Genomic DNA, 114,745 nt, shown 5'->3' with positions numbered 1-114,745 from the left:
TCCCTGTGGGGGTACCCGGCCGACGACGACGGGGCCGCCGCGGTGCTCGCCGGGGTGGGCGTACCGCTGGTCGAGGACGCGGCGCAGGCGCACGGCTCGACGCTGCGCGGCCGGTACGTCGGCACCCGGTACCGGGTCGGCTGCTTCTCCACCCACGACCGCGCGCCGCTCGCCACCGGCGAGGGCGGCTTCCTGCTCACCGACGACGCGGAGCTGGCCGAGCGGGTGCACCACTTCGTCCGGCTGGGCGGGCTGCGCGGCCGGTACGGCGTCAACTACAAGCTCGGCGCCCTGCCCGCCGCCGTCGGCCTGCGCCGGCTCGCCGGGCTGGCCGACCAGGTCGCGGCCCGGCACGCCAACGCGGCGCAACTGCTCGCGGCGCTGCCCGACCGCGGGCGGCTGGCGGAGCTGGCGCACCCGGCGGCGGTACCGAACCACCACCGGCTCGTGCTCACCACCGCCGCCGCTCCGGCGCCGATCGCCCGCGCGCTGGCGGCGGCCGGGCTGCCGCCCGACTCGACCCGGCCGCACCACGGGCCGCTGCACCGGCAGCCGCTGTTCGCGGCGCACCGGACGGCGCGGTACCCGCACGCGGAGGCGCTGTACGCGGCGACCTTCCAGATGCCGGTGCACCCGTCGCTGCCCCCGGCCACGCTCGCCTGGATCACCACCCACCTGCGCGCCCTGTGACCGGGGGTGGCGGCGCGCCGGGCCTCGCGGGCGGCTGCGGTCGCGGGGCGGGCAGGACGCCGATGCGGAGCAGGACGTCCACGCCGGGGCCGCCGGGCTGGCGGCGGTGATGCGGAGGCCCGCGCCGTGGTGCACCCGCATCGTCCGGCGCAGGTGCGGGTAGCCGGGCGGCAGCGGTGGCAAACCGCAGAGCGAACGCAGCCATGACCGAGTCGGTCCGAGGCCGGCGAATCTGCAGGTTGCGCCCCGCTCGGGGAGGTCGGCTCGGTACTGGCGAACGTGGCAAGACGATGTATGTCGTCCCACCCACGCATCATGCGGGAGTCACCGTTCGGGCCCTTCGCGACGGCGCGGCGGCATACATGCTGCCGACTGCCGATCACCAAGTGAGCATGACATCGGCCAGCGCCGTCGCACCACGCCGCCCAGGCCGCCGTGCGCACCCCCTCGATAGGACGGCTGAGGAGCCCGTCAGGTCACGTCTCGCCGCCTCAGCAAGACGATCCCGCCGACGGTACAAAAAAGCGCCCATGCCACCAAGACCAGCGCGCCGACCAGGCTTGAAACGGAGCCGGCCCCTTCGGCACTCACCATCGATAGGGTCGCCAGAGTGGGAAACGCAATAGCCGCGTCCTCGACCCACGCGCCGAACACTCCGGCCAGCGAGGTCACCATGAGCGCAGCAATCGTCCCAAAAAAGGTAATTGATATCGACGTCACGCAAGCCAGCGCTTGGCTGCGCATTAGCACACCGAAGCCCACTCCAATCGCTGCCCATAAGCTGTGAGCGAGCACCATTCCAATAATGGGCAAAATAATTCGACTGTCACTGACATGAAGTCCGCCGAGCTGTTCCCGCAGGGGAAGCACGCCAACAAAAAAGTTGAGCAGAACAATCAGCAACGCCCATGCAGTGCTGACAAGCGCCATCGCGCTCACCTTAGCGAGTACGATCGGCGCCCGACGCGGGGCCAGCAAGAAGGCGGCGGCGGCCGTTCGGTGCTGATACTCGGATGTCATGACGACAACGCCGAGCAGCATGGTCAATATCAATGACGGAATGGTTCCCGCCGTATAGAGACTTGCCGTGGCGTCAACATGCGTCAGTGCCGGTATGCCCAGGTCTTCATCTGCGTCACCGATCATTGCCACCTGGCGGCGCGCTACCAGAACACTCAGTATCCAACTCACTCCTGTACAGCCAGCCAATATCCAGGCAATACTCGTCGTTCGAATTTTGATTAATTCACTGCGAGCCAGTCTCATCACTTTATCGTCACCCTGGCCATCAGTTTCATAAAGGCTGTTTCGAGGTCAACTGATTCAGCCCTCAATTCATGGAGTTCGATCCCGGCTGAAAACGCGACCCGTCCGACCATTGCCGCGTCTTTACCAAGCACAGTCAAGCCATCTCGACCGTAGGCCTCGACCGCCTCAGCTCCGGCTGCCGTAAGGGCAGCTTGCAGGTCAGCAGCACGCGGGGTGCGCACGAAAACACTGACTTGCGGGGATACATCGGCAATGACCTTGCGGATCGAGCCTTGAGTTATGAGCCTGCCGTTGGCGATAATAACTACGTCGTCAGCCATCAATTCCATCTCCGAGAGAAGGTGGCTGGATACTAGAATCGTCCGACCGTCAGCAGCTAACCTTTTCAGCAGGTGGCGCAGCCAACGAATTCCTTCCGGATCAAGACCATTAGCCGGCTCATCGAGAATGAGAACATTCGGCTCGGCAACGAGCGCGGCCGCAATTCCCAGACGCTGCCGCATACCAAGCGAGTATGTCTTGAATTTTTGATTTCCGGCGACATCGAGATCGACCAATGAGAGCACTTCATCGGCTCGGGCTTGAGAAATTCCTATTGCAGCGCAAATCGCACGCAGGTGATTTAGTCCGGTCCGACCGGGGTGCGCCATGCTCGCATCCAGTAGCGCTCCGACTTTTTGTAATGGCTCATTAAGCTTAACGTATGGTATACGGTCAATAGTTGCTACTCCTGCAGTCGGGCGAACCAATCCTAAAATCATTCGCAACGTTGTAGTCTTGCCCGCACCATTAGGGCCAAGAAAGCCCGTAACTCGGCCGGGTTCGACATCGAACGTAACACCCTCGACTGCCGTAACTTTCTTATACCGTTTTGTTAGATCCTTTACAATGATCCGGGCACCCGTCGAGCTCGGGTCATCATAGCCAGCCACGGATCACCTGAACAGCGACCAGCAGCGCCATAACCACCGCAGACAGAACCAAGATCCACCGCAAAGGCGAAAATGAACGCCAACCGCCACGCATTACCAGAACTACCACTCGACCGATGACCAAAGTCGCCGTAATCGTGATCAAGATATCGGCCCAGATTGGAAGGGAAGTCTCGGCAAGCCAGGACACCACCAACAAGCTGATACCGACAGCTAGCCAATCCAGGTCACTTGAAGATCGACTTTCGACAAGCGTCGACCGTGTTCGCACTGTCACTCCTACTAAGGGTTTCGACAATCGCAGTGGATGCGGCCAACCGCGCCATCCGCATCCACTGCGATTCCTTGTCAGGTCAAAAGGTCGTACAAAATTTCCCAGATCTGGTAAAGAGTGCCAAACGGAGAAATCGCCGAGATTGCGATCTTAGCCCACGTCGGCAAGCCGTCGTACCACGCCTTGAAGGTGTTCCAGCCCGCCTTCACCTTCGCCGGAAGCTCAGGTAGCTTCTTGATCAAGTCCTTGAGCCACTTCGGGATCCTCGCGTTGCGCTCAGTGTCACCAGAGTGTGTGCCCCTGTTGCTTGACGTCGGGCCACGATCAACGGCCGACCCCCGCGAATCGGCCGATGCGGAAATGGTGACGATGTTGCTGGACGGCGGCGCCGCTGCGGCTGCCGTTCCACCGGCTCCGGCTGAAAGAACCGCGGCAAGTGTAAGCGCGCCAATTTTTGCGATTCTATGCGAGTTGTTCATTTTATGACCTCCCCGTATTATGCTATTACTAGCGCCTAGTCCGCGATCTCCGACAGCACCTTTGCGATCACGTGTGCAACTGATTCCGGACACCCGTGGTCAACCAGGAACTTCTTGATGGCGGCGTAAGACCAGTCGTGCGCTTCGAGATAATCCGCTAGTGCCGCAGCGTTTTTCTTGACCCAGTCAGCGGCTTCCGGGCTCATCTCCCGCAGAAGCTGCGCAAGCAGCGGTCCGCCGGCACGCAGTGCCTTGACGACGAGGTCCTTCAGGCTGGGGTCGTCCTGATGGATCGCCACAGCCGTCGCCGGCCGTCGATCATCGGACGTTGCCGCCAACGCAGCTTGGCCACTCACGCCGGCGAGCCCTGCGCCAAGCGCAATCACCGCCGCGAACTTCACAACTGGAGCTTTCATTCCACGTTCTCCTTCCGGTTGGTGAGGAAAGAATCGCGGTAAGCAGCGCGTTCCACAACGGATGTGTCAGTTGTGCGACAGTGCAGTGCCGGGCCGTTCGCGAGCCTGACAACAGTGATTGGCACCGCAAGCACGATGTCCCGGCATGGTGGGTGGGGCACCTCCGATCAGCCCGTACAGGCGACCACCGCTGTCCACCGCAAGGCGGTTCCTGTGCAGCGGGCGGATGGTACCCGTCCTGCGATCGTGTCGGACCGGCTGTGCCTTCCCCCTGACGGGACGGAGTTGCGACTTTGCTTGATCACTGTTTGGCGCTACGAGCCAGCCTTGCCCGGGGAGTCAGAGCCGGACGGCGTGGGGGTCGGGGTGTGCGGGGCGGCGGCCTTGTCGCACTGCCAGTGCCGGAAGTCGCGGTGCTCGGCCCAGGCGCGGCGGGCCGTCCGGATGTTCCACTCCGGTTCCAGCGCCAGCTTCGGCGAGCCCTCGTACCGGCGCATGAGCTGGTCGGAGAGCTGGAACACGCCCCAGTTGCGGGTGCCGTTGGCGTTGGGCAGGACGTACAGCGGGTCGAGGAACGAGTGGCACCGGGCGATCCGCACCGCCCGCTCGGGCTCCTCGGGGAACTCCCGCCGGATCCGCGCCTCCACCTCGGCCGCCGGCCAGGTGCGCAGGGAGGCGGCGCCGGCGTACAGGGCGCGCTTGGTCTCGGCGTTCACCACGCCCTTGGGCGTGAGGCCGGCGAGGACCTGGAAGGCGGTCACCCGGCGCAGCGTCTCCGGGCCGAAGTCGGCGTCGACGGACAGGGTGGCGCCGGCCTTGGCGAGCAGGCGCTGTACCTCCTCCACGCACTCGTCGTGCTGGCCCATGCTGATCACGTCGCCGCAGCCCGCGGACATGAGCAGGTGGTCGGTGCTGGCGGCGGCGTCCGAGCCGGACAGGTCGACCCGGTGCCAGCCGACGCGCAGGCCCACCGCGACGAGGACGGCGCAGGCGGCGGTCAGCGCGAACGCGATGACCCGGGTACGACTCCACCAGCCGCCCGGGGCGGCGTCGGCGGGCTCGGCGTCGCCGGCGGCGAGGATCGGGGTGGCCGGGTCGGAGGGCTCGATCGGGATCGCGCCGGGCGCGCCGGTTCGCGAGGCGGCGGCCGCGGACCGGTCAGCCGCGCTGGTGGCGGGGGTCGCTGCGGTGGTGGCGGCGGTGCGGCCCGCGGCGGTAGCCGCGGCACGGTTCCCGGGAGTGGCGGCGGGGGCCCCGGGGGTAGCGGCGGCCGGGGTTCCGGGGGTGACGGTGGCCCCGGGCGCGGCGGTGGTCGGTGGGACGGCGGCCGGCGCTGTCGACGCGGCCGACGCCGCTGCGGGCGACGCAACGACGGACAGCGCGGTGGCGGACGGTGCGGTGGCGGACGGTGCGGTGGCGGACGGTGCGGTGGCGGACGGTGCGGTGGCGGGTGGTGCGGTGGCGGACGGCGCGGGGCCGAGCGGGGCGGCATCGGCCGAAGCGGCCGCCGGTGCGGTGGCCGGCGAAGCCGCCGGGTCCGGTGCGACGGCAGGCGGCGCGCCACCCGCCGATGCGTCGGCCAGCATCGTGGCGGCGAGCGGCGCGGCGGCCGGCGGGCCCGATCCGGGCACGGTGCCGGCCGGCGGCGGGGCGGTGGGCAGTGCCGCGGGTGAGGTCGGATCGGTGGCGGGGGCCGGCGCCGCGGGCGGATCGGAGGGCGCGGGCGCCGCCGCGGTGTCCTGCGCCGGGGTGGTGGCGGCGGTCCAGCGGGCGTACAGCTCGTCCAGTTCGCTGCGGTCCGCGCCGCACGCCCGGGCGATTCGCTCGATTATCCCGAAATCCTGCGGAATGGAGTCGCCGGAACAGTACCGGTGAATGGTCGACTTGCTCGCGTTGACCTTGCGGCCCAGCAATTCATAGCTGTATCCGCGGCGATCCTTGAGTCGCATGAGGAGGTCGCCGAGGTCGTCTCTTGGCAACATTCCTCCCGGCAAATGTGACGTTCCGATGTGTACCCGCTCGCCGTCATGCTACCGCGCCCCGCAACCGCGTTCCGGGACGCCGCGTTCGCGCAGGTCAAGGGCTGGATTTCGTTCCAGCGTCCCGAATCGACGGCGGGGGCGTTGCCGCGGGGGCCGCCGGCGGGTGAGGGTATGCGCAGCCCCCGAAAGCAGGGGGCGCGAGTCCTCGCTCGGGAAAGGAATGCGGATGGTCCGGACAGCGTCCCGGTACGCCGGCCGCCGCGTCGCCGCGTGGGCGGTGCGCGCGCCCACGGCATGATCGACTCCGCAACAGCGGGCCCTGCCGGGCTCGCGAACGGGTGGCGACGGTGCGCCCCGCGGCTGCCGCCGCGGGTGGCGTCGCCACCGGACGGGCCGGACCCGCCCCGCGCTGCCGAGCGGCGGCCGGGTCCGGCCCACCCACCACCGCCGCGCCACGGCAGGCGTGGCATGAGCACCGCGGCACGCGTGCGCATCGGGGGCATGCGATCGCCGCGCCACACCGGGCCGGGCCGGCGCCGGACCAACCCGCAACGGCGCCGGCCCGCCCCTCCGGACCACGGCTGCCGTCACCGCCGACGAAACGGCGGGGTGGCAGCGCCTCACGATCGAGACGCCGCCACCCCGCTGTGCCACTGGCTGAACCCGTCGCCGCCGAACCGCTCGCGGCCGGGTCGGCGGATCCGCTAGAGCTTCGCCCAGGCGCTGTCGAGGGCGGCGATGCTCGCCTCCCGGGACGGGCGGCCGTTCAGGTTCACCATCACCGTGTACGCGCTGCGCGCGGCGCTCGTCCGCCAGCACAGCAGCAGGGTCGGGCGGACCTTGGCCGGGCGGGCGGTACTGAACCGGAAGTTCTGCGTGCACCGTGCGGTGCCCACCGGCGCGCCGCCGTCGGCCACCCAGGCCAGTTCGCGCTGGCCGGTCAGGTCGGCCCGGGCGGAGACGACGCGCAGCGTCTGCCGGTCCTTGCGCAGGTTGCCGGACTCGGCCACCTGGACCCCGCTGATCGTGGCGGCCTTGCGGATCGGCGCCGCCAGCGGCGCGCGCGGTGCGGCCTTGGCCGCGGCGACGCGCTGGCGCAGGGTGGGCGTGCGGGTGGTGGTCGCGGTGCTGCCGGCCGGCGCCTTCGAGGCCGGGCGGCGGGTGGTGGCGGCCGGGGTCGGCGTGGCGCCGCCGGCCGCGGTCGGGGTGCTCGTCTCGATGCCGATCTCGGGGACCGGGCCGGCGGTGGGCTCGGGGCCGGTGTTCGCCGTCAGGAACGCCGCGGCCAGGCCGGCGGCGCCGGCGGCCGTGGCGCCGGCGGCGGCCCAGCGGCGCCAGGGGCGGCCGGTGGGGGTCTCGGGGGACGGGTCGACGTGGGTGTCGCGCATGCTCTCCTCGCCTCGTCTCGCGGCGCGCGGTCGGCGCGCCGGTGGTCGGCCGGGTTCGGACGTGGCGGGCGGCCCGCGGTACGTACCGCGGGCCGCCCCACTTCGTTACCGGAGCGGTCCGGCGGCCGGGATCAGTAGTCCGCGACCGTGAACGTGGCCCCGCTGGAGATGATCGACTGCGTGTAGGCGGTGTCCTCGTTGGCGCCACCGGCCTGCACGTCGACCGCACCGTTGCTGACGACGGTCAGCGTGTAGGCGCCGATCGGCACCGCGACCGGGTTGGCCACGGTCAGCGTCACCGTGCCGCCCGCGGTCGCCGCCTGGGACAGGGTGACGGCGGTCGCGCTGGTGTACGCGGCGATGGTGGTGCCGGCCGGGATGCCCGTACCGGTGATCAGGCGGCCGACGTCGGCCGCGGTGAACTGGCTGCCCGCCGAGGTGATGGCGGTGTTGCCGTTCACGGTGGTGACCGACGGCGCCTGGCGCGGGCCGATGGTCGTGCTGACGCCGGTGGCGGTGGCGGTGGCCGCCGCGGACAGCGTGACCGAGGTCGCGCTGTTCACCGCGGTGATGGTGGTGCCCGCGGGCACCTGGGTGTTGCTGGCCACGGCGAGCGACATGCCGACGTCGGCGCTGGTGAAGTTCGCCGTCGCCGAGGTCAGCGTGGTGCTGGCGTTGGTGGTGGCACCGTCGGCGACCGTGCGGGCGGCGATGCTGGCGTACGCGCCGGCGGCGGTGAGGCTGACCTGCGGGTTCATCGTGCAGATGACCTCGTTGTCGCTGACGATCAGCACGTTCGTGCACTCGGTCAGCGGGCCGAGGGTCTTGTTACCGCTGTTGTCGGTCGGGTCGTACGCCCCGTCCACCAGGTAGACGTGCCCCTTGTTGCTGCTCGGGGTCGACCCGGACGTGGCGGTGAAGTCCAGGTTGGCGAAGCCGACGCCCTGGATGTCGACGTCCGTGGACGCCGTGTTCGGCCCGGTGTTCGGGACGGCCACGATGCCGTTGGTGTAGGTGAACGCCGACGGCCGGATGACCGTGCCGCCCGCGGTGGTGATGGACAGCGCGTACGGGCCGCCCGCCGTCTTCGCCGGCAGCATCGCGGTGAAGCTGTTGCCGTTGGCGGCGACGGAGATGCCGGTCAGCGGGGTGCCGCCGATGTTGGCGGTGAGGGCGCCGGCCGCGGTCGGGAAGTTGGTACCCGAGATCGTGACGGTCTTGCCGCCCAGCGCCGGGCCGGTGCTCGGGCTGATCGACACGATGGTCGGCTTGGCGGCGATGGTGTAGGCCGCGTTGGCGACGATCGGGCTGCCGCTGACGCCGGTGGTGGTGCCGGCGTAGGCGCACACGTTGTACTTGGCCGTCACCTGGCCGCCGGCGAGGGCGACGCTGGAGGGCACCGTGATGGCGATCTTGGTACCGGACAGCACGCGCACGTTCGCCGCCGGGACCGCGAGGACACCGGCGGTCTGGACCGGCGGGCTGCCGCCGACCACGACGGCGGCCGGGGCGAGGTACGTCGCCGAGCAGGCCGCGGCGGTGCCGGTGCCGACGTACTGGAACTCCACCGCGGTGGACGAGTTGAATACCGACGTGGCGGTGGTACCGGTGAGGGTGTTGCCACCCTGGCTCGGCCCGGATACCGCGCTGAGCGTCATGGGCACGGTCGCGGCGAGGGCCGGCGTCCCGACGCTCACGGCGAGCGCCGTGGCCGCGGCGGCCACGAGCCAGGCATGTGGCCGCCGAAGCGACCGGGAATGGACCATATGCATTGCGGTATTTCCTCTCGAGAGTCAGGAATACTGCGTGCGCGGATAGCGCATCCGTCTGTCCACACGGTCAGCCATCCAGCGCGGATCGTAACCCGGTCCAAAGGGGGGGTTCCGACACTTGGAGAACTGTCCGAGCACCCCGCACTATCGGCCTCCGACGTGGCTGAAACGGCCCCATTCCTACCCGTGGGCAGGCGGAATACACCGGATGCCGGGATAACTTTTCGCCGCCGTTATCTCGTTCGGCGATCGAGAAATCGGCACGTCCATCGGGTGTCGTCGGTTAGGGTGCTGCGCTAGCCTGGGCCCATCGACGCGACGCTGGAATCGATCATCGGATCACCGTGGATCTACGCGGTGATCGCGTCGTCGATCGCGGGCTCCGCCATTTTCCCGCCGCTGCCGAGCGAGAGCGGCCTGGCCCTGGGCATGGGCCTGGCGGTCAGCGGCGAGCTGCACCTGCCGTGGATGTGCGTCGCCGCGCTGCTCGGCGCCGTGGCCGGCGACCTGGCCGCGTACGGCGTCGGGCGCAGCATCAGCGGCCGCGCGCGCGGCCGGGCGGACCGCTCGCCGCGGGCCCGGGCGGCGCTGCGCTGGATCGAGCGGCGCCGCGGCGCCGGGGTGGGGCTGGTGGTGGCCGGGCGGTTCCTGCCCGGCGGGACGATGGCGGTCGGGATCAGCGCCGGCCTGCTGCGCTTCCCGATGCGGCAGTTCCTGCCGGCCGCGGTGGCCGGCGGGCTGATCTGGACGGCGTACGGCGTCGCCCTCGGCTTCGTCGGCCGCACCGTGGCGCCGGGCAGCCCGTGGGGCGCGGCGGCGGTGGGCATCTGCATCACGGTGACGGTGGGCGTGGTCGCGCGCTGGCGGCAGGTCCGCAGCCGGGCGGCGACGCCGCCGGACGAGCCGGCCTGACGCCCCCGGTCAGGCGGCCGCGGGTACCGCGAACAGCTCCAGCAGGCCGGTGATCGCCAGCACCTGCCGCACCGAGGGCCGGGGGCGGCGGACGGCCAGCCCGGCGCCGGCCCGGGCGGCGGCGGCCCGGCAGGCGAGCAGCGCGTTGATCCCGCACGAGTCGAGGAACGGGACGTCGGCGAGGTCGACGACGATCCGGCCGCTGACGCCGCCGGCCAGCACGTCCCCGACGGCCGCGACGAGCTGCGGGCCGCTGACGATGTCGAGGTCGCCGAACAGCGCCAGCACGGCCGCGGCCGGCGGTTCGTCGAGGCGGGTTATGGACAGCAGGGTTCGCTGGCTCGCTTGGGTCACGGTGCCAACTCCGATCAGCCGTTCGATGTCGTGCCGATCCCGGTGGCGTACTTGCCGGTGTACGTGGCGGCTCGCCGAGAGGGTCCTGACCCCGGACGCTACCCCCCATCCGCGCCGAACGCAGCCCCTCCCTCGGGTGGCATGCCGGTGTTCACCCTCACCCGGACGGGCGCGGCGCCCGTCCGGGGGCGTGTCGGGGCGCATCGACACCGGTGCCGGGCGCGAGGGTGGGGCGTCGATCCCGAACCCATACCGAGTAGGGCAAATAATGCGAATCGGACCCACCGCGTCCGCACTCCCGGCCGGCGTCGCCGCCGCCCTGACCGCGGCCGCACTGGCCCTCCCGCCGACGGCCCCGGCCGCCGCGGCAGCCACCGCCGCGACCGCCGCCACGCCCGGTGCCGGCGCCGCCGCCGCGGCCGGCGTCGTGAGCCCGCCGGACGCCTACTCGGCCGCGCTGCGGACCGCGATCGCCGACCTGCCGGTCGCCGGGGAGCAGCGGGCGGGGTACCAGCGCGCCCTCTTCCCGCACTGGGTCGACGCCGACCGCGACGGCTGCCACACCCGCAACGAGGTGCTGATCGCCGAGTCGATCACCCCGCCGGCCGTGGCGCCGCCGTGCGCGGTGAGCGGGGCGACCTGGTACTCGTACTACGACGACGCGACCTGGACCGTCGGCGGCGACGTCGACATCGACCACGTCGTGCCGCTGGCCGAGGCGTGGGACTCCGGCGCGCACGCGTGGACCACCGCGCTGCGCCGGGAGTACGCCAACGACCTGGCCGACCCGCGCTCGCTCGTCGCCGTCACCGACAACGTGAACCAGGCCAAGGCCGACCAGGACCCGGCGACGTGGCTGCCGCCGTACCCGCCGGCGCGGTGCCGGTACCTCGGCGAGTTCGTCGCCACCAAGGTGCGCTGGCGGCTGAGCGTGGACCCGGCGGAGCGGGACGCGCTGGTCGCCAACGGCGACGACTGCCCGAACGAGGTGATCAGTACGGCGTACGCGTACTGATCACGCCACCCGGACCGGGCCGGCCGGCACGACCTCGACCGCCGGCCCGTCCCGGCCCGCGGGGACGGCGTCCAGCGCCGGCACCAGGTCGAACAGCGTGTCGGCCGGGATGTCGCGCCGGTTGGCGATCGCCAGCCGGTACGCGGCCTCGTAGCCGGCGGCCATCCGGTCGACGCCGAACAGCCGCTCCACCCGCTCCCGGCAGGCCGCCGGGTCGAGCGCGCCGACCGCGGCGATCGCCGCCGGCAGCTCGTCGGGGTGGTCGACGACGTACCCGGTGACGCCGTGCTCGACCACCTCGGCCACGGCGCCGCCGCGCAGCGCCACCACCGGGGTGCCGCAGGCCATCGCCTCGACCATCACCATGCCGAACGGCTCCTCCCACTGCACCGGCATCAGCAGGCAGCGGGCGTTGGCGAGCAGCTCGCGCTTGGCGGCCGCGTCGGCCACGCCGTGCATCCGGTCCGTGTCGGCCAGCCGGGGCGCGACCAGCTCCTCGTAGTACGCGCGCTCGGGCGGCTCGCTGCACTTGCCGGCGAGCACCAGCGGCACCCCGGCGGCGTGCGCGGCGTCGAGCGCCAGGTGCGGCGCCTTCTCCGGGTTGAACCGGCCGAGGAACAGGGCGTAGCCGTCGTCGCCGGCCCGGTACGGGAAGGTCTGCGCGCGCAGCGCGTTGTGCACCGTACCCAGCCAGGGCAGCCCGGCGCCGAGCCGGCGCTGCCGGTCGCTGATCGCCACCAGCGCCAGGTCGGCGGCGAGCGCGCGCAGGAAGGTGACGCTGTCCGGCTGGACCGGGCCGTGCATGGTCACCACCGTGGGGATGCCGCGGGTGGCGTAGTGGCCGGCGTTGAGCGGGCCGGCGCCGGTGTGGTCGTGCACGACGTCGACGGGGGTGTCGGCGTGCAGCCGGTCGATGGCGCCGCGGGACAGCGCCGCGTGCACCAGCTCCGGCATGGTCTCGCCGAGCCGGTCGGCGATCGGCTCGGGCCACAGCGAGATCATCCGTGCCCGGGTCCGGCCGGGGCCCGCGCCGATCATCGTGACCCGGTTGCCGCGCTCGACCAGGGCGTCGGTGAGGTCGGCCACGACGTTCTCGATCCCGCCGTACCCGCGCGGCGGCACCTCGAAGTAGGGCGGCACGACCATGACGACGTGCAGCGAGCGCTGGTCCGGTACGGCGGACATCGGGGCCTCCTCGGCGCGCAGGGGCGAACGGCACCAGCCTGCCCAGCCGCGCGGATCCCTAACCGGATCCGGCCGGTGATCCGCGCTACCGCCGGGGCCCGCGGGGCGCCCGGGGCGGGGCGGACCGGGACCGGGCCGGGGTGGGCGGGATGGCGGCCCGCGGCCCGGTTGGCCGGCGGCGGCCCGAATGGCCGGATCCGCGCGGGCGGCCGAGTGGCGCGGGCCGGTTCGGGGAGCCCGTACGCATCGGTCGGCGACTATCTTGAGCGGAGAGCGAAGCCGCTCGGGCGGCGGCCCCCGCCGCCCAACCACAACGGATCGTCCGGCACGTTCCTGCCGGTGGAAAGGTACCGCTTTCATGGCTACTGTCACGTACCACGACGCCACCCGCCGCTACCCCGGCGGCGGGGCGCCCGCGGTCGACAAGCTGAACCTGGACATCGCCGACGGCGAATTCCTGGTTCTCGTCGGCCCGTCCGGCTGCGGCAAGTCGACCTCGCTGCGGATGCTCGCCGGATTGGAGGAGGTCGACGACGGCGCGATCCTCATCGACAACCGGGATGTGTCGCACCTGCCGCCCAAGGCCCGGGACATCGCGATGGTGTTCCAGAACTATGCGCTGTACCCGCACATGTCCGTCGCCGAGAACATGGGCTTCGCGCTGAAATTGCAGAAGGCGCCCAAGGACGAGATCGCCCGGCGGGTCCGCGACGCGGCGAAGCTGCTCGACCTGGAGCCGCTGCTGGAGCGCAAGCCGAAGGCGCTCTCCGGCGGGCAGCGGCAGCGGGTGGCGATGGGGCGGGCGATCGTCCGGGAGCCGCGGGTGTTCCTGATGGACGAGCCGCTGTCCAACCTGGACGCCAAGCTGCGGGTGCAGACCCGGTCGCAGATCGCCGCGCTCCAGGCGCGGCTGGGCACCACCACGGTGTACGTGACGCACGACCAGGTCGAGGCGATGACGATGGGCCACCGGGTCGCCGTGCTGCGCGACGGGGTGCTGATGCAGTGCGCGCCGCCGCGGGAGCTGTACGACCGGCCGCGCAACACGTTCGTCGCCGGCTTCATCGGCTCGCCGGGGATGAACCTCAAGACCGTGCCGCTGGTCGAGGGCGGCGCCCGGCTGGGCCCGCTGCGGGTACCGCTGGACCGCGACCGGCTGGCCGCCGCGGCCGCCGGCGGGGCGACCACGGTGGTGCTCGGCCTCCGGCCGGAGGCGGTCGCGCTGACCGGCGCCGGCACCGGCGTGCCGCTGGTGGTGGACCTGGTGGAGGAGCTGGGCTCGGACGCGTACGTGCACGGCCACGCGACCCTCGACGACCCGGACGGCCGGCTGGTCGTGCGCACCGACGGGCGCAGCCCGCTGCGGATGGGCGAGGTCGTCGACCTGCACATCGACCCGGACCGGGTGCACGTCTTCCACGCCGGTACGGGCGAGCGGATCGACTGATCGCGCGGCGGCGGGCCCGGGCGTGGAGCGCCGCCCGGGGCCGCCGCCGGCCCCCGCCCGGTGGCCGCACCGGGCGGGCTGGCCGCCGGTGCCCGCACGGCACCGCCGACCGGGTCAGAGCCAGGAACCGCGCGCCATCACCCGGCGCACGCGCAGGTCGTCGTCCAGCAGCACGAGGTCGGCGGCCAGGCCGGGGGCGATCCGGCCGCACCGGTCCGCCACGCCGAGCACCGCCGCGGGCGTCGCGGAGGCCGCCGCGGACGCCGCCGCCACGGACAGGCCGACGTCGGTGACCGCGCGGCGCACGGCCTCGTCCATCGTCAGCGTCGAGCCGGCCAGCGCGCCGCCGTCGGCCAGCCGCACCCGGCCGTCGCGCACGACCACGTCCCGGCCGCCGAGCCGGTACGCGCCGTCTCCCGCCCCGGCCGCGTCGATCGCGTCGGTGACCAGCACCAGCGGGCCGCCGGTGAGCAGCCGGGCCGCCGCCGGGTGGACGTGCACGCCGTCGTTGATCAGCTCGCAGGGCACGCCCGCGTCCAGCGCGGCCGGGATCGGGCCGGGCTCGCGGTGGTGCGGCGTGCGCATGGTGTTGAACGCGTGGGTGACCAGCGCGGCGCCCCTGGCGAACGCGGCGAGCGCCTGCTCGTACGTGGCGTCGGTATGGCCGATCGCGGCCACCACGCCCTCGGCGACGAGCGCGTCGACCAGGTCCAGAGCGCCCGGCAGCTCCGGCGCGACCGTCATCACCCGCACGTGCCCGCGGCCGGCCTTGAGCAGCGCGGCCAGCACCTCGGGGTCCGGGTCGAGCAGGTGGTCGGGGTCGTGCGCGCCGCACCGGCGCGGGGCGAGGAACGGCCCCTCCAGGTGCGCGCCCAGCACCAGCCCCGACTCGGCCAGGTCGGCCACCCGGCCGAGCTGCTCGCACAGCAGTTCCGGGGGCGCCGACACCAGCGAGACCAGGCTGCCGGTGGTGCCGTGGGCGCGGTGGAAGGCCACCCCGCCCTCGATCGCCGCCCGGCCGGCCGCGAAGTCGTACCCGCCGCCGCCGTGCACGTGCAGGTCGAGGAAGCCGGGCAGCAGCCAGCCGGCCACCGCCTCGCCGTCCCGCCGGCCGGCGCCGACCGCGGCGATCCGGTCGCCGGCCAGCTCCACCCAGCCCGGTTCGAGCACCCCCTCCGGGGTGACCACGCGCGCGCCACTCAGGACGGTCATCGGGCCCTCCCCGCGAGCAGCGCCGCGCCGCGCCAGCCGGCGTCGCCGCCGAGCGCGGACAGCCGGACCGGCGGCGGGGGCCGCCAGGCCAGCAGCGCGCCCAGCCGCCCGGCCACCGGGTCGAGCAGGGCCGCCCCGGCGCCGGCCAGGCCGCCGCCGAGCACGATCTCCGCCGGGTCCAGCACGAGCGTGCCGATGAGCAGGGCGGCGGCCAGCGCGTCCACCGCGTCGGCCCAGACCGCCGCCGCGCGCGGGTCGTCGCCCAGGTGGGCCACGACCGCCTCGGCGCCGCCGGTGCCGCCGGCCGCGGCGTACCGGCGGCCGATCGCGGCGGCGGACGCGTACCGCTCCAGGCAGCCGCGCTGCCCGCAGGCGCACCGCTCCCCCGGCTGCCGGACCGGTACGTGGCCCAGCTCCCCCGCCGCGCCGATCGCCCCGGCCCGGGCCCGGCCGCCCCGGATGATCCCGGCGGAGATGCCGGTGCCCAGCCCGACGAACAGGCAGTCGCCGGGGGTGTCGGCCGCCTCGGCCAGCGCGGCGGCGCGCATGTCGTGCTCGATCGCCACCGGTACGCCCAGCTCGCCGGCCACCGCGGCGCGCAGCGGGACGTCCCGCCAGCCGAGGTTGGCCGCGTACCGGACCACGCCGGCGGCGGCGTCGACCCAGCCGGGGGCGACCACGCCCGCGGCGATGACCCCCGGTACGGCCAGCTCGCGGGCCAGCGCGCAGACCGCGCCCAGCACCGCGGCCGGCCCGGTCGGGGTGGGCCGGTCGACCCGGCGGGCGAGCGCGCCCGAGCCGGCGACCAGGGCGCCCTTGAGCGTGGTCCCGCCCACGTCGATCGCCACCACGCTCATCGGGGCGCCCCGGCGGCGGCGATGGCGGCGCGCAGCGTGCGGTGCGCGGCGGCGTGCCGGGCGGCGTCGGCCGGGGCCAGCCCGGTGAGCAGGTGCAGGACGGCGGCCCGGGCGTTCCAGTCGCACCGGGCCAGCGCCTCGGCGGCACGCTCCGGCGGGCAGCCGGCGATCTCCGCGACCAGGCCGGCGCTGCGGTCGCGCAGCTTGGCGTTCGCCGGTACGACGTCGACCATCAGCGTGCCGTGCACCCGGCCGAGCCGGGCCATCGCGGCGGTGGTCACGGCGTCCAGGGCGATCTTCTGCGCGGTGCCGGCGCCGAGCCGGGTGGAGCCGCGCAGCAGCTCCGGGCCCACCGGTACGGCGACCTCGACGTCGGCGAGCGACCCGAGCGGCGAGCCGGCGACGGTGGTCACCGCGACGACGGCGACGCCGAGCCGCTGCGCGTGCCGCGCGGCGGTGAGCGTGTACGGCGTGCTGCCGCTCGCCGCCACCGCGACCAGCACGCCGCGCGCGTCCAGCCCGGTGCCGCCGAGGTCGCGGACGGCGGCGCCGGTGTCGTCCTCGTCCATGTCGGTGCCCATCAGCCACGGCCCGGCGCCGGCGCACACCCCGGCGACGTCGCCGGTGGCCAGGCCGAACGTGCCGGGCAGCTCGGCGGCCTGGACGACGGCCAGCCGGCCGGAGGTGCCCGCGCCGAGCAGCACCAGCTTGCCGCCGGCGCCCATCCGCAGCGCGATCAGCTCGGCCGCGGCGGCGATCGCCGCGCGGGCGCCGCGGACCGCGGGGAGCACCCGCTCCTCGGCCGCGAGCAGCCGGCCCACCAGCTCGCCGGCGGGCAGCAGGTCCAGGTCGTCGTCGCTCATCGGGTCCTCGTCACCTTGGCCAGCCCGCGCGGGCGGTCGGGGTCGCCCCCGCGGTCCAGGGCCAGCTTCCACGCCAGCCGCTGCAGCGGCAGGATCTCCAGGACCGGCCGCAGCTCGTCGGCGACGCCGTCGGCGGCGCGCAGCGTCAGCACGTCCGTGCCGCCGGCGCGCAGCCGGGCGACCAGCTCGCCGACGGACGCGGCGGCGGGCCCGCCGGGCACGACGGCGATCACCGGTACGGCCGCGTCGGCCATCGCCACCGGCCCGTGCGCCAGGTCGGCGGCGGAGAACGCCTGCGCGGCGAGGTAGCTCGTCTCCATCAGCTTCAGCGCCCCCTCCCTGGCCGTCGGGTACGAGTAGCCGCGCCCCACGATGATGAGCCGGTCGGCGTACCGGTACCGGTCGGCGCCGGCCGCCGGGCTCTCGTCGAGCGCCCGGCGGGCGGCGTCGGGCAGGGCGGCGGCGCGGCGGGGAGCGTCCGGGCCGCCGAGCAGCAGGTACAGCGCCAGCAGCTCGGCGGTGTACGTCTTGGTCGCCGCGACGGCCCGCTCCTCGCCGGCGTGCAGCGGCACGACCAGCTCGGCGACGCCGGCCAGCGGCGAGCCGGGGTCGTTGGTGACGGCCACGGTCAGCGCCCCGGACCGGCGGGCGGCGTCGGTGGAGTCGACCAGGTCGGGCGAGCCGCCGGACTGGCTGACCGCGACGAACAGCACGTCGGCCAGGTCCTGCCGGGCGCCGTACAGCGTGGTCACCGACGGCGACGCCAGCCCGGCCGGCAGGGCCAGCCGGATCTCGGCGAGGTACTTCGCGTACAGCGCGGCGTGGTCGCTGCTGCCGCGCGCGGCGAGCAGCACGAACCGCGGCCGGCGCCGGCTGACCGCCGCGGCCACCTCGCGCACCTCGCCCGCCGCGGCCAGCAGCCGGGCCAGCGCGGCGGGCTGCTCGGCGATCTCGGCGGCCATCAGCGCGCCGGGCGCGGCCGTCACTTGACCGCCCCCGCTGTGAGGCCGCCGACCATCCGCCGCTGCACCACCACGAAGAAGATCAGCACCGGTACGGTGAACAGCACGGATGCCGCCATGGTCGCCCCCCAGTCGTTGCCGAACGCGGTCCGGAAGCTCGCCAGCCACACGGGCAGCGTGTAGTGCTGGTCGTCGCGCATGAAGACGAAGGCGTACAGGTACTCGTTCCACGCGGTGATGAAACCGAAGATCGACGTGGCCACCAGGCCGGGCCCGAGCAGCGGCAGGACGACCCGGCGGAACGCCTGGAACCGGGTGCAGCCGTCGACCAGCGCCGCCTCCTCCAGCTCGGCCGGGACCGCGGCGACGAACCCGCGCAGCGTCCAGATGGTGAACGGCAGCACCGAGACGAAGTAGACGCAGACCAGCGCCGGCAGCCTGTTCAGCAGGTCGAACTGCCGGAAGGCGAGGAAGTACGGGATGAACAGCGCCTCGAACGGCGCCATCTGCACCGCCAGGATCAGCAGCAGGTACGCCCTGCGCCCGCGGAACCGCATCCGGGCCGCGGCCACCGAGGCGAGCAGCGCGACCACCAGGGCCAGGCCGACCGCGGCGAGGGTGACGAGCAGGCTGTTGCGCACGTACGTCCAGAAGAACGGCCGGTCCAGCGCGGTGGCGAAGTTCTCCCAGGTCGGGCGCGCGGGGAACCACTGCGGCGGGTTGGTCTGGGCGTCCACGTTGGGCTTGATCGCCGTGCTGAGCATCCAGTACACGGGGAACGCGTACAGGACGGCGACGACGAGCCCGCCGAGCGTGGCGAGGGCGCGGGACCGGATCCGGCGGGTCAATCGAACTCCGTCCGTAGCATGCGGCGCAGGTAGAACACGAGGCAGACGGCGAGGATCAGCACCATCAGGACGGCGCCGGCGGCGGCCGGGCCGAAGGAGCTGGACGCGATGCCGAGGTCGTACAGGTACACGGGCAGGGTGACCGTCTGCCCGTCCGGGCCGCCCTGGCGCACCGCCCAGACCTGGGTGAACACCTTGAAGTCCCAGATCGCGGACAGGAACGTCAGTACGGTCAGGATCGGCCGGATCATCGGCACGGTGATCGACCGGAACGTGCGCCACGGGCCGGCGCCGTCCATCCGCGCCGCCTCGTACAGCTCGCCCGGCACGGCCAGCAGCCCGGCCTGGACGGTCAGCGCGACGAACGGGGTGGCCTGCCAGACGATGATCGCGGTGATCACGCCGAACGTGGACAGCCCGGTGGCGAACCAGTCGTGCCCGGTGAAGTCCCACGGGGTGACCGCGGTCAGCACGTGGTTGAGCACCCCGTACGTCGAGTCGAACAGCCACTGCCAGAGCACCGTCGCGGTGACGATCGGGACGGCCCAGGCCAGCACCAGGCTGGTCGAGACGACCAGCCGCATCGCCCGGCCGAGCCGGACCAGCAGCAGGCCGATCGCGGTACCGCAGATCATCGTCAGCGCGACGTTGGCCAGGGTGAACGCGAGCGTCCGGCCGACGACGGTCCAGAAGCCGGGCTCGGCGAGGATCTCCGCGTAGTTGGCCAGGCCCACCCAGACCGTGCGCCGGGTGATCAGCTCGGCCAGCCCGAGCTGCTGGACGGAGATCCGCAGCAGCAGCCAGACCGGGTACCCGAACAGCGCCCCGATCGCCACCAGGCTCGGCAGCACCAGCAGGTACGGCCAGGGCTGCCCGCCCCGGCTGCGTGGCCGGCGGCGCCGGGCGGCGCTACGATCCGGCAGCAGTGGGGCGGCAGCGGAGGGAGTCCTGGTCGCACCCATCGTCCGGTCCCCCCTCCGCTGCCGGTCCATCCGGCTCAGCGACCGGCCAGCTTCGCGGTGATCGCGTCGCTGGCCTGCTTGCTGGCCTTGGTCACTTCGGTGCCGCGCAGCACCTTCGTCAGTGCGTCCTTGATCGGGTTGGTGCCGGCCTCGACCGCGGCCCACGCCGGCACGGGCGGGGTGACCCGGCCGCCGGTGGCGGCCGCCTCGGCCATCACGGTCGCCGCCTGGTTGTCGCCGAACACCGAGTCGCCGAGGTTGGTCAGCGCCGGCACGACGCCGCCCGCGGCGAGCTTGGTCTGGTACTTCTCGGACAGGATCAGCGCCAGCCAGTCCTTGGCCTCCTTGGCGGCGTCGCTGCCCGCGGCGACCGCCAGGTTGGAGCCGCCGAGGAACACCGGGGCGGGCTTGCCGTCCGGGCCGGGGATCGGGAACGCGCCGATCTTGTCCGCCAGCTTCGGGTCGCCGCCCTTGGCCGCCGTGGCGGTGGCGATCTCCCAGGGCAGGCCGACGAACATGCCCACCCTGCCCTTGGCGAAGACCGTCGCCTGCTGGGGGTTGGCCTCGTCCTGGTCGACCGGGCCCTTGGAGAGCTTCTCGTACAGTCGGGCGTAGTCCCGGAAGCCCTCCTGCGCCTCGGGCGAGTCCAGCGTGCCCTTCCAGGTGCCGCCGGACTCCCGCGCGACGTCGCCGCCGCGGGCCCAGACGAGGCTGAGCAGGGTGTACCAGGACTGGCCGGGCAGGTACAGCGCCTGGAAGTCCTTGCCGCCGTTCTCCGCCTGGAGCTTCTCGCCCGCGGTGAGCAGCTCGTCGAGGGACCTCGGCGTCTCCTTGATGCCGGCCTTCCTGAACAGGTCCTTGCGGTACACGACGATCCGGTTCGCGGCGTAGAACGGCGTCGCGTACGTCTTGCCGCCCTTCTCGCCGGTGGCCGCGAGCCCCTGGAGCCAGTGGGCGCCGCCGAGGGCCTCCCTGTCGGCGGTCAGGTCGGCCAGCGCGCCCGCGGTGACGAACTTGGGCGCCTGGGTGTTGCCCAGCTCCACGATGTCCGGCGGGTCGTTGCTGGCCAGGGCGGTGGTGAGCTTGTCCTGGATGCCGTCCCACTGCTGCACCTGGAAGTCCACCGCGACGCCGGGGTGCTTGTCGGTGAACTCCTTGTTCAGCTCGGTGATCAGCGCCGCGGGCGCGGACCCGGTCATCAGCCAGACGGTCAGCTTGCCGGGGCCCTTGTTCTGCTCACCCGCGTCACCGCCGCAGCCGGACAGCGTGCCCGCCGCCACCGTGGCTGTCGCCACCGCCGCGGTCAGTGCTCCACGAACACCCACGTGCTCCTCCGTTCCCGCTGGCCAACCCTGGTGGTCCATACCGGTCCAGTCCTGGCGGGGACTCTGACACAGGCCGGCATCGACGTCAAGTGATGCGCCCCGCGAGCACCTCGGCGGCCGCCCGGAGATTGGGGCGCGCCGCACCCCCCACCAGGACGTACGGGTCCGCCAGCGCGTCGGGTCGGGGCAGGCCGACGTCCACGAGGATCGCGTCCGGCCGGGCCGCGCGCAGCGCCGCCCAGTCGGCCGGGCGGGTGCGCGGCACGTCCCGGCCGAGCACCACCAGGGGCCGGTCGTCCGGCGGGACCACGCCCGCGTACGCGAGCCGGCGCACCGGGGCCAGGCCCAGCTCGGCCAGCGGCCCGGCCAGGTCCCAGGGCACGTCGCCGACCGCGAGGTTGCCGCCCGCGCGCAGCTCGACCAGCACCGGCGCGGCCCGCAGCGGGGCCACCCCGCGGGCCAGCACGGCCCGCCGGGCGGCGGCCCGCAGATCCGCCGGCGAGGCCGCCGGCACCGGGTCGCCGGGCGGGTGCCCGCGCAGTCCCGCCACCCGCTCGGCCGCCTCGGCGAGCCGGGCGCGCGGTAGCGCGCCGTCGGCAGCGGCGTCGGCGATGGCCGCCCGGACCGTCCGGTACATCCGATAGGCGTCTTCGTGCCCCAGGCAGATCGCGTCCGCCCCGGCGGCCAGCGCGGCCACCGCCGCGGCCGGCGCGCCGACCCCGTCGCGGATCGCGCCCATGTCCAGCGCGTCGGTGATCACCACCCCGGCGAAGCCCAGCTCGCCGCGCAGCACGTCGGTGAGCAGCCGCCGGCTCAGCGTCGCCGGCACGCCCGGCTCGACCGCCGGGAGCACCAGGTGGGCGGTCATCACCGCCCGCACCCCCGCGGCGATGGCCGCGGCGAACGGCGGCAGGTGCGCCGCCCGCCAGCGCGCGGCGTCGCCGCCGACCACCGGCAGCCCGTGGTGCGAGTCCACCCTGGTGTCGCCGTGGCCGGGGAAGTGCTTGGCGCAGGCCGCCACCCCGCGCGACTGGAGCCCGCGCACCCAGGCGGCCCCGTGCCGGGCCACCAGGTCCGGGTCGGCGCCGAACGAGCGGACGCCGATCACCGGGTTCAGCGGGTCCACGTTGACGTCCACGTCCGGCGCCAGGTCGAAGCCGACACCCGCGGCGGCCAGCTCCGCGCCGATCGCCGCGGCCACCGCCGCGGTCAGCCCGGGGTCGTCCAGCCGGCCCAGCACGTGGTTGCCGGGGGTGGTCGCGCCGCCGCGGTAGTGCAGCCGGGTGACGTCGCCGCCCTCCTCGTCCACCGCCACCAGCACGTCGGCGTCGGCCCGCAGCTCCGCGGCCAGCCGGGCCACGTCGCCGTCGCGGCGCAGGTTCCGGCCGTACAGCACGACGCCGCCCAGCCCCGGCGCGGCGCGCCGGACCCAGGGCGGCGGGGTGCGCCCGGCGAAGCCGGGGAACAGGCACCGGTCGGCCAGCGCGAGCAGGGCCGACCGGGACCCGGTCACGTCCGCTCGGGCGCCATGTCCAGCGACGCCCGCAGTTGGTACCGGTCGGCCCGGTACGTGGACACCGCGTACTCGACCGCCACCGAGCCGGCCCAGCAGCGGCGCTGGAGCTGGAGCACCGCGCTGCCCTCGGCCAGCCCGAGGAGCTGGGCGTCCCCGGCGTCGGCCACGCCGGCGCCGATCACCTGCTCGCCCCGGTCCAGGACGAGCCCGTACGCGCTGCCGAGGAGCTGGTACAGCGACTGGTTCTCCAGCGGCCGGTGCAGCAGGTCCGGGGCCAGCGCGGCCGGCAGGTGCGAGCGCTCGATCGCCATCGGCACCCCGTCGGCGGTCCGCAGCCGCTCGACGACGTGCACCTCCGCGCCGGGGCCCAGCCCCAGCTCGCGGGCGACCGCGGCGGGCGCGGGCGAGGTGCGGCGACCCAGGTCCAGCGAGCCCGGCCGCATCCCGCGGGCGTTCATGTCCTCGGTGAACGAGGTCAGCCGGAGCGGGATGTCGATCTTCGGCCGGGCGACGAAGGTCCCCCGCCCCTGGACCCGGTACAACCGGCCCTCGGAGACGAGGTGCTCGATGGCCTGCCGGGCGGTCATCCGGGACAGCCCGTACCGGGTGGCCAGCTCGCGCTCGCTCGGCACGGGGGCGTCCACCGCCAGCTCCCGCTCGATGAGGTCGAGCAGGATTTCCCGGAGCTGGTAGTACTTCGGCACCGGGCTGCGGGCGTCGATGTCGGTGTTGGCGGTGGTCAGGGTCGCCTCCTCGGCCGGTGACGGTGGCTCGGTCCGGACTAGACCATGTTCCCGCACCCGAGGTCAAGAGGGGTGCCGCTGCCGCGGGGACGGGTGGGCCCGGCCGGACGGGGACGGCCCGTCAGGTGTCTGTTACGAGTAATAAGCAGCGATTCGCCGGCAAGTGGTGCCCCGGCGCTCGCGCGCTCCGGGAGGCCGGCCGGTCGCCGTTGTCCGACATACTGGCAGCCGGCCGGATCGTCCAGCGACACGGGAGAGAACGTGACCGATCTGACGGACTTCGCAGTGGCCGACGAAACGCCCGTCGCCGCGGACATCGACCGGGTGTGGGCGCTGGTCAGCGACATCGCCCTGCCCACCCGGTTCAGCCCCGAGCTGCGCCGGGTCGAATGGCTCGACGGCGCGGCCGGGCCGGTGCCGGGGGCGCGGTTCGCGGGGTACAACAGCCACCCGCGGCTGGGCGACTGGCGGACGGTCTGCGAGATCGTCGCGTGCGCCCCGCCGCGGGAGTTCGGGTGGGCGGTGCTGGCGTACGACGGCAGGTACGCCGGCCCGGGCAGCGACGTGCCGCAGCGGCGGGTGCTCTGGCACTTCACGCTGGCCCCGGCCGCGGCCGACGGCGCACCGGGCGGCGGGACGGCGCTCGGGCTGGGGATGCGGCTGACCGGCGCGCAGTCCGGGCTGCACGCGGCCGTCGACCGCGCGCCCGAGCGCACCGCGGAGATCGTCGCCTGGCGCCGGGCGTCCCTGCGCGACAGCATCGCCGCCACGCTGGCGGGCATCCGGGACCTCGCCGAGCGGGGCTGAGGCGGCCCGCGGTGTCGGGGGTGCGTGGTGGGGTGGGGGCATGTCGAGGAACAAGCAGGTCGTCGAGCGGTACCTGGACGGGTTCCGCAGGGGCGACCACGCGCAGATCCTGTCCTGCCTCACCGACGACGTCGAGTGGACGGTGTTCGGACACTTCCACCTGGCCGGCAAGGCCGCGTACGACGGGGCGATCGAGAGCCCCGGCTTCGCCGGGCCGCCGGAGCTGACCGTGGTCCGGCTGGTCGAGGAGGGCGACGTCGTGATGGCCGAGCTGACCGGCACGGCCACCCGGGACACCGGCGAGGTGCTCCGGATGTCCATGGCCGAGGTGTTCGTCCTGCGCGACGGGCTGATCGCCGAGCGCCGCGCGTGGGTCATCAACCTGGCGGAGAACGCGTACCGCTGACCAGCGGTTCCACTTCTCCTACATGATCAGTAGGATAGCTGTTCCCGTGTGCCCGAGGAGGCGGCAGTGACCAGGTGGACCCCCGACCCGACCTTCTACGCCTCGCCCCGGGACGCGGCCGCCGCCCCGCCGGAGACCCTGGCGTACGTGGCGGCCTTCGACCGCTCCGGCGACCGGCCCGACGCCATCGCCGTCGTGGACGTCGACCCCGACTCCGCCGCGTACGGCGAGGTCGTCGGCTGGACCGACCTGGCCACCCGGGGCGACGAGATCCACCACTTCGGCTGGAACGCGTGCAGCAGCGCGCTGTGCCCGACCGCCCCGCACCCGCACGTCGAGCGGCGGTACCTGATCGTCCCCGGCCTGCGCTCGTCCCGGATCCACGTCCTCGACGTCAAGGGCGACCCGCGCAGGCCCGAGGTGGTCAAGGTGCTGCCGGCCGAGGAGCTGGCCGCCGCCGGGTACTCCCGCCCGCACACCGTGCACTGCGGACCCGACGGCATCTACGTCTCCGCGCTCGGCGGCGCCGGCGGCGCCGAGGGCCCGGGCGGCATCGCGGTGCTCGACCACACCACGTTCGCGGTGCGCGGGGCGTGGGAGGCCGACCGCGGGCCGCAGTACCTGGCGTACGACTTCTGGTGGCACCTCACCCGCGACGTCCTGGTCACGTCCGAGTGGGGCACGCCGTCGATGATCGAGGACGGCGTCGTCGGCGAGCTGCTGCTCGGCCGGCAGTACGGCCACCGGCTGCACTTCTGGGACCTGCGCACCCGCAGGCACGTCCAGGAGGTCGACCTCGGCGACCGGTACCAGATGGCCCTCGAACTGCGCCCCGCCCACGACCCGACGAAGGAGTACGGCTTCCTCGGCGTCGTGGTCGACGTCGAGACGCTGGCCGCCTCGGTCTGGGTGTGGCACCGCGACGGCGACCGGTACGCGGCCACCAAGGTGATCGAGATCCCGGCCGAGCCCGCCGACGCCGACCGGCTGCCCGAGCTGCTGCGCCCGTTCGGCGCGGTCCCGCCGCTGGTCACCGATATCGACCTGTCCGTCGACGACCGGACCCTGTACGTCTCCTGCTGGGGCACCGGGGAGCTGCGCCGGTACGACGTCACCGACCCGTTCGCGCCCGTGCTCACCGGCTCGGTCCGGCTGGGCGGCATCGACCGGCGCGCCCCGCACCCGGCCCGCCCCGAGCTGCCGCTGGCCGGCGGCCCGCAGATGGTCGAGGTCAGCCGCGACGGCCGCCGGGTGTACGTGACGAACTCGCTGTACGGCGCCTGGGACGACCAGTTCTACCCCGACGGCGTCGGCGCCTGGCAGGCCAAGCTGGACTCCACCGACGCCGGCTTCACCCTCGACCGGCGCTTCTTCCCGCACGGCGACGCCTTCCGCGGCCGCCGGGTGCACCAGACCCGGCTGCTCGGCGGCGACGCCTCCTCCGACTCGTACTGCTACCCGTGACCGCGGCGCGGAGGCCACCCGTTGCCGCGGCGCGGAGGCCACCCGCGGCCGCCGTGCGGACGTCAGGGGCCGGCGCCGGGGGCCTGCCGTGACCGCCGGACAGCTCGCCACGCTGGCGGCGCTCGGCGCGTTCCACGGGCTCAACCCGGCGATGGGCTGGCTGTTCGCGGTCGCCCGGGCGCTCCAGGAGGGCCGCCGGTCGGCCCTGCTGACCACCCTGCCGGCCATCGCCCTCGGCCACGCCGCGGCCGTCGCGGCGGTCGCCACGCTCGTCGGCGCCGGGCGGTCGGCCGGGGCGGGGACGGCCCTGGCCGTCGTCGGCGGGGTGGCGCTGGTCGGGTACGGGCTGTGGCGGCTGCTGTCCGAACGGCACTTCCGCTGGGCCGGCATGCGGCTGCCCTGGACGCACGTGGTCGGCTGGTCGTTCCTCGTCTCGTCGGTGCACGGCGCCGGGCTGATGCTGCTGCCGGTCCTGGTCCGGACGCCGGTGCCGGCCGGGCACGCGCACGGGGTGGCGGCGGTGCCGGGCGGGGCGCTGGCGGGGCTGGCGGCGGCCGGGGTGCACACGGCGGCGATGCTGGTCGTGGCGGCGGCGCTGGCGTGGATGGTGTACGAGGTGGTCGGGGTGGGGGTGCTGCGGCGGGCCTGGTTCAACCTGGACCGAATGTGGGCGGGCGTCCTCGTCGCCGCCGGCGTCCTCACCCTGGCCACCGCGCTGTAGGCCGACCGGCTCGACCGGGGCCGGTGTCGGATGTCGGACAGCCGCCGACCGCTGACTCCGGCGCCGCCGGTGTGCGATTATCGCACCATGGTGCAGGACTGGGACTGGCCCGACATCGGCGAACAGGTACGGCGCCTGCGCCGGACCGCCGGGCTGTCCCAGGAGGCGCTGGGCGAGCGGGTCGACCTGGACCGCACCATGATCGCGAAGATCGAGCGGGGCAGCCGCCGGATCGACGCGCTGGAGCTGACGAAGTTCGCCCGCGCGCTCGGCGTGCCCCTGCACCGACTCCTCACGCCGCCCCCGCCGGTGCTGTCCCGGCGCGGCGCGGCGCTCGTGGACGAGGCGTCCGCCAGCGGGCGGGCCACGGACCGGCTCGACGGCGCGCTGCAGGACTGGCTCGCGGACGTGCGCCAGGCGCATGCCTGGGGCGGCTGGCGGCTGGCCCCCCTCCACCGGTACCCGCACCCCGTCGCCGCCGAGGACGACGCCCGCGCCGCCGCGCGCTGGCTCCGGGGGCGGCTGGACCTCGGCACCGGGCCCATCGACTCGCTGATGGCGGTCTGCGAGCGCGCCGGCCAGCAGGTCCTCGTGGTCGACCTGCCGGGCGACGGCGCGTCCCTGGTGGACGGCGACCTCGCCGTGGGCGTGGTGAGCGCCGCGGGCGACCCCGGCCGGCGGCGAGCCACCGGCGCGCACGAACTCGGGCACCTCGTCATCGGCGACGAGTACTCCAGCGACCCCGGCGTGAACGCCTCCCGGGACCGCCGCGAGGCCATCATCGACGCCTTCGCGGCCGAGCTGCTCCTGCCGGTCGAGGCGCTGGGCGCCGACGCCACGCGGACGCGCGGCGGACTGATCGCGGTCGCCGCGACGTACCGCGTCTCGTGGTCGCTGGCGCTGAACCAGGCGCGGCGCACGGGCCTCGCCGACGCGACCCAGCGGCGCTGGGCCCAGCCGGCGCCCAGCCGGGCGGAGTTCCTGGACGCCGTCGGTTGGGCGCCGCAGCCCGACCTCGCCGCGATCCGGGTACCGCCCGGTTACGCCGCCACCGTGCTGCGGGCGCTGCACGACGCCCGGATCAGCCGGGTCCGGGCCGCGGAGATGCTGCACGGGGAGGTCGGGCTGGACGACCTCCCGGACGACGGCACGCTCGACCCGGCACCGTGACCCCGCCCGCTCGGCGCCGCTCCGCCGGTCGGAGCGCGGCCGCCGGGGCACGGGTGCTCGTCCTCGACGCCACCTGCCTGATCCACTTCGCGCGGGCGGACCGACCCGACGTGCTCGGCGACTGGCTCGCCGATGACCAGTGCTGGACCACGGACGTCGTCCGGGCCGAGATCAGGGCCGGACTCCCCGGGCACCCCGCCATGCAGCGGTCCTCGACGCCACCTGGCTCGGCGTGGCGCCGCTCGACGAACTCGGGCAGATCCGCGCGTTCGTCGAGTGGACCCGCCGGGTCGGCGCCGGCGACCGCAACCTCGGCGAGGCCAGCGTGCTGGCGTACGCCGGGACCAGGCCGGCGATCGCGATCATCGACGACCGCGCGGCCGTCGCGGTCGGCCGCCGGCACGGCGTCGAGGTGCACGGCTCGCTCTGGCTTGTCGCCGGGCGCTGGCGGCCGACCGGCTCACCGAGGCCGGCGCCACGAACCTCGTCGACGCGCTCGTCCACACCGGAATGCGGCTGCCCTGCACCGGCGCGACCTTCGGCGCGTGGGCCCGCCGGCACGGGCTGCTCAGCCGCCGGTGAGGGCGCGGGCGTCCGGGGCGTGCCGGACCGTCGGGGGCGCGGTCCGCTCCTGCCCGCCGAGCTGCCCCAGCACGTACTCCGCCGACATCATCGCCCCCTCCTGCCACCCCGGCAGCGGCGACACCTGGTCGCCGATGACGAAGAACCGGCCGTCCGGGGCGAGCAGCCGGCCGTACGCCAGCCGGTGCTCCGGGGTGTCCCGCCAGTCGGCCCAGCCGCCCGCCTGGTACGGCACCCTGTGCCAGGCGATCGTCACGCCGCGGTCGGTCGGCACGACGGACTCGTCGGTGAACTCCGGGTGCAGCCGGGCCGCCGCGGCCCGGGCCGCGCGCAGCCGCTCGGCCACGCTCAGCTCGCCGAAGGCGGTCGCCTTCTCGTACCGGTTGTACGCGCCGGTCAGCGTCCCCGAGCCGGTGAAGTAGTCGTTCGACGGGTACCAGACCTGGTCGATCGGGTCGTCGATCCACGAGATGCCGCCGTAGATCTGGTAGTCGTCGGACTCCCAGAACCGGCGGTTCGCCTGCCAGCCGACCTTGCAGGTCGGCGCGAACCGGCAGGCCGCGACGGCCGCGGCGAAGCCCGGCGAGAAGTTCGCCGGGATGGTGGCGAGCACCGGCAGCGGGATGTTCGACAGGCAGTGGTCGGCGCGGTGGGTGCTGGTGCTGCCGTTCTGCCGGACGGTCACCTCGACGCCGTCCGGCAGCAGGGTGATCCGGGTGGCCTCGGCGCCGTACTGGATCCGGCCGGGGAGCCGGCGGGTGAAGCCGTCCACGATCCGGTCCATGCCGCCGACCGGCTGGAACATCGTCGCCTGCCACAGGTGGTCGTCGCCGTGGAAGAACTGGTGCCGCCAGAAGCCGCCGCCCAGCAGGTCGGCCAGCAGCGCCGGTTCGTTCGGCTCCATCGTGCTGCGGACGGTCAGCGGGCGGCGCAGCCCGGCCCGGGTCGAGCCGCGGTACCGGCCGTCGGGCGCCAGGTCGCCGAAGGCGCCGAGCAGCTCGACGAGTTGGGCCTTCTCCCGCGGGTCGAGCTCGTCGTCCAGGGCACCCCGGCGCAGGGCCTTGACCAGCAGTTGCGCCACGTGGCCGCGGGTGTCGAAGTCGACCTGCCGGTGCGGCCGGGCGCGCCCGGCGAACCCGCGCGGCGACTGCCACAGGTTCGCCCGGGTCTGCATGACGTACGGCTCGAGCGGGACGTCCAGCTCCGCGCAGTAGCGCAGCGCGCGCCGGTGGTGGTGCGGCAGCCGGCCGGGGCCGAGGTTGAGGTACAGGCCCTCGTCGATCGCGCACGTCTGCCGGACGGTCCCGCCGGGCCCGGTCTCGGTGACGACCGTGCCGCGGCGGGCGGTGAGGTTGCGGCCGCCGGGGCGCTGCTGGGCCTCGAAGACGCGCACGCCGTACCCCAGCTCGGCCAGCTCGTACGCCGCGGTGAGGCCGGCGATGCCCGCGCCCAGCACGATGACGTCCCGGCCGGTGCCCGCCCGGGCGCGCGGCGGCGCGGCGGCGGCCGCGCCGGGCGGGACCAGGCCGGTCATCGCCGGCAGCAGGCCGGCCGACGCGCCGCCGACGACCGCGGCGGCGCGGAGCAGCTCCCGCCGGGAGGCGGCGGCGCCGGGGGCGGGCGGCGCGGCGGCGGGCGGCGGCGGGACGGATTCGGGCATGGCGGGCTCCCCCGGTGGACGGACGCGACGGCCCCTGCTACCCGCGCTGCGCCCGTCGAAAGGCCGCCGCGGCCGACCTGCCCGGCCGGGCGGGCGATGCTGCCCGTTCCGCCCGCGCACCGGGAATGATCCGACGTCAGACCGCGAGCGTCCCCTTCGGATCAGCACGAAACTCTACTTGACAGCTAGGAATTACTGGCGAATGATCGGTGCATGCCTCCCCTCCCCGGAACGACCGATCACCCCGTGGTCGACGATGTCGGGGCCGGCGCTCTGCACCGCGTACTGCGGCGGCACGTGGACCTGCTCCGCGTCGCCAGCTCGCTGTGTCCCCGCCGGTCCTGAGCCACTCCACCCGTCCGTACGGACGCATCCCGGGCGCCACTCGCGACCATTCCGCTTCGTGATTCCGCGCGCTTCCGCGCACCATTCCGCCATTCCCCGCCGAGCCGGCACAGCCGGTGGATCGGCGGGTGCGCAGTGTCCTCGTCCCCTCTCCCCGAGGAGCATCGCCATGACCGCGACCGTTCAACCCACCGCCACCGCCCCGACGACCGCCGCACCCGCCACCCCCGCGGACACCGCCCCGACCACACCAGCCGCCACCCGGGCCGACACCGCCGCGGCCACCGCAGCCGCCGCGGCCCCGGCCGAGGCCGCCCCCCGCGGGATCGCCGACGCCGCGGGCGGCGCCGGGCTGCGGGTCGAGCGGGTCGCCGGCCACATCGGCGCGGAGATCTCCGGCGTCGACCTGAACCGCCCGCTGTCCGACGAGGACGTGGCCGGCATCCGGGCCGCGCTGCTCGCGCACAAGGTGGTCTTCTTCCGCGGGCAGCACCTCGACCACGCGCGGCAGATCGCGTTCGCCCGGCGGTTCGGCGCGCTCACCCACGCCCACCCGCACGAGGACGCGGCGCCGCGGGAGCACCCGGAGATCCTGACGATCGACCCGCGCAGGTACGAGGAGCAGTACGGCATCGACCGCCGCGACCAGCACCGCCGGCAGTACAGCTACTACTCCGGCTGGCACACCGACGTCACCGCCGCGGTGAACCCGCCGGCCGCGTCGATCCTGCGGGCCGAGACGGTGCCGGAGTTCGGCGGCGACACCACCTGGACGAACCTGGTCGCGGCGTACCGCGGGCTGTCCGAGCCGCTGCGGGCGTTCGTGGACGGGCTGCGCGCCGAGCACCGGTTCCTGGCCGGGATCGACGCCTCGGACAACGCCAGGTACCGCGACCGGATCAACAAGAACCTGCTCGTCGCGGTCCACCCCGTCGTCCGGGTGCACCCGGAGACCGGGGAGCGGGCCCTGTTCGTCAACCCGGGCTTCACCAGCCGGATCGTGGGCCTGTCCGCGGTGGAGAGCCGGCAGGTGCTGGACCTGCTGTTCGGGCAGATCAGCCGGCCGGCGTACACGGTGCGGTTCCGCTGGCGGGCCGGGGACGTCGCGTTCTGGGACAACCGGGCGACCGCGCACCTGGCGCCGGAGGACCTGAGCGAGCTGGACGTGCCGCGCACCCTGCACCGGGTCACGCTGATCGGGGACCGCCCGGTCGGCCCGGACGGCCGCCGCTCCGACCTGATCGCCGGTACGGAGTTCACCGCCGACCGCGACCCCGCGGCCGACCCCGCCACCGCGGCCGCCACGGACCCGGCCGACCCGGCCGCGGCCGACCCGGCCACCGCGCCCCCGGCACCGGCGGACACCTCCCCGCCCGCCACGCCGACCCACCCGGCCCCGGGCCCCTCCTGACCGGAGCCGGAGCGGGGCCCGCGCCGCGCGCGGGCAGGTGCGGAACCCGAGCCGGGGTACCCCGTCCGAGCCGACGGGGTACCCCGGCTCAGGTCGACCGTCGCACCCCGGCCAGCACCGCCTCGACCTGCCGCGGCCCGGGGAGCAGGGCCAGGCCCTCGTCGATCTCCCGCTCCGCCCACGCCCGCTGCCCGGCCGGGCCCGCCGGGTCCAGCCACGCCCGCGCCTGGACGAGGAGGAAGTTCAGCCGGGTCGCCACCAGCATCGAGAAGTCCGCCGCCCCGCGGATCCGCCCCGGGCCGCCGGCCGCCGCATAGGCCGCGTACGCCGACCGCATGGCCGCGAGGTCCGGCCCGCCCGCGGGGCAGAACCAGTCGAACAGCACCCCGGCCAGTTCCCGGGCGGGCGCCGCCGGGCCGAGGTTGTCCCAGTCGACCACCACCGGCGTCCCCGACGGGTCCAGGAGCACGTTCTCCGGGTGCAGGTCCCGGTGGCACAGCAGCAGCCCCGCCGCCGGCACCGGGGTCGCCAGCGCCGCCACCTCCGCCACCGCCGGCAGCACCGCGGCCAGCCGCGCGCCCCACTCCGCCCGGGACCCCGCCACCGCGGCCCAGTCGGCCGGGTCCGGCGGGCGGTGGTACCAGGCGGCCGGCGCCGACCCGCCCGGCTCGGCCGCGGCCGGCGGCGCGCACCGGTGCAGCCGGGCGAGCAGCTCGCCGACCAGGGGCGGGGTCGCCGGGTCGGCCGGGTCGAGCGGCCGCAGGTCCACCCAGTCGTACAGGCGCAGCCAGCCGCCGCCGGGGGCCGTGAGCAGGTACCGCCCGGACCGGTCGGGGTGGCTCGCCGGCAGCCGGACGCCCGCGGCCGCGGCCCGCCGGGCGAGCGCCAGCTCGGCGGCCAGCCGGGCGGGCGTCGGCGGTTCGGCGAGGATCTCCTTGAGCGCGTACCGGGTGCCGCCGGCCGCGACCCGGTGGATGCGGCCGAGGGCGCCGCGCGGCCCCGGCGTGATCGCGGTGTCGGCGGGCCAGCCGTACGCCGCCCGCGCGTACGCGGCCAGCTCCGGCCGCAGGGCCGGCCCCTCCGGGTCCATCCGCCCAGTATGCGCCGCCGGCTTTCACAGCCGAGTCGCTGAACGCACGGGAACTTTCACACTTTGCGGATCATCTTCGGCTCAACAGAGCTGGTGAACGCCGGGGAGCTGGCGAAGTGAACGAGCCTGCGGCGCATAACTGTCAGCTCTTTCACACTCTGTGGTCCCGGTCACCCCCGGCCCCTGGCGGCGGGATCGATCGATGGTCTTCACTCCGGTACTCGGCTCGTCCGCGGCGGGGCACCCGCTCGCGGACGTACCGCGGCAGTTCCCCCCGGGTGCCGCGCGGTCGGCCACGGCCCGCCCGGCGCTCGCTGCCCCCGCCGGCGTGGAGCACCCGAACGCCCCGCATCGCCGGCGGGTCCGACCCCTCGAAGGAGCAGCCCGTGAAACGCAAGGTCGTGTGGGCCGCCGGGGCGGCCGTCGCCGTCACCGGGGCCGTCGCCCTCACCGCCCCCGCCGGGCACGCCGGCACCGACCCCGCGGCGACCCCGCGGGCGGCAGCGGCGCTGCGCGCCGCCGCCACGGCGGACCGCCTCCTCGCCGACGACCCGGCCCTGTTCCACCGCGCCGCCGCCGACGAGTTCGCCCAGCAGTCCAACGTCGCCGGCGGCGACCTGCAGTACGTCGCGTACGAGCGCACGCACCGCGGCCTGCCCGTCCTCGGCGGCGACGCCGTCGTCGTCACCGACGCCGCGGGCGCGCCGCTGAGCACGTGGGTGGCCCAGGACGCCGCGCTGGACCCGGGCTCGCTGACCCCGACCGTCCCGGCGGCGCGGGCGACCCGCATCGCCCGCGCCCAGCTCGGGAAGGTGGAGAGCGCCGAGGCGCCGCGGCTGGTGGTCGTCGCCGAGGGCGCCGGCCGGCTCGCGTACGAGGTGGTCGTCGCCGGCCGCGACAAGGCCGGCGCGCCGGCCAAGCTGCACGTCGTGCTGGACGCGCGGACCGGGCGGGTCATCGAGGACCGGGTCCGCAACGAGGTCGTGCACGCCACCGGCAACGGCGCGTACTACGGCAAGCAGGACCTCGGCGCCCTGTCCGCCGGCAAGCTGGTCGACCCGGCGCGGCCGGGCCTGCAGTGCGGCGGCCAGAACGGCTCGCCGTTCACCAGCTCCAGCGACAGCTACGGCAACGGCGGCGCGATGGACCTGCCCTCGGGCTGCGCCGACGTCATGTACGGCGCGCAGAAGCAGGACGCCATGCTCAAGGAGTGGCTGGGCCGCAAGGGGATCGACGGCAACGGCCGGTGGTTCCCGTCCCGGGTCGGGCTGCAGGAGGTCAACGCGTACTGGAACGGCCAGTACGCCACCTTCGGCAAGTCCCAGGACAACAAGCGCCAGCTCACGCCCATCGACGTCGTCGCGCACGAGTACGGCCACGGCCTGTTCGGCAACACCCCCGGCGGCGGCGGGTACCAGGGCGAGGTCGGCGGCATGAACGAGTCGGCCGGCGACATCTTCGGCGCGCTGACCGAGCACTACGCCAACCACGCGAACGACAAGCCGGACTACGAGGTCGGCGAGGCCGTCAACCTCGTGGGCAAGGGCCCGATCCGGTACATGTACGAGCCGTCCAAAGTGGGCGACCCGAACTGCATGTGGACCGGCAGCGCACCCGAGGTCCACAAGGGCGCCGGCCCGCAGAACCACTGGTTCTACCTGCTCGCCGAGGGCTCCAACCCGACCAACGGGCAGCCGAAGTCCCCGACCTGCAACAACAGCACCCTGACCGGCATCGGCATCCAGAAGGCCGGCCAGATCTTCATGGCCACGCTGAACCGCAAGACGTCGACCTGGTCGCACAGCCGGGCCCGGACCGCGTCGGTCGCGGCGGCCAAGGAGCTGTTCCCGACCGGCGGCGAGTGCGCGGCCGTGCAGAAGGCGTGGGACGCCGTCTCGGTCAAGAGCAGCGGCAACGAGTCCTGCCCCGCCGGCTGAGCCGGTACCGATCCAGCGGCCCGCCACCCCCGACCGGGGTGGCGGGCCGTTCGGGTCAGCGGACGGCGTCCGGGACCGGGCGGGCGCGGGTCGGCATGGTCGGGGCCGGCGGGCGGGTCGTGCGCAGGTGCTCGCCCGTCGGCGGCAGGCCCGCCAGCGGCCGCCCGTGGTCGCCGATCACGTCCGCGAGCCGGAACGGCAGCCCGGCCGCGACCTGCGGGTGGGCGTGGTCCATGAGTTGCAGGTGCAGGTGCGGCTCGCTGCTGTTGCCCGAGTTGCCGCACCCGCCGAGGACCGCGCCGGCCGCCACCCGCGCGCCCGGCCGGACGGTCAGCGAGCGCCGGCGCAGGTGGGCCAGGACGACGTACTCGCCGCCGCCGACGTCCAGCACGATGTGGTTGCCGAGCAGGAAGCGCGGCCCGAGCAGCTCGCGGACGACCCCCTCCACCAGCAGGTACACCAGGCCCGGCCAGCTCGCCCGGCAGCGGTGGTCGCGCTGCCCGTCCCGGACGGCGACGACGGTCCCCTCGGCCGGCGCGTACACCGGCTGCCCGAAGCCCGGCCGGGCGGACGGCGGTACGAAGCCGCCGGTCCAGCCGAACCGCGGCGGCGTCCGGTCGGCCGGGTCGAACACCAGGTCGACGGCGTGCGTCTGGCCGAGGCCGTGGGTGCCGTGGCTGGGGCGGCGGTTCGCCGGGCTGTTGACGGTCCGCCAGCGGCCGCGCACCGGGGCCGCGAGCGTCCGCGGCCGGACGGCGGGCGCGCCGGGCAGCAGCGTCGCGGCCATGACGACGGCGAGCGCGCCGATGCCGGCGTAGAACACCGCGCGCCCCACCTCCCCCACCGGCCCGTCCCGCCCCGCGACCACCGCGACGGCGCCGCCGAGCAGGGCGAACACGCTGACGTAGGTGAGCGCGCCGCGCAGCCGCGCGGCGATCCGGAACCAGGCCGGCGGGCGGTCGGGCGGGTCGGAACGGGGCATGGCGCACTCCTCTCCCGGGCGGCACACGGGGCCCGGCGGGCCGGCCACCGCCTCTTCCGGTACCCGCTCCGGGCGCCATGATGCGCACCCGCGCCGAACGCGGCCGGCGCCGGAACCGAGGGCGCAGCCGGTGCCGGCGGGCGGGTGCGGCCGGCGGGGCGGGTGGGTCAGGTCGGGCCGTCGCGGAGGGCGTCGGCGACCGCGCGGTGGAACGTGGGGTACGCGTGGATCATGCGCCGCAGCTCCGGCAGCGGCACCCGGGCGTGCACCGCGAGGGTCAGCAGCCCGAGCACCTCGCCGCCGGCCGGGCCGACCGAGGTGGCGCCGACCAGCACGTCGGCGTCCGCGTCGGCGACCAGCACGATCGTGCCGCTGTTGCCCGCGTGGTGCAGCCAGCCGCGGGCCGACTCGGGGACGCTGGCCCGGTACACCTGCACCGCCACCCCCTGCTGCGCCGCCGCGGCCGCGGTCAGGCCGACCGCCCCGACCTCGGGGTCGGTGAACGTCACCCGCGGCACCGCCCGGTACTCCGCCGGCGGGACCGGCTCGCCGAGCAGGTCCGCGGCGGCGATCCCGGCCTGGTACGTGGCCACGTGGGTGAACGCGCCCTTCCCGGTCACGTCGCCGATCGCCCACAGCCGCTCGCCCGCCCGCAGGCGGCCGTCCACCTCGACCGGCCCGTCGGTCTTCAGGCCGACGGTCTCCAGGCCGAGGCCGGCGGTGGCGTACGTGCGGCCGGCCGCGACGAGCAGCCGCTCGGCGGTGACGTCGCGGCCGTCGGCGGCCAGCGTGAACCGGCCGTCGGCGTGGGTGACCCGGTCGACGGACACCCCGCAGCGCACCCGCACCCCGTCGCGGGCGAGCGCCTCGGCGACCAGCAGCGCCGCCGCCGGCTCCTCGCCGGCCAGGACGGTCGACGCCGATTCGAGCACGGTCACCTCGGTGCCGAACCGGGCGTACGCCTGGGCCAGCTCGACCCCGACCGCGCCGCCGCCGAGCACGGCCAGCGAGGCCGGCGGGTGGTCGGCGTGGGTGGCCTCGTGGTTGGTCCAGTGCGGCGTGTCGGCGAGGCCGTCGATCGGCGGGATCGCGGCCCGGGTGCCGGTGGCCAGGACGACCCCGCGCGCGGCCCGGTACTCGCGGCCGTCGACCTCGACCACGCCGGGCCCGGCCAGCCGCGCCCGGCCGCGGACGAACACCCCGCCCTTGGCCTCGAACGCGCGGACCGCGGCGGCGTCGTCGCCGCCGGGCAGCACCTCGGTCCGGATGCGGTCGGCGACCCGGGCCCAGTCCGGCGTCACCTCGGCCCGGCCGGCGAGCGCGGGCAGCCGCTCGGCCTCGGCCAGCGCGTTGCCGGCGCGGACCATCATCTTGCTGGGCACGCACCCCCAGTTGGCGCACTCGCCGCCGATCCGGCCGGCCTCGACGCCGACCACCCGCAGGCCGGCGCGCAGCAGGTGCGCCGCCAGCTCCTCGCCCGCGGGCCCGAGCCCGACCACCACCACGTCCGCATCCATGCCGGAGTCCTTACCCCGCCGGGGCCTGCGGGTATGCGCCGCCGGGCGGGGCGGGCGTGAGTGCGCGCGGGGCGGGCGTGGGTGGGGCACGGGGCGGGCGCGGGAGCCGCGCGCCCCACCCGCGGCCGCCGGTCAGGAGCGGGTGCCGACCGGCTCCGGCTGCCGGGCCGGGGCGGGCCGTTCCAGCGCCGCGCCCTCGACGTCCAGCTCCGGGAGCCAGCGCAGCCAGCGCGGCAGCCGCCAGGCCGCGGCGCCGAGCAGGGCCAGCGCCGCCGGTACGGCGACCATCCGGATGATCACGGCGTCGAACAGGATGCCGAGCGCCAGGGCGAAGCCGATCGGCTTGATCGCGGCGTCGCCCTCGGGCACGAAGCCCGCGAACACGGCGAACATGATCGTCGCCGCGGCGACCACCACGGGGGCGGCCTGGCGGAAGCCGGTGACGATGGCCGCGCGGGGCGCGGCGCCGTGCGCGTACGCCTCGTGCATCCGGCTGACCAGGAATACCTGGTAGTCCATCGCCAGCCCGAACAGGATGCCCACGATGATGATCGGGATCAGGCTCATCAGCGGCCCGGTCGTGTGCACGTTGACCAGGGCGCCGAGCCAGCCCCACTGGAACACCGCGGTGGTGGCGCCGAGCGTCGCGCCGATCGTCAGCAGGAAGCCGAGCACCCCGACGACCGGGACGAGCAGCGACCGGAACACCAGCACCAGCAGGACGAACGCCAGCCCGACGACGAGCACCAGGTACCGCGGCAGCGCGTCGTTCAGCTTGTTCGACACGTCGATGCTGATCGCCGTCTGCCCGGTGACCCGCACCCGCGCGCCCGGCGCGTCGTCGGTGCCCGCGCGCAGCGCGCGGACCAGGTCGGCGGTGGCGGCGTCGTCCGGCCCGGTGGTCGGGACGACGCTCACCAGCGCGGCGGTCCGGTCCGGCGCGGGTTGGACGGGCCCGGTCAGCGCGATCCCGCCGAGGCCGGCCACCCGCGCCCGGACGGTCGCGGCGTGCGCCACGGCGTCCGGCCCGTCGACGAGGACGAGCAGCGGGGCGGCCGCGCCGGCGCCGAACCGCTCGGCGACGATCCGGTCCGCGGCCGCGGCGCTGCTGCCGGCCTCGGGGCGCAGGGCCAGCGACGTCCGCATGGACAGCACGGGGATGGCGACCACGGCCAGCGCGGCGACGGTGGCGAGCAGGCTCACCCACCGGTACCGGGTGACCGCCCGGGCCCAGCCGGCGATGAAGCCGCGCTCGGGCGCCGCGTCGTCCACCGCCGGGGCGCCGCCGGCCGCGCGGCGCTCGCGGCGGGGCAGGGCGCGGGTGCCGACGTACCCGAGCATGGCCGGGACCAGCGTGACCGCCACCAGCACGGCGATCACCACCGTGGCCGCGGCGGCCAGGCCCATCTCGGTCAGGAACGGGATGCCGGCGACGGCCAGCCCGGCCAGCGCGATCACGACGGTGAGCCCGGCCGTGACGACGGCGGAGCCGGCGGTGCCGACGGCCAGCGCGGCGGCGTCCGGGGCCGCCCGGCCGGCGCGCAGCTCGTGCCGGAACCGGGTGACGATGAACAGCGCGTAGTCGATCCCCACCGCGAGGCCGAGCATGACGGCGAGCACCGGGGTGGTGGACTGGAGGTCGGCGAACCCGGTCAGCGTGGTGATCCCGAGCGCCCCGATGCCGACGCCGACGACCGCGGTGAGCAGGTTCATCCCGGCCAGCACGAGCGAGCCGAGGGTCAGCGCGAGCACGACCAGCGCGACGATCACGCCGACCGCCTCGGCCGGGCCGCCGACCGCGCCCGCGGCCTGCGTCGCCTCGCCGCCGACCTCGACGGTCAGGCCGGTGCCGCGGGCCGCGGCGACGGCGTCGACCAGCGCCTCGCGCTGCGCGTCCGTCACGGCCGGGGCGGGCACCGCGTAGGTGACCGTGCTGTACGCGGCCCGCTGGTCGGGCGAGACGACGGGGCCGCGCGCGTCCAGCGGGTCGGTGGCCGAGGCGACGCCGGGCAGCCGGCGCAGGTCGGCGACGACGCCGGCCACCGCGGCGGCGTTCGCCGGCTCGGTGATCCGGCCGGTGCCGGGCGCCTGGAGGACCACCCTGGCCGTACCGGCGGTGGCGCTGTCGCCGAACTTCGCGCCCATCACGTCCAGCGCGGTCGTCGACTCCTCGCCGGGGATCTCGAACGTCGAGATGGTGTCCCCGGCCAGCGTCGCGGCCCCGACGGCGCCGCCGACCAGCAGGGCCAGCCAGGCGAGCGTGACGGCGAGGCGGTGCCGGACGGACGCGAGCCCGAGCCGGTGCAGCAGTCGTGCCATGTGCGGTACCCCCGTGCTGTTCAGTATGCGTCCGCGGCCGGGTGGCCGAGGGCGCGGTGGGCGACATCGATCAGGTCCGCGGCCGACGCGGCGGTCAGGTGCGGGCGCAGCGCGGTCCGGGCGACGGCCAGCGCGCCGACGGCCCCGGCCACCCGGATGGCCCGCCCGAGATCGGGCACGGTGTCCGGTTCGGTCGGCGGCGCCAGCGCGAACGCCTCGGCGATCACCTCGCCGACCGGCTCCAGCAGCGCGCTCTCCGGGTCGGCCGGGTCGCGCAGCAGGGCGGCGAGCAGCAGGGCGATGAAGCCCGGCCGGCGCAGCGCGAGGTGGGCCAGGCCGGTGAGCGCGGCCCGGTCCCGGCCCGGGCCGGGCGGCTCGCCGGCGGCGCCGCGGGCGACGTCGGCCAGCTCGGCCAGGCAGCGCGCGGCCACGGCCTCCTGGAGCGCCTCCTTGGACGGGTAGTGGCGCAGCAGGCCGCTCTTGGAGTACCCGACGGCGTCGGCGATCCGCTGGATCGAGGTCTCGCGCAGCCCGTGGCGGGCGAACAGCGTGGCGGCGCAGTCGATGATCTCGTCGTCGACCTGCTGCCGGGTCTGGCGTGGCATGGGACCAGGCTAGCCACTTTGCGACCGTATTGGTCGCTGAGCGACCGTGACGGTTCGCACAGCCCGGAACTCTCGGATCGGCCGGCGGCCGTTCACCCCACCCGCGGGAGTGACGGATGCGCATGGCTCACTGTCGACCCCGACCGGGCCCTCCATGATCATTTCCGACCGCGCCCGACGCGCGGTCCGACAGTGGTCATGAGGAGACACACACATATGAGCTTCATCCGATATGGACGCGTGCTGCTGGGCGTCGTGCTGCCCGTGGCGCTCGCGATCCCGCTGACGGCCACCGGCGCGGCGGCCGCGGCCGTGCCGAACCGGGACATCATCAACAAGACCAGCGGCGGACGCCTCGCCACGCTCAACGACAGCACCGCCGACGGCGCGCAGGCGATCACCCTGCGCGACCCGGCCTGGCGGTACCGCACCGAGGTCTGGGACGTCGAGGACCTCGGCGAGGTCGGGCTGAGCGGCAACTGGCTGTACGTCCTGCGCAACCAGGCGGCCAACAAGTGCCTCCAGCCGGCCGCCGCCAACCCGGCCCGCGGCGCGAACGTCGTGATCAAGACCTGCGACGGCTCCGAGCTGCAGAAGTGGCTGCTCAAGCCCGAGCGGATCAGCTCCACCACCACCGGCTGGTGGAGCTACCGCCCGCGGACGGCCGACGGGCTGGCGCTGACGCTGCGCCGGTACAACGACGGCTCGTGGGACACGCTGTACCTGGACACCGCGTACCCCAGCTCGGACCGCCTCTGGCGGACCGTGCCGAACGACACCGCGGTCGACTGACCCCGGTGGGACGGGGGCCGGCGGGCCGGCCCCCGTCCGCTCAGCGGCCCGCGGCGATGTCGGCCACCGCGGCGGCGGCCGCCTCGATCTGCTCCGGCCCGACGAAGTAGTGCGGCGACGCGCGCACCACCGCCGGCAGCCCGCGCGCGTCCATGTCGACCAGCGTCCCGGACCGGGTGCTCACGGTCACCGTGATGTCGCGCTCCCGCAGCGCCGCCCGGACCGCCGCCGGGTCCCGCCCGTCCACGGTGAACGCGACGATGCCGCTGCGCCGGTGCCCGAGGTCGCGGACGGTCACCCCGGCGATCCCGCCGAGCAGCCCGCGCAGCGTGTCCGCGCCGGCCCGCACGGCCGCCTCGACGGCGTCGACCCCGAGGTCCAGCAGGTAGTCCGCCGCCGCGCCCAGGCCCAGCCGGTCGGCGACGCCGGACTCCCACAGCTCGAACCGGCGGGCGCCCGGCCACAGCCGGTAGTCGTCCCGGCCGGTCCACTCGGCGCTGTGCAGGTCGATGGTCACCGGTTCCAGGGCGTCGGCGACCGCGCCGCGCACGTACAGCGCGCCGGTGCCGCGCGGGCCGCGCAGCCACTTGCGGCCGGTCAGCGACAGCGCGTCGACCCCCAGCTCCCCCACGTCGACCCGGAGCTGGCCGACCGACTGGCACGCGTCCAGCAGGACCAGGGCGCCGTACCGGTGGGCCAGGTCGCTGACCTCGCGGACCGGGTTCACCAGGCCGCCGTTCGTCGGTACGTGCACCACCGACACCAGCCGCACCCGGTCGTCCAGCATGGCCGCCAGCGCCGCCGGGTCGAGCGCCCCGGCCGCGTCACTCGGCACGAACTCGACCGTCGCGCCGCTCGCCCTGGCCCGCTGGATGGCGGCGACGGCGTTGCTCGCGTACTCCACCCCGGACAGCAGGATCCGGTCGCCGGGGCGCAGCGGTACCGAGTAGAAGAACTGCGTCCACGCCCGGGTCGCGGAGTCGAGCAGGGCGATGCTGTCCGCGGGCGCGCCGAGCAGCGCGCCGACCGAGGCGCGGACCCGGTCCAGGTCGGCGGCCCGCTCCTCCGCGGCGCGGTACCCGCCCACCTCGGCCTCGCGCCGCAGGTGGCCGACGACGGCGTCGACCACCGGGGCGGGCGGCAGGGACGAGCCGGCGCTGTCGAGGAAGACCCCGCGGGCGGCGGCGGGGGTGTCGGCGGCGATCCGGGTCCGGTCCAGCACAGCACTCCGCCTTCCGTCGGGGGCCGCCGCGGCGCGGCCCGGCCGGAGAATACCGCCCACCCGGGTGCCCCCGCCGGCCCGCGAGCCGCCGCGGACGCCCACCGCGCGGCGGGCCGCGGGCGCTTCCGGCGAGGTTCGGCCGCGGGCGGTCGCGGCTTCGGGCGCGGGCGGGTGGGCGGCCGCCGTAGGCTGCCCGGGCAGGGGCGACACGGCCGGGCCGGGCCGGCCGCGGGACCGGTCACGAGCCGCGAGGCAGGTCACGAGCCGCGGGCCGGTCACGGGGTCGCGATCACGGAGGGGGCCGCATGTCCGAGCTGCCGCCGCCCGCGCCGCCGCCGGGCCCGCCACCGTCCTCCGTACCGCCACCGCCCGCCGTGCCGCCGGCGCCGTGGCCCGTGCCGCCGCCGGCCGGGGGCCGGCACCGCCGTACGGTGATCATCGTCGTGGTCGCCGCCGTACTCAGCCTGTGCTGCCTCGACACCGCGGGCGGCGTCGGCCTCGCCTACTTCACCGTGCGGCGGCAGTACGCCGCCCTCGTCGAGCCGCCCCTGTCGAACCCCGGCCCGGTCCACCCCCACTGCGCCGTCAGCCCGGCGACGTACCCGGGGCAGGACCACGCCGACGACTACTGCGCCGACCGGTCCGGCCGGGTCATCCTGCGCAGCGTCCACCTCACCGCGGCGGCCGCGAGCGCCCCGGCCGGCACGCTGTGCGCGGTGGTCGCGTACCGCAGCATGCACGACCGGCCGCTGCCGGTCGCCCTCGACGACTGGGAACTGCGCTCCCCCGCCGGTACCGTCCTGCCGCGCCGCGGCGGCACGCTGCGGGCCGGGCCGCTGGCCCCCGGCGCCACGCTGACCGGGACGGTCTGCTTCGCCGGCGCGGCGGGGACCGGCCGGTACGTGCTCTCCTGCGACCCGACCGGCTGGGACCGGTTCCGCGGCGTCTGGTTCCTGCGCCGCTGACCCGTGCCCCCGCCCGCCGTACCGACTACAGTGGCGGACATCGATGTACGGGGGGTGCGGCGATGTTCCCATCGGGCCGGAGCGCCACCACCGCGGCGCTGCTCCTCCTCGGCGCCGCGACCGCGGTGGCCCCGCCGGCATCCGCGGCAACCCGACCGACGCACGCGACAACCCCGCCGGCATCCGCGGCAATCCCACCCACGCACGCGACAGCCCCGCCCGTCCGGGCGATCGGGTACGGCGCGTACTACGGCCGGCAGGACCTCGGCGAGCTGTCGCCCGGCCGGCTGGTCGACCCGGCCCGCCCCGGCCTGTCCTGCGCCGGCCCGACCGGGGCGCCGTTCACCAGCGCCGACGACACGCACGGCACCGGCGAGCCGCTGGACCTGCCGTCCGGCTGCGTCGACGTCGTGTACGGCGCCCAGCGCATGTGGGACATGCTCCGCCACTGGTTCGGCCGCGACGGCGTGGACGGGTCCGGCCGCACCCTGCCGGCCCGGGTCGGCGTCACCGCGCCCGGTGGCGGCGGCTCCGTCGACTTCGGCTACACCGCCGACCGGCGCCGCCAGACCACCACACTGGACACCATCGGCCACGAGTACGGCCACGCGATCTTCCGATACACCCCCGGCGGCGCCGGCGGCGGCATCGAGGCCGGCGGGCTCGCCGAGTCGGCCGGCGACATCCTCGGCGCGCTGACCGAGCACTACGCCGATCACCCCGCCGACCCGCCGGACTACGAGGTCGGCGAGCTGCTCGACGTGCTCGGCCGGGGCCCGATCCGGTACATGTACGAGCCGTCCAAAGTGGGCGACCCGAACTGCATGTGGACCGGCAGCGCACCCGAGGTCCACAAGGGCGCCGGCCCGCAGAACCACTGGTTCTACCTGCTCGCCGAGGGCTCCAACCCGACCAACGGGCAACCGAAGTCCCCGACCTGCAACAACAGCACCCTGACCGGCATCGGCATCCAGAAGGCCGGCCAGATCTTCATGGGCGCCCTGTCCCGCAAGACCCCGGGCTGGACCCACGCCAAGGCCCGCGCGGCCACGGTGGCCGCGGCCGCGGAGCTGTTCCCGGGCGGCCCCGAGTGCGCCGCGACCCGGCGGGCCTGGGACGCCGTCGCCGTACCGGGCCCCGACACCTGCCCCTGACCACCCGCGGCCGACCCGCAGGGCCGGCACGCCGCCGGGCGGCGGTCACGCCGGCGCGGGGAATCAGCCCGGCTGGCCGACCCGGCCGCGGCGGGCGTCGTCCACCGGCGAGGCGGCGAGCGCGTGCAGGATGTCGGCCACCCGGTCCTTCGCGTCGCCGAACAGCATGGCGCTGTTCTCCCGGAAGAACAGCGGATTCTGTACCCCGGCGTACCCCGAGGCCATCGACCGCTTGAACACCACGACCTCGTCGGCCTCCCACACCCGCAGCACCGGCATGCCGGCGATGGGGCTGGCCGGGTCCTCGGCGGCGGCCGGGTTGACGGTGTCGTTGGCCCCGATGACCAGGACGACCGAGGTGTTGCCGAAGTCCTCGTTGATCTCGTCCAGCTCCAGCACGATGTCGTACGGCACCCGCGCCTCGGCGAGCAGCACGTTCATGTGCCCCGGCAGCCGCCCGGCGACCGGGTGGATGCCGAACCGCACGGTCACCCCCTGCTTGCGCAGCTCGCTGGCCAGTTCGGCGACGCCGTGCTGGGCCCGGGCGACCGCCATGCCGTACCCCGGCGTGATGATCACGGAGTCGGCCGCGGCCAGCAGCGTGGCCACGCTCTCGGCGCTGGTCTCCCGGTGGTCGCCGTGGTCGGTGTCGTCGACGTACCCGGCGTCCACGCCGAACCCGCCGGCGATGACCGAGAGGAAGGAGCGGTTCATCGCCCGGCACATGAGGTACGACAGGTAGGCACCCGACGACCCGACGAGCGCGCCGGTGACGATGAGCAGGTCGTTCTCCAGCAGGAAGCCGGCCGCGGCGGCGGCCCAGCCGGAGTAGCTGTTCAGCATCGACACGACGACGGGCATGTCCCCGCCGCCGATGGACGCGACCAGGTGCCAGCCCAGCAGCAGCGCCAGCGCGGTGACCACGATCAGCAGCCACGGCGACGGCGCGACGACGAACCAGGCGGTCAGCGCGGCGAACGCCGCGAGCGCCCCGAGGTTGAGCAGGTTCCGGCCGGGCAGGGTGAGCGGGCGCGACCGCATCCGCGCGGAGAGCTTGAGGAACGCCACGATCGACCCGGTGAACGTCACGGCGCCGATGAACACGCCGATGACCACCTCGGCGCTGTGGATGCCGAGCAGCTCCCGGCCGCGCAGCAGCGCAGTCTCGGCGCCGTTCGGGTCGGCCTCGACGTGCAGGTACCCGTTCCAGCCGACGAGTACGGCGGCCAGGCCGACGAAGCTGTGCAGCAGCGCGATCAGCTCCGGCATGCCGGTCATCTCGACCCGCAGCGCCCGGTACAGGCCGATCGCCGCGCCGATGACGGTGGCCACGAGGAGCAGGACCAGGCCGGTACCGCTGATCCGGTGCACCGCGGCCAGCGCGACGGTCGCCGCCAGCGCCAGCGTCATCCCGGCGATGCCGAGCGCGTTGCCGCCCTTGGCGGTCTCGTGCTTGGACAGTCCGGCCAGCGCCAGGATGAACAGGAGGGCGGCGACGAGGTACGCCGCCTGGGCCAGCGCTTCGATGGTCATCGGCTCAGCTCCTGGTGAACATGGCGAGCATGCGGCGGGTCACCGCGAAGCCGCCGAAGACGTTGATGGTCGCCAGCAGGATCGCGACGAAGGACAGCCCGGTGACCAGCGAGTCGCCGTGCCCGATCTGGAGCACTGCCCCGACGACGATGATCCCGGAGATCGCGTTGGTGACGGACATCAGCGGCGTGTGCAGCGCGTGGTGCACGTGCCCGATCACGTAGTACCCGATCACGATCGCCAGCGCGAACACCGTGAGGTGCCCGCGCAGCGCCGCCGGCGACAGCGCCGTGACCAGCAGCAGCACGACCGCCGCGACCGCGCCGACCAGCACCGGCCGGCGCCGCGCGGCGGCCGTCGGCGGCGGCTGCTCCGCGGCCGGCGCGGGTGCCGCCGGGGCGGGCGCGGGCGCCGCGGACACCGCGACCGGCGGGGGCGGCCAGGTCAGCTCCCCGTCCCGGACGACGGTGACGGACCGCTGTACCGCGTCGTCGAAGTCCAGCGCGAGCTGCCCGTCCCTGCCGGGCGTCAGCAGCTTCAGCAGGTTGACCAGGTTGGTGCCGTAGAGCTGGGACGCCTGCGCCGGCAGCCGCCCGGCCAGGTCGGTGTAGCCGATGATCGTCACGCCGTTGTCGGTGACGACGACCTCGCCGGCGACGGTGCCCTCGACGTTCCCGCCGTTGGCCGCGGCCATGTCCACGATCACGCTGCCCGGCCGCATGCTCGCCACCATGTCGGCGGTGATCAGCCGCGGCGCGGGCCGGCCGGGGATCAGGGCGGTGGTGATGATGATGTCGACGTCGGCGGCCTGCTCCGCGTACAGCCGGGCGGCGCGGGCGTTGTAGTCGTCCGACATCTCCTTGGCGTACCCGGTCGCGGAGACCTCGGCGCCGGCCTCGGCGACCGCGAGGTACTCCCCGCCCAGCGACGCGACCTGGTCGGCGACCTCCGGCCGCGGGTCGGTGGCCCGCACGATCGCCCCGAGGCTGCCGGCGGCGCCGATCGCGGCGAGCCCGGCGACCCCGGCCCCCGCGACGAGCACCTTGGCCGGCGGCACCTTTCCCGCCGCCGTCACCTGCCCGGTGAAGAAGCGGCCGAAGACGTGCGCGGCCTCGATCACCGCCCGGTACCCGGCGATGTTGGCCATCGAGGACAGCACGTCCAGCGACTGCGCCCGGGAGATCCGCGGCACCGCGTCCATCGACAGCGCGGTGATCGGCCGCCGGGCCAGGTCGTCGACCAGCTCCGGGTCCAGGCGCGGGTTCAGCAGGCCGATCAGGGTGGCGCCGGGCCGCAGCCGATCCAGCTCCGCGGCCGGCGGCGGGTTGATCGCCAGGACGACGTCGGCCGCCAGCGGGTCGCCGATCGTCGCCCCGGCCGCGGTGTACGCCGCGTCGGGGAACCCGGACCGCCGCCCCGCGCCCGCCCCCACGACGACGGCGTAGCCGATCCGGATCAGCTCGGCCGCGGTGGCGGGCGTGGCCGCCACCCGGGTCTCGCCGGGCCGCGATTCCGGGATTACACCGATGATCATCAGTCGACTCCGCAGTAGAGGTGGGGGAGGGAGCGCTTCGCCACGGCGCGTTGGTGCATCCTCCTACGATGGGACCGGAGCGGAACGTGGTTGATATCACATCGCCGCGCAACCAGCAACGTACCGTGATCGCTTCTGCACACGGTGGCTGCCGCGCTGCCCCGCTGGGCGGGGGATCACGCGTCCGCATCGACGCCCGTTCCCGCCGCGGCCGCGGTCGGCCGATCGGTCGCCGCGGCCGGGCCCCGGACGGCGGCGCACCCGCCGGGTGGCCGACACGCGCCGGGTTCGGGGCGGTACGGCGCGTTCGGCCCGGTCCGGGGCCGTCGGGGCCGTCCGTCACCGATCGGGACGGCCGGGCGGCCGGGCGCCCGCACCGGACGGTCCGATGTGGCCCGTACGGCCGGACCTTCGCCGCGCCGCTGCTCCGGGCGCCCGACCGACGCCGCCGCGACCGCCGGGCGGCGTCAGTTGTTCTGGGCTTCCCAGACGAAGTCGGTGGTGATCGAGTCGCCCTGCGCGGTGTTCGGCGTGGCGGCGTCCGCGGTGTACGTGAACCGGAAGACCCGGGTGTTCCCGGACGTGGCGCTGGTCCACCCGGTGCCGTAGCCGTTGCCGAAATTGCTCCTGGTGTAGACGGCGGTGGCGAGGTCGCCCGGCGCCGCGGCGGAGACGTTGGTCAGGCCGACCGGGGCGCCGCACGTACCGGTGCCCACCTGGATGTGGAACCGCAGCCAGTTCTGGATCACGACCCCGTCGGCGGCGCCGTCGCCGCCGGCGGCGTTGGCCGCGTACAGCTTCACGGTGGCCGGCGCGGTGCCGGAGTAGGTGACCACCACGCAGCCCGAACCGGTGCCGCCGGGCAGCATCCCGGTCACGCTGAGCATGGCGGCGCCGGCGTCGTTGTCGCTGATCACGACGGTACCGAGGGTCATCGAGTTGCCCGGGTTCGTGGTCGTGGCCGAGAACGCGGCCAGCACGCCGTCCCACCGGGCGACGGCCGCGCCGGCCACCAGGGCGGCGACCAGGACACCGCGGCCGGTACGGGAGCGGAACGCCGCCCTGGCCGCGGCGGCCAGCCGCCCGGTGGTCGCGCCGGGTGCACCCACGCCGCCCACCTCCGACCCGCATCACGGAGCACCCGCACCGAACGGGCTCCCACCCACCCGATCGGCTCGCGCCCGCGCGGCCTTAGCCCACCCGGTACGCAGCCGCTCCGGCTTCGCCCGGCTCCATGGAATTGGTCGAACGTGACATGAATAGGCGATTCACATAGACGGGGGATATGGATCGTTGGAATTGTTCACGGACAGGCGCGGCGGTGATAGTCATCGATGCCCGCCGCCGCTCTCCCGGACGGGCCCCGGAACGGGTCGGCGTGGGCTGGTTCGGCTGCTCCGGCGGTGATTGTCCGCCGGACGGCATGGTGCCCGTCGCCCCACGATCACCCGCTGCCGCCGGTGTGAAATTCGCGTTCGGCAGCACGCGCTCGCTCTCGAAGGAGGCCCGCATGGAACCGCCGCCCGCCGCCGCGCCGCTCCGAACGACGCCGCGGTATGCCTGCTCGGCGGCAGTGCCCACGCCCGGGACAGCCGCCGCCGGTGCTGCGGCCGGCAGCGGGGTACCGCCGCCGCAGCAGCGGTCGGAATGAGCCAGTCGACCGCGACGGCGGCCCTGGCCCGCGCCGAACGAATTCTCGGCGGCAGACTCTTCCTCCGGCGCGCCGACGGCACAGTGCCGACAAAGCTCGGCGAGGTCGTCACCGCCCACGCACTCGTCGTCCTCGAGGCGCTGACCCGCTTTCAACGGAGCGCGGCGGCTCCCACCACGGCGGCGCCCTCGCCACCATCCGCGTCGGCTCGACCTTCGGCCCGCTGGCGTCGCACCTGGCGCGGATCGTCGCGGACGTACTGGGCGCGATCCCGGATATCAGAATGGGACTGGACGGCCGGACACCGCTGGCCATGCTGACCTCGGGCGACATCGACGCCGCGATCGCCCTCGACTATCCCGGCACCCGACCCGCCGACCCCGACCTACAGCGCCACCTCATCGCCGTCGAACCGGTCTTCGTCGGCGTTCCCGCCACGCACTACCTGGCCCGCCGAACGGAGATCGAGCTGGCCGAACTCGCCACCGAGACCTACAGCGGCCCCCGCGACCCCGCCTCCGGGCTCACCCGCCACGTGATCACCGAATGCGAACGGGTGGGCTACACCCCCCGCCTGGCGGACCTCGACCACGCCGACCTCTGCACCGTGGCCCGGCGCCCGCACACCGTCCTGCTGATGAAGCCCAGCAGCCAGCCGCCCGCGGGCCTGGTCGCCGTACCGCTGGCGGGGACCCCGCTGCGGATGGACACGAGGCTGTACGTGTCCGCCCGCACGGCCCTGACCCCGGAAGCCGTCCGGCAGCTCCGGACGGAGCTGGTCATCGCACAGCACAGCCTCGTCGAGGCGACCGACGTGTACCGGGCCTGGCTCGAACGGCACCCCGAATGGGACACCACGCCCGTCGACCCGTAGCGTCACCGGCGGCGCGGATGCGCACCCGGGCCGGCTCCGGGAATTGTGGGCCGCCAGGGACTCGAACCCTGAACCTACGGATTAAAAGTCCGCAGCTCTGCCATTGAGCTAGCAGCCCGAAACAATCGAAACGTGCGTTCCACTCGGCGTTCTCAGCACCTGAACGCACGGTGAGCGGCGATAGCTTACCGCACCCCCGACCCTGGCCAGGGGCACCGAGTTCGGCGCCGGTACCCGCGTGCCGGCCGGGTCGCGACGGCCATTCGACCGGCCTCCGGCGGGAGTAGCGACCCGCGCTGCCGAACGGGCGCGGGAACCTGACCACTTTGTCCACTGTGGTTCTCCGGCTTCACCGAAACCGCTTATGCTGGCTACGTTCTGTCAGCGGGGAGGTGGCGGGGTGCCCGACCGGTCAGCGGATGCGCAGGCGCAGCAGTTGAAGCTGCTCGGCGACGAGCAGTTGCGCTGGGCCACGGCGGTGCACGAGCAGGCCCGCCGGTTCGCCGCCGGCGCCGCCGGCGAACGCACTGTCGACGGCCTGCTGCGCTCGCTGGTGCACAGCGCGCCGGACTGGCGGCTGCTGGCCGACCGGCGGCTGACCCGCGGCGGTACGGCCAACATCGACTTCCTGCTCGTCGGGCCCGGCGGCGTGTTCGTCGTCGACGCGAAGCAGTGGCGCTACGCCCCCCGGCTGGTCAACGGCCGGCTGCACGCCGGTACGCAGGACCGGCAGGAGTGCGTCGAGCGGAGCACCGCGGCGGCCGGGCTCGTCGAGCAGGCCCTCGCCGAGCTGGGCCTGCCGCCGATCAGCGTGCACGTGCTGCTGGCCTTCGTCGGGCACGACGCCGACGACCGCGTGGGGCGCGTCCGCGTGCTGGGGCACCGGCAGTTGCTGCGCGCCGTCGTCGGCGCCCAGCCGCCGCGGCTGGGTGCGGTGCAGGTGCGCTGGGTGTACGAGCACCTGCGGGACACCTTCGGCCCGCATCACCGACAGGCCGACCTCACCGCGACCGGCGCCGACGCCGCCGGCCCGGCGGTCGGCGAGCTGTTCGACGCGGCCGAACTGGCCCGGGCCGGCGTGCGCGCCCGCCTGGCCGACGCGCTGCCGCAGTGGATGACGTTCCTGCACTCCTCGCAGGCCGGCCTCGTGACCGCCCAGTGGACCGGGCCGGCGCGGATCAGCGGCCCGGCCGGTACCGGGAAGACCGTCATCGGCCTGCACCGCGCCGTGCACATCGCCAACCGGTCGGCGCTGCCCGTCCTGTTCCTGACCTTCCAGGCCAACCTGCCGCGGGTGGCCGCCGAGTCCATCGCCCGGCTCGCGCCGGCGGTGGCCGCGCGGGTGGAGTGCCTCACCCTGCACGGGTGGGCGCTGCGGCTGCTGCGCAAGCGCGGCCGGCCCGTCCGGCTGCCCAACGGCGAGCCGAACTGGTTCCCGCTGGCCTGGTCGCGGGCCGGCCGGACCAGCGTGCTCGCCGAGTTGGAGCCCGACCACCGGTACTGGCGCGACGAGATCAGCCACGTCATCAAGGGCCGCGGGATCACCGACTACGACGAGTACCGGCAGGCCCCGCGGACCGGCCGCCGGCTGCCGCTGCGGCCGGCGCACCGCGAGGCGGTGTGGGAGCTGTACCTGGCGTACGAGCGGTTCCGGACCGAGCGCGGGGGCCACGACTACGAGGACGTCCTCAGCCTCGCGCTCGCCGAGGTGCGGCGCGGGCTGCCCGAGCCCGGCTACGCGGCGGTCATCGCCGACGAGGTGCAGGACCTCACCCTCACCGGCGTACGGATCCTGACCACGCTCACCAACCACCGCGCCGCCGGCCTGCTGCTGCTCGGCGACTCCCGCCAGCAGGTCTACCCCGGCGGCTGGCGGCTGTCCGACGCCGGGCTGAACATCCGCGGCGCCCGGGCCCGGGTGCTGGACTTCAACTACCGCAACAGTTCGGCCATCCTCGAACTGGCCAACCAGGTGCTGGCCGGGCTGAGCTTCGAGGACCACGACGGTACGACCATCCACCAGCACGCGGCCACCACGGCGCTGGACGGCGGGCACGCCAGCCGGCACACCGCCGCGACCGTCGGCGAGCACGACCGGGCGCTCCTGCGGGCGGTGGCCGAACTGGCCGAGCGGTACGGGAAGGGGGCCGTCGGCGAGGCCGCCGTCATCTGCGCCCAGCACCGCCACGTCGCGCACTACGCCCACCTGCTGGCCGCGGCCGGGCACCGCACCCTCGGGCTGCGCGACTACAACGGCAACGCCACCGACCGGATCAAGATCGGCACGGCCCGGCAGGCCAAGGGCCTGGACTTCAAGTACGTCCTGCTGCCGCGGCACGACGACGCCATCCAGCAGGCCGCGCGCGGCGGCGCGGGCGACGTCGACCGGCTCGACCAGGCCAAGCGCCTGCTGTACGTGGCGATGACCCGACCCCGCGACTACCTCTGGATCGGCCGGGTGGGCCCGCCGGAGCAACCGACCGCGAGCCCCACCGCGCCGGCTAATCCGCCGCCGGACGCGGCGAATTAGCCGACCCGGCCGCACCACCCATTCCGGTCACCGGTCGGACCGCCGCGGCCGGGAATCGATTCGGTGGATGCGATTCGCTATCGGGGATTCGGGCCCGCGCCCCCGCCGGCGGCGGACCACGCCAGCGTCGCCGCCCACCGCGCGTGGATCCGCGAGAAGGCCGGCGTCCGACCCGGTTGAACAGTACAGCGTTCGCTGTACTATCGGCGGAATGGAGACGGTGCCGCGCGGACGGGTGCTCGCGCGGTTCGGGCACGCGCTGTCCGACGGCACCCGGGCCCGGCTGCTGCTCGCGCTGCGGGACGGCCCCGGCTACCCGGCCGAGCTGGCCGAGCGGCTCGGCGTGACCCGGCAGAGCCTGTCCAACCACCTCGCCTGCCTGCGCGGCTGCGGCCTGGTCGTCGCGGTGCCCGAGGGGCGCCGCACCCGGTATGCGCTCGCCGACGCGCGGATCCGGCACGCGCTCGACGACCTGCTCGGCCTGGTCCTCGATGTCGACCCGACCGCCTGCCCGGACGCCGCCGCCGAGGGCTGCTGCTGATGGCCCGCCGCCCCGACGCCGACCGCCCGGGCCCGCTGCTGCCGGACCCCGCCCGCCGGGCGCTGCTCGTCCGGCGGGTCCGGCTGCTGGTCGCCGCCACCATCGCCTACAACGTCGTCGAGGCCGCCGTCGCGCTGTCCGCGGGCGCCGCCGCCGACTCGGCCGCGCTGGTCGGGTTCGGCCTCGACTCCGTCATCGAGGTGTCGTCCGCCGCGGCCGTGGCCTGGCAGTTCGCCGGCCCGAACCCCGCCGCCCGGGAGCGCGCGGCGCTGCGGGTCATCGCGGTCTCGTTCTTCGCGCTCGCCGCGTACGTCACCGTCGAGGCCGGCCGGGCGCTGCTCGGCACCGGTACGGCCGAGCACTCCGCCGTCGGGATCGGGCTGGCCGCCGTGTCGCTCGCGGTCATGCCGGGCCTGTCCCTCGCGCAGCGCCGCGCCGGGCGCGAGCTGGGTTCGCGCACCGCGGTCGCCGACTCCCGGCAGACCATGCTGTGTACGTACCTGTCCGCGGTCCTGCTCGTCGGCCTCGGCCTCCACGGCGTCCTCGGCTGGGCCCGGGCCGACGCCGTCGCGGCGCTGGTCATCGCGGCCGTCGCGGTCGCGGAGGGCCGCGCCGCCCTGCGCGGCGACACCTGCTGCCCGCGGCCGGCGCGGTCGCCCGCGCCCGGCGGTTGCGCGGACGGCTGCTGCGCCGCGCCGGGCTGACCGCCGGGCCGCGCGGCCTCAGCGGCAGTGGACGGTGGGGGCGGGCAGGCCGTTGAAGTCGCGGGAGTACGCCGTCGTGTAGGCGCCGGCCGCGCCGAAGTACACCCGGTCGCCGACGGTGAGGTCGGCCGAGAGCGGCTCGTCGTACTGGATCGTGTCCTGGCTGTCGCAGCTCGGGCCCGTCAGGTGGTAGCGGCGCCGGCGCGGCGAGTCGCGCGAGTCGGTGACCGGGAAGCGCAGCGTGTTGCCGGTCTCCAGCGCCTCGATCAGCCCGTGGAACGCGCCCGCGTCCAGGTGCAGCCAGGTGCCGCCGGGGCGCTCGGCGACGCCGACCACCGTCGCGGTCAGGGTCCCGGCCGCGGCCGCCAGGTAGCGGCCCGGCTCGGCGACAACCGCGACGTCGTACGGCAGGGACTCCGCCAGCGCCGCCCGGATCCGGGCGGCGAACGCGCCGATCGGCGGCACCGGCGTCGCGTACGGGACGGGGAAGCCGCCGCCGATGTCGAGCATGCCCAGCCGGATGCCGTCCTCGGCCAGCCCCGCCATGACGGCGCCGGCCTCCTTGATCGCCAGCACCCACGGCTCCGGGTCGAGCATCTGCGAGCCGACGTGGAACGTCAGCCCGTACGGCGCCAGGCCGCGGTCGGCGGCGGCGCGGAGCAGGTCCGCGGCGGTCGCCGGCGAGACGCCGAACTTGCCCTCGCTGGCCACCACGCTGGCCGAGGCCGGACCGGCCATCCGCAGGTAGACGCGGCTGCCGGGGGCGTGGGCGGCGAGCTTGTCCAGCTCCAGCACCGAGTCGGCGGCGAACGCGCGCAGGCCGGCCGCGTACGCGTGCGCGATGTGCGCGGGCGGCTTCACCGGGTGGCTGAACAGCAGCCCGGCCGGGTCGACGCCGATCGCGACCAGCGCGTCCAGCTCGGCCGCCGACGCGACCTCGAACGAGCTGCCCAGCGCGGCCAGCCGGCGCAGGACCGCCGGGTGCGGCTGACACTTCATCGCGTAGCAGACGACGACGTCGGGCAGGGCGGCGGTGAACCGGCGGTACGCCGCCTCCACCTCCGCCGGGTCCAGGGTCAGGAATGGGGTCTGCATGGCGTCCGTTCCGGTACGGCCGACGGGAGGGCGGCGTCGACGTGGCGGCGGCGCAGTTCGTAGCCGAGGATGGCGCAGCCGTAGAACACGAGGTCGGCGGCGAGCTTGCCGGCGAGCAGACCCGCGGCGACGGGCGCGACGAGGTACGCGCCGGCGTACATCAGGGCCGGGCGGACGAGCAGGCTGTCCAGCGCCTCGGCGGGCCCGAACTCGATCAGCAGGTCGCGGGCGGCCCGACCGGCGGCCCGGCGGCGGCGGCGCGGGGCGTGGCGCAGGAGGGCGAGGTGGCGCCGGGTCTCGCGGACGGCGAACCAGCCGTAGTACCCGACGTTCTCGGCGACCGCACCGGCGGCCGCCGCGGCGGCGAACTCGCCGGTCACCCGGTACGCGAGGACGCCCGCGAGCACGGCTGTCGCGGTGCCGAACACCTCGGCGGGCAGGTAGCGGCGGAACCATTCCAGCAGTTTGCTGCGCGTGATCGGCATGAGCTTCCGTACGAGCGGATGATGCGGCGGGGGCGGGCGCAGGCTAACGGACGCCGAGCGCGCTGCGCGAATCGTCGGCTCGTCCGTTTTCAGGGTAGAAACAACGGTCGCAAACCGAAAGGATTCCCCGCCCGGGTCCCACCATAGTGGGCGGTTTGCGGGAGATATTCGGGGTGCTGGATTCCTGCATAACGGCCATCGGGGCGGTAAATGCGGTGCGGTGTGATCGGGGCCGGTAACGGCGATCGAATTTTCACAGCGCGGGGCGCGGTGGCCACAGCCGACGTTCCGCCGCCACGGCGGCGGACGCTGACCCGCGGCCGGCGCCACGTTCGGGGCCCGGCCGCCCGTCGCCCGCGGGCTCAGGGGTGGCCGATGGTCCAGAGATGGTTGATCTCGCCGGCCGACAGCGCCCGCCCCCACACCGCGACCTCGTCCACGTCGCCGATCATCCCGGTGGAGGCGTTGTTCTCCGAGACGGTCAGGGCGTTGGCGTTGGTCTTCAGCGCACCGGTCAGAGCGACCTGGTGGAGCTGCTGGCCGTCGACGTAGAGCCGGACGAACGCGCCGTCGTAGCTGCCCACGATGAAGTGCCAGGCGCCGCCGGCCGGGTAGGCGCCGGTCGCCGTGACCCGGCTGGTCGCCGCCGGGTCCACCAGGAACCGCATGTTGTTCCCGCTGGTGTCCCAGGAGAGCAGGTAGTTGAGGTTCCCGGACGTGCCCTTGAAGACCAGCCGCCAGTTGCTGGTCACCCCGCTCACCCGGGACCACGCCGCGACGGTCATCGAGCCGGCGAACGAGTGGGCCGCCGAGGTGACCGTCCCGTAGCTGATGGCCGGCGCCCGGAAGAAGCCCATCGCCGTGTCCGGGTCGCCGCGCAGCGCCCCCGGCCGACCGACGGTCGGCGTGTTGACCAGCGCCATAGCGGCCGCGCCCATCACGTCGGGGGCGCTGGTGGCGTTGTTGCCGCCGAGGCGCCAGTAGGACGCCGGGGCGGACGCGACCATTGCTTCGTAGTAGAAGTCCGAGGTGACCCAGGTGTGGGCCGGGGTGCCGGAGGTGCCGACCCAGGCCGCCCGGCTGCCGGTGGCGACCGTACCGGCGGCGGCCAGCAGGACCACCGCCGCGAGCCCGGCGGCGGCCGTGGCCGGCGGGGTCGGCGGGCGGGCACGCCGGTGCCGCGCGACCAGGCCCGCGGCGAGGCTGCCCAGCACGACCAGGACGCCGAGGACCGGCGCGCCCGGGCCGAGGCGCAGCGGCACCAGCCCGATGAGCGGGACCACCAGCCGCGCCCGCCCGATGATCTGGCCGGTGTCGACCAGTCGGGCGTCGGGCTGGCGGTTGGCGTCGCCCTTGGTGCGGTACCGGCCGTCCGGCAGCCGCTCGACCACCCGGTGGGTGATCGGCGGCCGGCCGCGCTCGATCGGGCTGAGGACGACGACCGCGCCGACATCCGGCGGGCGGCGCGGATCCACCGTGCTGGCCAGCACCACGTCGCCGGGGCGGACCAGCGGCTGCATCGAGCCCGACGTGACCGTGTACGCATGCCAGCCCCACGTCAGCGGCGCCAGGACGCACGCGAGCAGCGTGAACACCGCCATGAGGGTACTGCTGAGGACCACGCGGGCCGCGTCGGTCGCCAGCGCGCCGAGGCGGCCCCGCGCGGGGGACGTGTCCGGCCCGGGGGACCGAACTGCGATCAAGCCTGGGCCTCCCAGGTGAACGTGGCCGAACCGGTCGCGTTCTGGGCGCTGGGGTGGTTCTGCACGGTCACGGTGAAGCGGTAGGTCATGGTTGCGCCCACGGTCGGCGACCAGCTACCCACGCCGCTGCCCCAGGCGTTCGCGGCGGTGGCGAAGCCGGCGACCGTACCCGAGTAGATACCCGCGCTGCTCGCGGAGAATCCCGTGCAGCTCCCGTTACCCGGGGTGCCGGAGCCCTGGTCGACGACCAGGGACAGGTACGAGTTGAGGGCTCCGGAGGCGGTGGCGTACAGCCGGACGGCCGCTGGGGTCGTTGCGCCGACGTACGTGACGACGATGCACCGGCTCAGTACCTGACCGCCGGCGAGCGTGCCGTCGTTGGCCTGGCTGAACACCGCCGAGGCGGTGGCGTCGTTGGACAGCGTCGCGCCGCCGGTGGCCCAGGTGTTCGACGGCGTCGAGGAGTAGCCGGAGAACACGGCCTGGGTGGTCCGGACGACCATCAGCGACGTGAGCCCGACCCCCAGCGCGACACCGGCTGCGGTTGCCACCCTCGCTCTGGTCAACACCATTCGAACTCACCTCCCCGCGGCGTCCGTCGCCGTCCGTGCGCCCCTTCGACGGCCAGCCCCCGTCCCTGAGGCCCACGATCCCGGGCCGGTCCGCTCGCCCCCGCCCACCCCCCATTTCGCAACCGTTCGACGACTACCGGGGGGTAACCGCGCCCGCCCGGTCACCACTCCCAGGAGAGGCCGATGCAGCCGGGCTTGTCGGGGACCGAGATGATGTGGGCGCTGTCGTACGGGCCCGGCAGCTCCTCCCGGGTCCGGTACGGACCCCCCTCGCGCGACCGGGTGAAGCGCCAGATCCGCGCCGGCCGCGCCGCCGGGTCGAACGCCACCCGCAGCGACATCGCCACCGGCGGGTGCGGCAGCCAGCGGAAGTGTTCGGTGCAGACGCTCGGGTTGGCGTCGGTCACCCGGTACCGGAACAGGTGCGTCTCCCCCGTCGCCAGCCGCCGGTCGAACAGCAGCTCCGCCACCGAGCGGGCCGCCGCCGCGTCCCGCCGGACCCGGCCGACCCGGCACTCCTCCAGGCCCGCGAAGCGGACCGCCGCCGGGTCGTCGCGGGCCTCGCCGGTGTAGACCGCGATGTCCCGGTCGACCGGGCCGAGTGCCGCGACCGCCTGGAAGACGTCCAGTTCGCGCAGGGTGCGGTCCGGGCCGATGCGCACGGTCGTGTGGCTGGTCACGACCTGGAGCTGGTGACCGTACGGGCCCAGGTCGGCCAGCAGGCCGGCGAGGCTGCGCGGGTCGGCGAGGATGTCGGCGTACCGGCGGGAGCCCGGCGCGGCGGGGGCGCGGTCGGCCTGGCGGAGCAGGGCGAGCAGGGAGTCGGCGGGCAGGTCGAGCAGGCGTTCGATCGCGGCGACCGCGGCCAGCGACGCCGGCCGGACCGGGTGCCGGCGGCCGGACTGCCAGCAGCTCAGCGTGGCGATGCCGACGTGGATGCCGGCGCCGGCCAGCCGGCGCTGGAGGTGCTTGAGGGTCAGCCCGCGGTGGGCGATGGCGGCGCGCAGCGCGACGGGGAACGGGCCGTTCCGCACCACAAACGCGAGTCTGGCGTCCATTCCGCTCCCGGGAACACGCGACCGAAAGCCGGATTATCGCCGCCGTTCCGGGCCGCGCGCCAACCCCGCCGGGGCGCCCGCGGGCGCAAATTTTGCGCTGCCGATCCCCGAATTCACATTCGCGGCCGGGCCGGCGCGGCACACGGGCGGCGGGAGCGGTGGCGGGATTTCACGGATGCCGCGAGGGGCACCGGCGCCCATTGAAGGCCACCCCCCGATGCCCCATCGTAGGGATGCCCACCGCGCACCGGGGTCGCCCGTCCCCACCCCACCCCGCCCCGGTGACGAGGACGGTGCCGCCGGCGGGTGAGGCCGCGCGGCGGCACCGTCCTCGCCGCGCGCCCGCGCCGCGGGGCATTCACCCGGGCAATTTCGCATTGACCGCGGCGAATTTCACAACGAATGTGTGGGACGCCGCGGGCTGTCAAGTCGGCAGGTCGGCGAGCGTGTCCCAGAACTGCATCTCGTACGCGTGCAGCAGCCGCCCCTGGCGCCGCGCGTCGGCGAGCGGCCGGCCCGCGTCCAGCGCGGCCTGCGCCGCCGCGACCGCCCGCTCCACCAGTTCCGGCGCCGGGGTGGCGAAGAAGTCGGGGAAGGCGCAGGCCGCGTCGTCGAAGCCGTACCGCGCCCGCAGGCCCGCCGCCAGCGCCGCGCAGTACCCGCCCCACGCCCCGAAGTTCGCCACGATCGCCAGCGCCGCCGCGGCCGGGTCGGCGTGCAGCGCCAGCCAGGCCACCCGGCCGGCGTACGCCTGGGCGCCGGGCCGCGGCTCGTACGCCGCCAGGCCGGCCGCGTCCAGGCCCGCCGCCGCGGCCAGGGGCGGGACCAGCGGCAGCACCGCGTCCTCGCCCTGCGCCAGCGCGGTGAACAGGCCGATGGCGGCCGGCTCGGCGGACCGCGCGGCGAGCACCAGGAAGCTGCGCCGGTCGCTCGGGATGATGTGCCACTCCTCGGCGGCGAGCGCGGCGACGGCGGGCAGCGGCGCCCGCCCGTCCGCGACGGCCGCGACGAAGCGGTTCGCCCACGGCACGGCGGCCGCGTCGCGCTGGATCTCCGCCAACAGTTCCCGCGCCGTCACCGTCACCGCGCCTCCCCGAACCCGGACCGGAAGCCCATGCTCCCATGTGGAGGCGGCCGCCGCCGGCAACCACACCCGCGCAGCCCGGACGCCCCGCCGCGACCGGCCGCGCGGCCGGTCGCTGGCCGAGGCCCTGCGGCTGCTGCCGGACCTGCTCCGGCTGCTCCGCCGGCTCGCCGCCGACCGGGACCTGCCTACCGGCCGGCGTCCGGGCGCGGGTGTGGCTGCTGCCGGCGTACCTCGCGCTGCCGGTCGACCTGATCCCGGGCTTCGTCCCGGTGCTCGGCACGCCGACGACGCGATCGTCGCGGTGCCCGTCCTGCGGTCGGTCGTGCGGCGGGCGGGTGCGGCGGCGACCGGGCGTGGGGCTAGTTGTTCTGGGCTTCCCAGACGAAGTCGGTCGTGATGCCGTCGCTCTGGGCGGTCGTCGGGGTGGCCGCGTCCAGGGTGTACGTGAACCGGAAGACCCGGGTGTTGCCGGCGGTGGCGCTGGTCCAGCCGGTGCCGTAGCCGTTGGCGAAGTTCGTCTTGCCGGACACCGTGGTCATCGTGTCGCCGGGCGAGGCGGCGGTGACGTTGGTCAGGCCGACCGGGGAGGCGCAGGTGCCGGTGCCGACCTGGACGAGCATCCGCAGGTACGACGGCGCGGTGACCCCGTCGGCGGCGCCGTCGGTGGCGTTGTAGTTGGCGGTGTACAGCTTGACCGTCGACGTGGCGCTGCCGCTGTACGTGACCACCAGGCAGGCGGTGCCGGTCTGGCCGGGCAGGATCCCGGAGACGGTGAACAGCGCGGCGCCGGCGTCGTTGTCGCTGATCGAGACGGTGGCCAGGGCCATCGAGTTGCCGGTGTTCGAGGTCGTCCGGCTGAACGCGCCGGCGGTCTGCTGCCAGGTGACGCCCGCGGTGACCACCAGCGCGGCGAGGACGGCGGCGTCGCGGCGGCGGGGGTGCGCGCCCGGGGCACGGTGCACTCCCCGGACCCGGCGCGGGCCAACGGCCACCGCGCCGGCCCGGTGCACCCCGTGGTGACCCCGCGCCCGCATGCGCCCACACTCCTCCCGGTGGTACGACTCCACGCAGATCGGCCGGCGCGGGCCGCTCCTGACGCGGGGAGGTTGCCGTTGGGTAGCGAACCGCGACCAGACGGGACGAGTAGCGCAAGGCGCACCGAAGCACCCCCGCCGGGGTCGCCGGCGGCCGGGAGCGGCGGGGTCAGCCGGAGCGGCGGCGGCGCAGGCGGACCAGGGTGAAGCCGGCGATCGCCGCCACCCCGAGCAGCGTGACCGAGATGATCAGGAGCCGGTACGTGACCAGGTCCACCGAGCCGGTCCGGACCGCCCGGCCGAGCCCGCCGGCCGGCAGCGGCACCCGGTTCGCCGGCGCCGTGGCCGCGGCCCCGTCCGGCGCGCCGGACGCGGCCGGGTCGTCGGCCGCGCCAGTGTCGGTACCGTCGGCGCCGGTCGCGCTGAAGAGCACGTCGGAGCAGGAGTAGTACGTGTCGGGCGTGTCCGAGTTCTGCCAGATCGTATAGATGAGCTGGCGGCCGGAGCGGTCGGCCGGGAGGCGGCCGCTGATCTCGTACACGCCGTCGACCACCTCGGGGTCGGTCACCGAGAGGAACGGCTCGCGCTCCAGGTCCGCCCAGCGCAGGGGCCGGTCCGGCGTGTACGCGCGGTTCGTGACGTAGAACCGGAACGTGCCCCGGTGCGGGATCGTCGTCCGGTAACGGAAGGTCAGCTCGGCGCCCGACCGCAGGGTCGTCGCGGGCCAGTCGTCGCGGACCAGGTCCAGGCCGGCGTACCGGCGGATGCCCGCGCTGCAGAGCTGCCCGTCCGGGATCACCTCGGCGTCGCGCCCGGCGACGTTCGGCACGCGGAGGTTGTCCCAGTCGGTGACGTCCCCCTCGGCGCGCGCCGCCACGCAGGCGTCGGTGGACCGGGCGGCCCCCTCGGGCCCGCAGGCGTACCCCCGGCTGGCCGGGCGCTGGACGGACCCGTGCGCGCCCGCGGCAGCGGGCACCAGCACGGCGACCAGGCCGGCGACGGCGATGGCGGCGGCGGTACGCCAGGGGCGCATGTGGGCCTCCCGATGGACGGACGGCAGGTGCACCGACTGGTACGTCCCGAACCCCCGCCGCCGTTCAATCCCGCCGGAAAAACGCCGCCGGCCCGGTGGCCGGGGTCAGGCGGGGGTGAGGTCGGGGGTGGCCAGGGCTGCGCGGAGGGTGGTGGACAGGTCCGTGGTCAGGGCGGTGTCCGTGGTCAGGCGTTCGTGGGCGGCGGCCACCGCCAGGTGCTCCGGGCTGACCACCGCGCCGATCTCCGTCAGGACCTCGCGGAGCCGGGTCGCGGCGCGGCTGCCGCCGTACGGGGTGACCGAGGCCGAGAGCACCAGGGTGGGCTTGCCGCGCAGCGTGGACTCGCCGTACGGGCGGGAGAGCCAGTCGACGGCGTTGGCGAGCACGCCCGGCGTGGCACCGTTGTACTCGGGGCTCACGAACACCACCGCGTCCGCGGCGGCGACCGCGGCGCGCAGCTCGGCCACCGGCGCCGGGGTGCCGGCGGCCTCGACGTCGCCGTCGTAGTACGGCAGCCGGTGCAGGTCGGCGACGACCGTCACCTCGTCGGCGTCGCGGACGGTGCCGACGAGGTGGGCGAGGCGGGTGTTCAGCGACTCCCGCCGGGTGGAGCCGGAGATGGCCAGGATGCGCATCGGGTACTCCTGTCTGATTCCGCACCGGTTGTCGTCGGCCGCGGGTGGGATCCCGGCCGGCGCCGGTGAGCGGCGCTGGTGGATGGGGCGTGATCGCGCGATGATGGTGCGACCGGAAATTGCTTATCCGCATAAAGGTTATGCACATAACCTTCGACCGCGCAAGGAGCTGTCGTGGATGCCACCCGCGCCGACGCGCTCAACGAGGTGATCCGGACCATCGCGCTCCGGCACCGCGCGCTGGCCGGGTACCTGCTGGCGCCGCTCGGCCTGCACGCCGGCCAGGAGGTCGTGATCCTCGCCCTGGCCGACGGCCCGTGCACCCAGGGCAAGCTGGCCGCGGCCAGCGGGTGCGAGCCGCCGACGATCTCCGGTACGGTCCGCAAGCTCGCCGCCGCCGGCCTGGTCGAGCGGTGCCCGTCGCCGACCGACGGGCGGGCGACGCTGGTCGCGCTGACGCCGGCCGGCGCGGAGGTGCTGGCGCGGATCCGGTGCGCGTGGGGGAAGCTCGCCGAGCTGACCGCCGCGGGGCTGACCGAGGACGAGGTCGGCGCGCTGCTCGCCGGGCTGCGCCGGATCGCCGACAACCTGGTCAACTCGTGCGGCGAGGGCGAGCGCTGCCGCCCGGACCGCCCGGCCGCGAGCTGACCGGCGACGACGCCGCCGCCCGGGTCAGTTGCTCTGGGCTTCCCAAACGAAGTCGGTCGTGATGCCGTCGCTCTGCGCGGTGTTCGGCGCCGCCGAGTCGAGCGTGTAGGTGAACCGGAAGACCCGGGTGTCGCCGCCGGTGGCGTTCGTCCAGCCGGTGCCGTACCCGTTGCCGAAGTTGGTCTTGCCGGAGACCGTGGTCATCGTGTCGCCCGGCGCGCCCGCCGTGACGCTGGTCAGGCCCACCGGGGCGCCGCAGGTGCCCGTACCGACCTGGATGTGCATCCGCAGCCAGTTCGGCGCCGTGGCGCCGTCGGCAGCGCCGTCGGTAGCGTTGTAGTTCGCGGTGTACAGCTTGACCGTCGAGGCGATCGCGCCGGTGTACGAGATGACGATGCAGTTGCTCGCCGTCTGCCCCGGCGCCATGCCGGAGACGGTGAACAGGGCGACGCCGGAGTCGTTGTCGCTCAGGCTGAGCGAGCCCATGGCGAAGGCGATGCCGGGGTTCGAGGTCGTGGCGCTGAACGTACCGGCGGTGGACTGGTAGACCACGCTCGCGGCGACCGCCAGCCCGAAGAAGGAGGCCAGGCCGCGGCTGCGCGGCGAGCGCAGCGCCCGGACGAGCCGGTGCAGGCGGCCGGCGTGCTGGTGCGTACCCATGGCTGCCCCCTCCCCGGCTCCCGAAATCGCTCCTGGCAGACGGGTGGATCGACCGGCGTCCGGGCGACCTGACGGCGCCCCCGGTTGCGATCCGGTTGCGGCCGCCCGGATCGGCCCGGTCGGCCGACGCCGATCCGGACGCCGGCCCCGGGTGGCCGGTGGCCCGGGGTGGTCAGTCGGCGAGCCAGTCGCGGACCTTGCCGGCCGCCGCGCGCCTGGCCGCCGCCGGCAGCCCGTGCAGGACGGCAGCGCCGGCCAGCCGCTGCTCGACGGCGAGCACCCCGTACGTGAAGCCGCTCGCCCCGTCCCGCTCGGCCCGGGCGGCGAGCCGGAGCAGCAGCTCCCCGGTGACGACGCTGTCCTGGTGGGTGCCGAGGACGTCCTGGAGCGCGGTCAGCCGGCGGACCAGCTTGCGGGCCGGCTTCGGGTCCAGCGGGGCGAGCGCCTCGGCGGCGTACCGGGCCCGCTTGTACAGCCGACGGGCGTGGTGCAGCCTCGCCTCCCGCTCGGGCTCCGGCGTGGGCAGCCGGCGGGTGGCCGGCGGCACCCGGTCGGGGTCGCCCTCGGCCAGCTCCCGGTCGGCCCGGTCCAGCGCGGCGGCGGCCAGCCGGCGCAGCTTCCTCGCGCCGGCCCGCACCGGCGTGTCGACCTGCTCGTCGACGGCGTCCAGCAGGGCGAAGAACCGGCCGCCGGCCAGCTCGCGGTCGAGCTGCTTGCGGGCCGGGCCGGCGTCGGCGGCCAGGTACCCGGCGAGCTGCTCGTCGACCGGGCCGAGGATCAGCTCGGCCGGCAGCTCGCCGACGGCCTCGGTGAGCCGGGTGGTCATCACGTCGCTGTCCCGGACCGGGCCGAGCAGGTTGGCCAGCCACTTCAGCTCGGCCCGCAGCGGCTCGCTGGCCGCGTCGTCGAGCACCGGTCGGAAGGTGCGCAGGGTGCTGCGCAGCCGCCGGATCGCCACCCGCATGTCGTGCACGGCGTCGGGGTCGCCGGACCGGACACCCGGCTCGTTGGCGACGATCGCGTCCCGCTGGGCCCGCAGGTACGCGGTGATCAGCGCCCCCGCGCCGCGGCCGGGCGCCGGGACGGCGGGCAGCCGCTCGCCCAGCGTCCGGGCCAGCTTGGAGCCCACGACGGCGGGGGTGGCGCCGCCGGCCTCCAGCGCCCCGGCGAGCGCGACGAGCACCTCGTCGTCGCCCTCGACCAGCTCGACCTCGACCTCGCGCCACTGCTGGCTGAGCAGGTCCTCGCCGAGCACCTCGCTGGTCACCCGGTCGTCGGCGACGAGCGCGAGGACGGTGCCGTCGGGGGCGAGGACGGGGTACTCGGTCCGCTCGGTCCGGACCCGGGCGATCGGCTGGAGCGCCCGACCGCGGGTGATCGCGGCCAGCTCGGCGCGCAGCGCGGCGGGGACGACGCCGGTGGACCGGCCCAGCGGGACCTGGATCTCCCGGCGGCCGCGCTCGGCGGGGCGCTTGGCGTGCCAGCCGGCGTCGGTGCCGCCGGTGCGCCGGCGCAGGGTGACCCGGCGGGCGGCCAGCCGCAGGTCGGCGGTGTCGTAGTACACGGCCTTGAGGGTGTGGGTCGCCGGCTCGCCCAGCCGGGCGTCGGGCACGGCGGCGCCCAGCTCGGGCAGGGCCGTGTCGGCGCCGAGATCGAATGTGGATTCCACTTCGAGGTGCGAGGGCATACCCGAACCTAACCGGCAATCGACCCCCGTGGGTGCTCCTGTGAGCCATCAGACGCATTTGCCCGACGCCCGGGCAAGGGGTGTTGGCGGCGGGCCGGGCGGGCGGCTAGGGTGGCGGGCGCGAGGGGGAGTAGCTCCCAATGTCGCGGTCGACACACTGACGCCCACGGGCGTCCGGCCGCGCGGCCCGGGCCGGTGGCCCGGGCGAGCGAGACCTTCGACTCAGGCAATTTCACGTTGCCGGGTCGAGGTCCGCGTGCCCTTGTCCCGGCCGTACCGGGAGGGCAATTCCATGACCGGCTTCCTCGTCGCGTGTGCCGTGAGCTTCGGCGTGATCTTCGTGGCCGAGCTGGGCGACAAGTCGCAGTTGATGGCGCTGACGTTCGCCACTCGGTTCCGCTGGCTGCCCGTACTGCTCGGGATCACGCTGGCGACCGCGGTGGTGCACGCCGTCTCCGTGGCCGTGGGGTACGGCCTCGGCGCCGCCCTGCCGACCGGCTGGATCGCGCTGCTGGCCGGGGTGGCGTTCCTCGGCTTCGGCGCCTGGACGCTGCGCGGGGACAGCCTCACCGACGCCGAGAAGCGCAAGGCCGAGCGGTCGACCGGCTCGGCGGTGCTGGCGGTGGCGGGGGCGTTCTTCCTGGCCGAGCTGGGCGACAAGACGATGCTGGCGACCATCACGCTGGCCACCCGGCACGGCTGGTTCGGCACCTGGCTGGGCTCGACGCTGGGCATGGTCGCGGCCGACGCGCTGGCGATCCTGGTCGGGCAGCAGCTCGGCCGGCGGCTGCCGGAGCGGGCGGTGCGGTTCGGCGCCGCGGCGCTGTTCGCGATCTTCGGGGTGTGGCTGCTGGTCGACGGCGTGCGCCAGCTCACCTGAGCCGCGCGGCGCGCGGCCGGGCCGGCGCGACAACGCGGGCCGCACACAGTGGCGGGCCGCGCGCGACAATGCGGGCCGCGCGACAATGCGGGGATGAGCCGTCGCCGCCAGCACCGAACCGACCGCGCCGGGACCCGGCCCGAGGACGCCCGGCCCGACCGCGCCGGCGGCACCCGGCCCGGCCCCGCCGGCACCCGGCCGGGCGGGCCGGCGGGGGCGGCGGGGCCGTGCCCGTGCGGGCTCGGCGAGCCGTACGGGGCGTGCTGCGGCCGGTACCACCGCGGCGAGCCCGCGCCGACGGCGGTCGCGCTGATGCGCGCCCGGTACACCGCCTTCGCCCGCGGCGACGCCGGCTACCTGCGCCGCACCTGGCACCCGCGCACCCGACCGCCCCGGCTCGACCTCGACCCCGGGCAGGAGTGGACCGGGCTGGCGGTGCTGGCGACCAGCGGCGGCGGGCTGTTCGACGCGGCCGGGACGGTGGAGTTCCGGGCGCGGTACCGGCTCGGCGGCCGGGCGGGCGAGGTGCGCGAGCACAGCGCGTTCGCCCGGCTGGACGGTCAGTGGCTGTACGTGGACGGCTCCTGAGCCGGCCGGCTGAACACCGCGTACAGCAGGGCCAGCGACGGCACGGTCACCGCGAACCCGGCCACCAGCACGCCGAGCGTGACCGGCAGCGTGGCGGCGGGGGCCGCGGCGGCGGCGACGGTCAGGTCCGGCGGGAGCAGGACGGGGTACTGCGCCACGCCCCAGCCGCCGACCACCGCGGCGACGGCGAGCGCGGCCGCGCCCCGGGCCAGCCGGTAGCGGCGGGCGAGCAGCAGCGCGATCGAGCCGAGGCCGCCGAGGGCGGAGAGCGCCAGCGCGGCGGCGCCGCGGTCGACCAGCTTCGCGGCGAGCGCGGGGGCGTCGGCGTGCAGGGCGGCCGTACCGGCCAGGGCCAGCGCCCCGGCGACCAGCGCGGCGCCGAGCGCGCGGCGGCGCAGCCGGGCGGCGAGCCGCGGGCGGCCGTCCACGACGGCCTCGCGGCAGAGGAAGACGGCGGCGAGGTACGCGCAGAAGGCCAGCGCCAGCGCGCCCGCGACCGGCGGGAACAGCCCGCCGGTGCGGCCGGTGGCGACGGCGCCGGCGCAGTAGCCGAGCGCGGCCGGGGCGATCGTGGAGGCGACGGCGAACACCCGGCCCCAGGCGGCGGTGCCGCGGACCGCGCCGGCCGGGTCGCCGCCGGCCGGGTCGGCGCCGTACTGGCGGAAGACGAACGCGGCGCCGCGCAGCACGATCCCGCACAGCGCGACCGCCAGCGGCACCGCGAGCGCCCGCGACAGCGCTCCGAACGCCGCCGGGAACCCGCTGAACAGGCCGATGAGGACGAACACCAGCCAGACGTGGTTCGCCTCCCAGACCGGGCCCATCGTGCGGCCGATCAGGGCGCGGTGGGCGGCGTCCCGGCCGGCGAGCAGGTCCCAGACGCCGCCGCCGAAGTCGGCGCCGCCGAACACGGCGTACGCGACGACGCCGCCGCCGATGATCAGCAGGATGCCGTCCGCGGCGGTCACCGGCGGACCCCGGCCGGCGTACGGCGGACCCCCGCCGGGCCGCTGACCCCCGCCGGGCGGCGGGTCTCGATCGGCGTGCGGGCGAGCCGGCGCAGGATCGCCACCAGCGAGGTGGCGAGGACGGCGTAGATCGCCAGGGTGGCGTACAGGTACCACTCCAGGCGGGGCGCGGTGGCGACGGCGTCGGCGGTGCGCAGCCTCAGGTGCACGATCCACGGCTGGCGGCCGACCTCGGTGGCGATCCAGCCGGCGATCAGCGCGACCACGCTGGCCGGGCCGGCGGCGGCGAGCGCGCGCAGGAACCAGGGCGCGGCGAAGCAGTCGGCCCGCCGGTACCGCCAGCGCCACGCCGCCCACGCCGACAGCGCCAGCAGCCCGAGCCCGATGGCGACCATCAGGTCGAACGAGTAGTGGGTGATCCCGACCGGCGGCCGGTCGGCGGGCGGGACGGCGTCCAGGCCGGTGACGACGGCGTCGGTCCGGCCGTGCAGCAGGAAGGACAGCACGCCGGGCAGCTCGACCGGGCCGACGGCGAGCGCGGCGTCCGGGCCGGTGCGGTGCAGGGCCTCCAGCGCGGCGAGCTTCACCGGCTGCCGGTCGGCGACCGCGCGGATGGCCCAGTCGCCGACGACCAGTTGCAGCGGGGTCACCGCGGCGGCGAGCGCGAGGCCGAGGCCGAGGCCGCGGCGGTGGTACGGGTCCGCCCGCTTGGCCGGGTCCCGGAGCATCGCGGTGGCGTACACCGCGGCGACGCCGAAGCCGGTGCACATCAGCGCGGCCAGCACCATGTGCACGACCTGGTGCGGGGTGGCGGGGGCGAGCAGCGGGGCGAGCGGGTCGGCGCTGACCACGACGCCGTTGACCTCGGTGAAGCCGACGGGGGTGTTCATCCAGGCGTTCGCGGTGGTGACGAAGCCGGCCGAGGCCATCCCGGACAGGGCCACCGGGACGCCGGTCCACCAGTGCCAGCGGGCGGGGAGCCGGTCCCAGCCGTACAGGTACAGCCCGAGGAAGATCGCTTCCAGGAAGAAGGCGAACGCCTCCAGGGTGAAGGCCAGGCCGAAGACGCCGCCGTACCGCTCCATGAACGTCGGCCAGAGCAGCCCGAACTCGAACGACAGCACGGTGCCGCTGACGGCGCCGACGGCGAACAGCACGGCGAAGGCGCGCGACCAGCGGCGGGCGAGGACGTACCAGAGCGGGTCGCCGGTGCGCAGCCAGCGGCCCTCGGCGTACAGCAGGAGCCAGGGCAGGCCCATCCCGAAGACGGCGAAGATGATGTGGAAGCCGAGCGAGAAGGCCATCTGCTCGCGGGCGGCGGTGAGATTGTCGAGCACGGCGGCACCCCCGGACTTCTACGTTACGTAGAACGTTCTACCCAACGTAGAATGGCGCCGTGCGGTACGGCGAGGAAGGGTGAGCAATGCCACGGCTGGGTGAGCTGGAACGGGCGGTCATGGAGGTCCTCTGGCGGTCCGACCGGCCGCTGTCGGCCAAGGAGGTCGGCGCGGCCATCGGCGGCGGGCACGCCGTCACCACGCTGCTCACGGTCCTGTCCCGGCTCGCCGGTAAGGGCGCGGTCGCCCGGGATCGGGACGGGCGCGGGCACCGGTACCGGCCGACCGCCAGCCGGGCCGCGCACACCGCCGACCTGATCCGCGAGGCGCTCGGCACCACCGACGACGCCGACGCGGCGCTGGCCCGGTTCGTCCACACGGCCTCGCCGGCCGAGACGGCCGCGCTCCGCCGCGCCCTGGCCGGGCTCGGCGAGCCGTGACCTGGCTCGCCGCGGCGCTCGCCGCGCTCGCGGTGCTGCTCGCCGGGCCGGTACCGGGGCGGCTCGCCGGCAGCGCGGCGGCGCTGCGCCGACCCGGGCCGGCGGTGCTGGCCTGGCAGTGCGTGGGGGCGGCGTCGGGGCTGGCGGGGATCGGGGCGCTGCTGGCGTACGGGCACAGCGGGGGGCCGCTCGCCGGGGCGGGGCGTGTTGGCGCGGCGGGACTGGCCGCGTACCTGGTCGCGGTCACCGGGGTGGTGCTGGTGCGGACGGTACGGCGGCGGCGGGCGCACCGGGAACTGCTGGACCTGGTGGCGGCGCCGCTGCCGGCGGTGCCCGGCGGGCGGGTGCTCGACTCGCCCGCGGCTACCGCGTACTGCCTTCCGGGGCGGCGGGGGCGGGTGGTGCTGACGTCGTCGGCGGTGGACCGGCTGTCGCCGGCGGCGCTGCGGGCTGTGGTGGCGCACGAGCGGGCGCATTTGGCGCAGCGGCACGATCTGGTGCGGCTGCCGTTCGCTGCCTGGCAGGCGGCTTGGCCGTTTCTGCCGGGGGCGCGGATGGCTCGGGCTTCGGTGGATCTGCTGGTGGAGGCGTTAGCGGATGATGCGGCTCGGCGGCGGGAGGGGGCTTCCGCTCTTGCCTCTGCGCTGTGTTCTGTGGCGTTGACCGGGGAGCGGGTTTCGGGGGATTCCTTGGGTACTCGGGTTCGGTTGGCTCGGCTCGGGCGGGGCGGTGCTCCGGTCGGCTGAATTTGGTGTGACGGGGTTGTGGCGGCGGTCGTCGGGCTGGCGGTGCGGGGCGGCGGGGTGAGTCGGGCGGGTCGTGGGCTGGCTTTGCGGTGGGTGAGGTGGCGGCCGTAGGGCGGGGAGGGGGTGGGTGACCCGGCAGGGGCGGTCAGGCTTGATCCCCTGCCGGGTCACCCACCCCCTCCCCGCTCGCGCGGCCAGTGATCCGGTTCGGACCTTGTACGGCCGCCGCCCGGACTGACCCGTGCTCTCGAGGACGCCCGGAACGGCAGCTCGCCGGACACGCGCCTGTGTGGCTTGTACGGCTCATGCGCGTGTGTGGCTTCGTTCGCGAGGTCGGGCGGCAGACGTTCGCGACTGTCGGCGGGTACGTTGCCGACGCCGCATGCGAGATGTTCGTGGACCGGTACCGCCTGTATCTTTGCCCCGGTGGCACCCCGTCAGTAGCTCCAGAGGCCCGCTCACCCTCCGTGCAGTCAACATGGCGAGCCGGGTTCAAGCGCACGAATCTGCCGACGTGAGTGCGTGCGCAGGGGCGTCGAGTGTTACCCGGTGCTCTACTCGTGTCTGTCCGAATATGCGCCCATCTTCGACTCGCTGCCATGCACGCGTGCGGGTTGACCTCTTACGCTGCTCTCATGAGCCAATCGCCAGGGGAGACTGGTTACGTCACGAAGCTGCTGGAGATCGAGTACGCACAAGTGCGGACACGAATCGACGCAATCGACGACATCCGGTTCAAGGTAAAAGGATGGGCGATAACCCTGTCATCAGCGTTGCTGGCCTTGGGCGTGAACAAAAACCAAGGCTGGATCATGGGGCTGAGCCTCCTGGTCGCCGCTGGCATGTGCTTGATCGAGGCGGACTACCTAATCCGGCAGGATGCTCTGCTGGCGAGGAGCGATCAGCTTGAGGACATGATGGAGCACATCCGTCGGCGTGGTGTCGATGTCGAGGTGGATGAATACGTCTTCGGCCTACGGGCAGTTTCACTCAAAGGCGTTTCCTGGCGGCACTTTCCACGCATGTTCGGAAGCCGTTCACGCGCGGGTTCAACCTATGTACTGATCGCGATAGCGTCGGTGATCGGCCTGATCCTAAAACTGTGATGGGCGGCATTACCGGATCCAAGAATACTTTCTAAACACTGAGAGCCCATGCCTAGCCCTCATCGCGGTGTGGAGCTTCGATGCTCGCGAGTTCGACGCGTACTCTGCCGTCGGTCGTGCGCGGTGACGGGCAGTTCCTTGGGCGTTCGTCCTTGTTTTGTGGCCGTCCGCGCCGGAGCCGAAGATCTCCGCGCTGGTTGCTTTGCGCGTGCATGCCCCCTCCGGTCGGCTCCGGTTGGCGGATCCCTGCGGCCGCGGAACATCAACCGCTTGTCTCGGCGTGCTATAAGGACATGGCGACCCTCCGCGGTGGATGCCGGGCGGCCGCCGTCGAGCGGAGAGTTGGGGTACGACGCGGATGAGAGCAATTGTGTACGACCGTTACGGCCCCCCGGACGTGTTGCGGATCGAGAGCCTTCCCACGCCGTCACCCGCCGCCGGGCAGGTGCTCGTCAGGATCGCGGCGACGTCGGTCAATCTCAGTGACTGGGAGACACTGCGTGGCACGCCGCTGTACTCGCGCATCGGTGGGCTGCGTGCGCCGGCACGCCGGACGCTCGGCTCGGACATCGCCGGTTGGGCCGACGCGGTCGGCCCGGATGTGACCCGGTTCCGGCCCGGTGACGAGGTGTACGGGGACAACCTCGCCCTCAAGGGCGGGTTCGCCGAGTACGCGATCGCTCCCGAGTCGGTGCTGGCGCCAAAGCCCTCGGCACTGACCTTCGCCGAAGCGTCGACCATTCCGCAGGCCGGTGTGATCGCCCGGCAAGGGACCGACGGCACCGAAGCCGGTCACCGGATCCTGATCAACGGTGCCGGTGGGGGTTCCGGCTCGTTCGCGATCCAACTCGCCAAGCGACTCGGTGCGCATGTGACCGGTGTCGACAACGCCGGCAAGCTCGACTTCATGCGATCACTCGGGGCGGACGAGGTGATCGACTACCGCAGCGAGGACTTCACCCGCGGCGGCCCGTACGACCTCATCCTCGACCTGGTCGCACACCGGTCGGTGTTCGCCTACCGCAGGGCGCTGACCCTCGGCGGCCGTTACCGGTGTGTCGGTGGATCGGTATCCGCACTGCTGCGCGTCCTGACCCTCGGCTCGCTGGCCGGTCTGCTCACGCGTCGACGGCTCAGCGTGCTCGCCGTCAGAGAGGGACCGACGCACTTCGAACCGGTGGCCGAACAGTGCGTAGCGGGTCACCTCAAAATTCACATCGACAGCACCTTCACCCTGGACGAGGTACCCGCAGCACTGTCCCGGGTGGGTGAGGGACTCGCGCTGGGCAAGGTCGTCGTAAGCGTGAATTGACCTTCACCACGCAGCCACCACCGATCAGCAGGCAGCATTCGCACAAGCGCCGCCGCGCGGGCGGTGGGTGATGAAACCGTGTTGATCTCTTCGAGCGAAGATCAGGTGCACGCTCGCCGCCACCAGGGTGCGCTCACCACGCGGCGGCCGACCACCGTAGGGGACGCAGCCGGTAGCCGACCGCGCGGGCCGTATGCCCCCTTGACGAGCTACTTGCATTTTGCAAGTATGGGCCGCATGAGCCTCTTCATCACCTGCCCGGTCGAGAGCGTCGAGCGCGCAACCGCCTTCTACACCGCCCTCGGCTGGACCCTCAACGCTGAGATGTCCGACCAGAACGTGTCATGCTTCGCGATCGCGCCCGAGCAGTACGTCATGCTCGGCAGCCGCGAGATGTACGCGAGCGTCGGCGGAGTCGAGCAGCTGATCGGCGGACCTCAGACGCCCTCCAAGGTCACGGTCTCGTTCGACCTGGGCAGCCGCGAGGCGGTCGACGAGCTCGTCGACCGCGCCGGCGCCGCCGGCGGGAGGATCGGTGACACCGACGACTACCCCTTCATGTACCAGCGCCAATTCGACGACCCCGACGGCTACCACTACTCACCGTTCTGGATGAAGGCGGACGCCGATCCGACCGCGTGAGCGACCTCGCCGCGGCCCTCGACATCGTCGGAGCACGGTGGGCCCTGCTCATCGTGGAACGGCTGCTCGACGGGCCACAACGCTACGGCGACCTGCAGCGCGACCTCGGCGTGCCCACGAACATCCTCGCGACACGCCTGCGCGAGCTCGAAGCGGCTGGCGTGCTGTTCCGCCTGCCCCTCCGACACAACACTCGGGCCTATGCGCTGACCGATCGCGGCCTCGCCTTGCGCGAGACCATCGTCGCACTCGGCAACTGGGGCAAAGACGACGCCTAGTGCCGCGACGGCTGCCAGGCGAGTGGCAGCCGCGTCTTCGACAGTGGCTCGGGCGGGCTTGGTATCGGCGTCGTCGTCGCAAAAGTGACCACCACTAGACATAGTCATTCGGGTTGACGGAACCTGGCGCAACACGATCAGGCTCCGTCGGTCGTCCAATAGGTCGACGGTGGGGTGCGGGCTTACCGATTTGCCTCCGGCATGCGCGCGGGCGCCCGGCTGGTCCGATACTGGCTGTAGTTGGCAACCGTCCTGCGCCGACCACGTCCGACCGGAGGAGATATGCCGCAACTGCTGAGGGTCCAGTGCTTCGCCGTGTCCCGGGACGGGTTCGGTGCCGGTGCGGGGCAGAGCCCGGAACGGCCCTTCGGTCACGCCGACCCTGCCGCCTTGTTCTCCTGGCGCATCGACACGGCCAGCTTCGTCTACCGCACGGAACCCGGCGGCAGCCGCGGCCTGGACGACTACATGACCCGCGACTACGACCACAACATCGGCGCCGAGATCATGGGGCGCAACAAGTTCGGGCCGCAGCGAGGCCCGTGGGACAACCACGAGTGGCAGGGATGGTGGGGCGACAACCCGCCGTTCCACACACCGGTCTTCGTCCTCACCCACCACGAACGCCCGTCGTTCACCCTGGCGGACACCACGTTCCATTTCCTCAACGCGAGCCCCGCCGAAGCCCTGGCCCGCGCCAAGGAAGCAGCCGCGGGTCGTGACGTGCGGCTCGGCGGCGGGGTCGCCACCGTCCGCGAGTTCATCGACGCCGACCTGGTCGACACGATGCACATCGCCGTCGCACCCATCGACCTCGGCCGAGGAGAGCGGCTCTGGGAGAGCCACACCGATCTTCTCGATCGCTTCCACCTCGACGAGGTGCCGAGCCCGAGCGGCGTCACCCACCTACTGTTCTGGAGGCGATGACGGCAACCTGTGCCCGCACTCTTCTGCCGTGGACAGGCGCGTCCCGCATTCGGGCCGCGCTCGACCGCGAGATCCGCGAGGAACTCGGCGGGACTGCCGCCATCCACCCCCAGCTCCTCACCCTCGCCCGGGGCGCCGACCGCGGGCACTTCTACCTCGGCCGTATCGATGCCTGGAACGAACGCGACCGCACCGGCCCCGAATTCAACGACCCCACCCGCGGCACCTACACCGTCGATCTCATTCCCTTGACCATTGCCGGGCTGGAAAGCATCAATATCAAGCCGGACGCGGTCGCCGAGTACCTCCGCGGACAGATCGTGGCTGGGACCGCGCTGTTCGACTGCCCGACCTTCGGTACCGCGCATGACGCGGTGCGGTCAGGGCCAGAGGAGGTGTTGGGTCCAGCCGTGGGAGGTGTGGGTGTAGCGGAGACGGATGTGGCGGCGGGTGGGGGTGCCCTGCCAGAACTCGACCGTCCGGGGCTGCACGGCGTAGACGGTGTGGTGGGGCGGGACCGTGTCGGGGGCCCGGTCCAGGGTGGAGGCGGCGGTGGTTCGCGCTTCGTCCAGGTCGGCAGGGCTCGCCAGGATGGCGCTCTGGCGGCCGGGTAGGCCGGCGATGCGGGAGTCGCGGGGGCGGGCGCGGAAGTCCCGCTCGCTGGTGGCCCGGTCCAGCGGGGTGACCGGACCGCGGGCGCGGACCTGGCGGCCCTGTTCCCGCCAGTACAGGGTGAGCGCGGCGGACGGGTTCGCGGCGATCTGGCGGCCCTTGGCGCTGCCCGCGTCAGCAGCGAACTGCCAGCCGCGGGCGTCGACGTCCTTGAGGATCAGGACGCGGGCGTCGGGTACGCCGTCGGCGTCGACCGTGCTGAGGACCATGGCGTGCGGCTCGGCGACGCCCGCCGCGACGGCGGCCGCGAGCCAGTCGGCGAACAGGTCGTCGGGGTGATCCGGCGTCGGAGCCGGGTCGAACGCCGGGAGCGGTCCGGCGAGAACCGGGAGGGCGCGCAGCACGTCGCGAAGAGTCATGCCGCGATCCTGCCCGTCAGCCCGACGACCCACGACCCATCAGCCCCACGACCACGAACCGGCAGCCCGACGCACATACGACTCGGCAACCCGGGACCACGAACCGACAGCCGCGACGACCACGGCCCGTGGGCCCCGACGGCCGCCGGCGCATCGGCACGGTAGCTCGACGTCCCCGACAGTCCGGCCGGCCGAGGACCTGACAACCTGGCGGCGCGGTGGCCGGCGGGCGAGCGGTGGCCGTTCGGGCGGTCAAGGGTGTCGCCCGGGGTCGTTAGGATCGGCCGGTCTGCTGTGGGATCGATCGGGGGTGCGCGTCCCATGCTTCTGCGTCGCGCCGCCGGGGCCCGCGGACCGCTCGCCGCCGTCGCCCTGACCGTCCTGCTCGCCGCCGCCCTCTGCACCGCCGTCCTCGCGCTGCACCGGGACGCCGGCGTGCGCGGCGCCCGGGCCGCTGTCGCGGCCGCTCCCCCCGCCGCGCGCAGCGTGCTCGTGCACCGGCCGGGAACAGCGGGGGACGACGCGGCGGTACGGGCCGCGCTGGCCGGGGTCGGGCCGGTGGCCGGGGCGCGGTACGGGTCCGGGCGGGCGCTCGCCCGCGCCGCCGACGGGTATGCCGCCCTGCTCACCGCCGACGACCTGCCGGCGCACGCGACGCTGGCCGCCGGCGCCTGGCCGGACGGTACCGGGGCCGCGCCGGGGGTGGCGCTGCCGGCCGCGGTCGCCGCGGGGCTGCGGCTGCGGGTCGGCGACCGGGTGCCGCTGACCGACCGGGCCACCGGGCGGGCCAGTGCGGTGCTGGTGGTCGGGGTGTGGACGCCGCGCGACCCCGCGGACCCGTACTGGCGGCTGCTGCCCGCCGCCCTCGACGCCGCGCCCGGCCGCACGACGAGCTGGCCGTTCCCGCTGGCCGCCGCCGACTTCGACCGGCTGCACCCGGCCGGCGCCGGGGCGGGCTGGGTCGCGGACGCGCGGTTCCCGGCCGGCGGGGACGCCGCCGCGGCCGCCGCCGTCGCCGCGGGGCTGCCCGCCGCGGGCGGCCGGGCCGCCGCGGCCGCCGGGTCCGGCGCGCGGGCCGAGACCGACGGCGCGGCGCTGGCCGCGCGGCTGGCCGTCGTCGGTACCGCCGGGCGCGCCGCCCTGCTCGGCCCGGTCGCGCTGCTGGTGATGCTGAGCGGGTACACGCTGCTGCTGCTCGGCGCGCTGCTGCACGACGCGCGCTGGCGCGAGTCGGCGCTGCTGCGGGCGCGCGGCGCGACCCGGCGGCAGCTCGCCGGGTGGGCGGTGGCCGAGGCGGCGGTGTTCGTCGTACCGGTGGCACTGCTCGCCCCCGCCGCCACCGCGGCGGCGCTGCGCGCCCTCGACCCGGCCGGCGGGCTGTGGTCGGCGCCCCCGTTCGGGCCGGCGTCCCGGCTGGTCGGCGGCGGCTTCGCCGTGCTCGCGGTGATCGCGCTGGCGGTGCCGGCGCTGCGGGTCGGCGACCGGTACGTCAACGAGCTGGCCGCGCACGCCCGCCCCACCCGGTTCGGCGCCGCCCACCGCGCCGGCCTCGACCTGGCGCTCGCCGCGGCGGCGGTGCTGGCCTGGTACGCCCTGCGCGACCGGCCCGCACCGACCGGCGCCGACCTGCTGCTCGTGGCCGCCCCGACGCTGGCCGTGCTCGCCGGGGCGGCGCTGGCGCTGCGGCTCGCCCCGCCGCTGATCGGCCTGGCGGAGCGGTTCGTCGACCGGCGGGACTGGTCCGCCGTCCTGCTCGGCATCCGGCAGGTGGCCCGCCGGCCGCACGCCGGCCCGCTGCTGCTGCTCGCCGCCGGGGTGGCGGTCAGCGCGCTGACCTGGTCCACCGTGGCCACCTGGCAGCGGTCGCTGGCCGACCGGGCCGACGCCGCCGTCGGGGCGGACCTGCGGCTGACCGCCGTACCGGGGCCCGCGCCCGCCGGGCGGCCCGCCGCCATCGCCGCGCTGCCCGGCGCCCGGGCGGTGCTGCCGGTCCGCCGGGGCAGCGAACGGATCGGCGCCGCGGACGGTACGAGCGTGCTGCTCGCGCTCGACGCCCGCGCGGCCGTCGGGGTGGTCCGCGGGCCGGGCGCCGACCTGCTGCCCGCGCTCGCCGCCGCCCGCCCCGCGCCGGGCGGGCCGGTGCCGGCGCTGGCCACCCCGGCGCTGCTGCGCGACCTGCGGATCGGCGTCGGCCAGCAGGCCGGCGTGCCGCTCGCCGGGCGGACCGTGCCCGCGCTGATCACCGGTACGGTCGAGGCCCTCCCCGGCGCCCCCGGCGCCGCCCGCGGCCTGCTGCTGGACGCCCCCGCGCTGGCCGGGCACCTGCCCGGCGCCGACGCCGCGCCGACCGAGTGGTGGCTGGCCGCCGACGGCCCGGCCGCCGCCGCGGCCGCGGCGGACCTGCCCGGCCTCACCGTGCTGGACCGGCGGGCGGTCGCCGCCGCGAACGCCGCCGACCCGTCCTGGCGGGCCGCCCGGGCGGCATACCTGGTGGTCGGGTTCGGGGCGCTGCTGATCGCGCTGGCCGGGTTCACCGTGGACGCCCGGGCCGGGTCGCGGCGGCGGCTCGGCGGGCTGGCCGTCCTGCACGCGCTCGGCGCCCGGCCGCGCTGGCTTGCCCGGGCGGTCGTCACCGAGCAGACGCTGCTGGTCGGCGTCGGGGTGGCGGCCGGGCTGGCGATCGGCGCGGTCGTGGCGACCGCGCTGGCGCCGCTGGTGATCCTCACCCCCGCGGCGGAGCGGCCGGTACCGGCGCCGGCGCTGGTCCTGCCGTGGCCGGCGCTGGCCGGTACGGGCGCCGCGGTGCTGCTGGCGGCGGCGCTGCTCAGCGCGGCCACGGCCGCCCGCGCCCGCCGCGACCTGCCCGCGGCCGCCCGGCGGATCGGGGACGGATCGTGACCGCGCGCGGCCGCCCGGGACCGGGGGTGGCGGCGTGATCGGGCGGCGGCTGCGGGCGTACGCGGCGCACGTGGCGGCGCTGGCCGTGCTCACCGGTACGGCCGCGCTCGTGTTCACCGCCGCCCCGCGGCTCACCGCCCGGGCCACCGACGCCGGCCTGCGCGCCACCGTGGCCGGGACGCAGCCGCGGGCGCGGGACCTGGAGTACCGGTTCGACGCCCGCGGCCTGCCCGACGACCCGACCCCGGCCGCCGGCGCCGCCGAGCTGGACGGGTTCGGGGCGGGGCTGCCGCCGGCGGTCCGCCGGCTCGTCGCCGAGCGCTGGTACGGCACGTCCGTCGACCCCGGCCAACTGGCGGCCGCGGGCGCGGACCTGCACCCCGACCGGCAGGCGCTCACGATCGGCCTGCGCACGCTCACCGGCGCCCGGGACGCCGCCGTCCTCACCGCCGGCCGCTGGCCGCGCAGCACGCCGGCCGCGCTGGAGGTCACGGTCGCCGACGGGGTCGCGCGGCAGCTCGACCTGCGGGTCGGGGCGCGGTTCACCCTCGGCCGGACGCAGGCCGGCGGCGCGCCCGTACCGGCCCGGATCGTCGGCGTCTTCGCCGCGCGCGACCCGGCCGCCGGGCTGTGGCAGCTCGAACCGGGCGTGCTGGCGGTCCCGCCGACCGCCGCGGACACCCCGTACGAGGTGAGCGCGCTGACCGACGACGCCGGCATGACCGCGGCCGTCGGCCACGGCTGGCCGGTGACCCACGCCTGGACGTACCGGACCGACCCCGGCCGGATCCGCGCCGCCGACCTGGACGCGGTCCTGCGCGGCCTCGACGCGGTGGCCCGCGGCACCCCGCCGGGCGTCCGGTTCGGCACCGGCCTGGCCCGCCCGCTGGACCGGTTCGCCGCCGCCCGGGCGGCCAACGCGGCGACCGCCGCCACGGTCTCCGGCGGCGTGTTCGCCGCCCTGGTCGGCCTGGTCGGCCTGGCCGCCGCGCTGCTGGCCCGGCGCCGCCGGGGTGAGATCGCGCTGCTGCGGGCCCGCGGCGCCGGCGCCCGGACCGTCGCCGCCCGGGCGCTCGCCGAGGGCCTGCTGACCGCGGGGCCGGCGCTGGCCGTCGGCGTGCTCGCCGGGTACCTGCTGCCCGGTGCGCCCGCGGGGCCGCCCTGGCTCGCGCTGGCCTCCGGGGTCGCGGGCGTGCTCGCGCTGCCGGCCGCGTTCCTGGCCGCGCTGCGCCCGCCGGCCCGGGGCGGGCGGCGGGCCGCGGCCGCCCGCCGGCTGGTCGCCGAGGTGCTGGTGCTCGCGGTCACCGCGGGGGCGGTCGCCGCCGCCCGGGCGGGCGGCGGGGCGCTGCTGGTCGCCGTACCGGTGCTGGTGGCGGCCAGCGCGACCGTGCTCGCGCTGCGGCTGTACCCGCTGCTGCTGCGGCCGGTCGCCCGGCTCGCCGCGCGGTCCCGCGGGGCGGCGTTCTTCCTCGGCACCGCCCGGCTCAGCCGGGCACCGCAGCCGCTGGCCGGGCCGCTGATCGCCGTCGTCGCGCTGACCACCGCGCTGGCCGCGGCCGCGATCGACGGGTCCATCGCCGCCGGCCGGGACACCGCCGCGGACCGGGCCGTACCCGGCGACGCCGTGGTCACCGGCCAGCCGCTGCCGGCGCCGACCGTCGCCGCGCTCACCGCCGCGCCGCGGGCCGCCGCGGTGCTCAGCGGCTTCGCCGACCGGCGGATGGGCGCGAGCGAGAGCGCCGAGGTGATCGGGTACACCCTCGTCGTCGACGCCCCGGCGCTCGCCGCGGTGCACCGGGCCACCGGCCGCGGCCGGGCCGTACCGGCGGCGCTGGCCGGCGGGCCGGCGTGCGGGGACGGGCCGGTGCCGGCGGTGGTCTCCCCCGCGCTGGCCGCGCGGCTGCCCGGCCGCGGCGTCACCCGGGTGCACGACCAGCGGTGCGAGTTCGCGGTGGCCGCGGTCGCCGACTGGTTCCCGGCGGTGCCGGCGGGCGTGGCGTACTTCGTGGTGCTGCCCCGCGCCGCCGTCACCGCGCACGCCGGGCGGCCGCTGGAGCCCACCGCGATCGCGGTCGCCGGCACGGCCGGCGGCGTCGCCGGGCCGGGGGTCGAGGTGCGCCGCTGGACCGGGTACCGGGCCGAGCTGGACGCCCGCGGCGTGCACCCGATCCTCGCCGCCGCGCTGCGCCTGGGCACCGGCGCCGGGCTGCTGCTGGCGCTGCTGGCGATCGGCTTCGGGGTGCTCGCCGGCGCGGCCGAGCGGGTGGCGCTGCGCCGCCGGGTCCGTACGCTCGGGCTCACCGCCGGCCAGTGGCGGCTGCTGCTGGCCGTCGAGCTGGGCGTACCGCTGGCGGTCACCCTGCTCACCGCCGCCGCGGCCGGCGCCGCGCTGCCCCGGCTGCTCGCCCCGGCGCTGCGGCTGACCGACTTCACCGACGGCGCCCCGGCACCGGTCGGGGTGACCGCCGGACAGGTCGCGCTGGTGCTCGGCGTCGGCGCCGCGGCCGCGGCGGTCGCGCTGGCGGTCGAGGGCGCCGCGGGCCGGCGCCGCGGCGGCCGGGACGAGGGAGAGGTGACATGACCGAGCAACCCGACCTCGGGGCGATGCAGCGGGCGGCGAGCGCCGCCGCGGCCGCCCGCACGCCCGGCCGCGCGGCCGGCGCGGGGCACATCGTCTGCGAGGGCCTGGTCCGGATCTACCAGCCGGAGGGCGTCGAGGTCGTCGCCCTGCAGGGGCTGGACCTGACGGTGCGGCGGTCCGAGCTGCTGGCGATCGTGGGCGCGTCCGGCTCCGGCAAGTCCACCCTGCTCAACATCCTGTCCGGGCTGGACACCCCGACCGCGGGGGTGGCCCGGGTGGCGGACTGCGACCTGCTGTCGATGACCGCGCGGCAGCGGCTGCGGTACCGGCGGCGCACGGTCGGCTTCGTCTGGCAGCAGACCGGCCGCAACCTGCTCGGCTACCTGACCGCCGCGGAGAACGTGGCGCTGCCGATCCGGCTGGCCGGCGGCCGCCGGCGGGCCGCGGACGCCCGGGCCCGGGAGCTGCTGGACCTGGTCGGCGTCGCCGGCGTCGCCGACCGGCGGCCGGTCGGGCTGAGCGGCGGCGAGCAGCAGCGCTGCGCGGTCGCCGTGGCGATGGCGAACGAGCCGGAGGTGCTGCTCGCCGACGAGCCGACCGGCGAGCTGGACGAGACGACCGCGGACGAGGTGTTCGCGGCGCTGCGCACGATCAACACCGCCCTCGGTACGACGGTGGTCGTGGTGACCCACGACGCGGCGGTGGCCGGGCAGGTCCGGCGCACGGTCGCCATCCGGGACGGGCGGACGGCGGCCGAGGTGCGCCGCACCACCCGCACCGGCGACGACGGCCGGACCGAGGAGGTGACCCGCGAGTACGCGGTCCTGGACCGGGCCGGGCGGCTGCAACTGCCGACGGAGTTCGTGACGGCGCTGTCGCTGCGCGACCGGGTCCGGCTGGACCTGGCGCCGGACCACGTCGCGGTCCGGCCCGCCGAGGAGGAAGAGGACGGGGCGCCCGATGGCGGATGAGATCCTGCGGGTGGCCGGCCTGCGCCGGGAGTTCGGCCACGGCGACCGGGCGGTGCACGCGCTGCGCGGCGTCGACCTGACCGCCCGGCGGGGCGAGCTGGTGGCGATCCGCGGCCGGTCCGGCGCCGGCAAGACGACGCTGCTCAACCTGATCGGCGGCCTGGACCGGCCGACCGCCGGGGACATCACGGTCGCCGGGCGGGACCTGGCCACCGCCGACGGGGCGGAGCTGGTCGCGCTGCGCCGGGAGACGATCGGGTTCGTCTTCCAGTCGTTCGGGCTGCTGCCGATCCTCACCGCCGCCGAGAACGTCGGGATGCCGCTGCGGCTGGCCGGCGTACCGGCGGCGGCCCGGGAGGAGCGGGTGGCGATGCTGCTCGAACTGGTCGGCCTCGGCGGGCATGCCCGGCAGCGGCCGGCGGAGCTGTCCGGCGGCCAGCAGCAGCGGGTGGCGGTCGCCCGGGCGCTGGCCCACGAGCCGCCGCTGCTGCTCGCCGACGAGCCGACCGGTCAGCTCGACTCGCAGACCGGGTACGCGATCATGACGCTGCTCCGGGCCACCGTCTCCGCCCGCGGCACCACGGTGGTCGTCGCCACCCACGACCCGGCGCTCGTGGAGGTTGCCGATCGGGCACTGACCCTGCACGACGGGCAGCTCACTCGGGGCTGATCGGGCAGCCCGGACGGGGGACGGGCCCCGTTTCCGGCGCCGACCGCTCGGGTACCGCGAGAACACATGTCGCTACCCAGACGGGAGGCCGCCCGATGACGGGTTCCGGTGTCGTTCGCCCACCGCTGCGCCTCGGCGTGGAGGAGGAGTTTCTCCTGCTGGACCCGGACACGGGCCAGTCCAGCCCGCGGTCCCGGGCGGTGATCGAGGCGGTGCCGGCGGACTGGCGCGCCCACCTGCAGTACGAGTTCCTCTCGGCCCAGGTGGAGATCGGCACCCCGCCGACCCGCGACCTCGGCGAGCTGGAGCGGTCGCTGGCCGACCTGCGCGGCACCGTCGCCGCCGCGGCCCGGTCCGCGGGCGCCCGACTGGCCGCCGTCGGCGCCCCGCCGCTGCCCGGCCCGGCCGCCCCGGTGGTGGCCCGGCCGCGGTACCTGGAGCTGGCCAACCGGTACGGCGCGCTGGCCGACGGCACGGCGCTGAACGGCATGCACGTGCACGTCGAGGTCGCCGACCGGGACCTGGCCGTCCGGGTGCTGAACCACGTGCGCCCGTGGCTGCCGGTGCTCGCCGCGGTCAGCGCGAACTCGCCGTACGCCGACGGCCGGGACACCGGCTTCGCGAGCTGGCGCTCGGTCCGCTGGGGCACCTGGCCGACGGTCGGCCCGACCCCGCTGCTGCGCTCCCCCGCCCACTACGCCGAGCTGGTCGAGCGGCTGATCGACGGCGGCGTGATCATGGACGAGGGAATGGTCTACTGGTTCGCCCGGCTGTCCCGGCACCTGCCGACGGTGGAGATCCGGCTCGGCGACGTGCACGCCACGGTCGCCGACGCGGTCCTGTCGGCGGCGCTGGTCCGCGGCCTGGTCGGCCGGGCGCTGGACGACGTGGCGGCCGGCGCGCCGGTCCCCGCCGTACCGGACGCGCTGCTGCGCGCCGCCCACTGGGCGGTCGCCCGCGACGGCCTGGCCGGGCGGGTGGTCGACCCGGTCTCCGGCGCCCAGCGCACCGCCGGCCGGCTGCTCCGCGACCTGGTCACGCGGATCACCCCGGTGCTGCGCCGGCACGGCGACCTGGCGGCCGTACGGGAGGGCGTGCAGCGGCTGCGGACGGCCGGCATCGGGGCCGCCCGGCAGCGGGCGCACGTCCGCGCGACGGGCACGGTTGAGGCATTGCCGCCCTATTTGACCGCAATGACCGAGCCCGCGGAGGCAGTGGCCGACTTCGCGGCGTGACAGAACTGCTCGGATCAGCGAGTATCAAAACTGTTGAATGGACGCCCACCCCGCGCCCGACCTGGCCAGCCACCGACCGGACCCCCTCCGCGCCGATCGGGAATGTTCCCGCGTCGGCAGGGACCGCCCCCGCGTGCCCCCCGCGGCCGGGCGTGGGCCCGACGGGAATGGACACGCTGACGGTGACAGAACAGGTCGATTGGACGGCGTTCGGCCGACTCCTGCGCGACCTGCGGCGACGCCGGGGGCTGACGCAGCTCCAACTGGCGGACCGCCTGGGGTACCACCACACCCAGATCAGCCGGCTGGAGTCCGGCCGGCGGCAGCCCGGCGAGGACTTCACCGAGCGCGCCGACCGGCTGCTGCGCGCCGAGGGCGCGCTGACGTCGCTGCGGCACGCCACCCGGCGCCGCCGCCCGGCCAGCCGGTCCACGTCGCCGATCCCGGCCGTACCGCTGCCGGCCGGCGTCCTGCCGGCGACCGTGCTGCGGCCGGACAACCGCTGGCCCAGCCACCTGCCCGCGGCGGGCGTGTTCTGCCCGCTGCACCCCGCCGACGCGTGCGCGCTGCCCGAGCCGGCGGCGCTGACCGCGTACTTCGCGGTACCGGGCCGGCTCACCCGGCAGCCGCAGTGGCGGGACCCGTTCGCCGTGCACGCGTTCGCCGCGCTCGCCGCCGTGTACGCGCTGGCCGGCGACCGGCAGCACACCGCCCGCGGGCTGCCGCTGGTCGAGGCCCTCGGCCACGCGCTGCGCCGGTGGGCGCTGACCAGCGCCGACCCGGCCGACCGGCGGATCCCGCTGTGGCTGGCCGCCACGTACGCCCGGCTCGCCGGCCGGCTGCACTTCGTCGGCGGGCGCAACGGCCCGGCGATGACCTGGCTCGGCATCGGCGCGGACTGGGCCGAGCTGGCCGGCGCCGCCGACACCCGGGCCACCCTGCTCGCGCACATGTGCATGGTCGCCTGCGCCGACCGGGACGCCGTCGCGCTGCTGGAACTGGCCCGCCGCCTCGCCACCACCCGCCCCGAGCGGGCCTGGACCCGGGCCGCGGCGAACCTGCACGCCGCCCGCGGGCACGCGCTCGCCGGCCGCCCGTACGCGCACCTGCACCACCTGCGGCTCGCCCACGACTGGCGCCGGCGGGCGGACGGCTGGGACCGGCTCAGCGCGCCGTGGCTGCCCGGCCAGCGCGGCGACGTCGTGCTCGCCTCGCACCACGGCGCGGCGCTGCGCGACCTGGCGGCGCTGAGCGGCGACCGGCGGCAGGCCCGGTCGGCGGTCCGGGAGATCGCCCGGGTGTGGGACCCGGCCGCGCCCGCCCCGGAGAGCCTGATCTTCACCGCCCGGCTGGCCGACGCGCACGCCTGCGCCGGCGACCTGGACGCCGCGCTGGCCACGCTGGACGTCCTGCCGCCGCCGACCGCCGAGCCGCACGGGCTGCTCGCGCACGAGCTGACCGGGCTGCGCCGCCGGCTGACGTCGCTGGGCGCGCCGCGCAGCCGGGCCGACATCTGGCTGAACCCGCCGGCCCAGCGCGCCGGCTGACCGTGCGGGGCGCGGCCGCGCCCGCGGTTCCCGACCGCCGCTCGCGTTCCGTGCCGCAAATCCGGGCGTACGGCGCGGAGGGCATCACCAGATTGATGGATTGGCATCTATACACGCATGCGCGGGACACGTACGGTCGAGGCACATCGACACATCGATGACTTTCCCTGCCTGCCCGTCCCCCCGGGAGTGCCCATGCGCCTACGCCCCCTCGCTGTAGCCGGCCTCGTGGTCGCCGTCAGCGCCGCGAGCGTCCTCACCTCCACCCTCGCCAACGCGCAGCCCGCCGCGGTCCCCGCCACCCTGGTGACCGCCGGCCCGCCGACCGTCAGCAAGGACGCGGTGATGACGCACATCGCCGACCTGCAGAAGATCGCGGACGCCAACGGCGGCACCCGCGCCCACGGCCGCGCCGGTCACAAGGCGTCCGTCGACCAGGTCAAGGCCAAGCTCGACGCCGCCGGCTTCAAGACCCAGCTCGCCCCGTTCAACCACCAGGGCGCGCAGGGCTGGAACCTGATCGCCGACTGGCCCGGCGGCGACGAGAGCAACACCCTGATGGTCGGCGCGCACATCGACAGCGTGACCGCCGGCCCCGGCCTGAACGACAACGGCTCCGGCTCCGCCGCGATCCTCCAGGTCGCCCTCGAGGTCTCCAAGGCGCAGCTCAAGCCGCAGCGGCACCTGCGCTTCGGCTGGTGGGGCGCCGAGGAGCTGGGCCTGATCGGCTCGACCCAGTGGGTGAAGAACCTGCCCGCCGCCGAGAAGTCGAAGATCAAGACGTACCTGAACTTCGACATGGTGGCGACCAAGAAGGTCTCCAAGTGGGGCATCTACACCGACGGCGACAAGGCGCTGGGCGCCGAGCTGAAGGCCTGGTTCGACGCGCGCAACGTGCCGAACGTGGGAATCAACATCAACTCGCGCTCGGACCACGCCGCCTTCCGCAACGCCGGCATCCCGGCGAGCGGTGTGATCAGCGAGGACAGCCTGAGCAACCTCGACCCGTGCTACCACAAGGCCTGCGACACGCAGACCTCGCTGAGCCCGGACGCGCTGACCCTGGCGACCAACATGATCGCCGGCGTCACGTGGAAGCTGTCGGGCGCGCAGGTGGCCGCCCGCGGCTGATCGCCGGATCCGCGCGAACGGGCGCCCCGGCCGCACCGGTGAGAACCGGTCCGGCCGGGGCGCTCCCGCGCCGTCCCCCGTGCGGCACAGCCAAGGGCCGCCGGTGGGCGCGCGCCGCCGGTCCCGACGCCGGCCGCGCGCCCGCGCGGACATCCGGCGGCCCGGGAATGCCCGGTCGAAGCGCGCCCGGGTCCGCCGATCTCATTCACGTACGTCATAGCGTTCAGCATCCGCGCACCAGTGCGGGCGGACCCGTTCGGGCCCGTCGCCACACCGTTGCGCAGGGTCAGCACGCCGCGTCGCTCCGCCACTATGCGCGGACCGGCGGGCGCCCGGCCAATCCCGATGTCCCATACGCCGGCCCTATGCCCTCCTTTCCCGCACCGATTTCCGCCGGCCCTGTTCCCACCGGGCGACCAGCGGATTTAGGGTGAGGAATGGACTTGGAGGTACGCCACCTGCGGTACATAGCCGCCGTCGACGCCGCCGGCAGCGTGACCCGGGCGGCCGCGGCGCTGGGGCTCTCCCAGCCGGCGCTCAGCGCGCAGGTGCGCCGCATCGAGGACGTCCTCGGCGCCCGGATCTTCGAGCGCGGCAAGCACGGCGCCCGGCCGACCGAGGTGGGCGAGGTGCTCCTGTCCCGGGCCCACGAGGTGCTCGCGGCCGTCGACGACATGCGCCGGTCCGTCCGCCGGCTCCAGGACGGCGCCGGCGCCGGCCAGCTCCGGATCGGCGCGCTGCGCAGCGTCCTCGCCGAGATCGCCTGCACCGTGGTGAACCGGGTCGCCCCGGACCGCACCGTCGACCTGACCGTCGTCGGCACCCGGGCCGCCGCCGTCAACGGACTGGTCGACGGCGACCTGGACCTGGTCCTGCACATGGACTTCCCCGGCCGCGAGTGGGTGCCGCCGCCGGGCGTGCGGATGCTGCCGATCGGCGCCGAGCCGGTGTTCGCGGTGGTACCGCCCGAGCACCCGGCCGCCCGCCGGCCGGGCGACGCCGACCTGGCCGACATGGCCGGCACCCGCTGGCTGGTCTCCCCCGGCGACGACGACTTCGCGTTCCACGTGATCGACCGGTGCGGCCGGGCCGGCATCGGGCCGGTGACCGCCCGGGCGGCCGACCCGCTCGTGGCCACCCAGCTCGTCCGGCGCGGCGACGCGGTCGCGCTGGTGCAGGCGCTGGACAGCGGCATCACGCTGCCCGGCGTCGTGGTGGCGCTGCGCGGCACGCCGTTCCGGATCCGGCACCTGCTGCTGTGGTCCGAGGCCGGGCGGGCCGACGCGGCGCTGGTCGAGCGGATCCGCGCCGCGCTCATCGCCCGGTACGTCGAGCTGGCCCGGGACCGGTGCCGGCTGCCGCAGTGGTTCGCGCACAACCCCGGCTGGCTGGGCTCCCCGCTGGAGGGCCGGACCGCCGGCCGCATCCCCGCCCCCCGCCCGGCCGAGCCGCCGGCCCGGACCGCGCCCGCCCGCGCGGCCGCCGCGACCCCGGCGCCCGCCGCCCGGGCGGAGCTGCCGCGGACGCCGGCCGCCGGTCAGGCGCAGGGGTCGTAGCTCTCCACCGGCCGCGGCGGCGTCGCCCGCCACTCGGGGTGCCGGTCCCGCCAGGCCCGGTACGCGGGCCGCTCGTCGACCGTGGCCCGCTGGTTGGTCACCAGCTCCGTCCACAGCCGGTGCACGTCGCCGGGCCGCAGCGGCCCGTCGGTCTGCCAGTACAGGCTCGTCCGCATCCGCAGCGGCGCCCGGGCCAGCGGGACGATCGACAGGCCGGCCGGCGGCCGGCTGGACGCCATCATCACCAGCACGCCCCGCCCGCGCTGGACCATCGGCAGGGTCTCGGCGAACTCCAGGTCGCTGATCCGCGGCGTGTACCCGGCGCGGCGGCAGGCGCCGATGAGGTGCACCGCGAGGTCGGGGCGCGGGCTGCGGATCATGCAGTACGTCTCGCCGGCCAGCTCGGCCAGGTCCACCTCGGCCCGCTCGGCGCACCGGTGCCCGGCCGGCAGCCCGACGAACAGCGGCTCGACCGCGACCACGACCCGCTGCACGCCCGGCGGCACCGGGTACTCCGCGCCGGGGAACTCCACGATCAGCGCGGCGTCGATCCGGCGGTCGGCGAGCAGGTCGAGCCAGGAGGAGCCGTCCACGCCGATGCGCACGTCCACCGACGCGCTGACCACCCGCATCGAGATCAGCGACAGGCTGGCGGCGTGGGCGCCGGGGGTGCAGCCGAACCGGATCGTCGGCATCGAGTCCGGCGCGCGGTACGCGGCGGCGGTCGAGTCGAACCGCTCCAGCGCCTCCAGCACGGTCAGCGCGTGGGTGGCGACCAGCTCGCCCAGCCGGGTGGCCGCGGCGCCCGCGGCGCCGCGGTGGAACAGCCGGCCGCCGGCCAGCCGCTCCGCGCGCCCCAGCGCCTCCGTCGCCGACGGCTGGGTCATCCCCAGCGCGGTCGCTGCGGCACTGAGCGATCCCGTGTCGACGATCGCCCGCACCAGCCGGAGGTGCCGGAATTCCAGCTCCATGGATCGCACTCTATGCATGCGACGGCGATCGCGGAAGATCCCGAACAAGATCCGGGTACGGCGAAGCCCGCCCTACCGAGGGGGTAGGGCGGACCTCGTCGGTCGGTCCGGAGGGTCAGCCGACCTGGGCGAAGCCCGTCTCCGGCGCCACGTCGTACGCGGCGAGCGAGTCCGGGCTGTTGACGTCCTGGTCGTAGACGGTCTCGACCCGGTAGCCGGCCTTGGCCGGGTTGCCGATGCAGCTCAGCGGGATGGTGGCGGTGTGGCTGGCGTTGGTGAAGGCGGCGGTACCCGAGCACACCGGCTCGTCGGCGTCGCCGGCCGGCAGCTTGTAGACGTCGACGTACGCCTCCTCCTCGAACACGCCGTACTCGACGTCGTAGTCCGCGGTGCCGTCACCGTTGGTGTCCAGCAGGAAGTCGGTGTAGGTCTCGTCGCTGTCCCAGTTCGGGTCCTGCACCGGGTCGAGCTGCTTGGCGGTCTTGTAGGTGAGCACCAGGTTGGTGCCGGACTTCTTGCCGTCGGCGTTGATGATGTCGGCGTACGGCGCGTCGGCCAGCTCGTCGTCGTCGTCGTAGACGTCGCCGCTCGGGTCGGTGATGGCCACCGGCACCGCGGGGGTCACGGCGAGCGCCGGGACGGCGAGGCCGAGCCCGATCGCCGGAACAGCGATGACGAGAGCCGCGCGCTGCCAGGTAAGGAGCTTCATCTGGAGTCTGGTCCCCTCTGAGGTTGCGGTTGCGAGCGCAGACATTACGAATGACGTCGATACGACACAAGAGGCCGAGGGGGCGATTGTTTTCACGAGCCTGAATGGGCAAGTCGCGGCCACGGCCCCATTTGTCGCCTTCAACCGATGCGCCGGCGCGGACGGGCTGGCATTCGTCCGGGGATGCGGCATCTTCACGGCCCGGCGTCCGCATGTGGACAGCCGTCATCGCGAACCCGGGAATCTCCCCGGGCCGGGCCGGCGCGGCTTCCCGGCGGCCATCGGCCGGGGCCGGCACTATGGGCTGACAACTCCCCGGAGGTATGGCATGGACACCGCCATCGTGCTGTTCACCCGCGATCTGCGGGTGCACGACAATCCCGCATTGGCGGCGGCCTGCCGGGTCGCCCGCCGGGTGGTGCCGCTGTTCGTGCTCGACCCCTCCATTCGGACGGGCGAGCCGCGCCGCCGGTTCCTCGCCGGTGCGCTCGCCGACCTGCGCGCCTCGCTGCGCGACCGCGGCGGGGACCTCGTCCTGCGCGCGGGCGACCCGGTGGCCGAGACGGTCCGGCTGGCCGGCGAGGTCGGCGCGCAGGGGGTCGCGGTCAGCCGGGACGTGTCCGGGTTCGCCCAGCGCCGGTACCGCCGGCTCGACGCGGCCTGTACCGAGCACCGGCTGGCGCTGCGGGCGTTCGACGGGCTGACCGTGGTGCCGCCGTTCGCGCTGAAGCCGTCCGGCGGCGGCGACCACTACCGGGTGTTCACGCCGTACTGGCGGCAGTGGCGGGAGGTCAGCCACCGGCCGGTCGAGCGGGCCCCGGCGAAGGTCGAGCTGCCCGCCGGCCTGGCCGTCGGGCGGCTGCCCGGCGGCGCCGGCGACGCGCCGGTGCCCGGCGGCGAGACGGCCGCCCGGCGGCGGCTGGCCGCCTGGTCCGGCGCCGACTACGTCGAGGGGCACGACGACCTGGCCGGGGACCGGACGTCGCGGCTGTCGCCGTACCTGCACTTCGGCTGCCTGTCGCCGCGCGAGCTGATCACCAAGCGGGGGGTGCCGGAGGAGTTCGTCCGGCAGGTCTGCTGGCGGGACTTCTACCACCAGGTGTGCGCGGCGTTCCCGCGGCTCGTCGACACCCCGTACCGGCCCGGCGCCGCCGACGAATGGCGGGGCAGCGACGCCGACTTCGACCGCTGGGTGGCCGGCGAGACCGGGGTGCCGCTGGTCGACGCCGGGATGCGCCAGCTCGCCGCCGAGGGCTGGATGCACAACCGGGCCCGGCTGGTCACCGCCTCGTACCTCACCAAGGACCTGGGGGTGGACTGGCGGCGCGGCGCCGCGCACTTCATGGCCGCCCTGGTCGACGGGGACGTGGCCAACAACTACGGCAACTGGCAGTGGGTGGCCGGCACCGGCAACGACAGCCGGCCGTACCGCAAGTTCAACCCGCACCGGCAGGCCGAGCGGTACGACGCCAGCGGCGGTTACCGGCGGCGCTGGGGGGTGTAGCCGGCGGCCGGGTGGGTACGTTGGCGGCATGTCCGCGCTCGCCACCCGCGCCCACCGCGGCCCCGCGCTCGGCGCGCTGGCCGTCTTCGCCGCCGCCTGCGCGGCCGTCGCCCTGCTCGGCGGGCTCGCCTCGGCCGACGCCGGGGTCGAGTACGCCGCGCTGCGCCGGCCCGGCTGGGCGCCGCCGTCCTGGCTGTTCGGTCCGGTCTGGACGGTGCTGTACGCGATGATCGCCGTCGCCGGCTGGCGGGCCTGGCGCGCGGCCGGCGCCGGCCCGCACCTGTGGCCGTACGGCGTGCAGCTCGCGCTGAACGCGGCCTGGACGCCGGTGTTCTTCGGCGCGAACGCGTACGGGCCGGCGATCGCTGTCATCGCGCTGCTCTGGCTGGCCATCGGCGCGACCGTCCGGGCGTTCCGGCCGGTGGACCGGTGGGCCGCGCTGCTGCTCCTGCCGTACTGGGCGTGGGTGACGTTCGCCGCCGGCCTGAACGTCGCGATCTGGTGGCTGAACCGCTGATGCGGGTCCTGGTGACCGGCGCGACCGGGTACATCGGCGGGCGGCTCGCCCCGCGGCTGGTCGCGGCCGGGCACGCCGTCCGCTGCCTGACCCGCTCGCCGCGCCGGCTCGCCGACGTGCCGTGGGCCGCCGACGTCGAGGTGGCCGAGGGGGACGTGCTGCGGCCGGACACGCTCGGGCCGGCGCTGTCCGGCGTGGACGTCGCCTACTACCTGGTGCACTCGCTCGGCAGCGCCGACTTCGAGGACGAGGACCGGCGCGGCGCCGCCGCCTTCGCCGCCGCCGCCCGGGCCGCCGGGGTGCGCCGGATCGTGTACCTGGGCGGGCCCGCGCCGACCGGCGGCGGCAGCTCGGCGCACCTGCGCTCGCGCGACGAGGTCGCGAACATCCTGCTCGCCAGCGGCGTGCCGACCGTCGTGCTGCGGGCCGCGGTGATCCTCGGCTCGGGGTCGGCGTCGTTCGAGATGCTGCGGTACCTCACCGAGCGACTGCCGGCGATGGTCACGCCGCGCTGGGTGCGCAACCGGATCCAGCCGATCGCCGTCCGGGACGTGCTGCACTACCTCGTCGCCGCGGCCGCGCTGCCGGGCGACGCGCACGGCGACTACGACATCGGCGGCCCCGAGGTGCTCACGTTCGCGTCGATGATGCAGCGGTACGCCCGGGTCGCCGGCCTGCGCCCGCGGGTCATCGTGGGCGTGCGGGCGCTCAGCCCGCGGCTGTCGGCGTACTGGGTCGGGCTGGTCACCCCGGTCCCCGGCAAGCTGGCCAAGCCGCTGGTGGCGAGCCTGGTGCACGAGGCGGTCTGCCGGGACCGGCGGATCGCCGCCCTGATCCCGCCGCCGGGCGGCGGCCTCACCGGCTTCGACGCCGCCATCGCGCTGGCGCTGGCCCGGACCGGCGCGGGCGAGGTGGAGACCCGCTGGTCCAGCGCCGCGGCGCCGTCGGACCCGCTGCCCACCGACCCGGACTGGGCGGGCGGCTCGCTGTACACCGACGAGCGGTCGGCGCCGGTGGCCGCGCCGCCGGAGCGGCTGTGGCGGGTGATCGAGGCGGTCGGCGGGCGGACCGGCTGGTACTCGTCCCCGCTCGCCTGGTCGGTGCGCGGCTGGCTGGACAGCCTGGTCGGCGGCGTCGGGCTGCGCCGCGGCCGGCGGGACCCGCACTCGCTGCGGCTCGGCGAGGCGCTGGACTTCTGGCGGGTGGAGGAGCTGGACCGGGGGCGGCTGCTGCGGCTGCGCGCCGAGATGCGGCTGCCGGGCCGGGCCTGGCTGGAGCTGGCGGTCGCCGCCGGCCCGGCCGGCACCCGGTACGACCAGCGGGCGATCTTCCGCCCGCACGGCCTGGCCGGGCACCTGTACTGGTGGGCGGTCGCGCCGTTCCACGCCCTCGTGTTCGGCGGGATGGCCCGCAACATCGCCCGTGCCGCGGACGCGGCGGACGGGCCCGCCGCCGCCCGCCCCGAGCGGGCCGCCGCGCGTCGCCGGCCCTGACGCGTCGCTATTGACCGGACGGATACGTCTGACGTTTACCCGCGCGCGGTAAACGCATCGGCGCGCGTTTTCGGGCCGGTGGACGGGGAAGGCGGCAGAAGGGCCCGGGAACTCCCGGGAAATGGCGACCAGAGGGGCATGATGTTCCCCGCATCCGAGCTGACCCCCGAACAGTTGCTGGACGCCGTCCCCGACGCGATCCTGCTCGTCGACGGCGACGGCGTGGTCCGGATGGCCAATGAAATGGCCGAGGAGCTGTTCGGGTACGGCCCCCGGGAAATGATCGGCGAATCCGTCGACGCGCTCGTCCCCGGCGACACCCGGAACCGGCACGCCGGGCACCGGCTCGAGTACTCCGGCGCCCCCAGCCGGCGGGCGATGGGCCGCGGCCGGACGCTGGCCGCCCGGCGCCGGGACGGCACCGAGTTCCCCGCCGAGATCAGCCTGGCCGCCCTGAGCACCGCCGGCGGGCAGCTCGTGGCCGCCGCGGTCCGGGACGTCACCGAGCGGATCCAGGCCATGGAGGCGCGGGCGCTGCTGGCCTCGATCGTCGAGTCCGCGCACGACGCCGTCGTCAGCCGCACGCTGGACGGCATCATCACGAGCTGGAACTCCGCCGCCGAGCGCATCTACGGCTACCCGGCCGCCGAGGTGATCGGCAAGGAGATCCTGGTGATCGTCCCGGACGACCAGCAGGAGATCGACCATGAGCACGACGTGCTCGCCCGGATCGCCCGCGGCGAGCACGTCGACCGGATGCGGATGCGCCGCCGCCGCGCCGACGGCACGATCGTCACGGTCTCGGTGAGCATCGCCCCCATCCACCGCGGCGACCGGATCGTCGGCGCCGCCTCGGTGTCCCGCGACCTCTCCCGGGAGGAGCTGGCCGAGGCGAAGTTCCAGGGGCTGCTGGAGGCCGCGCCGGACGCGATCGTCGGGGTCGGCCGGGACGGCCGGATCATGCTGGTCAACGCGCAGGCCGAGGCCCTGCTCGGGTACCCGCGGGACGAGCTGCTCGGGCGGCCCGTCGAGGTGCTCGTCCCGACCGACGTGCGGGCCACCCACCCGGGCCTGCGCCAGGAGTACTTCGCCGACCCGCGCCCGCGGCCGATGGGCCACCAGAGCACGCTGCTGCGGGCGCGGCGCAAGGACGGCACCGAGTTCCCGGCCGAGATCAGCCTCAGCTCGTTCGAGGCCGAGGAGGGCACTGTCGTCTCGGCGTCCATCCGCGACGTGACCGAGCGGCTGGAGGCCACGGCCGAGCGGGAGCGGCTGCGCGCGCAGGCCGAGCGGGAGCGGCTGGAGGCCCAGCTCCAGCAGGCGCAGCGGCTGGAGAGCCTCGGCCAGCTCGCCGGCGGGGTGGCGCACGACTTCAACAACCTGCTCGGCGTGATCCTCAACTACAGCGACTTCGTCGCCGAGGAGCTGGCCGCCGCGAGCGGGCAGCCGGACGGGGAGCGGTGGGCGAGCGCGCACCGGGACGTCCAGCAGATCCAGCGCGCCGCGCAGCGGGCCAGCGACCTCACCCACCAGTTGCTCACGTTCGGCCGGCGGGAGGTCGTCCGGCCGCGGGTGATGGACGTCAACGCCACCGTCAGCGAGCTGGCCCAGCTCCTGCGCCGGTCGCTCGGCGAGCACATCGAGCTGGTGGTCCGGCTGGACGTGCGGCTGCCGGCCGTCCGGTTCGACCCCGGCCAGTTGGAGCAGGTGCTGATGAACCTCGCCGTCAACGCCCGGCACGCGATGCCCGGCGGCGGCCGGCTGGTCCTGAGCACGGAGAACGTGGTGGTCGACGACGCGTACCGGGCGCAGCAGCCGGCGGCCCGGCCCGGCCGGTACGCGTGCATCCGGGTCGCCGACACCGGCAGCGGGATGCCGCCGGAGGTCGCCGCGCACGCGTTCGACCCGTTCTTCACCACCAAGCCCAAGGGTGAGGGCACCGGGCTGGGGCTGGCCACGGTGTACGGCATCATCTCCCAGGCCAACGGCCACGCCTGGCTCCAGTCCGAGGAGCGCCGCGGCACGACGGTGACGCTGCTGATCCCCGCCACCATGGAGGAGGTCGTCGAGGAGGCGGTGCCGACGCCGGCGGCGACCCGGGGCGCCGGCGAGACGATCCTGGTGGTCGAGGACGAGGTGGCGCTCGGCCGGGTCACCGGCCGGCTGCTGGAGCGCAACAACTACCGCGTGGTGATCGTCGACAACGGCGTGGAGGCGCTCGAACTGCTCGACGACCCGGCCAACGCCATCGACCTGCTGATCACCGACGTGATCATGCCGCGGATGCTGGGGCGGGAGCTGGCCGAGCGAGCGGCGCGGATCCGGCCGGGGCAGCCGGTGCTGTACATGTCGGGGTACGCGGAGCCGGTGCTCACCGAGCAGGGGACGCTGCCGGACGACGTCCGGCTGATCTCCAAGCCGTTCACGGAGCCGGAGCTGCTGGCGGCGGTCCACGACGCGCTGGCGGCGGGCCGCGCGGCCGCGCGGCGATAGCGAGCCGGCCCGTGCCGACCACGCCGACCCCCGACCCGCCCACCGCCGCGAGCGGCGCCCCCGACGCGACGCCCGGAGCCGGACGCTCCGGCGAGCCCGCGGCGGGATCGCAAGCGTCGCCGGCGGGATCGCAAGCGGCGCCGGGGGCATCGGGGTCGCCGGGGTCGCCGGCGGCAGCGGGCGGTGGGGCGGCGGGGGCGGGGTGGCGGCGCGGGGTGCTGTGGCGGTCGGCCGGGCTGCTGGCCGGGACCGCGGTGGCCGCGGCGCTGCTCATCGCCGGCGCCTGGCGCACGTCGCTGACCCCGCCGGCCGCCGCCGCGCTGGCCGGCGCGGTGGTCGCGGGCCTGGAGGCCGACCCCGCCTGGCGGGCGACGGCCGCACCGCCGGGCGACCCGAGCCGGCCGCTGTGCGCCGCCACGCCGTTCGGGGCCGACCGCGGGCTGGTCGACCGACTGCGCGGCGACACCCGGGTCTACGCGCGGGTGACCTGCTACTGGGTCCCCCCGGACGGCCGCGGCGCGCGCGCCGACCTGCCGCGGGTGAGCACGCCGCTGCGGGTCATCGTGGGCCGGCACTTCGCGTACCGCGCGCCGGTCGACGGCGAGCACCACGCGGCCAGCGTGCGCCGGCTGATCCCGCCGCGCTACCGGCCGGCGGTGGCGGCCGGGCCCGGGCCGGCGGAGCAACAGGCCCTGGCCGAGCTGGACCGGCGCGTCGACGCCCGCCGCACCCCGACACCGTGACCCCGCCCCGCCCCTGACCCGCCCCGGCACCCGACCCGCCGCCGCGGCCGGCGGTCAGCCGTGGCCGAGGAGGAGCTGGTCGACCGGCGCGTAGTCGTCGGTCAGCACCCGCGCCCCGGCCGTGAACTCCCGCAGCGCCGCCCCGTCCAGCACCGCCGCCGCCCCCGGCCCGAGCCCGGCCAGCCGGCGGCGCCACCCGTCCATCGGCAGCGGCGCCGTCGACGCGGCCACCACGAAGTTCGCCCCCTCCCGACCGGCCAGCGCCGCCGGCGTGGACACGAGCGCGACGTACGGGAACACCGCCGCGACCGTGGCCACCTGGGCCCGGATGAACCGGTACGGCGGGTAGTCGATCACGTTCTGCGCGTACCGGCCGCCCGCGCGCAGCACCCGGCGCACGTCGGCGACCAGCTCCCGGGTGCTCAGGTGCCACGGCACGACGAGGTGCCCGAACGCGTCCCCGATCAGCAGGTCCCGGCTGGCGGCCGGCTCGGCGGCGAGCCGCACCCGGGCGTCGCCGGTGCGCACCCGCAGGCCGGGGCCGGTGCGCAGGCCGAGCTGCTCGCGGTCCAGCTCGACCAGGCCCGCGTCCAGTTCGAGCACCAGGCTGTCGGTGCCGGGGCGGGTGGCGGCCAGGTACCGCGGCAGCGTGAACCCTCCGCCGCCCAGGTGCAGCACCGCCAGCGGCGCCCCGGCCGGGGCGCCGGCCTCGGCGAACGCGGCGATCCAGCGGACGTAGTCGTACTCGAGGTGCTCGGGGTCGGCGAGGTCGACGTACGAGTTCGGGGCCGAGTTGAGGACCAGCGTCCGCCCGGTCGGCCGCAGCGGGTCGACCCGGACCTCGGCGCAGTGGTACGCCGTCTCCCGGCTGCACGGGTTCGGCGCGATCGCGGTCAGCCCCGCCCCGGCGACGGCGGCGAGCGCCAGCCCGGCCCCCGCGGCGCCGCGGGCGGTCACCGCCGGCGCGCCGGCGGCCCGGCCGGTCCGGTGCAGGTACGCCCCCAGCGCCACCCCCGCGAGCCCGAGCGCCACGGCCAGGACCAGCATGATCACGCTGCTGGGCAGCGCGGCGACCAGGACGAACCCGGTGCCGAGCGTCGCGGTGACGGCGCCGAGCGTCCCGACGCTGGACAGCCGGCCGACCACGTGCCCGGTGCGGCCGAGGTCGGCGAGTTGGAGCTTCACGACCAGCGGGGTGACCGCGGCCAGCAGCGCCGCCGGGACGAACACCGCCGCCGCGGTCAGCGCGAGGATGCCCGGCGCGGAGCTGCCGCGCAGCAGCTCGCCCGCGTACCGGACGATCGGCAGCGTCAGCCCGGTCGCCACGCCGGCCAGCACGAGCGCGGGGGCGAGCAGGCGGCGCGGGTCGCGCCGGTCGGCGAACCAGCCGCCGGTCCACGCGCCGTACGCGATGGCGGCCAGCGCGAGGCCGATCACGGAGCTGCTGGTCTGCAGGGTGACGCCGACGTACGGGCCGATCAGCCGCAGCGCGACGACCTCCAGGACGAGCACGGCCCCGCTGCTGAGGAAGACGAGCCCGGCGGCCAGCCAGGACGGTAGCGCCCCGAACCCGCCCGCCGACCCGGCCGGCACCGCGGGCGGACCGGGTGCCGCGGACGCACCGGCCGGCGCCGCGGGCGGGCCGGGCAGCGGGGTTGCGTCCGCTTTCGGCGGGTCAGCCGGATTCACCCCGCCATGGTAGCCACGCGGGCGGGGTGGTCAGCGGGAACGGCGGGCGGCGCGGAGGGCGAGCCAGGCCAGGACGACCGGGCCGACGGCGGTGAGCGAGACCACGGCGGCGAGCAGCAACGCCCGCCCGGCCGAGACGCCGCCCGCCGTCGCCCCGCCCGGGGCGAGCAGCATGGCGGTCAGGACGCCGCCGCCGGCGGCGACGACCATGGCGAGCGTGACGATCAGGGCGAGCGGGGAGGTGGAGCGGGGGCGAGCGGGGAGGCGGACAGTCATGCCCGGACACGCTAGCCAGCGAATCCTCCACTGTGGTACCCCGTCGGCCGTACTGACCCCGGACGAGTGAAGGCGCCGGGGCCGCGCCCGCCACTCACGGCCGGTAACCGGCGCAGCGCCGCCGAGCTGCCGTTTCGCCGCCGGCCGCGCCCGCGTTCGCCCATACTGAGCCTTATCGGTGATTCGTCTCATTGCCCAGATGAGCTGTCGGCACGCTCTGTTGCCGCCGGGCCAACGGCCCGCAACCGCCGTTCATCGGCACAAGATCCGCATCGACCGCATTGCGGGCGCCCGGGCGGCCGAGTCCGACAAGTCAGCACCGCATTCCGCCCGATTTGAAGGGACTCAACCGGAAATGCGGTCCCCTATTCGGGGAAATCGATATCGAATTGAACCCATCGACTGCCATGGACGGCCGATCCCTTCCTGACCGTGCGAACCATTGGCCGCCATCTCCGCGCTGCCTAACCTTCGGACATGCCCCGCGAGCATCTTCCCCTCACCCGCGGGCCATCGGTCTCGGCGCGCAGGACGCCGGGCGATCGGCGCCCGCATGTGCGAATGTCGCGAAACGCTACCCTCCGTAAACAATCCGGCCACAGCGCGCACGACCTCGCCGCTGTCCGCCGCCCCGCCGGCCGCCGCGGCCGCCACCGCATCCGCCGCCGCTCACTGCTCCCCCTCGGTACCGTCCTCGGCTGCGTCGCCGGGTTGATCGTGGCGCTGGTCGTCGCCGGCCTGGTCCCGGGCACGGTCACCGCCGCCCGCACCGTCACCGCCGCCCCGCAGGACACCGCGCTGGTCGAGCGGGTCGAGAAGGCGCCGGAGGCGTCCCGCGGCCAGCGCCGCGCCGCGCCGCAGCAGACGGGCCGGGCCGAGCAGCCGACCACCAAGGTCCTCCGCCCGGTCGCCGGGCTCAGCAGCGCGCAGATGAAGAACGCGCACGTCATCGTCACCGTGGCGCGCAAGCGCAAGCTCCCCGAGCGGGCGATGCTCGTCGGCCTCATGACGGCCATGCAGGAGACCAACCTGCGCAACCTGGCCAATCCGGGCATCCCGTCGTCGCTCAGAATCAACAACGACGGCACCGGTACCGACCACGACTCGGTCGGCGTGTTCCAGCAGCGGCCGAGCCAGGGCTGGGGCTCGGTGCCCGAGCTGATGGACCCCGCGTACGCGGCCAACGCCTTCTTCGGCAAGCTCGCCCGGACGCCCGGCTGGGAGAAGCTCTCGCTCACCCGGGCGGCGCAGGCGGTCCAGCGGTCGGCCTTCCCGGACGCCTACGCCAAGCACGAGTCCCGCGCCCGCGCGATCGTCGACGCCCTGAACTGACCCCGGATCGACCCCGTCCCCGGATCGACCCCGACGTGCGCACCGACCCCGCGGACCGACGCTGACCCCCGGATCGACCCCGACCCCGCGGATCGTCCCGCCGGCGCGGGCCGTCCGCCGCGAAGTCGCCCCCGCCTCAACCGGCGCCGCCGTCCCCATGACCGATACCACGGCGCGGTCCGGCGACCGGTTCGACATCGACCGGTCCGAATATTGTGCCGCCCGGGCCCCGTCCGCTCGGCCCCGTCCGGCCGGCCCCGCCCCGGTCAGGCCCCGCCGCGGTCGGGGGTGGGCGCCGGCCGGTCCGCCGGCGGCGCCGCGTCCGGGTCCGCGAAGGCCGGCGGCTCCGGTACCGCCCGGTCATCGCGCATCGCCAGGAACGGCTCCCGGGTCGGGTCGTACCCCGCCGACGCCACCCGGGCCCGCTCCAACTCGGCGTCGAACGCCGCCCCCGCGAGCAGCACCACGTTCGAGATCCACAGCCAGACCAGGAAGACGATGACGCCGGCGAGCGTGCCGTACGTCTTGTTGTAGCTGCCGAACCGGGACGCGTACAGCGAGAACCCGCCCGACGCGACCACCCAGAGCAGCACCGCGATCAGCCCGCCGGGCGACACCCAGCGGAAGCCGCCCTGCCGGGCGTTCGGCGCGGCCCGGTACAGCGTGGCGACGACGATCCCCATCAGCAGCAGCAGGACCGGCCACTTCGCGATCCCCCACGCGGTGACCGCGCCCTCGCCCGCGCCGACCCGGTCGCCGACCCAGCGGGCCACCGGGCCGCTGACCACGATGATCACCAGGCTGGACACGAGCATCACGCCGGTCAGCATGGTCACGCCGACCTGCAGCGGGATGGTCTTCCAGGCGGGCCGGCCCTCCGGCACCCGGTAGATGACGTTCGCGGTCCGGATGAACGCGCCCACGTACCCCGAGGCCGCCCACACCGCGCCGACCAGGCCGACGATCGCGGCGAAGCCCGCGCCCCGGCTCTGCCGCAGGTTGTCCATCGCGGTGAGCACCAGGTCCCGCGCCTCGACCGGGGCGATGGCGACCACCTGGTCGATCAGGGTCCGGGCGGTGTCGTCGGACAGCAGGCCCAGGCCGGCGACCAGCACCAGCAGCGCCGGGAACAGGGAGAGCACCCCGTAGTACGTCAGCGCGGCGGCCCGGTCGGTGAGCTGGTCGCGCACCACCCGGACCGCCGTCCGCTTCGCCGCCAGCCACCAGGACCGGCCGGACAGTTCCGTGGGGCTGTCGGGGCCCGCTTCCGGCCCCGGCAGCCCGGCGTTCGTCGTCGTCACACCTCTTTCCTTACCCCCTGGCGCGATAGTCACGCCTGTCAGTAGGCGGGCTGCGACCCACGCTGGAACGGCACCCGGCCGGCCGGGGTGACCAGCACGACCCAGCTCCCGCCGCGGTGGGTGCCGGTGGTGAGCAGGCGGCTCGCGTCCACATAGGCGGGCTCGCGGTCCTGCGCGGCGCCGACGGTCCGGCTGGCGCCGGTGGCCAGGTTCTGCTCCTCCAGGTGGATCGGCTTGCGCAGGTCGGCGTCCGGGCCGGTGGCGTACGCGGTGAAGGCCAGCGCCGAGCCGTCCGGCTTGAAGGCCGGGGTGACCGCGAAGCCGGTCATCTCGCTGCCGCCGCCCCCGTACCCGGCGATCAGCCGCTCGCCGCCGGTGGCGATGGTGCCCAGGGTCAGGCAGTCGTCGACGACCGACTCGCAGTCGCCGCCGCGGAAGGCGATCCGGGTGCCGTCGGGCGACCAGGCCACGGCGTCGTCGCGGCGCAGCTTGTCGGCCAGCGTGCCGGACAGCGCGCGGGCGTCGGCCGGCGGGATCTCCTGGTCCCGGCAGGCGGCCGGGAAGAGGACGGACAGCGCGCCGCCGGCGGCCGGCACCCGGTACACGCCGGGCCCGCCGAGGCAGGCGGCCGAGGCGAAGGCCAGCGAGGTGCCGTCGGGCGACCAGGCGGCGCCGGCGGCCGGGCGGTCGGTGACCATGGTCCGGCCGGTGCCGTCGGCGTTCATGACGTACAGCCGGTCGCCCTTGAGCACCGCGAGCCGGCGGTGGTCGGGGGACCAGCGCGGGCGGCGGTGGTCGCCGCCGGTGGTGATCCTCCGCTCGGTGGCGCCCTTCGACACCCAGACGTCGCCGTCCCGGACGTACGCGACGAGCTTGCCGAAAGTGGGCGTCGCGGCCGACGCCGGCACCGGGGCCGCCACCACGAACCCCGCCGTCGCCGCCGCCGTCGCCAGGACGGCACCGAAGCCGCCGCGCATGATTCCGAACATGATGTTTCCTCCCCGTGCCTTGCCCGTCACCGGAAGCATCGTCGCAACCGGGCGGCACCTGAGTTGTTCCCGAACCGCACCCATCAGAATTTTCCGTAATAAGGGGAGTCGGGTGGTACGCGAAACGCCGGTGCCCGCCGCCGCGGTGACTCATGTCCGGCCCGGGACAGCCGAAGGGCTCAGCGCAAGCTCTTTGTGTCCGGATCGATTCTGACGGTTGGCGGTCTCGTGTCGGTGGCAATCCAGCTGGAGCGGCGACGCCTGCCGGTCGTGGTGAGCGCGGTCCTTGCCGTGCTCGCCGCCGCCGTGGCGACCGCGCCGGGGATCCCACCGCTGGTGCGCGGCGTCGCCGGCTGGGGGATCGCGGCCGGCGCGGCCGTGCTGGCCGCGCGCACGTTCGCCCGGGCCGGCGCGTACGCCGACGGGCCGCGGCTGCTGCGCACCTTCTGGCGCCGGCTGTCCGGTACCGCCATGATCACCACTGCCGGCCTGGTCGTGGCCGGGGCGGCGCCGCTCGGGCTGCCGTACCTGCGCGAGGCCGAGCTGGGGATCTTCGGGGTGGCGATCCTGCTGCTCTGCGTCGCCGTCTGGGGCCTGCCGGCGACGCCCCGGGCCGGGTACGACTGGCTGACCTTCGGCCTCGACTCGCTCACCGTGCTCGTGGCCGCGGCGCTGTTCGCCTGGCACTTCACCCTGCGCCAGTTGCTCGCCGACCCGAACGCCGGCGAGCACGCGCTGCTCGGCATCGCCCTGCTCGGCGCGGTCAGCGTGTACGTCGTCGTCCGGGTCGGCCTGGCCTGGGCCGGGCCCGTCGACCAGCTCGCCACCGCCCTGCTCGGTATGGGCCTGCTCGTCGGGATCCTGTCCGGCGCCCTGCTCATGCTGCCGTTCGTCGCCGACGCCACCCAGCTCCTCCAGCTCGGCGTGCCGGCCGCGGCCGTGCTGTGGGTGGCCGCCGCCCGGCGGCAACTGCGGGTGGTGCCCGGCCGGCACCACCGCAAGCACTCCGCGCACCGGCCGTTCAGCCTGCTGCCGTACTCCGGCGTCGTCGCCGTCGGCACGCTGCTGCTGGTCGAGGGCCCGGACGCCGGCCGCGAGGGCCGGATCATCGTCACCGGCGCCGTCGTGCTGGTCACGCTGGTGCTGGTCCGGCAGCTCGCCGCGTTCTACGAGAACGCCCGGCTGCTGCGCCGGCTCGACGCCAGCATGCAGGAGGTCCGCAACCACGAGCGGCGGTTCCGCTCGATGGTGCAGCAGGCGTCCGACATCATCGTGATCACCTCGCCGGACGGCACGGTCAGCTACGCCTCGCCGGCGCTGCGCCAGCTCATCGGCGTCGCCCCGGACGAGGCCGAGCAGCTCAACCTCACCACGTACATCCACCCGGACGACGCGCAGACCGTCGCCGACCAGACCCGCGAGGTCGCCGGGATGCCCGGCAGCGTGGCCACGTACCGGGTCCGGCTCGCCGACGCCAACGGCACGTACCGGTGGCTGGAGTTCGTCAGCACCAACCTGCTCGCCGACCCCAGCGTCCGCGGCATCGTCTCCAACGCCCGCGACATCACCGACATGCTGCGGTACCAGCAGCAGCTCACGCACCAGGCGACCCACGACGAGCTGACCAAGCTGCCCAACCGCGCCCTGCTGCTCGAGCGGCTGGAGGGGGCGCTGGCCCCGCGCGGCACCGACGTCAACGCCGGCCGGATCAGCGTCGCCCTGGTCGACCTGGACGACTTCAAGGCGTTCAACGACCGGCTCGGCCACCCCGTCGGCGACGGGCTGCTGGTCGGCATGGGCCGGATCCTGTCCCGCGCGGTCGGCCCGCACGACACCGTCGCCCGGCTGGGCGGCGACGAGTTCGCCGTGCTCATGGTCGGCGTCACGCCGGAGAAGGCGACCGAGGTGATCAACCGGATCATCACGGCGCTGGAGACCCCGATGATCGTGGACGGGTACGAGCTGCTCGTCGGCGCCAGCATCGGCCTGGCCCACGGCCACGCCGGCGAGGACCCGGCCGAGCTGCTGCGCCGCGCCGACGTGGCGCTGTACGCCGCCAAGGACCACGGCAAGGGCCGGTTCGCCGCGTACGACCTCGAACTGGACCGGCGCAGCGTGCAGCACGCCGAGCTGGGCGCCGAGCTGCGCCAGGCGCTCGGCACGTACGGCCAGCTCCACCTGCTGTACCAGCCGATCGTCACCCTGCCCGACGGCCTGATCACCGGCGTCGAGGCGCTGATCCGCTGGCAGCACCCGCGGCGCGGGCTGATCCCACCGAGCGAGTTCATCCCGGTCGCCGAGCGCACCGGCCTGATCGTCCCGCTCGGCCGGTGGATCCTGCGCGAGGCCGCCGCCCAGGCCGCCGCGTGGGCCAACGACCCGACCGCCGCGCCGATCACGATGAGCGTCAACGTCTCCGCCCGGCAGCTCCGCGAGCCGGGCTTCCCGGAGGAGTTGTCGGCCGTCCTGGCGGAGACCGGGCTGGAGCCGTCCCGGTTCATCGTCGAGGTCACCGAGACCGCCGTCTTCGACAGCGACGCGGCGCTGACCGCGCTGCGCGGGGTGTCCCGGCTCGGCGTGCGGGTGGCGCTGGACGACTTCGGCACCGGCCACTCCTCGCTCGGCCTGCTGCGCACCTGCCCGGTCGACGTGCTCAAGGTCGACAAGTCGTTCGTCGACGGGGTCACCGGCACCGCCGAGCAGGCCGCCATCGCGATCTCGCTGATCCAGATCACCACGACCATGCGGCTCGCCGCGGTCGCCGAGGGCGTCGAGACGGCCGACCAGGCCCGGGTGCTGCACGACCTCGGGTACCGGCTGGCCCAGGGGTACCACTTCTCCCGCCCGGCCAGCCCGGAGCAGATCCACCAGATGCTCGCCGTCGCGTCCGCCGAGCGGTACGCCAGCGGCGCCAGCCGGCACCGGGCGGCCTGACATGGTGCGCCGCGGCTACTTCACCGCGTACCTCGTGCTGTCGCTGACCGCGACGGCCGCGCACGCGCTGCTGCCCGAGCGGGCCCGGGCCTTCACCTACGTACTCATCTCCGCCGGCGCGCTGATCCCGCTGCTGTACGGCCTGCGCCGCGGCGTGCTGACCGCGCGCCCGGCGAACTGGCTGATCATCTCGTCGATGGGCGTCCTGGCGATCGGCAACGCCTGCACCTCCGCCGCGCAGTTCGGCCACCCGGCCCTCGGCGCGGCCGGCGAGGTCGCGGTCAGCCTGGGCCACATGCTCGCGCTGGCCTCCGCGCTCGGCATCGCCGCCATCCGCGGCCGCAACGACATCGGCGGCCTGCTCGACGTCGGGGTGGCCTCGACGGCCGGCGGCGGCCTGCTCTGGACCATGGTCATCCAGCCCTGGCTGGTCGACACCCCGGTCGGCTCCCAGCTCGGCCTGCTGGTCAACATCCTGGTGCTGGTCGGCCTCGTCGGCACGCTGGCCCGGCTGGCCCAGACCGCGGGCGAGCCGATCGTCTCGCTGCAACTCGTCCTGGCCGGGCTGATGGTCGTGCTCGCCGTGAACGTCGCGCTCGCGACCACGGTCGGCTCGCTGACCGGGCCGCGGCCCGTCTGGGCCGAGGTCGCCTTCCTGGTGACGTACACGCTGTTCGGCGCGATCGGCCTGCACCCGTCGAGCCGCCGGTTCGCCGAGACGCCGCCGCACCGGCACGAGCCGCTGAGCCCGCGCCGGCTCGCGTTCCTCGGCCTCGCGCTCGCCGTCGGCCCGGTGTTCGGCGCCGGCCGGGTGCTGGTCGGCCTGCCGGTGGACGGGCTGCTGCTCGCCCTCGGCACGCTCTCCACGGTCCCGCTGGTGATGCTGCGGATCGGGTACCTCGCCGGCCAGCGCACCCGGGCCGTCCGCGAGCTGGAGCACCGGGCCACCCACGACCCGCTGACCGGCCTGGTGAACCGCGCGGAGTTCTACCGCCGGCTGAGCGCCGCCCTGACCCGCCCCGGCCGCGGCGACGTCCTGGTGATCTTCGCCGACCTGGACGGCTTCAAGGCCGTCAACGACCGGCTCGGCCACGCCGTCGGCGACGACCTGCTGATCGCCGTCGCCCGCCGGCTCGGCCGGGTGGTCGCCACGGCCGATACGCTGGCCCGGTACGGCGGCGACGAGTTCCTGCTGCTCTGCGAGACGGCCACGCCGGCCGCCGCCCGGGCCGGCATCGAGGAGCGGATCCGGCGCGCCCTGGCCGAGCCGTTCGACCTGGCCGGCGAGCACGTCCGGGTCGGCATCAGCCTCGGCGCCGTGGTGGCCGACGCCGGGGACAGCGCGGACGCCGTGATCGACCGCGCGGACACCGCCATGTACGCCGCCAAGCAGCGCCGCGGGCCGGACCTGGCCGCCACCGCCTGACGCCGTTCGATGCCCCCGGCGCGGCCGGATCACCCGGATGCTGCGAATTTGTCGGTGTCGCGTACCCGGCCGGGGGGCTGGTGTCGGGGTACGGTAACCAGCGTGTCTGGGGTGGGCGGTCCGGCGGCGAGCGAGGTCCCGGCCGCCCGCGCGAATAAGTTGATCCAGCGAGTACCGTCGATGCCATCGGCCACCGCCGAGCACGTCGTGGTGGTCGGCGCGGGCCTCGGCGGCCTGTCCTGCGCGCTGTACCTGGCCGGCGCCGGCCGGCGGGTCACCGTCGTCGAGCGCGAGCCCATCCCCGGCGGCCGGGCGGGCCAGCTCGCCCTCGACGGGCACCTGCACGACACCGGCCCGACCGTGCTCACCATGCCGGACCTCATCGCCGACGCGCTCGCCGCCGTCGGCGAGGAGCTGGGCGACTGGCTGACCCTGACCCGGCTGGCCCCCGCGTACCGGGCGTTCTACCCCGACGGCTCCACGCTGGACGTGCACGCCGACGTCGAGGCGATGGCCGACGAGATCACCGCCGTGTGCGGCCCGCGCGAGGCGGCCGGGTACCGGCGCTTCGTCGCCTACGCCGCCCGGCTCTGGCGGATCCAGCGCGACGACTTCATCGACCGGAACCTCGACTCCCCGCGCGACCTGCTCACCCCCAACCTGGCCCGGCTGGTCGCCGCTGGCGGCCTGCGCCGCCTCGACCGCAAGATCGCCCAGTTCTTCCGCGACCCGCGCACCCAGCGGGTCTTCTCGTTCCAGGCCATGTACGCCGGCCTGGCCCCCCAGCAGGCCCTGGCCCTGTACGCGGTCATCGCCCACCTGGACTCCATCGCCGGCGTCTACCACCCCCGCGGCGGCCTGCACGCCGTCGCCCGGGCGCTGGCCGGCGCGGCGGAGAAGCACGGCGTCACCTTCCGGTACGGCACCGCCGTCGCCCGGGTCGAGGCCGCGCACGGCCGGGCCACCGCGGTGCTCACCGCCGACGGCGACCGCATCCCCGCCGACGCGGTGGTGCTCAACCCCGACCTGGCCGCCGCGTACGACCTGCTGCCCGGCCCGCCGCTGCGCCGCCGGCTGCGCTACTCCCCCTCCGCGGTCGTGCTGCACCTCGGCGCCACCGCGGAGTACCAGCGGATCGCCCACCACAACATCCACTTCGGCCGCGCCTGGCGCCGCACCTTCGCCGAGGTGATCTCCGACGGCACCCTGATGTCGGACCCGTCGCTGCTCGTCACCAACCCGAGCCGGACCGACCCCACGGTCGCGCCCGCCGGCCGGCACACCTACTACGTTCTCGCCCCCGTACCCAACCTGGACCGCGCGCCGTTCGCCTGGCGCTCCGGCCTGGGCGACTGGTACGCCGACGCGCTGATCGCCACGCTCGAGGAGCGCGGCTACCGCGGCCTCGGCGCCTCCGTGCGCAGCCGGCGCGTCGTCACCCCGGACGACTGGGCCGCATCCGGCCTGGCGGCGGGCACGCCCTTCGCCGCGGCGCACACCCTGCGCCAGACCGGGCCGTTCCGGCCCGGCAACCGGCACCCGGCGCTGCCCAACGTGGTGTTCACCGGCTCGGGCACCCAGCCCGGCGTCGGCGTCCCGATGGTGTTGATCTCCGGTCGGCTCGCCGCGGCGCGGCTGACCGGGAATCCGAGGTGAGCGAGGTGGCACAGTGAGCGCAGTCGGCGCCCCCAGCGGCATCGGCGACCCGGCCAGGCCCCGGGAGCAACTCCCCGTCGAACTCGTCGACGCCGACGGCACCGCCCGCGGCAGCACGACCGTCGGCGCGGCGCACGCCTCACCCGGCGAGCTGCACCGGGCGTTCTCCGTGGTCCTGGTCGACCCGGCCGGGCGGGTGCTGCTCCAGCGCCGCGCCGCCACCAAGACCCGGTTCCCCGGCCGCTGGGCCAACACCTGCTGCGGCCACCCGGCCCCCGGCGAGCCGGTGCCCGAGGCCGCCCAGCGCCGGCTCCGGGAGGAGCTGGGCGTCACGGTCGCGCTGACCGAGGTCGGGCGGTACACGTACCGCGCCGAGGACCCGGCCAGCGGCCTGGTCGAACACGAGTACGACCACGTCCTGCGCGGCGTCGTGCCGGCCGACCTGACCATCGAGGCCGACCCGGCGGAGGTCGACGAGGTCCGCTGGGCGGAGGTGGCCACCGTCCGGACGGCCGTCCGGGCGGCCCCCCAGGCGTACGCGCCGTGGCTCGCCGGGGTCCTCAACGCGCTCACCGAGGCCGGCTAGCCGGGAAACATCCACCCTTTTTGGTATTCATCGGGGGTGTGTCGGGGCGCTACCGTGGGGGCACCCCCAAGGTTCGGAGTACCCCCGTGACCCGACGCCTCACCGTGCTCGGCGCCGCCCTCACCGCGACCCTGCTGCTCAGCGCGCAGGCCGTGGCGGGCTGGCTCGACCGCCCCACCGCCACCGCGCTCACGCCGGCCGCGGCGACCCAGCCCGCGCCGGCCGCCCCCGGCCGCGGCGCCGGGGCCGACCGCGCCACCGGCACGTCCCGGCCCGGCGCGGTCGACCCCGGCGCGACCGGCCCCGGGGCGTCGGGCCCCGGATCGGCCCGGCCCGGCCCGGCGCGGCCCGGCCGCCCGACGGCCGGCCCCGCCACCTCCCGCCCACCCGCCAAGCGGCCGGGCCGCCCCACCAGCGGGGTGTTCGCCGCGGGCGTGGTCACCACCACCAAGGGCCGCGGCGTCTCGCTGACCTTCGACGACGGCCCGGCGCCGGGGTACACCCCGCAGGTGCTGGCGATCCTGCGGGCCAACGGCGTCCGGGCCACGTTCTGCGTGGTCGGCACCCAGGCGCGCGCCCACCCCGAGCTGATCCAGCAGATCGTCCGCGAGGGCCACCAGCTCTGCAACCACAGTTGGAACCACGAGCTGAACCTCGGCCGCGCCCCCGCCAGCCAGATCCGGGCCAACCTGCGCCGCACCAACGACGCCATCCGCAAGGCCGTACCGGGCGTCCCGATCCGCTTCTTCCGCCACCCGGGCGGCAACTGGACCCCGACGGCGATCCGGGTGGTCCGGGAGATGCGCATGATCCCGACCGGCTGGACCGTGGACCCCCGCGACTGGGAGCGCCCGCCGGCGTCCCGGATCAGCGCGGCGGTGCTGGCCGGGTCGCGCCGCGGCTCGATCGTGCTGCTGCACGACGGGGGCGGGGACCGGCGCAGCACGGTGGCGGCCTGCCGGACGATCGTCCCGGCCCTGAAGCGCAAGCTCCGGGTGGTGCCGCTCAGCTAGCGCCCTGCTCCCGACCGCGGGGTCGCTCGGGCCCGGGCCGGGGGGCGGGGTGGCGGCCCGGAGGGTGGATTGGCTCGGGGTTCGGCGATCGCGTATGCTGGCCGAGCCTCCGGCGGTGCCGGACGTGAGTGCGGCATGTTCGGGTTCCCGGATGTCGGGGTTGCGGTCTCGCCAAGGTTCGCCTGGCGCGCACCGTACGCCCCGCATATGCGAGGATGACGACGCCGCCCTCATCGTCTAGCGGCCCAGGACGTCGCCCTTTCAAGGCGGTAGCACGGGTTCGAATCCCGTTGGGGGCACGGACCGGCCTCGGCCGGTTGCACGAGGTCCTGTGGAGCAGTTGGAGTGCTCGCCGCCCTGTCAAGGCGGAGGTCGCGGGTTCAAGTCCCGTCAGGACCGCCAGATCCACCCGGAGATCGCCGGCCGCTCTGTGCGGTCGGCTTTTTTGCGGCTCAGTGCGGGCAGCCCCGACCCCCCGCGCCGCCTTCCCCTCTCCCGCGCCTGCGATCCAGAATTCGCCCATACCTTTCTATTCGGGCATTAATGCATCGGTCTCGGGCGCGGCGCTTGATGTGACTGACCGGGCGGATACGGCTCCTCGGGGCAGTACCAGCCGGGGCGACGGCGAGCCGGTCTCCCCGCGTGTCCACAAAGGGCTTTCGCGGTACCTCGGTCGGCCTCGTGGCCGCCCGACCCGTGGTCCCGTGAGCGCAGCCGGCCACCGTACTCGCCACCTCGCCGCGCAGACCCGCTCCGGCGGCGGCCGGCCTGGCGTACCGGCGCCGGGGTCCGCTCTAATCAGGAGCCGGTGGGCATCCACCGACATCAGCGTACGGGGGTACCGGTGAAAGCACGGGGGACGGTGACCAGGCGCGCCCTGGTCCTGGCCGGCGCGGCAGCGGCCGGCACGATTCTGGTTGGGCCGGCGGCGCCCGGCGGCCCACCGGTCGCACGGGCGGAGGCCCGCGGGGGCACACCCGCCACCGGCCGGCGCGGCCATGCGGTGCGGCAGAGGTGGCAGGTACCCAGCGGGTCCGCCGACCACTACCTCGCCGCGGCCGATCAGCGGGTCTTCCTGCTCGTCGACGGCATCGCCTGCCACCGGGCCGACACCGGCGCCCGCGCCTGGTTCGCCCCGATGCTGCTGAGCAACTACTTCCAGTTCCTGGCGCCGGGCGGCGACGCGCTCTACAGCTTCCTGACCCCCGTCGTCGGCAACGCCGTCCAGTGCGTCCTCGATTGCCGGGACAGCGCCACCGGCGCCGCGCGCTGGCAGCGCCAGCTCACCGAGTTGGTCGAGGCGCTCGCCGGGCACCGCGACGGCGTCCTCACCATGTCGCGGAACGACGGCATGCAGGTGACCGGCTACGACGCCGACGGCGAGGTCCGCTGGCGGCGGACCGGGGAGCTGCTCGGCCCGGTGGTCGACGGCGCCGCCCTGGTGGGCGACCCGCGCGGCACCGCCCTGGTGGACGCCCGCACCGGCGTGCCGCGCTGGCGGATCCGACCCGGCCGGTTCGCCGCGCTCGCCACCTCGCCCGACGGCCGATTCGCCACCGGGTACGGCGACCTCGGCGGGGTCCCGCCGCACGTGGCCCGCATCGACCTGCGCGACGGCAGCGAGCGGTGGCGACGCGCCGGCGAGGTCGACGCGGCGGCCGACGACGGCGCGAACCTGGTCGTCTCCGGCAACCACCGCGAGACGACGGGCCTGGACCCGGCGACCGGCGCCGAGCGCTGGCGCACGGCCACCGCCGGGGATCTCGCCCTCACCGCCGGCCTGGCCTGGATCCTCGTCGGTTCGGACACCCGCGTCGTCGACGCCGCCTCCGGGGCGCAGGTGGCGACCCCGTTCGCCGCGGCGCCCCGCCGCAGCACGGTCGTCGGCGACCTGCTCGTCACCACCGACGGCGCCCATCTGACGGCCTACGGCCCCGACCGCGCCGCGGCGCAGCCGGGCGGTACCCGATGAGCGCCCGCGGCACGGTACGGCTGGCGCTGCTGCTCCTGCTGGTCGCGGCCCTGACCACCCCGGCCGCAGCCGCCGCCGGGCCGGCCGGCCCCACCGCGGTCTGGCGCGTCGACCTGCCGTACGCCGATGCGCGCTCGCCGATCGTGGCCGCCGGCGACGCCCTGTTCGTCGCCTGCCGGGACGCCGTGGTGGCGCTCGACGCGCGCACCGGCGCCGAGCGCTGGCGGCACCCGGTGACCGTGCCGTGGACGGCCCGGCTGGCCGCGGAGGGCCGCCACGTCGCGCTGGCGTACTCGGTGGCGAGCCGCAGCCACGAGGTCCGGGTGCTGGACGCGCGCACCGGCGCGGCGCAGTGGTCCCGACGGCTGGGCATCGTGCCGGTTCTGCTGACCGCCCCCGGAATGATCATCGTCGACGTCGACAAGGAGGCGCCGATGGGCGAGACGCACCGGGCCTTCCGCAGCACCGACGGCACTCCGCTGTGGACCGCGGAGGACCTCGGCCACCACGCCAGGGTCGTCGGCCGCCGCCTGGTCGGCGACGACCGCGCGATCGAGCTGGCCACCGGCGCGGTCGCCTGGACGGCCACCGCCTTCCGCGACCTGAAGGTCTTCGCCGTCTCCCCCGACGGCCGGCGCGCCACCGGCACCGCCCGGGTCGCGCCGGACTTCGCCGACGCCGTCGTCCGGGTCGACGGCGCGAACGGCACCGTACGCTGGCGGTCGGCGGGCCGCGCGGAGCTGGCCGCCGGCCACGACGACGGCCGCCGGGTCTACCTGGCCTCGTCGCCGCGGGCCGGGTCGCCGCGGGTCACCGCGCAGGACGCGGGCACCGGCGCACCGCTGTGGTCCCGCCCGGGCCGGGCGTACCAGGACCTGTTCGGGTTCGGGATGTTCACCGCCGGCGGCCGGCTGCACGTCCACGAGGACCTGTTCTGCCACACCGCCGACCCGGCGACCGGCGCGGAGCGGCCCACCCCGGTCCTGGACGGCGGCTGCGAGGACGCCCTCACCGCCGCCGACCTGGTGATCTACCGCGACGCCGACCGCATCACCGCCCACCCCGCGGCCACCGGCCGCTGACCCCGCCGGGCGGGCCGCGGTGGCCCCACCCCGGTAACGGGGGCTAGCCCCACCGGGCATGGGGTGGTGGGCGGCGTGTGCCGTGGTCCGGCCGGCGCCAGGCTGGACGCATGATGCTTGCGAAGTGGGGCGGCCTGGCGCTCGCGGCCGCGATGGTGGTGCCGGCACCGGCGGATGCACGGGCCGCGGCGCCGAACGGCGCCGGCGGGCGCGGCACGGTGGTGTCGAGTACGCCGGTACTGGGCCTGGATGCCCGGCAGGTCGAGGACCTGCTGCGACCGCTGGGGGTCCACGTGCCGGAGGCGCGGCACGGCGTGGACGCGTACCGGGTGGTCTACCGCACGGTCGACGTGCGCCGCCGGGCCACCACGGCCAGCACGCTGGTCGTGCTGCCGCGCACCGACGCGGAGCGACTGCGGCCGGCGGTCTGGCTGCACGGCACCCAGTCGTACCGCCGGGACGCGCCGTCGGTGAGCGAGTGCTGCGACCGCGCCGCGGGGGTGCTGTTCGCCTCGCTGGGCTACGCGAGCACCGTGCCGGACTATCTCGGCCTCGGCGAAGGACCCGGTACGCATCCGTACTTCCACGCCGCGACCACGGTGAGCGCGTCGGTCGACGCGCTCCGCGCCACCCGCCACTTCGCCGCGCGCCGGGGCCGGGCCGTGGGCGGGCCGGTATCGGTGTCCGGCTTCTCGCAGGGCGCCAACAGCTCGTTCCTGCTCGCCCGGGCGCTGCAGCGGGGCGCCGACCGCCACTTCACGCTCGGCGCGCTCGCCCCGATCAGCGGCGCGTACCACCTGTTCGACGTGGAGTGGCCGGCCGCGCTCGACGGCACGGTGGATCCCCGCGCGGCGACCTACTACCTGGCGTACCTCACGGTGGCCTGGAACCGGATCTACCACCTGTACCGGGACGAGTCAGCGGCCTTCAAGGCGCCGTACGCGGGGCGGGTGGCGACGCTCTTCGACGGGGAGCACACGATCGAGGAGACCATGGCGGGCCTGCCGGCCGAGCCGGCCGACCTGTTCCGGCCGGGGTTCATCCAGCGACTCCGCCACCCCACCGGCGCGCTCGCCCGGGCGGCGCGGACCAACGACGACGCCTGCCGGCGGTGGAAGCCGTCGGCGCCGGTCCGGATGTACGCCGCCCACGGCGACCCCGAGGCGGTGTACGCCAACAGCGTGCGGTGCACGGAGTCGCTGCACCCCGCCGCCGACGTGACGCTGACCGATGTCGGCGACGTCGACCACATCACCTCGCTCGTCCGGTCGGTTCCACGCGTCGCGACGTGGTTCGCTTCGCTAAACGCGGAGCCGACCTCGCGGGGTGGTTCGGCACTGCCGAACGGCTGAGCCCGGCACCGCTGACGGCCGGAGGCCGCAGCGGCAGGGGGTCCCGTACCTCTGACCCGTGACATGCGCTTCACCCCATCCGGATGGGGTGAAGCGCATGTCACCTTGCGGGCTCGGGGCACGACTGTGACAGCCATGGCAGCCTCGGCATCGTCCGGTCGCTGGTCGCACCGGATTCATCCTGAGGTCCCCCCGCTTTCCCGGAGTGGGGTTACCTGCCGCCGGTTGGCGTCGGGGTGGTGCTGA

The 114,745-nt window shown here is 75.3% G+C and carries 99 protein-coding genes, 3 tRNA genes and 2 pseudogenes (1 of these 104 cut by a window edge); 55 read left to right on the top strand and 49 right to left on the bottom strand.

The annotated features are described in order from the left end of the window. Nucleotides 1-690: the 3' portion of a DegT/DnrJ/EryC1/StrS family aminotransferase gene (locus IEY94_RS12750; RefSeq protein ID WP_189170365.1), read on the top strand. 411 nt of this gene lie to the left of the window's left edge; the window shows 690 of its 1,101 coding nt (coding positions 412-1,101); its start codon lies beyond the left edge, outside the window; it ends in the stop codon at nt 688-690. 471 nt (nt 691-1,161) lie between these two features. On the opposite strand, the gene IEY94_RS12745 is transcribed toward IEY94_RS12750, so the two are convergent. The 7 genes from IEY94_RS12745 to IEY94_RS12715 form a co-directional block, all read right to left on the bottom strand. Beyond that, nucleotides 1,162-1,956, bottom strand: coding sequence for an ABC-2 transporter permease family protein (locus IEY94_RS12745; protein WP_189170364.1), 795 nt, complete (start codon nt 1,954-1,956; stop codon nt 1,162-1,164). Continuing rightward, entirely contained in the window at nt 1,956-2,891 is a 936-nt protein-coding gene (locus IEY94_RS12740; protein ID WP_189170363.1) for an ABC transporter ATP-binding protein, read from the bottom strand. The genes IEY94_RS12745 and IEY94_RS12740 overlap by 1 nt, the downstream gene beginning before the upstream one ends. Before the next feature lie 348 nt (nt 2,892-3,239). Further along, nucleotides 3,240-3,644, bottom strand: a complete 405-nt coding sequence (locus IEY94_RS12735; protein WP_189170362.1) for a hypothetical protein — start codon at nt 3,642-3,644, stop codon at nt 3,240-3,242. A gap of 35 nt (nt 3,645-3,679) precedes the next feature. Next, nucleotides 3,680-4,045, bottom strand: a complete 366-nt coding sequence (locus IEY94_RS12730) for a YqxI family protein (protein ID WP_189170361.1) — start codon at nt 4,043-4,045, stop codon at nt 3,680-3,682. Nucleotides 4,046-4,374: 329 nt separating this feature from the next. Then, nucleotides 4,375-6,039 carry a helix-turn-helix domain-containing protein gene (locus IEY94_RS12725; RefSeq protein ID WP_189170360.1) on the bottom strand — a complete coding sequence of 555 codons (1,665 nt, stop codon included), beginning with the start codon at nt 6,037-6,039 and terminating at the stop codon, nt 4,375-4,377. Between the two features lie 707 nt (nt 6,040-6,746). After that, nucleotides 6,747-7,430 (bottom strand): hypothetical protein, encoded by a 684-nt coding sequence (locus tag IEY94_RS12720; protein WP_189170359.1) that lies wholly within the window; start codon nt 7,428-7,430, stop codon nt 6,747-6,749. Between the two features lie 131 nt (nt 7,431-7,561). Further along, a complete protein-coding gene (locus IEY94_RS12715; protein WP_189170358.1) occupies nt 7,562-9,154 on the bottom strand; it encodes an IPT/TIG domain-containing protein in 1,593 nt (530 codons plus the stop codon). Nucleotides 9,155-9,559: 405 nt separating this feature from the next. On the opposite strand from IEY94_RS12715, the gene IEY94_RS12710 reads away from it, so the two are divergent. Then, entirely contained in the window at nt 9,560-10,114 is a 555-nt protein-coding gene (locus IEY94_RS12710; protein WP_189170357.1) for a DedA family protein, read from the top strand. 9 nt (nt 10,115-10,123) lie between these two features. Here the strand turns inward: IEY94_RS12710 and IEY94_RS23510 are convergent, their stop codons facing one another. Continuing rightward, entirely contained in the window at nt 10,124-10,468 is a 345-nt protein-coding gene (locus tag IEY94_RS23510) for an STAS domain-containing protein (protein WP_229783767.1), read from the bottom strand. Between the two features lie 268 nt (nt 10,469-10,736). On the opposite strand from IEY94_RS23510, the gene IEY94_RS12700 reads away from it, so the two are divergent. Then, the gene (locus IEY94_RS12700) at nt 10,737-11,483 is read left to right on the top strand and encodes an HNH endonuclease family protein (protein ID WP_189170355.1); all 747 of its coding nucleotides are present in this window, start codon (nt 10,737-10,739) and stop codon (nt 11,481-11,483) included. Here the strand turns inward: IEY94_RS12700 and IEY94_RS12695 are convergent, their stop codons facing one another. Further along, nucleotides 11,484-12,668, bottom strand: coding sequence for a glycosyltransferase family 4 protein (locus IEY94_RS12695; RefSeq protein ID WP_229783764.1), 1,185 nt, complete (start codon nt 12,666-12,668; stop codon nt 11,484-11,486). Between the two features lie 358 nt (nt 12,669-13,026). On the opposite strand from IEY94_RS12695, the gene IEY94_RS12690 reads away from it, so the two are divergent. Further along, entirely contained in the window at nt 13,027-14,115 is a 1,089-nt protein-coding gene (locus tag IEY94_RS12690) for an ABC transporter ATP-binding protein (protein WP_189170354.1), read from the top strand. Between the two features lie 114 nt (nt 14,116-14,229). Here IEY94_RS12690 and nagA read toward each other — a convergent pair whose 3' ends face one another. The 9 genes from nagA to IEY94_RS12645 form a co-directional block, all read right to left on the bottom strand. Beyond that, nucleotides 14,230-15,327, bottom strand: a complete 1,098-nt coding sequence (nagA, locus tag IEY94_RS12685) for an N-acetylglucosamine-6-phosphate deacetylase (RefSeq protein WP_189170353.1) — start codon at nt 15,325-15,327, stop codon at nt 14,230-14,232. Next, a complete protein-coding gene (locus IEY94_RS12680; protein WP_189170352.1) occupies nt 15,324-16,184 on the bottom strand; it encodes an ROK family protein in 861 nt (286 codons plus the stop codon). Before IEY94_RS12680 ends, nagA begins: the two co-directional genes overlap by 4 nt. Continuing rightward, nucleotides 16,181-17,047, bottom strand: a complete 867-nt coding sequence (locus tag IEY94_RS12675; RefSeq protein ID WP_189170351.1) for an N-acetylmuramic acid 6-phosphate etherase — start codon at nt 17,045-17,047, stop codon at nt 16,181-16,183. Before IEY94_RS12675 ends, IEY94_RS12680 begins: the two co-directional genes overlap by 4 nt. Then, nucleotides 17,044-18,009, bottom strand: a complete 966-nt coding sequence (locus tag IEY94_RS12670) for an SIS domain-containing protein (RefSeq protein ID WP_189170629.1) — start codon at nt 18,007-18,009, stop codon at nt 17,044-17,046. The genes IEY94_RS12675 and IEY94_RS12670 overlap by 4 nt, the downstream gene beginning before the upstream one ends. Before the next feature lie 20 nt (nt 18,010-18,029). Further along, a complete protein-coding gene (locus tag IEY94_RS12665) occupies nt 18,030-18,857 on the bottom strand; it encodes a carbohydrate ABC transporter permease (protein ID WP_229783761.1) in 828 nt (275 codons plus the stop codon). Then, a complete protein-coding gene (locus tag IEY94_RS12660; RefSeq protein WP_189170350.1) occupies nt 18,854-19,819 on the bottom strand; it encodes a carbohydrate ABC transporter permease in 966 nt (321 codons plus the stop codon). The genes IEY94_RS12665 and IEY94_RS12660 overlap by 4 nt, the downstream gene beginning before the upstream one ends. Nucleotides 19,820-19,854: 35 nt before the next feature. Further along, entirely contained in the window at nt 19,855-21,144 is a 1,290-nt protein-coding gene (locus IEY94_RS12655; RefSeq protein ID WP_229783759.1) for a sugar ABC transporter substrate-binding protein, read from the bottom strand. An 85-nt stretch (nt 21,145-21,229) separates the two neighbouring features. Beyond that, nucleotides 21,230-22,657 (bottom strand): glycoside hydrolase family 3 N-terminal domain-containing protein, encoded by a 1,428-nt coding sequence (locus IEY94_RS12650; RefSeq protein WP_189170348.1) that lies wholly within the window; start codon nt 22,655-22,657, stop codon nt 21,230-21,232. Next, the gene (locus IEY94_RS12645; protein ID WP_229783757.1) at nt 22,654-23,460 is read right to left on the bottom strand and encodes a GntR family transcriptional regulator; all 807 of its coding nucleotides are present in this window, start codon (nt 23,458-23,460) and stop codon (nt 22,654-22,656) included. Before IEY94_RS12645 ends, IEY94_RS12650 begins: the two co-directional genes overlap by 4 nt. A gap of 204 nt (nt 23,461-23,664) precedes the next feature. Here IEY94_RS12645 and IEY94_RS12640 point away from each other — a divergent pair, with 204 nt between their 5' ends. The 6 genes and pseudogenes from IEY94_RS12640 to IEY94_RS24510 form a co-directional block, all read left to right on the top strand. Continuing rightward, the gene (locus IEY94_RS12640) at nt 23,665-24,210 is read left to right on the top strand and encodes an SRPBCC family protein (protein ID WP_229783753.1); all 546 of its coding nucleotides are present in this window, start codon (nt 23,665-23,667) and stop codon (nt 24,208-24,210) included. A 40-nt stretch (nt 24,211-24,250) separates the two neighbouring features. Next, nucleotides 24,251-24,616, top strand: coding sequence for a nuclear transport factor 2 family protein (locus tag IEY94_RS12635; RefSeq protein ID WP_189170346.1), 366 nt, complete (start codon nt 24,251-24,253; stop codon nt 24,614-24,616). 66 nt (nt 24,617-24,682) lie between these two features. Continuing rightward, nucleotides 24,683-26,080 carry a selenium-binding protein SBP56-related protein gene (locus tag IEY94_RS12630; protein WP_189170345.1) on the top strand — a complete coding sequence of 466 codons (1,398 nt, stop codon included), beginning with the start codon at nt 24,683-24,685 and terminating at the stop codon, nt 26,078-26,080. An 88-nt stretch (nt 26,081-26,168) separates the two neighbouring features. Beyond that, nucleotides 26,169-26,801, top strand: a complete 633-nt coding sequence (locus IEY94_RS12625; RefSeq protein ID WP_189170344.1) for a hypothetical protein — start codon at nt 26,169-26,171, stop codon at nt 26,799-26,801. 87 nt (nt 26,802-26,888) lie between these two features. Beyond that, nucleotides 26,889-27,971 carry a helix-turn-helix domain-containing protein gene (locus IEY94_RS12620; RefSeq protein ID WP_189170343.1) on the top strand — a complete coding sequence of 361 codons (1,083 nt, stop codon included), beginning with the start codon at nt 26,889-26,891 and terminating at the stop codon, nt 27,969-27,971. Nucleotides 27,972-28,110: 139 nt separating this feature from the next. Then, nucleotides 28,111-28,395, top strand: a pseudogene (locus IEY94_RS24510) (hypothetical protein); the annotation flags it as partial. 144 nt (nt 28,396-28,539) lie between these two features. Here IEY94_RS24510 and IEY94_RS12615 read toward each other — a convergent pair. After that, nucleotides 28,540-30,213: a flavin monoamine oxidase family protein gene (locus IEY94_RS12615; protein WP_189170342.1), complete on the bottom strand. Its 1,674-nt coding sequence runs from the start codon at nt 30,211-30,213 to the stop codon at nt 28,540-28,542. Between the two features lie 213 nt (nt 30,214-30,426). Here IEY94_RS12615 and IEY94_RS24300 point away from each other — a divergent pair, with 213 nt between their 5' ends. Together IEY94_RS24300 and IEY94_RS12610 are read left to right on the top strand one after the other, a co-directional pair. After that, nucleotides 30,427-30,558 (top strand): putative leader peptide, encoded by a 132-nt coding sequence (locus IEY94_RS24300; RefSeq protein ID WP_373291273.1) that lies wholly within the window; start codon nt 30,427-30,429, stop codon nt 30,556-30,558. Between the two features lie 169 nt (nt 30,559-30,727). Next, nucleotides 30,728-31,969 carry a TauD/TfdA dioxygenase family protein gene (locus IEY94_RS12610; RefSeq protein ID WP_229783751.1) on the top strand — a complete coding sequence of 414 codons (1,242 nt, stop codon included), beginning with the start codon at nt 30,728-30,730 and terminating at the stop codon, nt 31,967-31,969. Nucleotides 31,970-32,057: 88 nt separating this feature from the next. Here the strand turns inward: IEY94_RS12610 and IEY94_RS12605 are convergent, their stop codons facing one another. After that, entirely contained in the window at nt 32,058-33,059 is a 1,002-nt protein-coding gene (locus tag IEY94_RS12605) for a phosphotransferase enzyme family protein (RefSeq protein WP_189170341.1), read from the bottom strand. 386 nt (nt 33,060-33,445) lie between these two features. Between IEY94_RS12605 and IEY94_RS12600 the strand changes: the two genes are divergently transcribed. Continuing rightward, entirely contained in the window at nt 33,446-34,996 is a 1,551-nt protein-coding gene (locus IEY94_RS12600; RefSeq protein ID WP_189170340.1) for a M4 family metallopeptidase, read from the top strand. Between the two features lie 55 nt (nt 34,997-35,051). Here the strand turns inward: IEY94_RS12600 and IEY94_RS12595 are convergent, their stop codons facing one another. From IEY94_RS12595 to IEY94_RS12580, 4 genes are all read right to left on the bottom strand, one after another. Next, nucleotides 35,052-35,978 (bottom strand): M23 family metallopeptidase, encoded by a 927-nt coding sequence (locus IEY94_RS12595; protein WP_189170339.1) that lies wholly within the window; start codon nt 35,976-35,978, stop codon nt 35,052-35,054. Nucleotides 35,979-36,145: 167 nt separating this feature from the next. Beyond that, the gene (locus IEY94_RS12590; RefSeq protein ID WP_189170338.1) at nt 36,146-37,495 is read right to left on the bottom strand and encodes a dihydrolipoyl dehydrogenase family protein; all 1,350 of its coding nucleotides are present in this window, start codon (nt 37,493-37,495) and stop codon (nt 36,146-36,148) included. Nucleotides 37,496-37,627: 132 nt separating this feature from the next. Next, nucleotides 37,628-39,814 carry an MMPL family transporter gene (locus tag IEY94_RS12585; protein WP_189170337.1) on the bottom strand — a complete coding sequence of 729 codons (2,187 nt, stop codon included), beginning with the start codon at nt 39,812-39,814 and terminating at the stop codon, nt 37,628-37,630. 20 nt (nt 39,815-39,834) lie between these two features. Beyond that, nucleotides 39,835-40,419 carry a TetR/AcrR family transcriptional regulator gene (locus IEY94_RS12580; RefSeq protein WP_189170336.1) on the bottom strand — a complete coding sequence of 195 codons (585 nt, stop codon included), beginning with the start codon at nt 40,417-40,419 and terminating at the stop codon, nt 39,835-39,837. A gap of 216 nt (nt 40,420-40,635) precedes the next feature. Here IEY94_RS12580 and IEY94_RS12575 point away from each other — a divergent pair, with 216 nt between their 5' ends. Further along, the gene (locus IEY94_RS12575; protein WP_189170335.1) at nt 40,636-41,211 is read left to right on the top strand and encodes an RICIN domain-containing protein; all 576 of its coding nucleotides are present in this window, start codon (nt 40,636-40,638) and stop codon (nt 41,209-41,211) included. A gap of 40 nt (nt 41,212-41,251) precedes the next feature. On the opposite strand, the gene IEY94_RS12570 is transcribed toward IEY94_RS12575, so the two are convergent. After that, nucleotides 41,252-42,433 (bottom strand): aminotransferase class V-fold PLP-dependent enzyme, encoded by a 1,182-nt coding sequence (locus IEY94_RS12570; RefSeq protein WP_189170334.1) that lies wholly within the window; start codon nt 42,431-42,433, stop codon nt 41,252-41,254. A gap of 305 nt (nt 42,434-42,738) precedes the next feature. On the opposite strand from IEY94_RS12570, the gene IEY94_RS12565 reads away from it, so the two are divergent. Further along, the gene (locus IEY94_RS12565; RefSeq protein WP_189170333.1) at nt 42,739-43,398 is read left to right on the top strand and encodes a hypothetical protein; all 660 of its coding nucleotides are present in this window, start codon (nt 42,739-42,741) and stop codon (nt 43,396-43,398) included. Between the two features lie 62 nt (nt 43,399-43,460). Continuing rightward, on the top strand, nt 43,461-44,552 hold the full coding sequence (locus IEY94_RS12560; RefSeq protein ID WP_189170332.1) for a M4 family metallopeptidase: 1,092 nt from the start codon (nt 43,461-43,463) through the stop codon (nt 44,550-44,552). A gap of 63 nt (nt 44,553-44,615) precedes the next feature. Here IEY94_RS12560 and pntB read toward each other — a convergent pair whose 3' ends face one another. From pntB to IEY94_RS12545, 3 genes are all read right to left on the bottom strand, one after another. Then, entirely contained in the window at nt 44,616-46,085 is a 1,470-nt protein-coding gene (gene pntB / locus IEY94_RS12555) for a Re/Si-specific NAD(P)(+) transhydrogenase subunit beta (protein WP_189170331.1), read from the bottom strand. A 4-nt stretch (nt 46,086-46,089) separates the two neighbouring features. Beyond that, entirely contained in the window at nt 46,090-47,619 is a 1,530-nt protein-coding gene (locus IEY94_RS12550) for a Re/Si-specific NAD(P)(+) transhydrogenase subunit alpha (protein ID WP_189170330.1), read from the bottom strand. A 467-nt stretch (nt 47,620-48,086) separates the two neighbouring features. Next, nucleotides 48,087-48,728 carry a hypothetical protein gene (locus IEY94_RS12545; protein WP_189170329.1) on the bottom strand — a complete coding sequence of 214 codons (642 nt, stop codon included), beginning with the start codon at nt 48,726-48,728 and terminating at the stop codon, nt 48,087-48,089. 298 nt (nt 48,729-49,026) lie between these two features. Here IEY94_RS12545 and IEY94_RS24295 point away from each other — a divergent pair. Both IEY94_RS24295 and IEY94_RS23505 read left to right on the top strand, forming a co-directional pair. Continuing rightward, a pseudogene (locus IEY94_RS24295) lies at nt 49,027-49,362 on the top strand (helix-turn-helix domain-containing protein); the annotation flags it as partial. A gap of 104 nt (nt 49,363-49,466) precedes the next feature. Beyond that, nucleotides 49,467-50,144, top strand: a complete 678-nt coding sequence (locus tag IEY94_RS23505; RefSeq protein WP_373291285.1) for a LysR substrate-binding domain-containing protein — start codon at nt 49,467-49,469, stop codon at nt 50,142-50,144. A 46-nt stretch (nt 50,145-50,190) separates the two neighbouring features. Here IEY94_RS23505 and IEY94_RS12530 read toward each other — a convergent pair. Then, nucleotides 50,191-50,262, bottom strand: a tRNA-Lys gene (locus IEY94_RS12530). A gap of 282 nt (nt 50,263-50,544) precedes the next feature. Here IEY94_RS12530 and IEY94_RS12525 point away from each other — a divergent pair. From IEY94_RS12525 to IEY94_RS12515, 3 genes are all read left to right on the top strand, one after another. Next, nucleotides 50,545-52,674 carry a nuclease-related domain-containing DEAD/DEAH box helicase gene (locus IEY94_RS12525; RefSeq protein WP_189170327.1) on the top strand — a complete coding sequence of 710 codons (2,130 nt, stop codon included), beginning with the start codon at nt 50,545-50,547 and terminating at the stop codon, nt 52,672-52,674. A 211-nt stretch (nt 52,675-52,885) separates the two neighbouring features. Next, nucleotides 52,886-53,215 carry an ArsR/SmtB family transcription factor gene (locus IEY94_RS12520; protein ID WP_189170326.1) on the top strand — a complete coding sequence of 110 codons (330 nt, stop codon included), beginning with the start codon at nt 52,886-52,888 and terminating at the stop codon, nt 53,213-53,215. Then, nucleotides 53,215-53,919 (top strand): cation efflux transmembrane domain-containing protein, encoded by a 705-nt coding sequence (locus tag IEY94_RS12515; RefSeq protein WP_189170325.1) that lies wholly within the window; start codon nt 53,215-53,217, stop codon nt 53,917-53,919. The genes IEY94_RS12520 and IEY94_RS12515 overlap by 1 nt, the downstream gene beginning before the upstream one ends. Nucleotides 53,920-53,937: 18 nt before the next feature. Here the strand turns inward: IEY94_RS12515 and IEY94_RS12510 are convergent, their stop codons facing one another. The 9 genes from IEY94_RS12510 to IEY94_RS12470 form a co-directional block, all read right to left on the bottom strand. Further along, the gene (locus tag IEY94_RS12510) at nt 53,938-55,014 is read right to left on the bottom strand and encodes a type III PLP-dependent enzyme (protein ID WP_189170324.1); all 1,077 of its coding nucleotides are present in this window, start codon (nt 55,012-55,014) and stop codon (nt 53,938-53,940) included. Next, nucleotides 54,996-55,499 carry a hypothetical protein gene (locus tag IEY94_RS12505; protein WP_189170323.1) on the bottom strand — a complete coding sequence of 168 codons (504 nt, stop codon included), beginning with the start codon at nt 55,497-55,499 and terminating at the stop codon, nt 54,996-54,998. The genes IEY94_RS12510 and IEY94_RS12505 overlap by 19 nt, the downstream gene beginning before the upstream one ends. Nucleotides 55,500-55,861: 362 nt before the next feature. Continuing rightward, nucleotides 55,862-57,202, bottom strand: coding sequence for a signal peptidase I (locus IEY94_RS12500; RefSeq protein WP_189170322.1), 1,341 nt, complete (start codon nt 57,200-57,202; stop codon nt 55,862-55,864). Continuing rightward, nucleotides 57,199-57,753 (bottom strand): hypothetical protein, encoded by a 555-nt coding sequence (locus IEY94_RS12495; protein WP_189170321.1) that lies wholly within the window; start codon nt 57,751-57,753, stop codon nt 57,199-57,201. Before IEY94_RS12495 ends, IEY94_RS12500 begins: the two co-directional genes overlap by 4 nt. A gap of 182 nt (nt 57,754-57,935) precedes the next feature. Then, on the bottom strand, nt 57,936-58,811 hold the full coding sequence (locus IEY94_RS12490) for a helix-turn-helix domain-containing protein (RefSeq protein WP_189170320.1): 876 nt from the start codon (nt 58,809-58,811) through the stop codon (nt 57,936-57,938). 445 nt (nt 58,812-59,256) lie between these two features. Continuing rightward, the gene (locus tag IEY94_RS12485) at nt 59,257-59,916 is read right to left on the bottom strand and encodes a transcriptional regulator (protein ID WP_189170319.1); all 660 of its coding nucleotides are present in this window, start codon (nt 59,914-59,916) and stop codon (nt 59,257-59,259) included. A gap of 362 nt (nt 59,917-60,278) precedes the next feature. Further along, complete coding sequence (locus IEY94_RS12480) at nt 60,279-60,953, bottom strand: hypothetical protein (protein WP_189170318.1); 675 nt, start codon at nt 60,951-60,953, stop codon at nt 60,279-60,281. 169 nt (nt 60,954-61,122) lie between these two features. After that, nucleotides 61,123-61,986, bottom strand: coding sequence for a lytic polysaccharide monooxygenase auxiliary activity family 9 protein (locus IEY94_RS12475; protein ID WP_189170317.1), 864 nt, complete (start codon nt 61,984-61,986; stop codon nt 61,123-61,125). Nucleotides 61,987-62,091: 105 nt separating this feature from the next. Then, nucleotides 62,092-62,622 (bottom strand): NADPH-dependent FMN reductase, encoded by a 531-nt coding sequence (locus tag IEY94_RS12470; protein ID WP_189170316.1) that lies wholly within the window; start codon nt 62,620-62,622, stop codon nt 62,092-62,094. 174 nt (nt 62,623-62,796) lie between these two features. Here IEY94_RS12470 and IEY94_RS12465 point away from each other — a divergent pair, with 174 nt between their 5' ends. After that, nucleotides 62,797-63,270: a MarR family winged helix-turn-helix transcriptional regulator gene (locus IEY94_RS12465; RefSeq protein ID WP_189170315.1), complete on the top strand. Its 474-nt coding sequence runs from the start codon at nt 62,797-62,799 to the stop codon at nt 63,268-63,270. A 24-nt stretch (nt 63,271-63,294) separates the two neighbouring features. On the opposite strand, the gene IEY94_RS12460 is transcribed toward IEY94_RS12465, so the two are convergent. Beyond that, nucleotides 63,295-63,930 (bottom strand): hypothetical protein, encoded by a 636-nt coding sequence (locus tag IEY94_RS12460; RefSeq protein ID WP_189170314.1) that lies wholly within the window; start codon nt 63,928-63,930, stop codon nt 63,295-63,297. 172 nt (nt 63,931-64,102) lie between these two features. Continuing rightward, nucleotides 64,103-65,599, bottom strand: a complete 1,497-nt coding sequence (locus IEY94_RS12455) for a CYTH and CHAD domain-containing protein (protein WP_189170313.1) — start codon at nt 65,597-65,599, stop codon at nt 64,103-64,105. Between the two features lie 310 nt (nt 65,600-65,909). Here IEY94_RS12455 and IEY94_RS12450 point away from each other — a divergent pair, with 310 nt between their 5' ends. Together IEY94_RS12450 and IEY94_RS24165 are read left to right on the top strand one after the other, a co-directional pair. Beyond that, entirely contained in the window at nt 65,910-66,497 is a 588-nt protein-coding gene (locus tag IEY94_RS12450) for a TMEM165/GDT1 family protein (RefSeq protein ID WP_189170312.1), read from the top strand. A 93-nt stretch (nt 66,498-66,590) separates the two neighbouring features. Next, complete coding sequence (locus IEY94_RS24165; protein WP_189170311.1) at nt 66,591-67,085, top strand: YchJ family protein; 495 nt, start codon at nt 66,591-66,593, stop codon at nt 67,083-67,085. Here IEY94_RS24165 and IEY94_RS12440 read toward each other — a convergent pair. Together IEY94_RS12440 and IEY94_RS12435 are read right to left on the bottom strand one after the other, a co-directional pair. Beyond that, entirely contained in the window at nt 67,058-68,053 is a 996-nt protein-coding gene (locus IEY94_RS12440; RefSeq protein ID WP_189170310.1) for a cytochrome d ubiquinol oxidase subunit II, read from the bottom strand. The genes IEY94_RS24165 and IEY94_RS12440 overlap by 28 nt on opposite strands. Next, nucleotides 68,050-69,390 carry a cytochrome ubiquinol oxidase subunit I gene (locus IEY94_RS12435; RefSeq protein WP_229783739.1) on the bottom strand — a complete coding sequence of 447 codons (1,341 nt, stop codon included), beginning with the start codon at nt 69,388-69,390 and terminating at the stop codon, nt 68,050-68,052. The genes IEY94_RS12440 and IEY94_RS12435 overlap by 4 nt, the downstream gene beginning before the upstream one ends. Nucleotides 69,391-69,476: 86 nt before the next feature. Between IEY94_RS12435 and IEY94_RS12430 the strand changes: the two genes are divergently transcribed. The 7 genes from IEY94_RS12430 to IEY94_RS12400 all read left to right on the top strand — a co-directional run bounded on the left by IEY94_RS12430 (nt 69,477) and on the right by IEY94_RS12400 (nt 74,841). Beyond that, a complete protein-coding gene (locus IEY94_RS12430) occupies nt 69,477-69,830 on the top strand; it encodes a BlaI/MecI/CopY family transcriptional regulator (protein ID WP_189170309.1) in 354 nt (117 codons plus the stop codon). Next, entirely contained in the window at nt 69,827-70,576 is a 750-nt protein-coding gene (locus IEY94_RS12425) for a M56 family metallopeptidase (protein WP_189170308.1), read from the top strand. Before IEY94_RS12430 ends, IEY94_RS12425 begins: the two co-directional genes overlap by 4 nt. Before the next feature lie 635 nt (nt 70,577-71,211). Next, nucleotides 71,212-71,682, top strand: coding sequence for a hypothetical protein (locus IEY94_RS12420; protein WP_189170307.1), 471 nt, complete (start codon nt 71,212-71,214; stop codon nt 71,680-71,682). A 370-nt stretch (nt 71,683-72,052) separates the two neighbouring features. Further along, nucleotides 72,053-72,994 carry an NAD(P)-dependent alcohol dehydrogenase gene (locus tag IEY94_RS12415; protein ID WP_229783736.1) on the top strand — a complete coding sequence of 314 codons (942 nt, stop codon included), beginning with the start codon at nt 72,053-72,055 and terminating at the stop codon, nt 72,992-72,994. A gap of 237 nt (nt 72,995-73,231) precedes the next feature. Then, nucleotides 73,232-73,636 (top strand): VOC family protein, encoded by a 405-nt coding sequence (locus tag IEY94_RS12410; protein ID WP_189170305.1) that lies wholly within the window; start codon nt 73,232-73,234, stop codon nt 73,634-73,636. Next, nucleotides 73,633-73,914 (top strand): winged helix-turn-helix transcriptional regulator, encoded by a 282-nt coding sequence (locus IEY94_RS12405; protein ID WP_189170304.1) that lies wholly within the window; start codon nt 73,633-73,635, stop codon nt 73,912-73,914. Before IEY94_RS12410 ends, IEY94_RS12405 begins: the two co-directional genes overlap by 4 nt. A 282-nt stretch (nt 73,915-74,196) precedes the next feature. Then, complete coding sequence (locus IEY94_RS12400) at nt 74,197-74,841, top strand: dihydrofolate reductase family protein (RefSeq protein ID WP_189170303.1); 645 nt, start codon at nt 74,197-74,199, stop codon at nt 74,839-74,841. Between the two features lie 380 nt (nt 74,842-75,221). On the opposite strand, the gene IEY94_RS12395 is transcribed toward IEY94_RS12400, so the two are convergent. Beyond that, nucleotides 75,222-75,872 carry a pyridoxine/pyridoxamine 5'-phosphate oxidase gene (locus tag IEY94_RS12395; protein WP_189170302.1) on the bottom strand — a complete coding sequence of 217 codons (651 nt, stop codon included), beginning with the start codon at nt 75,870-75,872 and terminating at the stop codon, nt 75,222-75,224. Between the two features lie 321 nt (nt 75,873-76,193). On the opposite strand from IEY94_RS12395, the gene IEY94_RS12390 reads away from it, so the two are divergent. The 8 genes from IEY94_RS12390 to IEY94_RS12355 all read left to right on the top strand — a co-directional run bounded on the left by IEY94_RS12390 (nt 76,194) and on the right by IEY94_RS12355 (nt 88,461). Further along, nucleotides 76,194-78,770 (top strand): FtsX-like permease family protein, encoded by a 2,577-nt coding sequence (locus IEY94_RS12390; RefSeq protein WP_189170301.1) that lies wholly within the window; start codon nt 76,194-76,196, stop codon nt 78,768-78,770. Between the two features lie 34 nt (nt 78,771-78,804). After that, complete coding sequence (locus IEY94_RS12385; protein WP_189170300.1) at nt 78,805-81,351, top strand: hypothetical protein; 2,547 nt, start codon at nt 78,805-78,807, stop codon at nt 81,349-81,351. Beyond that, nucleotides 81,348-82,322, top strand: a complete 975-nt coding sequence (locus IEY94_RS12380) for an ABC transporter ATP-binding protein (RefSeq protein ID WP_189170299.1) — start codon at nt 81,348-81,350, stop codon at nt 82,320-82,322. The genes IEY94_RS12385 and IEY94_RS12380 overlap by 4 nt, the downstream gene beginning before the upstream one ends. Next, entirely contained in the window at nt 82,312-82,992 is a 681-nt protein-coding gene (locus tag IEY94_RS12375; protein ID WP_189170298.1) for an ABC transporter ATP-binding protein, read from the top strand. Before IEY94_RS12380 ends, IEY94_RS12375 begins: the two co-directional genes overlap by 11 nt. A 95-nt stretch (nt 82,993-83,087) precedes the next feature. After that, nucleotides 83,088-84,227 (top strand): carboxylate-amine ligase, encoded by a 1,140-nt coding sequence (locus IEY94_RS12370; protein ID WP_189170297.1) that lies wholly within the window; start codon nt 83,088-83,090, stop codon nt 84,225-84,227. Between the two features lie 182 nt (nt 84,228-84,409). Further along, nucleotides 84,410-85,774 carry a helix-turn-helix domain-containing protein gene (locus tag IEY94_RS12365; RefSeq protein ID WP_189170296.1) on the top strand — a complete coding sequence of 455 codons (1,365 nt, stop codon included), beginning with the start codon at nt 84,410-84,412 and terminating at the stop codon, nt 85,772-85,774. A gap of 195 nt (nt 85,775-85,969) precedes the next feature. Further along, the gene (locus IEY94_RS12360; RefSeq protein ID WP_189170295.1) at nt 85,970-86,905 is read left to right on the top strand and encodes a M28 family peptidase; all 936 of its coding nucleotides are present in this window, start codon (nt 85,970-85,972) and stop codon (nt 86,903-86,905) included. A gap of 443 nt (nt 86,906-87,348) precedes the next feature. Then, entirely contained in the window at nt 87,349-88,461 is a 1,113-nt protein-coding gene (locus IEY94_RS12355; protein WP_229783734.1) for a LysR family transcriptional regulator, read from the top strand. On the opposite strand, the gene IEY94_RS12350 is transcribed toward IEY94_RS12355, so the two are convergent. Next, the gene (locus tag IEY94_RS12350) at nt 88,443-89,432 is read right to left on the bottom strand and encodes a LysR family transcriptional regulator (RefSeq protein ID WP_189170294.1); all 990 of its coding nucleotides are present in this window, start codon (nt 89,430-89,432) and stop codon (nt 88,443-88,445) included. The genes IEY94_RS12355 and IEY94_RS12350 overlap by 19 nt on opposite strands. Before the next feature lie 115 nt (nt 89,433-89,547). Beyond that, nucleotides 89,548-90,141, bottom strand: a complete 594-nt coding sequence (locus IEY94_RS12345; RefSeq protein WP_189170293.1) for a hypothetical protein — start codon at nt 90,139-90,141, stop codon at nt 89,548-89,550. A gap of 328 nt (nt 90,142-90,469) precedes the next feature. Between IEY94_RS12345 and IEY94_RS12340 the strand changes: the two genes are divergently transcribed. The 5 genes from IEY94_RS12340 to IEY94_RS12320 all read left to right on the top strand — a co-directional run bounded on the left by IEY94_RS12340 (nt 90,470) and on the right by IEY94_RS12320 (nt 96,891). Next, nucleotides 90,470-91,645 carry a cryptochrome/photolyase family protein gene (locus tag IEY94_RS12340; protein ID WP_189170292.1) on the top strand — a complete coding sequence of 392 codons (1,176 nt, stop codon included), beginning with the start codon at nt 90,470-90,472 and terminating at the stop codon, nt 91,643-91,645. A gap of 28 nt (nt 91,646-91,673) precedes the next feature. Then, entirely contained in the window at nt 91,674-92,162 is a 489-nt protein-coding gene (locus IEY94_RS12335) for a TspO/MBR family protein (protein ID WP_189170291.1), read from the top strand. Beyond that, nucleotides 92,162-93,655 (top strand): SDR family oxidoreductase, encoded by a 1,494-nt coding sequence (locus IEY94_RS12330; protein WP_189170626.1) that lies wholly within the window; start codon nt 92,162-92,164, stop codon nt 93,653-93,655. The genes IEY94_RS12335 and IEY94_RS12330 overlap by 1 nt, the downstream gene beginning before the upstream one ends. A gap of 138 nt (nt 93,656-93,793) precedes the next feature. Continuing rightward, nucleotides 93,794-96,148, top strand: coding sequence for a PAS domain S-box protein (locus tag IEY94_RS12325; protein WP_306341605.1), 2,355 nt, complete (start codon nt 93,794-93,796; stop codon nt 96,146-96,148). Between the two features lie 215 nt (nt 96,149-96,363). Beyond that, the gene (locus IEY94_RS12320; RefSeq protein ID WP_189170290.1) at nt 96,364-96,891 is read left to right on the top strand and encodes a hypothetical protein; all 528 of its coding nucleotides are present in this window, start codon (nt 96,364-96,366) and stop codon (nt 96,889-96,891) included. A gap of 54 nt (nt 96,892-96,945) precedes the next feature. On the opposite strand, the gene IEY94_RS12315 is transcribed toward IEY94_RS12320, so the two are convergent. Together IEY94_RS12315 and IEY94_RS12310 are read right to left on the bottom strand one after the other, a co-directional pair. Further along, complete coding sequence (locus IEY94_RS12315) at nt 96,946-98,484, bottom strand: fused MFS/spermidine synthase (protein ID WP_189170624.1); 1,539 nt, start codon at nt 98,482-98,484, stop codon at nt 96,946-96,948. A gap of 126 nt (nt 98,485-98,610) precedes the next feature. Continuing rightward, the gene (locus IEY94_RS12310; RefSeq protein ID WP_189170289.1) at nt 98,611-98,856 is read right to left on the bottom strand and encodes a hypothetical protein; all 246 of its coding nucleotides are present in this window, start codon (nt 98,854-98,856) and stop codon (nt 98,611-98,613) included. A 561-nt stretch (nt 98,857-99,417) separates the two neighbouring features. Here IEY94_RS12310 and IEY94_RS12305 point away from each other — a divergent pair. Beyond that, nucleotides 99,418-100,188 (top strand): hypothetical protein, encoded by a 771-nt coding sequence (locus IEY94_RS12305; protein ID WP_189170288.1) that lies wholly within the window; start codon nt 99,418-99,420, stop codon nt 100,186-100,188. Between the two features lie 266 nt (nt 100,189-100,454). Here IEY94_RS12305 and IEY94_RS12300 read toward each other — a convergent pair whose 3' ends face one another. Both IEY94_RS12300 and IEY94_RS12295 read right to left on the bottom strand, forming a co-directional pair. Continuing rightward, nucleotides 100,455-101,489 (bottom strand): YihY/virulence factor BrkB family protein, encoded by a 1,035-nt coding sequence (locus IEY94_RS12300; protein WP_229783731.1) that lies wholly within the window; start codon nt 101,487-101,489, stop codon nt 100,455-100,457. Between the two features lie 38 nt (nt 101,490-101,527). Next, complete coding sequence (locus IEY94_RS12295; protein ID WP_189170287.1) at nt 101,528-102,478, bottom strand: TolB family protein; 951 nt, start codon at nt 102,476-102,478, stop codon at nt 101,528-101,530. Nucleotides 102,479-102,712: 234 nt separating this feature from the next. On the opposite strand from IEY94_RS12295, the gene IEY94_RS23990 reads away from it, so the two are divergent. The 10 genes from IEY94_RS23990 to IEY94_RS12245 all read left to right on the top strand — a co-directional run bounded on the left by IEY94_RS23990 (nt 102,713) and on the right by IEY94_RS12245 (nt 114,499). After that, nucleotides 102,713-105,412 (top strand): putative bifunctional diguanylate cyclase/phosphodiesterase, encoded by a 2,700-nt coding sequence (locus tag IEY94_RS23990; RefSeq protein ID WP_189170286.1) that lies wholly within the window; start codon nt 102,713-102,715, stop codon nt 105,410-105,412. 1 nt (nt 105,413) lies between these two features. Next, complete coding sequence (locus IEY94_RS12285) at nt 105,414-106,838, top strand: GGDEF domain-containing protein (RefSeq protein ID WP_189170285.1); 1,425 nt, start codon at nt 105,414-105,416, stop codon at nt 106,836-106,838. 180 nt (nt 106,839-107,018) lie between these two features. Next, entirely contained in the window at nt 107,019-108,494 is a 1,476-nt protein-coding gene (gene crtI, locus IEY94_RS12280; RefSeq protein WP_189170284.1) for a phytoene desaturase family protein, read from the top strand. Nucleotides 108,495-108,507: 13 nt separating this feature from the next. After that, entirely contained in the window at nt 108,508-109,080 is a 573-nt protein-coding gene (gene idi / locus IEY94_RS12275) for an isopentenyl-diphosphate Delta-isomerase (RefSeq protein WP_373291271.1), read from the top strand. A gap of 86 nt (nt 109,081-109,166) precedes the next feature. Beyond that, complete coding sequence (locus IEY94_RS12270) at nt 109,167-110,093, top strand: polysaccharide deacetylase family protein (protein WP_189170283.1); 927 nt, start codon at nt 109,167-109,169, stop codon at nt 110,091-110,093. 226 nt (nt 110,094-110,319) lie between these two features. Further along, nucleotides 110,320-110,392 (top strand) — tRNA-Glu (locus IEY94_RS12265). Nucleotides 110,393-110,418: 26 nt separating this feature from the next. Next, a tRNA-Asp gene (locus tag IEY94_RS12260) sits at nt 110,419-110,495 on the top strand. Nucleotides 110,496-111,096: 601 nt separating this feature from the next. Next, nucleotides 111,097-112,065, top strand: a complete 969-nt coding sequence (locus IEY94_RS12255; protein WP_189170282.1) for an outer membrane protein assembly factor BamB family protein — start codon at nt 111,097-111,099, stop codon at nt 112,063-112,065. Further along, nucleotides 112,062-113,147 carry an outer membrane protein assembly factor BamB family protein gene (locus tag IEY94_RS12250; RefSeq protein ID WP_189170281.1) on the top strand — a complete coding sequence of 362 codons (1,086 nt, stop codon included), beginning with the start codon at nt 112,062-112,064 and terminating at the stop codon, nt 113,145-113,147. The genes IEY94_RS12255 and IEY94_RS12250 overlap by 4 nt, the downstream gene beginning before the upstream one ends. 110 nt (nt 113,148-113,257) lie before the next feature. Next, on the top strand, nt 113,258-114,499 hold the full coding sequence (locus IEY94_RS12245) for a dienelactone hydrolase family protein (protein ID WP_189170280.1): 1,242 nt from the start codon (nt 113,258-113,260) through the stop codon (nt 114,497-114,499). The last annotated feature ends 246 nt before the right edge of the window (nt 114,500-114,745 follow it).

Origin of the sequence: Pilimelia anulata, from assembly GCF_014647895.1 — a bacterium.
In the GTDB taxonomy this organism is placed as follows: Bacteria; Actinomycetota; Actinomycetes; order Mycobacteriales; family Micromonosporaceae; genus Pilimelia; species Pilimelia anulata.
Note: the sequence above shows the minus strand (reverse complement) of the source record. Positions and strands in the feature narration are given on the sequence as shown.

Excerpts from the sequence above, each read along its gene's own strand:
- IEY94_RS12345 (WP_189170293.1), bottom strand. The coding sequence starts at position 90,141 with ATGAAGCTCCTTACCTGGCAGCGCGCGGCTCTCGTCATCGCTGTTCCG.
- IEY94_RS12460 (WP_189170314.1), bottom strand. The coding sequence starts at position 63,930 with ATGGGTACGCACCAGCACGCCGGCCGCCTGCACCGGCTCGTCCGGGCG.
- IEY94_RS12660 (WP_189170350.1), bottom strand. The coding sequence starts at position 19,819 with ATGGGTGCGACCAGGACTCCCTCCGCTGCCGCCCCACTGCTGCCGGAT.
- IEY94_RS12480 (WP_189170318.1), bottom strand. The coding sequence starts at position 60,953 with ATGCGGGCGCGGGGTCACCACGGGGTGCACCGGGCCGGCGCGGTGGCC.
- IEY94_RS12675 (WP_189170351.1), bottom strand. The coding sequence starts at position 17,047 with ATGAGCGACGACGACCTGGACCTGCTGCCCGCCGGCGAGCTGGTGGGC.
- IEY94_RS12590 (WP_189170338.1), bottom strand. The coding sequence starts at position 37,495 with ATGGATGCGGACGTGGTGGTGGTCGGGCTCGGGCCCGCGGGCGAGGAG.
- IEY94_RS12450 (WP_189170312.1), top strand. The coding sequence starts at position 65,910 with ATGACCGGCTTCCTCGTCGCGTGTGCCGTGAGCTTCGGCGTGATCTTC.
- IEY94_RS12245 (WP_189170280.1), top strand. The coding sequence starts at position 113,258 with ATGATGCTTGCGAAGTGGGGCGGCCTGGCGCTCGCGGCCGCGATGGTG.
- IEY94_RS12720 (WP_189170359.1), bottom strand. The coding sequence starts at position 7,430 with ATGCGCGACACCCACGTCGACCCGTCCCCCGAGACCCCCACCGGCCGC.
- IEY94_RS12505 (WP_189170323.1), bottom strand. The coding sequence starts at position 55,499 with ATGCCGATCACGCGCAGCAAACTGCTGGAATGGTTCCGCCGCTACCTG.
- IEY94_RS12510 (WP_189170324.1), bottom strand. The coding sequence starts at position 55,014 with ATGCAGACCCCATTCCTGACCCTGGACCCGGCGGAGGTGGAGGCGGCG.
- IEY94_RS24300 (WP_373291273.1), top strand. The coding sequence starts at position 30,427 with ATGCCTCCCCTCCCCGGAACGACCGATCACCCCGTGGTCGACGATGTC.
- IEY94_RS12370 (WP_189170297.1), top strand. The coding sequence starts at position 83,088 with ATGACGGGTTCCGGTGTCGTTCGCCCACCGCTGCGCCTCGGCGTGGAG.
- IEY94_RS12360 (WP_189170295.1), top strand. The coding sequence starts at position 85,970 with ATGCGCCTACGCCCCCTCGCTGTAGCCGGCCTCGTGGTCGCCGTCAGC.
- IEY94_RS12420 (WP_189170307.1), top strand. The coding sequence starts at position 71,212 with ATGAGCCAATCGCCAGGGGAGACTGGTTACGTCACGAAGCTGCTGGAG.
- IEY94_RS12620 (WP_189170343.1), top strand. The coding sequence starts at position 26,889 with ATGGTGCAGGACTGGGACTGGCCCGACATCGGCGAACAGGTACGGCGC.
- IEY94_RS12735 (WP_189170362.1), bottom strand. The coding sequence starts at position 3,644 with ATGAACAACTCGCATAGAATCGCAAAAATTGGCGCGCTTACACTTGCC.
- IEY94_RS12330 (WP_189170626.1), top strand. The coding sequence starts at position 92,162 with ATGCGGGTCCTGGTGACCGGCGCGACCGGGTACATCGGCGGGCGGCTC.
- IEY94_RS12325 (WP_306341605.1), top strand. The coding sequence starts at position 93,794 with ATGATGTTCCCCGCATCCGAGCTGACCCCCGAACAGTTGCTGGACGCC.
- crtI (WP_189170284.1), top strand. The coding sequence starts at position 107,019 with ATGCCATCGGCCACCGCCGAGCACGTCGTGGTGGTCGGCGCGGGCCTC.
- IEY94_RS12470 (WP_189170316.1), bottom strand. The coding sequence starts at position 62,622 with ATGCGCATCCTGGCCATCTCCGGCTCCACCCGGCGGGAGTCGCTGAAC.
- IEY94_RS12695 (WP_229783764.1), bottom strand. The coding sequence starts at position 12,668 with ATGTCCGCCGTACCGGACCAGCGCTCGCTGCACGTCGTCATGGTCGTG.
- IEY94_RS12410 (WP_189170305.1), top strand. The coding sequence starts at position 73,232 with ATGAGCCTCTTCATCACCTGCCCGGTCGAGAGCGTCGAGCGCGCAACC.
- IEY94_RS12565 (WP_189170333.1), top strand. The coding sequence starts at position 42,739 with ATGTCCGAGCTGCCGCCGCCCGCGCCGCCGCCGGGCCCGCCACCGTCC.
- IEY94_RS12520 (WP_189170326.1), top strand. The coding sequence starts at position 52,886 with ATGGAGACGGTGCCGCGCGGACGGGTGCTCGCGCGGTTCGGGCACGCG.
- IEY94_RS12380 (WP_189170299.1), top strand. The coding sequence starts at position 81,348 with ATGACCGAGCAACCCGACCTCGGGGCGATGCAGCGGGCGGCGAGCGCC.
- IEY94_RS12295 (WP_189170287.1), bottom strand. The coding sequence starts at position 102,478 with ATGTTCGGAATCATGCGCGGCGGCTTCGGTGCCGTCCTGGCGACGGCG.
- IEY94_RS24165 (WP_189170311.1), top strand. The coding sequence starts at position 66,591 with ATGAGCCGTCGCCGCCAGCACCGAACCGACCGCGCCGGGACCCGGCCC.
- IEY94_RS12475 (WP_189170317.1), bottom strand. The coding sequence starts at position 61,986 with ATGCGCCCCTGGCGTACCGCCGCCGCCATCGCCGTCGCCGGCCTGGTC.
- pntB (WP_189170331.1), bottom strand. The coding sequence starts at position 46,085 with ATGACCATCGAAGCGCTGGCCCAGGCGGCGTACCTCGTCGCCGCCCTC.
- IEY94_RS12350 (WP_189170294.1), bottom strand. The coding sequence starts at position 89,432 with ATGGAGCTGGAATTCCGGCACCTCCGGCTGGTGCGGGCGATCGTCGAC.
- IEY94_RS12690 (WP_189170354.1), top strand. The coding sequence starts at position 13,027 with ATGGCTACTGTCACGTACCACGACGCCACCCGCCGCTACCCCGGCGGC.
- IEY94_RS12745 (WP_189170364.1), bottom strand. The coding sequence starts at position 1,956 with ATGAGACTGGCTCGCAGTGAATTAATCAAAATTCGAACGACGAGTATT.
- IEY94_RS12305 (WP_189170288.1), top strand. The coding sequence starts at position 99,418 with ATGTCGCGAAACGCTACCCTCCGTAAACAATCCGGCCACAGCGCGCAC.
- nagA (WP_189170353.1), bottom strand. The coding sequence starts at position 15,327 with ATGACCGTCCTGAGTGGCGCGCGCGTGGTCACCCCGGAGGGGGTGCTC.
- IEY94_RS12595 (WP_189170339.1), bottom strand. The coding sequence starts at position 35,978 with ATGCCCCGTTCCGACCCGCCCGACCGCCCGCCGGCCTGGTTCCGGATC.
- IEY94_RS12335 (WP_189170291.1), top strand. The coding sequence starts at position 91,674 with ATGTCCGCGCTCGCCACCCGCGCCCACCGCGGCCCCGCGCTCGGCGCG.
- IEY94_RS12700 (WP_189170355.1), top strand. The coding sequence starts at position 10,737 with ATGCGAATCGGACCCACCGCGTCCGCACTCCCGGCCGGCGTCGCCGCC.
- IEY94_RS12560 (WP_189170332.1), top strand. The coding sequence starts at position 43,461 with ATGTTCCCATCGGGCCGGAGCGCCACCACCGCGGCGCTGCTCCTCCTC.
- IEY94_RS12515 (WP_189170325.1), top strand. The coding sequence starts at position 53,215 with ATGGCCCGCCGCCCCGACGCCGACCGCCCGGGCCCGCTGCTGCCGGAC.
- IEY94_RS12285 (WP_189170285.1), top strand. The coding sequence starts at position 105,414 with ATGGTGCGCCGCGGCTACTTCACCGCGTACCTCGTGCTGTCGCTGACC.
- IEY94_RS12550 (WP_189170330.1), bottom strand. The coding sequence starts at position 47,619 with ATGATCATCGGTGTAATCCCGGAATCGCGGCCCGGCGAGACCCGGGTG.
- IEY94_RS12575 (WP_189170335.1), top strand. The coding sequence starts at position 40,636 with ATGAGCTTCATCCGATATGGACGCGTGCTGCTGGGCGTCGTGCTGCCC.
- IEY94_RS12395 (WP_189170302.1), bottom strand. The coding sequence starts at position 75,872 with ATGACTCTTCGCGACGTGCTGCGCGCCCTCCCGGTTCTCGCCGGACCG.
- IEY94_RS12680 (WP_189170352.1), bottom strand. The coding sequence starts at position 16,184 with ATGAGCGTGGTGGCGATCGACGTGGGCGGGACCACGCTCAAGGGCGCC.
- IEY94_RS12635 (WP_189170346.1), top strand. The coding sequence starts at position 24,251 with ATGTCGAGGAACAAGCAGGTCGTCGAGCGGTACCTGGACGGGTTCCGC.
- IEY94_RS12310 (WP_189170289.1), bottom strand. The coding sequence starts at position 98,856 with ATGACTGTCCGCCTCCCCGCTCGCCCCCGCTCCACCTCCCCGCTCGCC.
- IEY94_RS12390 (WP_189170301.1), top strand. The coding sequence starts at position 76,194 with ATGCTTCTGCGTCGCGCCGCCGGGGCCCGCGGACCGCTCGCCGCCGTC.
- IEY94_RS12340 (WP_189170292.1), top strand. The coding sequence starts at position 90,470 with ATGGACACCGCCATCGTGCTGTTCACCCGCGATCTGCGGGTGCACGAC.
- IEY94_RS12400 (WP_189170303.1), top strand. The coding sequence starts at position 74,197 with ATGCCGCAACTGCTGAGGGTCCAGTGCTTCGCCGTGTCCCGGGACGGG.
- IEY94_RS12430 (WP_189170309.1), top strand. The coding sequence starts at position 69,477 with ATGCCACGGCTGGGTGAGCTGGAACGGGCGGTCATGGAGGTCCTCTGG.
- IEY94_RS12610 (WP_229783751.1), top strand. The coding sequence starts at position 30,728 with ATGACCGCGACCGTTCAACCCACCGCCACCGCCCCGACGACCGCCGCA.
- IEY94_RS12250 (WP_189170281.1), top strand. The coding sequence starts at position 112,062 with ATGAGCGCCCGCGGCACGGTACGGCTGGCGCTGCTGCTCCTGCTGGTC.
- IEY94_RS12580 (WP_189170336.1), bottom strand. The coding sequence starts at position 40,419 with ATGCCACGCCAGACCCGGCAGCAGGTCGACGACGAGATCATCGACTGC.
- IEY94_RS12670 (WP_189170629.1), bottom strand. The coding sequence starts at position 18,009 with ATGGCCGCCGAGATCGCCGAGCAGCCCGCCGCGCTGGCCCGGCTGCTG.
- IEY94_RS12615 (WP_189170342.1), bottom strand. The coding sequence starts at position 30,213 with ATGCCCGAATCCGTCCCGCCGCCGCCCGCCGCCGCGCCGCCCGCCCCC.
- IEY94_RS12585 (WP_189170337.1), bottom strand. The coding sequence starts at position 39,814 with ATGGCACGACTGCTGCACCGGCTCGGGCTCGCGTCCGTCCGGCACCGC.
- IEY94_RS12605 (WP_189170341.1), bottom strand. The coding sequence starts at position 33,059 with ATGGACCCGGAGGGGCCGGCCCTGCGGCCGGAGCTGGCCGCGTACGCG.
- IEY94_RS12375 (WP_189170298.1), top strand. The coding sequence starts at position 82,312 with ATGGCGGATGAGATCCTGCGGGTGGCCGGCCTGCGCCGGGAGTTCGGC.